The organism is Clavibacter michiganensis subsp. tessellarius (assembly GCF_021922985.1).
GTDB classification, from domain to species: domain Bacteria; phylum Actinomycetota; class Actinomycetes; order Actinomycetales; family Microbacteriaceae; genus Clavibacter; species Clavibacter tessellarius.
Genome location: NZ_CP040788.1, coordinates 115343 through 229339 on the forward strand (window position 1 = coordinate 115343; position 113997 = coordinate 229339).

At 74.1% G+C, this 113997-nt stretch carries 104 protein-coding genes and 1 riboswitch (2 of these 105 only partly in view); of the genes, 58 read left to right on the forward strand and 46 right to left on the reverse strand.

Going from position 1 to position 113997, the window contains the following annotated elements; genetic code table 11:
* The 6 genes from FGG90_RS00490 to FGG90_RS00515 form a co-directional block, all read left to right on the forward strand.
* Window positions 1–98, forward strand: the final stretch of a protein-coding gene (locus FGG90_RS00490; RefSeq protein ID WP_094126119.1) for an ABC transporter ATP-binding protein. It extends 643 nt beyond the left edge of the window; the window shows 98 of its 741 coding nt (coding positions 644–741); its start codon lies off the left edge, out of view; its stop codon occupies window positions 96–98.
* Window positions 95–856: a hypothetical protein gene (locus FGG90_RS00495; RefSeq protein WP_094126118.1), complete on the forward strand. Its 762-nt coding sequence runs from the start codon at window positions 95–97 to the stop codon at window positions 854–856. The genes FGG90_RS00490 and FGG90_RS00495 overlap by 4 nt, the downstream gene beginning before the upstream one ends.
* The gene (locus FGG90_RS00500; RefSeq protein ID WP_094126117.1) at window positions 853–1599 is read left to right on the forward strand and encodes an ABC transporter permease; all 747 of its coding nucleotides are present in this window, start codon (window positions 853–855) and stop codon (window positions 1597–1599) included. Before FGG90_RS00495 ends, FGG90_RS00500 begins: the two co-directional genes overlap by 4 nt.
* Window positions 1600–1702: 103 nt before the next feature.
* Window positions 1703–2629 carry an ABC transporter ATP-binding protein gene (locus FGG90_RS00505; protein ID WP_094126116.1) on the forward strand — a complete coding sequence of 309 codons (927 nt, stop codon included), beginning with the start codon at window positions 1703–1705 and terminating at the stop codon, window positions 2627–2629.
* Entirely contained in the window at window positions 2626–3513 is an 888-nt protein-coding gene (locus tag FGG90_RS00510; RefSeq protein WP_378143289.1) for an ABC transporter permease, read from the forward strand. The genes FGG90_RS00505 and FGG90_RS00510 overlap by 4 nt, the downstream gene beginning before the upstream one ends.
* Window positions 3510–4355, forward strand: coding sequence for an ABC transporter permease (locus FGG90_RS00515; protein WP_094126115.1), 846 nt, complete (start codon window positions 3510–3512; stop codon window positions 4353–4355). Before FGG90_RS00510 ends, FGG90_RS00515 begins: the two co-directional genes overlap by 4 nt.
* On the opposite strand, the gene FGG90_RS00520 is transcribed toward FGG90_RS00515, so the two are convergent.
* The gene (locus FGG90_RS00520) at window positions 4318–5307 is read right to left on the reverse strand and encodes an MFS transporter (RefSeq protein WP_272930227.1); all 990 of its coding nucleotides are present in this window, start codon (window positions 5305–5307) and stop codon (window positions 4318–4320) included. The genes FGG90_RS00515 and FGG90_RS00520 overlap by 38 nt on opposite strands.
* Window positions 5308–5777: 470 nt before the next feature.
* On the opposite strand from FGG90_RS00520, the gene FGG90_RS00525 reads away from it, so the two are divergent.
* The gene (locus tag FGG90_RS00525; RefSeq protein WP_237583479.1) at window positions 5778–6602 is read left to right on the forward strand and encodes a ribokinase; all 825 of its coding nucleotides are present in this window, start codon (window positions 5778–5780) and stop codon (window positions 6600–6602) included.
* Between the two features lie 22 nt (window positions 6603–6624).
* Here the strand turns inward: FGG90_RS00525 and FGG90_RS00530 are convergent, their stop codons facing one another.
* Complete coding sequence (locus FGG90_RS00530; RefSeq protein ID WP_094126113.1) at window positions 6625–7143, reverse strand: helix-turn-helix transcriptional regulator; 519 nt, start codon at window positions 7141–7143, stop codon at window positions 6625–6627.
* Window positions 7144–7372: 229 nt separating this feature from the next.
* Here FGG90_RS00530 and FGG90_RS00535 point away from each other — a divergent pair, with 229 nt between their 5' ends.
* The 6 genes from FGG90_RS00535 (at window position 7373) to FGG90_RS00560 (ending at window position 14014) form a co-directional block, all read left to right on the forward strand.
* Window positions 7373–8641 (forward strand): extracellular solute-binding protein, encoded by a 1269-nt coding sequence (locus tag FGG90_RS00535; protein WP_094126112.1) that lies wholly within the window; start codon window positions 7373–7375, stop codon window positions 8639–8641.
* Between the two features lie 3 nt (window positions 8642–8644).
* Window positions 8645–9586, forward strand: a complete 942-nt coding sequence (locus FGG90_RS00540) for a carbohydrate ABC transporter permease (protein ID WP_094126111.1) — start codon at window positions 8645–8647, stop codon at window positions 9584–9586.
* Window positions 9587–9597: 11 nt separating this feature from the next.
* Window positions 9598–10506 carry a carbohydrate ABC transporter permease gene (locus FGG90_RS00545; protein ID WP_094126110.1) on the forward strand — a complete coding sequence of 303 codons (909 nt, stop codon included), beginning with the start codon at window positions 9598–9600 and terminating at the stop codon, window positions 10504–10506.
* Between the two features lie 32 nt (window positions 10507–10538).
* Window positions 10539–12392, forward strand: coding sequence for a glycoside hydrolase family 3 protein (locus FGG90_RS00550; protein WP_094126109.1), 1854 nt, complete (start codon window positions 10539–10541; stop codon window positions 12390–12392).
* A gap of 88 nt (window positions 12393–12480) precedes the next feature.
* Window positions 12481–13617, forward strand: coding sequence for a LacI family DNA-binding transcriptional regulator (locus FGG90_RS00555; RefSeq protein ID WP_094126108.1), 1137 nt, complete (start codon window positions 12481–12483; stop codon window positions 13615–13617).
* A 70-nt stretch (window positions 13618–13687) separates the two neighbouring features.
* On the forward strand, window positions 13688–14014 hold the full coding sequence (locus tag FGG90_RS00560; RefSeq protein WP_094126107.1) for a hypothetical protein: 327 nt from the start codon (window positions 13688–13690) through the stop codon (window positions 14012–14014).
* Between the two features lie 50 nt (window positions 14015–14064).
* Here the strand turns inward: FGG90_RS00560 and FGG90_RS00565 are convergent, their stop codons facing one another.
* The 3 genes from FGG90_RS00565 to FGG90_RS00575 all read right to left on the reverse strand — a co-directional run bounded on the left by FGG90_RS00565 (window position 14065) and on the right by FGG90_RS00575 (window position 17743).
* Window positions 14065–14619, reverse strand: coding sequence for an MOSC domain-containing protein (locus FGG90_RS00565; RefSeq protein ID WP_094126106.1), 555 nt, complete (start codon window positions 14617–14619; stop codon window positions 14065–14067).
* 193 nt (window positions 14620–14812) lie between these two features.
* Window positions 14813–16222 carry an MFS transporter gene (locus FGG90_RS00570; RefSeq protein ID WP_094126105.1) on the reverse strand — a complete coding sequence of 470 codons (1410 nt, stop codon included), beginning with the start codon at window positions 16220–16222 and terminating at the stop codon, window positions 14813–14815.
* A 105-nt stretch (window positions 16223–16327) separates the two neighbouring features.
* A complete protein-coding gene (locus FGG90_RS00575) occupies window positions 16328–17743 on the reverse strand; it encodes an MFS transporter (protein WP_094126104.1) in 1416 nt (471 codons plus the stop codon).
* A 214-nt stretch (window positions 17744–17957) separates the two neighbouring features.
* Between FGG90_RS00575 and FGG90_RS00580 the strand changes: the two genes are divergently transcribed.
* Entirely contained in the window at window positions 17958–18236 is a 279-nt protein-coding gene (locus FGG90_RS00580) for a hypothetical protein (protein ID WP_094126103.1), read from the forward strand.
* 69 nt (window positions 18237–18305) lie between these two features.
* Here the strand turns inward: FGG90_RS00580 and FGG90_RS00585 are convergent, their stop codons facing one another.
* The 13 genes from FGG90_RS00585 to FGG90_RS00645 form a co-directional block, all read right to left on the reverse strand.
* Window positions 18306–20102 carry an ABC transporter permease subunit gene (locus tag FGG90_RS00585; protein WP_094126102.1) on the reverse strand — a complete coding sequence of 599 codons (1797 nt, stop codon included), beginning with the start codon at window positions 20100–20102 and terminating at the stop codon, window positions 18306–18308.
* The gene (locus FGG90_RS00590) at window positions 20102–21670 is read right to left on the reverse strand and encodes an ABC transporter substrate-binding protein (protein ID WP_094126101.1); all 1569 of its coding nucleotides are present in this window, start codon (window positions 21668–21670) and stop codon (window positions 20102–20104) included. Before FGG90_RS00590 ends, FGG90_RS00585 begins: the two co-directional genes overlap by 1 nt.
* On the reverse strand, window positions 21660–23099 hold the full coding sequence (locus FGG90_RS00595) for an MFS transporter (RefSeq protein ID WP_237583480.1): 1440 nt from the start codon (window positions 23097–23099) through the stop codon (window positions 21660–21662). Before FGG90_RS00595 ends, FGG90_RS00590 begins: the two co-directional genes overlap by 11 nt.
* Window positions 23096–23971 (reverse strand): ABC transporter ATP-binding protein, encoded by an 876-nt coding sequence (locus FGG90_RS00600; protein ID WP_237583481.1) that lies wholly within the window; start codon window positions 23969–23971, stop codon window positions 23096–23098. Before FGG90_RS00600 ends, FGG90_RS00595 begins: the two co-directional genes overlap by 4 nt.
* A gap of 8 nt (window positions 23972–23979) precedes the next feature.
* A complete protein-coding gene (locus tag FGG90_RS00605; RefSeq protein WP_094126100.1) occupies window positions 23980–24855 on the reverse strand; it encodes an ATP-binding cassette domain-containing protein in 876 nt (291 codons plus the stop codon).
* A 94-nt stretch (window positions 24856–24949) separates the two neighbouring features.
* Window positions 24950–25432 (reverse strand): 6,7-dimethyl-8-ribityllumazine synthase, encoded by a 483-nt coding sequence (ribH, locus tag FGG90_RS00610; RefSeq protein WP_094126099.1) that lies wholly within the window; start codon window positions 25430–25432, stop codon window positions 24950–24952.
* Entirely contained in the window at window positions 25429–26763 is a 1335-nt protein-coding gene (gene ribA / locus FGG90_RS00615) for a GTP cyclohydrolase II (protein WP_094126098.1), read from the reverse strand. The genes ribH and ribA overlap by 4 nt, the downstream gene beginning before the upstream one ends.
* Window positions 26760–27443, reverse strand: coding sequence for a riboflavin synthase (locus FGG90_RS00620; RefSeq protein ID WP_094126097.1), 684 nt, complete (start codon window positions 27441–27443; stop codon window positions 26760–26762). The genes ribA and FGG90_RS00620 overlap by 4 nt, the downstream gene beginning before the upstream one ends.
* Window positions 27443–28510 carry a bifunctional diaminohydroxyphosphoribosylaminopyrimidine deaminase/5-amino-6-(5-phosphoribosylamino)uracil reductase RibD gene (gene ribD / locus FGG90_RS00625; RefSeq protein WP_094126096.1) on the reverse strand — a complete coding sequence of 356 codons (1068 nt, stop codon included), beginning with the start codon at window positions 28508–28510 and terminating at the stop codon, window positions 27443–27445. Before ribD ends, FGG90_RS00620 begins: the two co-directional genes overlap by 1 nt.
* Before the next feature lie 70 nt (window positions 28511–28580).
* Window positions 28581–28725, reverse strand: a riboswitch (FMN riboswitch).
* A 95-nt stretch (window positions 28726–28820) separates the two neighbouring features.
* Entirely contained in the window at window positions 28821–29642 is an 822-nt protein-coding gene (locus FGG90_RS00630; protein WP_094126095.1) for an HAD family hydrolase, read from the reverse strand.
* Complete coding sequence (gene trpS, locus FGG90_RS00635) at window positions 29639–30652, reverse strand: tryptophan--tRNA ligase (RefSeq protein ID WP_094126094.1); 1014 nt, start codon at window positions 30650–30652, stop codon at window positions 29639–29641. The genes FGG90_RS00630 and trpS overlap by 4 nt, the downstream gene beginning before the upstream one ends.
* A 67-nt stretch (window positions 30653–30719) precedes the next feature.
* The gene (locus FGG90_RS00640) at window positions 30720–31565 is read right to left on the reverse strand and encodes an exodeoxyribonuclease III (RefSeq protein WP_094126093.1); all 846 of its coding nucleotides are present in this window, start codon (window positions 31563–31565) and stop codon (window positions 30720–30722) included.
* Window positions 31566–31575: 10 nt separating this feature from the next.
* Entirely contained in the window at window positions 31576–32703 is a 1128-nt protein-coding gene (locus FGG90_RS00645; protein WP_094126092.1) for a YihY/virulence factor BrkB family protein, read from the reverse strand.
* A gap of 174 nt (window positions 32704–32877) precedes the next feature.
* On the opposite strand from FGG90_RS00645, the gene ptsP reads away from it, so the two are divergent.
* Complete coding sequence (gene ptsP, locus FGG90_RS00650) at window positions 32878–34482, forward strand: phosphoenolpyruvate--protein phosphotransferase (protein ID WP_237583552.1); 1605 nt, start codon at window positions 32878–32880, stop codon at window positions 34480–34482.
* Between the two features lie 98 nt (window positions 34483–34580).
* On the opposite strand, the gene FGG90_RS00655 is transcribed toward ptsP, so the two are convergent.
* The 5 genes from FGG90_RS00655 to FGG90_RS00675 all read right to left on the reverse strand — a co-directional run bounded on the left by FGG90_RS00655 (window position 34581) and on the right by FGG90_RS00675 (window position 39482).
* Window positions 34581–35342, reverse strand: coding sequence for a succinate dehydrogenase iron-sulfur subunit (locus FGG90_RS00655; RefSeq protein ID WP_045526945.1), 762 nt, complete (start codon window positions 35340–35342; stop codon window positions 34581–34583).
* 58 nt (window positions 35343–35400) lie between these two features.
* Window positions 35401–37224: a succinate dehydrogenase flavoprotein subunit gene (sdhA, locus tag FGG90_RS00660; protein WP_094126090.1), complete on the reverse strand. Its 1824-nt coding sequence runs from the start codon at window positions 37222–37224 to the stop codon at window positions 35401–35403.
* 34 nt (window positions 37225–37258) lie between these two features.
* On the reverse strand, window positions 37259–37720 hold the full coding sequence (locus tag FGG90_RS00665) for a succinate dehydrogenase hydrophobic membrane anchor subunit (protein ID WP_063071672.1): 462 nt from the start codon (window positions 37718–37720) through the stop codon (window positions 37259–37261).
* Between the two features lie 2 nt (window positions 37721–37722).
* Window positions 37723–38157: a succinate dehydrogenase, cytochrome b556 subunit gene (sdhC, locus tag FGG90_RS00670; protein WP_165771342.1), complete on the reverse strand. Its 435-nt coding sequence runs from the start codon at window positions 38155–38157 to the stop codon at window positions 37723–37725.
* 149 nt (window positions 38158–38306) lie between these two features.
* Window positions 38307–39482, reverse strand: coding sequence for a glycosyltransferase family 4 protein (locus tag FGG90_RS00675; protein WP_094126089.1), 1176 nt, complete (start codon window positions 39480–39482; stop codon window positions 38307–38309).
* A gap of 117 nt (window positions 39483–39599) precedes the next feature.
* Here FGG90_RS00675 and FGG90_RS00680 point away from each other — a divergent pair, with 117 nt between their 5' ends.
* The 8 genes from FGG90_RS00680 (at window position 39600) to FGG90_RS00715 (ending at window position 49140) form a co-directional block, all read left to right on the forward strand.
* A complete protein-coding gene (locus FGG90_RS00680) occupies window positions 39600–40721 on the forward strand; it encodes a mannose-1-phosphate guanylyltransferase (protein WP_094126088.1) in 1122 nt (373 codons plus the stop codon).
* Window positions 40722–40798: 77 nt separating this feature from the next.
* Window positions 40799–41875, forward strand: coding sequence for a BMP family lipoprotein (locus FGG90_RS00685; protein WP_094126087.1), 1077 nt, complete (start codon window positions 40799–40801; stop codon window positions 41873–41875).
* A gap of 150 nt (window positions 41876–42025) precedes the next feature.
* Window positions 42026–43120, forward strand: a complete 1095-nt coding sequence (locus tag FGG90_RS00690; protein WP_094126086.1) for a BMP family lipoprotein — start codon at window positions 42026–42028, stop codon at window positions 43118–43120.
* Window positions 43121–43201: 81 nt separating this feature from the next.
* Window positions 43202–44743, forward strand: coding sequence for an ABC transporter ATP-binding protein (locus FGG90_RS00695; RefSeq protein ID WP_094126085.1), 1542 nt, complete (start codon window positions 43202–43204; stop codon window positions 44741–44743).
* Window positions 44740–46122 carry an ABC transporter permease gene (locus FGG90_RS00700; RefSeq protein ID WP_210433004.1) on the forward strand — a complete coding sequence of 461 codons (1383 nt, stop codon included), beginning with the start codon at window positions 44740–44742 and terminating at the stop codon, window positions 46120–46122. The genes FGG90_RS00695 and FGG90_RS00700 overlap by 4 nt, the downstream gene beginning before the upstream one ends.
* Window positions 46119–47417 carry an ABC transporter permease gene (locus FGG90_RS00705; RefSeq protein ID WP_094126084.1) on the forward strand — a complete coding sequence of 433 codons (1299 nt, stop codon included), beginning with the start codon at window positions 46119–46121 and terminating at the stop codon, window positions 47415–47417. Before FGG90_RS00700 ends, FGG90_RS00705 begins: the two co-directional genes overlap by 4 nt.
* Window positions 47414–47845 (forward strand): cytidine deaminase, encoded by a 432-nt coding sequence (locus FGG90_RS00710; RefSeq protein WP_094126083.1) that lies wholly within the window; start codon window positions 47414–47416, stop codon window positions 47843–47845. Before FGG90_RS00705 ends, FGG90_RS00710 begins: the two co-directional genes overlap by 4 nt.
* Window positions 47842–49140 carry a thymidine phosphorylase gene (locus FGG90_RS00715; RefSeq protein WP_094126082.1) on the forward strand — a complete coding sequence of 433 codons (1299 nt, stop codon included), beginning with the start codon at window positions 47842–47844 and terminating at the stop codon, window positions 49138–49140. The genes FGG90_RS00710 and FGG90_RS00715 overlap by 4 nt, the downstream gene beginning before the upstream one ends.
* A 49-nt stretch (window positions 49141–49189) precedes the next feature.
* Here the strand turns inward: FGG90_RS00715 and uriH are convergent, their stop codons facing one another.
* Window positions 49190–50125 carry a uridine-preferring nucleoside hydrolase UriH gene (gene uriH / locus FGG90_RS00720; protein ID WP_094131148.1) on the reverse strand — a complete coding sequence of 312 codons (936 nt, stop codon included), beginning with the start codon at window positions 50123–50125 and terminating at the stop codon, window positions 49190–49192.
* Window positions 50126–50226: 101 nt separating this feature from the next.
* Here uriH and FGG90_RS00725 point away from each other — a divergent pair, with 101 nt between their 5' ends.
* From FGG90_RS00725 to FGG90_RS00735, 3 genes are read left to right on the forward strand one after another with little or no spacing between them, the layout of a single operon-like run.
* Window positions 50227–51336 (forward strand): adenosine deaminase, encoded by a 1110-nt coding sequence (locus FGG90_RS00725; RefSeq protein ID WP_094126081.1) that lies wholly within the window; start codon window positions 50227–50229, stop codon window positions 51334–51336.
* A 49-nt stretch (window positions 51337–51385) separates the two neighbouring features.
* The gene (locus tag FGG90_RS00730) at window positions 51386–51835 is read left to right on the forward strand and encodes a PTS sugar transporter subunit IIA (RefSeq protein WP_094126080.1); all 450 of its coding nucleotides are present in this window, start codon (window positions 51386–51388) and stop codon (window positions 51833–51835) included.
* Window positions 51832–52104 carry a PTS sugar transporter subunit IIB gene (locus FGG90_RS00735; protein ID WP_094126079.1) on the forward strand — a complete coding sequence of 91 codons (273 nt, stop codon included), beginning with the start codon at window positions 51832–51834 and terminating at the stop codon, window positions 52102–52104. Before FGG90_RS00730 ends, FGG90_RS00735 begins: the two co-directional genes overlap by 4 nt.
* Here FGG90_RS00735 and FGG90_RS00740 read toward each other — a convergent pair.
* From FGG90_RS00740 to FGG90_RS00755, 4 genes are all read right to left on the reverse strand, one after another.
* Window positions 52053–53123, reverse strand: a complete 1071-nt coding sequence (locus tag FGG90_RS00740) for a hypothetical protein (protein WP_094126078.1) — start codon at window positions 53121–53123, stop codon at window positions 52053–52055. The genes FGG90_RS00735 and FGG90_RS00740 overlap by 52 nt on opposite strands.
* A complete protein-coding gene (locus FGG90_RS16100; protein WP_094126077.1) occupies window positions 53120–53746 on the reverse strand; it encodes a MerR family transcriptional regulator in 627 nt (208 codons plus the stop codon). The genes FGG90_RS00740 and FGG90_RS16100 overlap by 4 nt, the downstream gene beginning before the upstream one ends.
* Before the next feature lie 89 nt (window positions 53747–53835).
* Window positions 53836–55539, reverse strand: coding sequence for a phospho-sugar mutase (locus FGG90_RS00750; protein WP_094126076.1), 1704 nt, complete (start codon window positions 55537–55539; stop codon window positions 53836–53838).
* Complete coding sequence (locus tag FGG90_RS00755) at window positions 55536–56363, reverse strand: purine-nucleoside phosphorylase (protein ID WP_094126075.1); 828 nt, start codon at window positions 56361–56363, stop codon at window positions 55536–55538. The genes FGG90_RS00750 and FGG90_RS00755 overlap by 4 nt, the downstream gene beginning before the upstream one ends.
* A gap of 111 nt (window positions 56364–56474) precedes the next feature.
* Between FGG90_RS00755 and FGG90_RS00760 the strand changes: the two genes are divergently transcribed.
* Window positions 56475–57914, forward strand: coding sequence for an NAD(P)H-quinone dehydrogenase (locus FGG90_RS00760; protein ID WP_094126074.1), 1440 nt, complete (start codon window positions 56475–56477; stop codon window positions 57912–57914).
* A 78-nt stretch (window positions 57915–57992) separates the two neighbouring features.
* Here the strand turns inward: FGG90_RS00760 and FGG90_RS00765 are convergent, their stop codons facing one another.
* Entirely contained in the window at window positions 57993–59762 is a 1770-nt protein-coding gene (locus FGG90_RS00765; RefSeq protein ID WP_094126073.1) for an acetyl/propionyl/methylcrotonyl-CoA carboxylase subunit alpha, read from the reverse strand.
* 122 nt (window positions 59763–59884) lie between these two features.
* Between FGG90_RS00765 and FGG90_RS00770 the strand changes: the two genes are divergently transcribed.
* A complete protein-coding gene (locus FGG90_RS00770; RefSeq protein WP_094126072.1) occupies window positions 59885–60412 on the forward strand; it encodes a hypothetical protein in 528 nt (175 codons plus the stop codon).
* A gap of 32 nt (window positions 60413–60444) precedes the next feature.
* Here the strand turns inward: FGG90_RS00770 and FGG90_RS00775 are convergent, their stop codons facing one another.
* Complete coding sequence (locus tag FGG90_RS00775; protein ID WP_094126071.1) at window positions 60445–61131, reverse strand: Maf family protein; 687 nt, start codon at window positions 61129–61131, stop codon at window positions 60445–60447.
* Between the two features lie 184 nt (window positions 61132–61315).
* On the opposite strand from FGG90_RS00775, the gene FGG90_RS00780 reads away from it, so the two are divergent.
* From FGG90_RS00780 to FGG90_RS00795, 4 genes are all read left to right on the forward strand, one after another.
* Window positions 61316–62563 carry a class I SAM-dependent RNA methyltransferase gene (locus tag FGG90_RS00780; protein ID WP_094126070.1) on the forward strand — a complete coding sequence of 416 codons (1248 nt, stop codon included), beginning with the start codon at window positions 61316–61318 and terminating at the stop codon, window positions 62561–62563.
* A gap of 136 nt (window positions 62564–62699) precedes the next feature.
* Entirely contained in the window at window positions 62700–63404 is a 705-nt protein-coding gene (locus FGG90_RS00785; protein ID WP_094126069.1) for a response regulator transcription factor, read from the forward strand.
* A complete protein-coding gene (locus tag FGG90_RS00790) occupies window positions 63394–64740 on the forward strand; it encodes a sensor histidine kinase (RefSeq protein ID WP_237583482.1) in 1347 nt (448 codons plus the stop codon). The genes FGG90_RS00785 and FGG90_RS00790 overlap by 11 nt, the downstream gene beginning before the upstream one ends.
* Window positions 64737–65759, forward strand: a complete 1023-nt coding sequence (locus FGG90_RS00795) for a hypothetical protein (protein WP_094126068.1) — start codon at window positions 64737–64739, stop codon at window positions 65757–65759. Before FGG90_RS00790 ends, FGG90_RS00795 begins: the two co-directional genes overlap by 4 nt.
* Window positions 65760–66091: 332 nt before the next feature.
* On the opposite strand, the gene FGG90_RS00800 is transcribed toward FGG90_RS00795, so the two are convergent.
* Both FGG90_RS00800 and FGG90_RS00805 read right to left on the reverse strand, forming a co-directional pair.
* Window positions 66092–66346, reverse strand: a complete 255-nt coding sequence (locus FGG90_RS00800; RefSeq protein WP_094126067.1) for an acyl-CoA carboxylase epsilon subunit — start codon at window positions 66344–66346, stop codon at window positions 66092–66094.
* Window positions 66343–67914, reverse strand: coding sequence for an acyl-CoA carboxylase subunit beta (locus FGG90_RS00805; RefSeq protein WP_086516663.1), 1572 nt, complete (start codon window positions 67912–67914; stop codon window positions 66343–66345). The genes FGG90_RS00800 and FGG90_RS00805 overlap by 4 nt, the downstream gene beginning before the upstream one ends.
* A gap of 151 nt (window positions 67915–68065) precedes the next feature.
* Here FGG90_RS00805 and FGG90_RS00810 point away from each other — a divergent pair, with 151 nt between their 5' ends.
* The 5 genes from FGG90_RS00810 (at window position 68066) to FGG90_RS00830 (ending at window position 72969) form a co-directional block, all read left to right on the forward strand.
* Window positions 68066–68848: a biotin--[acetyl-CoA-carboxylase] ligase gene (locus FGG90_RS00810; protein WP_094126066.1), complete on the forward strand. Its 783-nt coding sequence runs from the start codon at window positions 68066–68068 to the stop codon at window positions 68846–68848.
* A 3-nt stretch (window positions 68849–68851) separates the two neighbouring features.
* On the forward strand, window positions 68852–69646 hold the full coding sequence (locus FGG90_RS00815; protein ID WP_094126065.1) for a PH domain-containing protein: 795 nt from the start codon (window positions 68852–68854) through the stop codon (window positions 69644–69646).
* A gap of 223 nt (window positions 69647–69869) precedes the next feature.
* A complete protein-coding gene (locus tag FGG90_RS00820; RefSeq protein WP_094131144.1) occupies window positions 69870–70997 on the forward strand; it encodes a 5-(carboxyamino)imidazole ribonucleotide synthase in 1128 nt (375 codons plus the stop codon).
* Between the two features lie 101 nt (window positions 70998–71098).
* Window positions 71099–71623: a 5-(carboxyamino)imidazole ribonucleotide mutase gene (purE, locus tag FGG90_RS00825; RefSeq protein WP_094126064.1), complete on the forward strand. Its 525-nt coding sequence runs from the start codon at window positions 71099–71101 to the stop codon at window positions 71621–71623.
* Window positions 71620–72969 (forward strand): LCP family protein, encoded by a 1350-nt coding sequence (locus tag FGG90_RS00830; RefSeq protein ID WP_094126063.1) that lies wholly within the window; start codon window positions 71620–71622, stop codon window positions 72967–72969. Before purE ends, FGG90_RS00830 begins: the two co-directional genes overlap by 4 nt.
* Before the next feature lie 18 nt (window positions 72970–72987).
* On the opposite strand, the gene FGG90_RS00835 is transcribed toward FGG90_RS00830, so the two are convergent.
* From FGG90_RS00835 to rfbB, 5 genes are all read right to left on the reverse strand, one after another.
* Complete coding sequence (locus FGG90_RS00835; protein ID WP_094126062.1) at window positions 72988–74127, reverse strand: glycosyltransferase family 4 protein; 1140 nt, start codon at window positions 74125–74127, stop codon at window positions 72988–72990.
* Window positions 74128–74227: 100 nt separating this feature from the next.
* The gene (locus FGG90_RS00840; protein ID WP_063071699.1) at window positions 74228–74974 is read right to left on the reverse strand and encodes an ABC transporter ATP-binding protein; all 747 of its coding nucleotides are present in this window, start codon (window positions 74972–74974) and stop codon (window positions 74228–74230) included.
* On the reverse strand, window positions 74958–75827 hold the full coding sequence (locus FGG90_RS00845; protein ID WP_094126061.1) for an ABC transporter permease: 870 nt from the start codon (window positions 75825–75827) through the stop codon (window positions 74958–74960). The genes FGG90_RS00840 and FGG90_RS00845 overlap by 17 nt, the downstream gene beginning before the upstream one ends.
* A 95-nt stretch (window positions 75828–75922) precedes the next feature.
* The gene (gene rfbD, locus FGG90_RS00850; protein ID WP_094126060.1) at window positions 75923–76777 is read right to left on the reverse strand and encodes a dTDP-4-dehydrorhamnose reductase; all 855 of its coding nucleotides are present in this window, start codon (window positions 76775–76777) and stop codon (window positions 75923–75925) included.
* On the reverse strand, window positions 76774–77763 hold the full coding sequence (gene rfbB / locus FGG90_RS00855; protein WP_094126059.1) for a dTDP-glucose 4,6-dehydratase: 990 nt from the start codon (window positions 77761–77763) through the stop codon (window positions 76774–76776). Before rfbB ends, rfbD begins: the two co-directional genes overlap by 4 nt.
* Window positions 77764–77939: 176 nt before the next feature.
* Between rfbB and FGG90_RS00860 the strand changes: the two genes are divergently transcribed.
* Genes FGG90_RS00860 through rfbA form a run of 3 tightly spaced genes read left to right on the forward strand, consistent with a single transcriptional unit; the run spans window position 77940 to window position 79905 of the window.
* Window positions 77940–78392, forward strand: a complete 453-nt coding sequence (locus tag FGG90_RS00860; protein WP_094126058.1) for a GtrA family protein — start codon at window positions 77940–77942, stop codon at window positions 78390–78392.
* 40 nt (window positions 78393–78432) lie between these two features.
* The gene (locus FGG90_RS00865; RefSeq protein WP_094126057.1) at window positions 78433–79038 is read left to right on the forward strand and encodes a dTDP-4-dehydrorhamnose 3,5-epimerase family protein; all 606 of its coding nucleotides are present in this window, start codon (window positions 78433–78435) and stop codon (window positions 79036–79038) included.
* 3 nt (window positions 79039–79041) lie between these two features.
* Window positions 79042–79905 carry a glucose-1-phosphate thymidylyltransferase RfbA gene (gene rfbA / locus FGG90_RS00870; protein ID WP_094126056.1) on the forward strand — a complete coding sequence of 288 codons (864 nt, stop codon included), beginning with the start codon at window positions 79042–79044 and terminating at the stop codon, window positions 79903–79905.
* 49 nt (window positions 79906–79954) lie between these two features.
* Here the strand turns inward: rfbA and FGG90_RS00875 are convergent, their stop codons facing one another.
* The 3 genes from FGG90_RS00875 to FGG90_RS00885 are packed head-to-tail and all read right to left on the reverse strand — an operon-like array spanning window position 79955 to window position 82808.
* The gene (locus tag FGG90_RS00875; protein WP_094126055.1) at window positions 79955–80929 is read right to left on the reverse strand and encodes an NAD-dependent epimerase/dehydratase family protein; all 975 of its coding nucleotides are present in this window, start codon (window positions 80927–80929) and stop codon (window positions 79955–79957) included.
* Window positions 80926–81957 (reverse strand): glycosyltransferase, encoded by a 1032-nt coding sequence (locus tag FGG90_RS00880; protein ID WP_210433003.1) that lies wholly within the window; start codon window positions 81955–81957, stop codon window positions 80926–80928. The genes FGG90_RS00875 and FGG90_RS00880 overlap by 4 nt, the downstream gene beginning before the upstream one ends.
* A complete protein-coding gene (locus tag FGG90_RS00885) occupies window positions 81954–82808 on the reverse strand; it encodes a glycosyltransferase family 2 protein (RefSeq protein ID WP_094126054.1) in 855 nt (284 codons plus the stop codon). The genes FGG90_RS00880 and FGG90_RS00885 overlap by 4 nt, the downstream gene beginning before the upstream one ends.
* A gap of 270 nt (window positions 82809–83078) precedes the next feature.
* Between FGG90_RS00885 and FGG90_RS00890 the strand changes: the two genes are divergently transcribed.
* Window positions 83079–85280, forward strand: a complete 2202-nt coding sequence (locus tag FGG90_RS00890; RefSeq protein ID WP_094126053.1) for a glycosyltransferase family protein — start codon at window positions 83079–83081, stop codon at window positions 85278–85280.
* Window positions 85277–86233 (forward strand): glycosyltransferase, encoded by a 957-nt coding sequence (locus tag FGG90_RS00895; protein WP_094126052.1) that lies wholly within the window; start codon window positions 85277–85279, stop codon window positions 86231–86233. Before FGG90_RS00890 ends, FGG90_RS00895 begins: the two co-directional genes overlap by 4 nt.
* Before the next feature lie 81 nt (window positions 86234–86314).
* On the opposite strand, the gene FGG90_RS00900 is transcribed toward FGG90_RS00895, so the two are convergent.
* The gene (locus FGG90_RS00900) at window positions 86315–87340 is read right to left on the reverse strand and encodes a glycosyltransferase family 2 protein (protein WP_094126051.1); all 1026 of its coding nucleotides are present in this window, start codon (window positions 87338–87340) and stop codon (window positions 86315–86317) included.
* 67 nt (window positions 87341–87407) lie between these two features.
* Window positions 87408–89282 (reverse strand): hypothetical protein, encoded by a 1875-nt coding sequence (locus FGG90_RS00905; RefSeq protein WP_133065115.1) that lies wholly within the window; start codon window positions 89280–89282, stop codon window positions 87408–87410.
* 179 nt (window positions 89283–89461) lie between these two features.
* Between FGG90_RS00905 and FGG90_RS00910 the strand changes: the two genes are divergently transcribed.
* The 5 genes from FGG90_RS00910 (at window position 89462) to FGG90_RS00930 (ending at window position 96124) form a co-directional block, all read left to right on the forward strand.
* The gene (locus FGG90_RS00910; protein ID WP_094126049.1) at window positions 89462–90310 is read left to right on the forward strand and encodes a glycosyltransferase; all 849 of its coding nucleotides are present in this window, start codon (window positions 89462–89464) and stop codon (window positions 90308–90310) included.
* A 67-nt stretch (window positions 90311–90377) separates the two neighbouring features.
* Window positions 90378–91541: a UDP-galactopyranose mutase gene (gene glf / locus FGG90_RS00915; RefSeq protein WP_094126048.1), complete on the forward strand. Its 1164-nt coding sequence runs from the start codon at window positions 90378–90380 to the stop codon at window positions 91539–91541.
* Entirely contained in the window at window positions 91541–93562 is a 2022-nt protein-coding gene (locus FGG90_RS00920; RefSeq protein ID WP_094126047.1) for a glycosyltransferase, read from the forward strand. The genes glf and FGG90_RS00920 overlap by 1 nt, the downstream gene beginning before the upstream one ends.
* Window positions 93563–93676: 114 nt before the next feature.
* The gene (locus tag FGG90_RS00925; RefSeq protein WP_237583483.1) at window positions 93677–95530 is read left to right on the forward strand and encodes a hypothetical protein; all 1854 of its coding nucleotides are present in this window, start codon (window positions 93677–93679) and stop codon (window positions 95528–95530) included.
* Between the two features lie 123 nt (window positions 95531–95653).
* Entirely contained in the window at window positions 95654–96124 is a 471-nt protein-coding gene (locus tag FGG90_RS00930; protein WP_094126046.1) for a GtrA family protein, read from the forward strand.
* A gap of 36 nt (window positions 96125–96160) precedes the next feature.
* Here FGG90_RS00930 and FGG90_RS00935 read toward each other — a convergent pair whose 3' ends face one another.
* The 3 genes from FGG90_RS00935 to FGG90_RS00945 form a co-directional block, all read right to left on the reverse strand.
* Entirely contained in the window at window positions 96161–97453 is a 1293-nt protein-coding gene (locus tag FGG90_RS00935) for an O-antigen ligase family protein (protein WP_094126045.1), read from the reverse strand.
* Window positions 97454–97501: 48 nt separating this feature from the next.
* Complete coding sequence (locus FGG90_RS00940) at window positions 97502–98899, reverse strand: O-antigen ligase family protein (protein ID WP_237583484.1); 1398 nt, start codon at window positions 98897–98899, stop codon at window positions 97502–97504.
* Between the two features lie 100 nt (window positions 98900–98999).
* Window positions 99000–100178 (reverse strand): acyl-CoA dehydrogenase family protein, encoded by a 1179-nt coding sequence (locus FGG90_RS00945; protein WP_094126044.1) that lies wholly within the window; start codon window positions 100176–100178, stop codon window positions 99000–99002.
* A 164-nt stretch (window positions 100179–100342) separates the two neighbouring features.
* Between FGG90_RS00945 and manA the strand changes: the two genes are divergently transcribed.
* From manA to FGG90_RS00970, 5 genes are all read left to right on the forward strand, one after another.
* Window positions 100343–101659 (forward strand): mannose-6-phosphate isomerase, class I, encoded by a 1317-nt coding sequence (gene manA / locus FGG90_RS00950; protein WP_094126043.1) that lies wholly within the window; start codon window positions 100343–100345, stop codon window positions 101657–101659.
* 34 nt (window positions 101660–101693) lie between these two features.
* Window positions 101694–102662, forward strand: a complete 969-nt coding sequence (gene galE / locus FGG90_RS00955) for a UDP-glucose 4-epimerase GalE (RefSeq protein ID WP_094126042.1) — start codon at window positions 101694–101696, stop codon at window positions 102660–102662.
* Between the two features lie 149 nt (window positions 102663–102811).
* Window positions 102812–103129, forward strand: coding sequence for a WhiB family transcriptional regulator (locus FGG90_RS00960; RefSeq protein ID WP_094126041.1), 318 nt, complete (start codon window positions 102812–102814; stop codon window positions 103127–103129).
* A 112-nt stretch (window positions 103130–103241) separates the two neighbouring features.
* Window positions 103242–106313 (forward strand): glycosyltransferase, encoded by a 3072-nt coding sequence (locus FGG90_RS00965; RefSeq protein WP_094126040.1) that lies wholly within the window; start codon window positions 103242–103244, stop codon window positions 106311–106313.
* Window positions 106300–107820, forward strand: a complete 1521-nt coding sequence (locus FGG90_RS00970) for a DUF5719 family protein (RefSeq protein WP_094126039.1) — start codon at window positions 106300–106302, stop codon at window positions 107818–107820. Before FGG90_RS00965 ends, FGG90_RS00970 begins: the two co-directional genes overlap by 14 nt.
* A 52-nt stretch (window positions 107821–107872) precedes the next feature.
* On the opposite strand, the gene FGG90_RS00975 is transcribed toward FGG90_RS00970, so the two are convergent.
* Window positions 107873–108316, reverse strand: a complete 444-nt coding sequence (locus FGG90_RS00975) for a metallopeptidase family protein (RefSeq protein ID WP_086516691.1) — start codon at window positions 108314–108316, stop codon at window positions 107873–107875.
* Window positions 108317–108361: 45 nt separating this feature from the next.
* On the opposite strand from FGG90_RS00975, the gene FGG90_RS00980 reads away from it, so the two are divergent.
* From FGG90_RS00980 to ahcY, 6 genes are all read left to right on the forward strand, one after another.
* A complete protein-coding gene (locus tag FGG90_RS00980) occupies window positions 108362–108583 on the forward strand; it encodes a DUF3499 family protein (RefSeq protein WP_086516692.1) in 222 nt (73 codons plus the stop codon).
* On the forward strand, window positions 108580–110007 hold the full coding sequence (locus tag FGG90_RS00985) for a phosphomannomutase/phosphoglucomutase (RefSeq protein ID WP_094126038.1): 1428 nt from the start codon (window positions 108580–108582) through the stop codon (window positions 110005–110007). The genes FGG90_RS00980 and FGG90_RS00985 overlap by 4 nt, the downstream gene beginning before the upstream one ends.
* A 148-nt stretch (window positions 110008–110155) precedes the next feature.
* Window positions 110156–110437 carry a metal-sensitive transcriptional regulator gene (locus FGG90_RS00990; RefSeq protein ID WP_094126037.1) on the forward strand — a complete coding sequence of 94 codons (282 nt, stop codon included), beginning with the start codon at window positions 110156–110158 and terminating at the stop codon, window positions 110435–110437.
* 55 nt (window positions 110438–110492) lie between these two features.
* A complete protein-coding gene (locus FGG90_RS00995) occupies window positions 110493–110708 on the forward strand; it encodes a heavy-metal-associated domain-containing protein (protein WP_086516694.1) in 216 nt (71 codons plus the stop codon).
* A gap of 1 nt (window position 110709) precedes the next feature.
* On the forward strand, window positions 110710–113190 hold the full coding sequence (locus FGG90_RS01000; protein ID WP_094126036.1) for a heavy metal translocating P-type ATPase: 2481 nt from the start codon (window positions 110710–110712) through the stop codon (window positions 113188–113190).
* A gap of 66 nt (window positions 113191–113256) precedes the next feature.
* Window positions 113257–113997, forward strand: the 5' portion of a protein-coding gene (gene ahcY, locus FGG90_RS01005; RefSeq protein ID WP_094126035.1) for an adenosylhomocysteinase. Its footprint extends 744 nt past the window's final position; only the first 741 of its 1485 coding nucleotides appear in the window; the start codon lies at window positions 113257–113259; its stop codon lies off the right edge, out of view.

Here is a 113997-nt window from a genome sequence, read left to right on the forward strand (position 1 = left end):
CGACCGGCTTCCACTCGCTCGAGAGCGCGTTCTTCGCCCTCACGGAGGGCGGGGCCGACCACCGGTCCGGCGACGTGGCGTCCCGGGATCGCGCATGAGCGTCCGGGGCCTGGCCGCCTCCGAGCTGACGAAGGCGCGCACGCTGCGGGCGATGCCGATCCTCGTCGCCGTCGCCGTCCTCGCCACGTGGCCCATGGCGTGGACGAACGCCGCGTCCGGCGCCGACATCCCGGCCGACGACCCGCGGCTGTTCTCCTCCGTCCCCATCCCGACCGAGTACCAGGGGTTCGAGATGGCGGGCTTCGGCTACGTCCTCATCGTGGCGCTCGGGGCGCTCTGGGCGGGCGGGGAATACGGCGCCGGACGGCAGATCCGCAGCACGCTGCTCGCCTCCCCGCGTCGTGTCCCCGTGTTCGTCGTGTCGGCCGCCCTGCTGGCCGTCGTGACCGCGGTCGTCGCGTCCCTGACCATGTGGGGCGCCATCGTCATCACCCACGCGTCCTCGGGCGGGGACGTCGACTCGTGGCGGCTGACGCCGGCCATCTGGGCGCACCTCGGCGGCGTGACCCTCGCGTGGGTGCTCACGGCGCTCATGGCGTTCGCGATCGGGTCGCTGGCGAGGACGGCGATCCTCCCGCTGATCCTCCTGCTGCCGCTCGTGGTCGGCATCGGCGACCTCCTCGCCGGAGCGTGGGCGGGCGCGCGGTTCCTCCCGGTCACGGCGGGGGCGGCCATGTACTCCGACCCGGCCGCGGGGGCGTACCTCCCGCCCGTGGTCGGCGGCCTGGTGCAAGCCGCCTGGGCCGTCGTGCTCCTCGGCGTCGCGCTCGTGGTGTTCGCCCGGCGGGACGCATGAGCGCCCTCGGCCGGGCGATCCGCATGGAGGCCACGAAGGCCCGCACGCTGCGCAGCGTGCAGGCGACCGCGCTCGCCGCGGTGCTGGTCCCTCCCGTCGTCGCCGTCGTCCAGGCGCTCGCGGCGGATCCCGCGGCCGGCGCCGCGGGCGCGGTCCCGGTGGAGTCCCTCGGCTTCTCCACGGCGGGCCTCGCGCAGCCGCTCGTGATCCTCGCGGCCGTCCTCCTCACGGGCACCGAGCACGTGGACGGGCAGCTGCGGTCCACCCTGCTGGCGGTCCCGCGACGCGGGGTCGCGCTCGCCGCGAAGGCCGTCGTCGTCGCGGCGCTCGCCGCCGTGGTGGCGCTCCTCGGGACGAGCGCGGCGGTGCTCCTCGCGCACGCGACGCGCCACGACGACGGCCTGCCCGCGTCCGGCCTCACCGCGGGGATGGCGGGGAACCTCGTCGGGGTCGTCGTGAACTTCGCGCTCATCGGCCTCCTCGCCGCGTCGGTCACCGTGCTCACGCGGTCGCTCGTGGTGCCGCTCGTGGTCCTGGTGCCGCTCGTCCTGGGGCTCACGGTCTCGCTCGTCGGGCTCGTGCCGGCGGTGCGCTATCTGCCCGACCTCGCCGGGGTCCAGCTGCTCACCGCCTACCCCGGGGTGGGGCTGCTGGATCCGCTGCCGGGCGCGCTGGTCATGCTCGCGTGGACGGGGGCGCTGGGCGCCGCCGCCGCGCTGTCCCTCCTGCGTCGCGACGCCTGAGCGTCGGGGCCGGCCGTGGCCCCGGCCCCGCCGCGTGCGGCCGCCTCGATCCGGCATTCCCGCCCATGGTGGAAAAGCGCTTCGCTCCCTAGGCTGGCTGATCGTGCCCACCCCCGTCATCACCGCCGACCGCCTCGTGAAGAAGTACGGCGACCACGTCGCCGTCGACGGCCTCTCCTTCGAGGTCGCGCCCGGCGAGTCCTTCGGGCTCCTCGGCCCGAACGGCGCCGGCAAGTCCACGACCATGCGCATGATCGGCGCGGTCTCCTCGCGCACGGGCGGCTCCCTCGACATCCTCGGGCTCGACCCCGACACGCACGGCCCCGAGATCCGCTCGCAGCTGGGCGTCGTGCCGCAGGCCGACAACCTCGACCTGGAGCTCAAGGCGCGCGACAACCTCATCGTCTACGGCCGCTACTTCGGCCTGCCGCGCAAGCAGGTCGCGGCGCGCGCCGACGAGCTGCTCGAGTTCGCGCAGCTGAGCGACCGGGCGGGCGCCAAGGTCGACGACCTCTCCGGCGGCATGAAGCGGCGCCTCACGATCGCGCGCGCCCTCATCAGCGACCCGCGGATCCTGCTGCTCGACGAGCCGACCACGGGCCTCGACCCGCAGGCCCGCCACATCCTCTGGGACCGCCTCTTCCGCCTCAAGGAGCAGGGCACGACGCTCGTGCTCACCACGCACTACATGGACGAGGCCGAGCAGCTGTGCGACCGGATCGTCGTGGTCGACGAGGGCCGCATCATGGCGGAGGGCTCGCCCGCGTCCCTCATCCGCGACCACTCCAGCCGCGAGGTGCTCGAGGTGCGCTTCGGCTCCGACCGCAACGAGTCCGCGTCGCGCGAGATCGCCGGGTTCGGCGACCGCGTGGAGGTGCTGCCCGACCGCGTGCTCGTCTACGCGTCCGACGGCGAGGCCGTGCTCAGCCGGATCCTCGAGCAGGAGCTCAAGCCCATCACGACGCTCGTGCGCCGCTCGAGCCTCGAGGACGTCTTCCTCCGCCTCACGGGACGGAGCCTGGTCGAGTGAGCGTCGTCGACCGCAGCGCGGCCGCCGGGGGAGCGGCCGCCGACGGGCCCCGCGACGGCGCCGACGCCCGTGCCCGGGCCCTCGCCGGCGGCATCCGCCCGCGCCGCTTCGGCGGCTGGTACGCCGCCGAGCACCGCCTCCTCGGGATCCGCGCCTACCTCGGCACCGCGCTCGCCACCGGCATCGCGAGCCCGTACGTGTACCTCTACGCGCTCGGCGTGGGCCTCGCCACGGTCGTCGACCGCGGTACGGGCGCGAACCAGGCGCTCGGCGTCAGCTTCCTGGTCTTCGTCGCGCCCGCGCTCCTCGCGACGAGCGCCATGACGGTCGCGAGCGAGGAGTTCAGCTACCCGATCTTCGGCGGCTTCAAGTGGAACCCCGTCTTCCAGGCGATGAACGCGTCGCCGCTGACCCCCGCGCAGATCGTCGACGGCCAGGTGATCGGCGTCGCGATCCGCATGGCGCCCACCTGCATCGCCTACTTCGCGTTCATGCTCCTGTTCGGCGCGGTGCCGCTCGGCACGGGCTTCCTCGCGATCGGCGCCGCCGTGCTCACCGGCATGGCGATCGGCGTGATGCTCATGGCCTACGTCGCGACCCTCACCCAGGACACCGGCCAGATCGCCATGGTCATGCGCTTCGTGATCACCCCGCTGTCGCTGTTCTCGGGCACGTTCTTCCCGCTCACCCAGTTCCCGATCTGGCTGCAGTGGATCGGCTGGATCTCGCCGCTCTGGCACGGCACCGAGCTCGGCCGGGTCGCGACCTACGGCATGGAGGAGCCGCTCTGGCTCACCGTCGCGCACGTCGCGTACCTCCTGCTGTGGCTCGCGGTGGGCTGGGCGCTGTCGCGCCGCGTCGCGACGAGGAGGCTGCGCGCATGACCGGATCCACGATGCCCGCGAACGCCCCGGCGCCGGCGCCCGCCGCGCGACGCAGCCGCGGCCCCCGCGCGCTCTACGCCGGCAACGCCCGCTCCGTGCTCTCGCGCGGACTGCTCGCCACCCGCAGCACCAACTGGACCGTCGTCCTCTCCGGCTTCTTCGAGCCCGTCTTCTACCTGCTCGCGATGGGCATCGGCCTCGGCTCGCTCGTCGGCGACGTGACCACGAGCACCGGCCAGCCCGTGCCGTACGCCGCGTACATCGCGCCCGCGCTCCTCGCGGTCTCCGCCATGAACGGCGCCGTCTACGACTCCACCTGGAACGTCTTCTTCAAGATGAACCACTCGAAGCTGTACCAGGGCATGCTCGCGACCTCGCTCGGGCCGCTCGACGTGGCGTTCGGCGAGATCGGCCTGGCGCTGCTCCGCGGCGTCGTCTACTCGTCCGGCTTCCTGGTCGTGATGCAGGTGCTCGGCCTCAACCTGTCGTGGTGGGCGATCCTCGCGCTGCCGTCCGTGGTGCTCATCGCGCTGGCCTTCGCGAGCTTCGGCATGGCCGTGACGAGCTACATGAAGACCTTCCAGCAGATGGACTGGATCAACTTCGTCCTGCTGCCCATGTTCCTGTTCTCCGCGACCTTCTACCCGCTGTCGGTGTACCCGGCGTGGATCCAGGCGGTCATCCAGGCGCTGCCGCTCTGGCACGCGGTGGAGCTCGTGCGCGGCTTCACGACGGGCGCGCTCTCGATCGCGGTCCTCGGCCACGTGCTCTACTTCGCGGTGATGACGGCCATCGGCCTGGTCTTCACGACGCGGCGGCTGCGGGTCCTCTTCCTCGACTGATGCCGCCCGCGACGAGCGCGAGCCCGGCGGCGCCCATGACCGCGGCCGCCGTCGCGACCGCCACCGGGTAGGCGCCGGTCTGCGCGTCGGCGGGCAGGAGCGCGAGCACCTGGGCCGTCACGATCGTCGCCAGGAGCGACGACGCCGCGAGCACCGGGGTCGTGAGCGACGAGACCCGTCCCATGGCACCGACTGGCGCCTCCGCCTGCAGGATCGGCCCCTGCGCGACCAGGAAGACCGCGAAGACGAGCCCGGCGACGCCCATCAGGATCGCCGCGGGCAGGAACGCGCGCGCGGTCGAGTAGGCGGCGTAGGTGAGCCCGAGCGCCACGAGCGCGGCCGGCAGCGCGCGCTCGGGGCGGATGCGGGCGACGAGCGCCGGCGCCGTGACGGATCCGACCAGGCCGCCGACCGCGAACATCGCCGTGACGACGCCGTACTCCGCCGCCGTCAGGCCCATCGTGGTGAGCGCGAGGAGGGCGAGCGTCGCGTTGTTGACGCCCAGGGTCACGCCGTACGCGGCGAGGCCGGCCACGAGGACCCGGAGGCGCGGCGACGAGCGCACGATGCGGACCCCGGCGGCGAGCTCGGCGCGGAACCGGGCGCCCGCGGAGGCGACCGCGGCGTGCGCGTCGGCCGGCGTCACCCCGCGCTCGCGCACCGCGAGCACGAGCGCCGCCGACGCGAGGAACGACGCCGCGTCCAGCACGAGCGCGGGATGCGGTCCGAGCACCGCGTAGACGGCCGGGCCGGTGAGACCCGAGAGGATCCCGACGCCCGTGCTCGCGAGCAGCGAGCGCCCCGCGGCGGCCGCGCGGCGATCCGCGGGGACGACCACCTGCACGAGCGCGGCGCGCGCCGGGTCGAACAGCTGCGAGGCGCAGCCGATGAGGAGCTGCGTGCCGATCACGGCGCCGATCACGACGGGCGACGGCGCGCTCGCGGCGATCACGAGGAGCGGCAGGAGCAGGGCCGGCGCGAGCGAGGTCGGCCGCGACCATCACGCGGCGGGCCGGCCACCGGTCGACGAGCACGCCCGCGAACGGCAGGAGCACCAGGCGCGGGACGCTCGTCGCCGCGACGACCGCGCCGATGTACAGCGGCAGGGCCGGGTCGCCCGGCGCGAGGCCCGTGGCGAGCCACACCGTGACGGTCGCCGCGAGCACGTACTCGCCGAAGGACGACAGCGCCTGCGCGACCCAGATGAGCGCGAACGAGCGGGAGATGAGCAGGGGACGGCGGGGGCCGGGCGCGCGCGGGTCGGCGTCGGGCACGGGCGGCCTCCGATCGGTCGTCTCCTCCCCACGGTAGCGGCAGGCGGACGGGCGCCCGGGCGGTGCCGGGGCGGCGGATCCGCTCGGTACCCTGGCGGGGAGCGCCACCCGGGCGCGGCCGGCCGCGCGCCGGGGGAGGCAGGTGCCCATGGGCCGCGTCGTGGTGCTCGGATCGCTCAACGTCGACCAGGTGGTGCGCGTGCCGCGGCACCCGCAGCCGGGGGAGACGCTCATCGGGTCCGACCCCGAGCGGCTCTGGGGCGGCAAGGGCGCGAACCAGGCGGTCGCCGCGGCCGACGCCGGCGGCGAGGTCGCGATGGTCGGGGCCGTGGGCGACGACGCCGACGGATCCGCCTATCGCGCGCGCCTGGCGGACCGCGGCATCGACGTGTCCGGCCTCGTCACGGTGGACGACGCCACGACGGGCCTCGCGATCATCGCGGTGGACGACGACGGCGAGAACACCATCATCGTCGCGCCCGGCGCCAACGCGCGCGTGGAGGGCGCCCACCTGGATCCGCTCGACGCGCTCGCCGCGGGCGACGTCCTGCTCGCCTCGCTCGAGCTGCCCCTCGACACGGTCGCCGCGGGCGTCCGCCGCGCGCACGCCGCCGGCGCCCGCGTCGTGCTCAACCTCGCGCCCTTCGCGGCGCTGCCGGACGACGTGCTCGCGCTCGCGGATCCCGTGGTCGTCAACGAGCACGAGGCCGGGCTGCTCCGCGAGTCGGGCACGCGCGCGCCCGCGTCGCTGCTCGTCACTCTCGGCGCCGAGGGCGCGATGTGGGGCGACGTCGAGGTGCCCGCGTCGCGGGTCTCCCGCGTCGTCGACACCACGGGTGCGGGCGACGCGTTCTGCGGCGCGCTCGCCTCGGCGCTCGCCGCGGGGGCCGACCGCGAGGGCGCCCTGGTCGTCGCGGCCGACGCGGCCGCGGTCGTCGTGCAGCGGCAGGGCGCGCAGCCGGCGGACGACTGATCCGCGCAGGCCCGGCGCCGGGTCAGCTCGCGCGCCGCTCCCGCCGCGCGCCCCGCAGCTCGGACGACCGGTCGCGGGACAGCGGGTACGCCCGGTCCAGGCGCGGACCCACGACGACCCGCAGCAGGAACCGCGAGAGCAGCGCGCCGCCGGCCCAGTACGCCCCGATGAGGAGCGCCCCGGCGCCGGGCAGCACGTCCGTGGCGATGCCGGCCACCACGAGCAGGGTCCAGATGACCCCGACGCCGGTGTAGAGGGACCGGAAGCCGTCGACCGCCTGGTCGCGCCTCTCCTGCTGCCGCTCCGCGCGGTCATCGAGAGCGGACACCGTCCGGCTGAACTCGCCCGCGCCGACGGCGCCGAAGAGGTCCCGCACGGGCACCTCCAGCGCCTTCGCGACGAGCGACAGCGTCTCGAGGCTCGCGTCGTTCCCCGCCTCCAGTCGCTGCACCGTGCGCACCGTGATACCGCTCGCCTCGGCCAGCCTGTCCTGCGTCCAACCCCGCTCGCGGCGGAGGTCCGCCACCCGTGTCTCGTTCATGCGCCCAGCCTGGCGGCCGGATGCGCCGCGCACCACGACGCGGACCCGACAGGTGCCCGACACCCGGCCGACAGCGGGCCGACACCCTCGCGGACGCGCGGCTCGCGGGAGCGCGCTCCCGCGCTTGCCCCCTGCACGGGGTCCATGAGATAGTCGTCGCGCTGCGCTTCTTATGCGCATAAGTAGATCACCGGCTCGCGACGCGGGCGCTTCGTTCAAGGAGGAACACGTGAAGACATCCATGCGTCTCGGCGCGGTCGCGACCGTGCTGGCGGCCACCGTCGCGCTGACCGGCTGCGGCCGCTCGTCCGACGAGGGCGCCGGCGCCGCGGCCGCGACGACCCTCGGCTCCGCACCCGCCACCGGCAAGGTCACGATGTGGGCGATGGGCGCCGAGGGCGAGGCCCTGCCCGCGTTCCTCAAGACGTTCGAGGACGCCAACCCGGGCGTCGAGGTCGACGTCACGGCCATCCCGTGGGACGCGGCGCACAACAAGATCCAGACCGCCATCGCGGGCGGCACGACGCCCGACATCGCGATGATGGGCACCACCTGGATGGCCGACTTCGCCGACGCCCTCACCACCGTGCCCACCGACGTCGACGCGAGCGGCGCCTTCCCCGGCTCCCTCGCCACGAACTCCGTGAAGGACCGCGCCGCCGGCATCCCCTGGTACGTCGACACCCGCGTGCTCTACTACCGCACCGACCTCGCGGCCAAGGCCGGCTGGACGACGGCGCCCACCACCTGGGACGAGCTGAAGCAGATGGCGTCCGACATGCAGACGAAGGCGGGCGCCGCGCACGGCATCCGCCTCCCCGCCGGCAACGACGCCTTCCAGGGCACGCTCTGGATGCCGTGGTCGAACGGCGCCGAGGTCGCCGACGGAGCGAAGTGGACGCTCGACACCCCGGAGATGCGGGAGGCCTACGAGTACTACGGCAGCTTCTTCGCCGACGGCATCGCGGACCCCGACGTCGACGTCTCCTCCGGCGCGCAGGAGTCGTCGTTCGTCGACGGATCCACGCCCATGCTCATCGAGGGCCCCTTCGAGATCGGCCAGCTCAAGGCCGTGGGCGGCGAGGGCTTCGCCTCGAAGTTCACCACCGCGGTGCTCCCGGCGAAGGAGACCTCCGCGTCGTTCAGCGGCGGCGCCAACCTCGTCGTCTTCGACCAGGCGAAGAACCAGGACGCCGCGTGGAAGCTCGCCCGCTGGCTCGGCCAGCCGGACACGCAGGCGGCCTGGTACGCCGCGACCGGCGACCTGCCCGCGCAGCAGTCCGCGTGGCAGGATCCGGCGCTGCAGGGCGACCCGACCCTCGCCGCGTTCGGCGAGCAGCTGAAGACGGCCAAGTCGGTGCCCGTGAGCACCAACTGGGTCAAGGTCGGGTCGGCCGCCGACTCGGCGCTCGAGCGGATCCGCCGCGGCACCGCCAGCGTGCCCGACGCGCTCGCGAAGCTGCAGTCCGACGCCGACTCCATCGGCTCGGCGGAGTAGCCGTTGGCCGTCACCGCTCCCCGGGCGGCCGGGACCCGTCCCGGCCGCACCCGGTCCCCGCTCGTCGCCCGGCAGCGTCGCCGCCAGGCGCTCATCGCCTGGGGCTTCTGCCTCCCGTTCGTCGCCGTGTTCGCGGTCTTCATGCTCGTGCCGCTCGTGAGCTCGTTCGCGATGTCGTTCACCGACTTCCGCGCGACCGACATCCGCTCGCCGTTCGCGGTCGACTTCACGGGCCTCGACCAGTACGCGAAGCTCTTCGCGGACGCCACGTTCCTCCGGTCCATCGGGGTCACGGCCTTCTTCGTGGTCGTCGGCATCCCGGTGACGATGGTGATCGCCCTCGCGCTGGCCCTCGCGCTCAACTCGGGTCGCGGCCGCATCGTCTCGTTCTTCCGCGTGGGGTTCTACGCGCCCGTCGTGACGAGCATCGTCGCGGTCTCGGTCGTGTGGCGCTACATCCTGCTGCCGGACGGGCTGCTCAACACGGCGCTCGCGGGCATCGGGATCACCGGCCCCAACTGGCTGAGCGACACCACGTGGGCGCTGCCCTCGCTCGTCGTCATGGCGGTGTGGCGCAACGTCGGCACCCTGATGATCATCTTCCTGGCGGGCCTCCAGGCCGTGCCCGAGGAGGTGCAGGAGGCGGCCGTCATGGACGGCGCGAGCCCCTGGCGGCGTCTGATCTCCGTCACGCTGCCGCTGCTGCGCCCGACGCTGCTGCTCGGATCCGTGCTCATCTCGGTCGGCTTCCTGCAGTTCTTCGAGGAGGCGTTCGTGATGACGCGCGGCGGCCCCCTCGACTCCACGCTGTCCGTCGCGTACTACACGTACCGGCAGTTCGGCTTCGGCGAGTACGGCCTCGCCTCCGCGGCGAGCTACGTCCTCTTCCTCGCCATCGCCCTGCTCAGCCTGCTGCAGTTCCGGCTGCTGCGGTCGAAGGACTGAAAGGCCCGCGCATGACCACCACCGCATCCGCCCCCGCCGCCGCGCCCGTCGTCGCCGACGCCGCGACCGGCACCCCGCCCCGTCGCCGACGCCCCACCGACCGCGGGCGCCGCGCCCGCGCGATCCTCTACCTCGTCCTCGCCGCCGCGCTCTGCGTCTGGCTCATCCCGTTCGTCTGGATGGCGCTCGGGTCGGTGAAGACGCAGGGCGAGATCCTGCAGCGCCCGCCCACGTGGTGGCCCGCCGATCCCGTCGCCGACAACTTCGCGCAGTGGTTCGGCCCGCTGCACTTCGGCACGTTCTTCTCCAACAGCCTCGTCGTCGCGCTCATCACGGTGCTCGGCAACCTCGTGTTCTGCTCGATGGTCGGCTACGCGCTCGCGAAGATGGAGTTCCCCGGCAAGCGGATCCTGTTCCTCACCGTGATGGTGACGCTCATGGTGCCGGGCGTCGTCACGTTCGTGCCGCTGTTCGTCATGGTCTCGGGGCTCGGCCTCGTGAACACGTACGCGGCGCTCATCCTCCCGTTCATCACGGCGCCCATCGGGGTGTTCCTCATGCGGCAGTTCATGCTCGGGATCCCCGAGGCGCTCATCGAGGCGGCCCGGCTCGACGGCGCGGGCGAGTTCCGCATCTTCGCCCGCATCGTGATGCCGCTGTGCGGACCGCCGCTCGCGACGCTCGGGATCCTCACGTTCCTCGCCTCGTGGAACAACTTCCTCTGGCCGCTCGTCGCGGCGCAGAGCGAGCAGATGTACACGCTGCCGATCGCGCTCTCGCTCTACTCGACCGGGCAGAACGCGACCGACTACGGCCTGCTGCTCGCCGGATCCGTGCTCGTGATCGCGCCGATCCTCGCCCTGTTCGTGGTGCTGCAGCGCCACTTCATCCAGGGCGTCGCGACCGCCGGCCTCAAGTGACCCCCTCCCGCCTCCGACCCTTGGAGACCCCCATGCCCCGCACGCAGCTCACCGCCCCCGACGGCACCCGGTTCCGCGACCTCGACGGCGACGGGGTGATGGCGCCCTACGAGGATCCGCGCCGGAGCCCCGAGGAGCGCACGGCCGACCTCGTGGGGCGCCTGAGCCTCGCCGAGAAGGCCGGCCTCATGTTCCAGACGGTCATCGAGGTCGGCGCCGACGGCGAGCTGAAGGAGGAGCCGGGCGCGATCTCCAAGTCCGGGACCACCGAGGTCGTCGTGGGCAAGGGCATGAACCACTTCAACGTGCACGAGATCCGCAGCGCCCGGCAGGCCGCGCGCTGGAGCAACCGGCTGCAGGAGCTGGCGGAGTCGACGCCGCACGGGATCCCGGTGACGGTCAGCACGGATCCGCGGCACGCCTTCGTCGAGAACGCCGGCGTCGCGTTCTCGGCCGGCCCGTTCTCGCAGTGGCCGGAGGCGCTGGGCCTCGCGGCGCTCGACGACGTCGACGCGATCCGCGCCTTCGCCGAGACCGCGCGGCAGGAGTACGTCGCCGTGGGGATCCGCGCGGCGCTGCACCCGCAGATCGACCTCGCGACGGAGCCCCGCTGGGGGCGCCAGGCGCAGTCGCTCGGGCACGACGCCGACCGCGTCGCCGAGTTCACGGCCGCGTACGTCCGCGGCTTCCAGGGCGAGGCGCTCGGATCCACGAGCGTCGCCTGCACCACCAAGCACTTCCCGGGCGGCGGGCCGCAGAAGGACGGCGAGGACGCGCACTTCCCCTACGGCCGCGAGCAGGTCTACCCGGGCGGCATGTTCGACTACCACCTGCGCCCGTTCCGCGAGGCGATCGCCCGCGGGACCGCCGCGATGATGCCGTACTACGGCATGCCCGAGGGGCTCGTGCGCGACGGCGAGGAGATCGAGGCGGTGGGCTTCGGCTTCAACCGGCAGGTGATCACGGGGATCCTCCGCGAGGAGCTCGGCTTCGACGGCGTCGTGGTCACCGATTGGGAGCTCGTGAACGACAACCACGTGGGCGACCAGGTGCTGCCGGCCCGCGCCTGGGGCGTCGAGGAGCTGACGCCGCACGAGCGGATGGAGCGGATCATCCAGGCCGGCTGCGACCAGTTCGGCGGCGAGGAGTGCGTCGACGTGCTGCTCGACCTCGTGGCCGACGGCCGGGTGACGGAGGCGCGCATCGACGAGTCGGTGCGGCGCCTGCTGCTCGTGAAGTTCCGCCTCGGGCTCTTCGACGACCCGTTCGTGGACGAGGACGACGCGGAGCGCATCGTCGGCCGCGCCGACTTCCGCGAGCTCGGCTTCCGCGCGCAGGCGGCGTCCGTCACCGTGCTGGAGAACCGGGAGGTCGACGGGCGGCCGATGCTGCCGCTGGCCGCCGACGGATCCCGCCCCGCGGTCCACGTCGAGGGCATGCGCCCCGAGGCGCTCGACGGCTGGGCGGACGCGGCGGGCCGGCCCGAGGACGCCGACGTCGCCATCGTGCGCCTCGGCGCGCCGTTCGAGCCGCGCTCCGACCTCTTCCTCGAGGCGTGGTTCCACCAGGGCTCGCTCGAGTTCCCGCCCGGGCTCGTGCACCGGCTCCGGCGCATCGCCGACCGGTGCCCGCTCGTCGTGGTGGTGGACCTCGACCGGCCCGCGATCATGACGCCGCTCGTGCCGTTCGTCTCCGCGCTCGCCGTCGCCTACGGCAGCTCGGACCAGGCCGTCGTCGCCGCGCTCACGGGACGCATCGCGCCCGAGGGCCGGCTGCCGGTGGAGATCCCGCGGTCGATGGACGCCGTGCGCGCCTCGCGCGCGGACGTGCCCTCCGACTCCGCGGACCCCGTCTACCCGCTGCACCACGGCATCCGGATCTCCTGATCCCGGCGGGCGGGCGCGGCGGTCCCGGCGGTCCGGTTCGCCCGCCTCCGTCGCGCTCGCCTACGCTTCCAGGAGAGAGGACGGTCGCATGAGCCCCCGACGCCCCACGGTCTACGACGTCGCGGAACGCGCGAAGGTGTCCATCGCGACCGTGTCGTTCGCCTTCAGCCGGCCCGACCAGATCAGCGCCGCCACGCGCGAGCGCGTGCTCGAGACCGCGCGCGAGATCGGGTACGTGCCGAGCGCGTCCGCCCGCGGCCTCGCCCGGGGACGCACGGGCGCGCTCGGGCTGCACTCGTTCGACCTCCTCATCGACCGGCCGCTGCAGCGCGAGCCGGCCGAGCCCGCGGCCGAGGACGCGCCGGCCGCGCGGGAGCCGTACGCGCCCGGCCGCACGTACATCCCGTGGGACGACGCGGGCGAGATCGCGGCGGATCCCCGCGCCTTCCCGCTCTACGTCGACGAGGTCCGGCGCGGCTTCGAGCTCGAGTGCCGCGCGCACGACCGCCCGGTGATGCTCAGCCGCGGGAGCGACACCACCACCGCGGTCGCGGAGTCGGCCGGCCGCGTCGACGGCCTCGCGATCTTCCCCGGCCCGTCGGCGGCCGCGTCGCTGAAGCGCGTCTCGCTGCGGATGCCGATCGTGCTGTTCAGCTACCCGCCGGCCGACGACGGGCACCACCGCGTCACGTCCGACAACGCCGGGGGAGCGCGCGAGCTGGTGCGCCACCTGGTCGTCGAGCACGGGATCACCGACACCGGCTTCGTGGGCGCCACGAGCGTCGGCGACTACCGGGAGCGCTTCCAGGGCTACCGCGAGGCGCTCGCGGAGCACGGCATCGCGGCGCCGGACGAGGTGCTCGACGACACCGTGCTCGGCGAGGGCTCCGGGTTCGCCGGCGTCGTCGCCGCCCTCCGCGCGGGTCGCCTGCCGCGTGCGCTGGTGTGCGCCAGCGACCAGCTCGCGCTCGCCCTCGTCGACCTGCTGCGGGCGGAGGGGGTGGACGTGCCGGGCGACGTCGTCGTCACGGGCTTCGACGGCATCCTCGCGGGCCTGCTCGCGACGCCGCGGCTGACGACCGTGCGGCAGCCGATGGAGGCGATGGGGCGCGCGGCCGCCCGCATCCTCATCGATACGACGAGCGCTCCGCAGCCGGGCGATCCCGTGACGCTCCGCCTCGGAACGAAGCTCGTGGTGCGCGAGAGCTGCGGCTGCCGGGGCTGACGCGCGGCGGCTGCGGACGTCCGCGCACCCGACGCCGTCGGCGCCGCGCCGCTGCTGGCAGGCTGGGGGCATGGCCCCGCATCCCCGCTCCACCTTCCGCGCGCAGGTCGAGGAGGCGCTCGGCGGGTTCGCCGGCATCGTGGGCTACCTGCTCTTCCAGGTCGCGCGGAGGACGGAGGTGCGCACCGAGGGCGACCGGGTGCTGGTCGTCGTGTGCGCCATCGGCGCGGGCGTCTGCGTCGTCGTCCTGACGGTGCTCGTGGTGCGGGCGGCGATCCGGCGGATGCGCGCCGCACGGGAGGCCGACGTCGCCGCGCTGCCGGAGGAGGGCGGGCGACCGGAGGCCGACGTCGGACGACCGGGCGCCGACGCGGGACGCGCGGCGCCCCGCGCCTGACGCGGGCACCTCGCACCGGGGTCGTGCCGGGCAGGCACCGGCGTTCGCGCTCAGACCGGCTGGAGCGCCCGGTGCTCGCCCGCGGGGAGCTCGACGCGCACGGCGTCGTCGGGGAGGACCTCGCCGCCGGTGATCACCACGGCCATCACGCCGGACTTCCGCACGACGTTCCCGTCGGCGTCGCGCCCGAGGACCGCCTTCATCGTGCCCGCGCCGAGCCCGTCGATCTGGATGCACGGGTTCCGGAGGCCCGTGATCTCCACCACGGCCTCCGCGCCCAGGTGCAGGCGCGTGCCCGCGGGCAGGTCGAGGAGCGGGACGCCCGCCGTCGTCACGTTCTCGCCGAGGTCGCCCGCGGCGACCGCGAAGCCCTGCTCGGCGAGCTCCGCGTGCAGCTCGGAGTGCACGAGGTGCACCTGGCGGAGGTTCGGCGCATCCGGGTCGCGGCGCTTCCGCGAGAGGTGCTGCACGGTGGTGCCGGCGTGCGCGTCGCCCTCCACGCCGAGGCCGGCGAGGAGCGTGATCGAGGGGCGGAGGGGCTTCGAGAAGCGGTGCTGGTCGTCGCGCGCGACGGCGACGACCCGGGGCGCGGGGGACGGCTGCATGGGAGCGACGATATCGGCGTGCGGCGGATCCGGCGAGCCCCCGGACGGGATCCGGTGCCGCCGATGCGCGGGCATCGAGGGGCATCGATGCACGGACGATCCGCGTCCACGCGCGCGGACGGGCGGCCGCGCTCCGCCGGGCCGGGTGACCCGTCGTCCCGCCGCCGCCCGCTCGGGGTGGGGCCGCCCGGGATCAGGCCGCGTCGGCTCCGGCGACGCCGCGCGTCTCGCCCTGCTCGCGCAGCACGAGGAGCGCGACGAACGAGAGCGCCGACGCCACGCTGAGGTACACGCCGACGAGCCAGACGCTGCCGCCCGCGAGGCCCCAGAGCCAGGTCGCGATGAACGGGGCGACGGCGCCGCCGATGATGCCCGCGAGGCTGAAGGACAGCGACGCGCCCGTGTAGCGCACGTCGGTCGCGAACACGGCGGGCAGCAGCGACCCGACCGCCCCGTAGGCGAGGCCGATGAGCACGAAGCCCAGCACGATGAACATGAGCGTGCCGGGCAGGCCCGCGGCGAGCAGCGGCTCCATCAGCAGGCCGAACGCGACCATGCCGAGCGCGCTGCGGAGCACGACGGGCCGGGCGCCCATGCGGCCGGCGAGCACGCCGGACACCACGATCGCGACGGCGAAGAACACGACCCCGACGAGCAGCATCTCCAGGAAGTCGGTGCGCGCGTAGCCGAGGCCCGCGTGGAACGACGCCGGGTCGAACGGCTTGCCCGCGGCGGTGGCGGCGGCCTGGGCGGCGTCCGCCGTGCGGGGCGAGGTCGCGAAGGTGACCGCGAACGTGGTCATCAGGTAGAAGAGCGTGAAGGTCGCGAGCAGCGCGAACGCGCCGAGGACGAGGCCGCGCCAGCCGGTGCGGATGGTGCGGCCGAGCGGGAGGCGGGAGGTCTCGCCGCGGTCGAGCACCTCCTGGAACTCGGGCGCCTCGACGAGCCGCACGCGCACGTACAGGCCGACGACCACGAGCACCGCGCTCGCGAGGAAGGGCACGCGCCAGCCCCACGCCTGCAGGTCGGCGGGGGAGAGCGAGAGCGACAGGATGAGGAACAGGCCGTTGGCGAGGAGGAACCCGACGGGCGCGCCGAGCTGCGGGAAGGTGCCGTACAGCGCGCGCTTCCCGGCGGGCGCGTTCTCGGTGGCGAGCAGCGCCGCCCCGCCCCACTCGCCGCCGAGGCCGAGGCCCTGCACGAAGCGGAGGATCGCGAGGGCCGCGGGGGCCGCGAGCTCCCAGCCGGGCGTGCGGCCGCTCGGCAGGCAGCCGATGAGCACCGTGGCGATGCCCATGGTGAGCAGCGAGGCGACGAGCGTGCCGGTGCGGCCGATCCGGTCGCCGAAGTGGCCGAACACGACGGACCCGATGGGGCGGGCGAAGAACGCGACCCCGAACACCGCGAGCGACTCCAGCAGCGCGACCGTCGGGTCGTCGGCGGAGAAGAACAGCGCCGGGAAGACGAGCACGGCGGCCGTCGCGTAGACGTAGAAGTCGAAGAACTCGATGGAGGTGCCCACCAGGCTCGCGACCAGCACGCGCGAGCGCGGGTTCGCGGGAGCGGGGGAGGGCGGGCTGGTGGTGGCGTGCGCAGCGGACATGGCGGTGGCTTCCGTCTTCAGGGGCGGGGAGACGCCACGGATCGTGGCGGGCCGACGGTACCGGCGCTCCCCGCCCCTCGGGGCCGGTCGTTCACATGACGGGAGTCAACTGACGTTCCCCGCGTAGTCGGCGTCGCGCGTCTCGCGGCTGATGATCAGCGCCACCAGCGTGATCGCCGCCATCGCGCTGAGGTACACGCCGACGAGCAGCACGTTCCCGTCGAGCAGCTGCCAGAGCGCCACGGCGATGAACGGCGCGACCGCGGCGCCGAGGATGCTCGCCACGTTGTAGCTGATCGCGGATCCCGTGTAGCGCACGTTCGTCGGGAACAGCTCCGGCAGCACCGCGCCCATGGGGCCGAACGTGAGGCCCATGAGGGTGAAGCCGATGATCAGCAGCGCCATGGTGCCGGCGAAGCCGCCCGCGAACAGCGGCACGAAGAGCAGGCCGAACACGAGGATCCCGAGGGTCGTCGCGATGAGCATCTTGCGGCGCCCGTACTTCTCCGCGAGCGGGCCCGAGACCATCGTGAAGACGCCGAAGAACACGACGCCCACGATGAGCATGAGCAGGAAGTCGTTGCGCGCGTAGCCGAGGCCGGCGGCGAACGTGTCGGGGTTGAAGGGCTTGCCGGCGGCGGTCGCGGCGGCCTCGGCGGTGGCCGCGTCGCGCGCGGTGGTGCCGTAGGTGAGCGTGAACGTCGTCATCAGGTAGAAGAGCGTGTAGGTCGCCAGCATGATGAAGGTGCCGAGGATCAGCGGCCGCCAGCTCGACACGAACACGCGCGCGACGGGCAGCTTCGCGACCTCGCCGGAGTCGACGACCTTCTGGAACGCGGGCGTCTCGATGAGCTTGAGCCGCACGTAGAGGCCGACGATCACGAGCACGGCGCTCGCGAGGAACGGCACGCGCCAGCCCCACGACTGGAACTGCTCGGGGGTGAGGCCGAGGCTGAGCGCGAGGAAGACGCCGTTGGCGACGATGAAGCCGATGGGGGCGCCCAGCTGCGGGAACGTGCCGTAGATGGCGCGCTTGCCGACCGGCGCGTTCTCGGTCGCGAGCAGCGCGGCGCCGCTCCACTCGCCGCCGAGGCCGAGGCCCTGGCCGAAGCGCATGATCACGAGGAACGCGGGCGCCGCGACCTCCCAGCCGGGCGTGAGCGCGGTGGGCAGGCAGCCGATCAGGACGGTCGCGATGCCCATGGTGAGCAGCGACGCGACGAGCGTGCCCTTGCGGCCGATGCGGTCGCCGAAGTGGCCGAAGAGGATGGATCCGATGGGCCGGGCGATGAACGCGACGCCGAACACCGCGAAGGACGCGAGCTGCGCGACGGTCGGGTCGTCGTTCGCGAAGAAGAGGGCGGGGAAGACGAGCACCGCCGCGGTCGCGTAGACGTAGAAGTCGTAGAACTCGATCGACGTGCCGATGAGGCTCGCGATGATGACGCGCGAGCGCGAGTTCCCGGCGGGCGGGGTGGATGCGGTGCTGGCGGCGGTGCGGGCCGCGGGGGTCGTGGACATGCGGGGAGACGGCTTTCGGCTGATGCGGCGTGAGCGGCAGGGGCGCGCGGAGGGGGCGGGCGCGCCGGTCGGGCGCGGGCGCCGGGTGCGGCGGAGTCGAGGGGGCCACTCGTGATGGCGGTGCTGAGTTTACGCCCCTGAGGAGACGCTGTGCGCGGTCGGTAGGTTGGGCGGGACGGCGCAACCCGCGACGCCGCCGACCACGAGGAGCCCCATGGCGCACGAGACCGGCCGCGCGATCCTGCCCGGGCTCGCCCAGCTCTGCGGCGCCGGCGCGATCGTCGCCGTCGCGACCGGCTTCTGGTACCTCGCCATCCCCTGCGTCGCGGTGGTCGTGCTCGTCGTGCTGCAGCTGCGGCGCTGGACGCACCGCGAGCTCGAGGAGCGCGCGCGTCTCGCGGAGGCGCCGACGGAGGAGGACGAGGACGCCGCCCTGGCGTGGGACGAGGACGGCGGCATCGCCCGGGACCCGCGGCCGGACGACCGCGCGTAGCCCGGCCGCGGCGATCGCCCGGGGGCTCCCGCCCCGGGACGCCCGCGGCGGCGCCGGTTGTCGCGGGCGTTACGCCCGATCGAGCGCGGGGGACGGCTCGACGGTCGCGCCCGCCTCCGCCACGGATCCGCGTCGCCGTCGCACGAGCCCCGACAGGTCGTGCGCCGAGAGCGACACCGCGAGCACCGAGGCGAGCACCAGCGCGAGCGCGGGCGTGCCGACCGCCCACGGGGCGCGCTCGGCGTAGGCGCTGCCCTCGCTGAGGATCAGGCCCCACTCGGGCGTCGGCCGGTCGGCGCCGAGGCCGAGGAAGCCGAGCGCGGCGAGCGTGAGGGCGATGCCGGGCAGGCGCAGCATCGCGTTCCGCACGACCGGGCCGACCACGGCGGGCAGGAGGTGGCCGAGCAGGATCCGCGCGCGTCCCACCCCGAGCACCGGCAGGATCCGCACGTGCGGCTGGGCGCGCGCCTCCGTCATGAGGGCCCCCGCGTGCGCGGCGAGCGGCGCCCAGCTCACGGCCGCGACGGCGACGGCGGCGCCCCAGGTGGACGGTCCCTGGATCGCCGTCACGACGATGCCGGCGAGGATCGGCGGCGCGGCGTTCGCGACCTCGATCGGGCCCACCGTCGCGTGCGGCAGCAGCCCGAGGAGGAGGCCGATCGCGCAGCACGCGACCACCACGAGGAGCGCGGTGCCGAGCGTCGTGATCGCGCCGTGGCCGACGCGGCCGAGCAGGTCGCGGCCGCTCGCGTCGGCGCCGAAGGGGAGCTGCCACGAGGGCGGCGCGAGGCGGCCGGACGCGGTGGCGTACGGATCCCGCGCGAGGCCCGCGACGACGATCAGCGCGAGGAGCCCCGCGGCGACGGCCGGCACCACGGCGTCGCGCCGCCGGGCGGGGACGCGCGCGTCGGGCACGGGCAGGGAGCCGAGCCGGAGCGCCGGGCCGAGGAGCGCGCGGCGGAGGAGGCTCGCGAGGATCCCCGCCGCCACGGCCACCACGAGGAGCGCGAGCACGCCGGCCTGGAGCGCCGGGACGTCCTGGCTGCTCGCGGCGCCGAGGGTCGCGCGGCCGATGCCGGGGATCGCGAACACCTGCTCGACCGCGACGGCCCCGCCCGTGAGGCCCACGAGCACGAGCCCGACCTGGCCGAGCACCGACGGGAGCGCGCGGCGCAGCACCGCGAGGGTCGTGCGCGCAGGGGAGATGCCCGCCATGGCCCACGTGGCGACCCAGCGCTCGGCGGACGCGGCCTGGATCGCGTCGGCGAGGAGCCGGCCGACGAGCCCGCCGCCCGGGATCCCCAGGGCGAGCGCCGGGAGCACCGCGTTCGCCGGCCCGTCCCAGCCGGAGGGCGGCGCCGCGCGGAGCCACACGGCGACGACCACGAGCAGCGCGGTCGCGAGGAGGAACTCGGGCAGCGCGGTGAGGGCGGCGGCGACGGCGCCGGATCCGCGGGCCCGGCGTCCCCGCGTCGCGGTGAGGAGCGCGGGCGCGCACACGAGCGCGGCGATCCCGAGGACCACGACGATCGCGAACGCCATGAGCGTCAGGGAGACCCCGAGCGCGTCGAGGGTGCCGGGCAGCACCGGGCGGCCGGAGATCCACGACGTGCCCAGGTCGCCGCGCGCGACGCCCGCGAGCCAGTCGAGCGACACCCGGAGCGGCCCACGGTCGAGCCCGAGCTCGGCCCGGATCGACGCGAGCGCCTCCGGGGTCGCCTCGAGGTCGGCGTAGCGCGCGCGGAGGACCGTGTACTCGGGCGAGCGTCCGGACAGCCACGGCAGCGCGCCGACGAGCGCGACCACGCCGCCGACGGCGACGACCCGGGACGCCCCGACGACGATCCGCTCGCGCGCCGCGCCCATCAGCCGTCGACGCGCGTGTCGGCCGTGATGAGCGCGCGCTCGCGGGGATCGCGGACGGCGCCCGTCACCCCCGCGGCCTCGCCCTGGATCACGCGCTCGTGCAGGAGCGGCACGGCGGCGTCGTCGGCGAGCACGAGGGCCTCGACGCGCATGATCGCGGCCCGCCGGTCGGCGCCCGCGGGCAGCGCGGACGCCGCCGTGAGCGCCTCGTCGACCGCGGGGTCGCACTCCTGCGAGATGTTGAACGAGCCGGCGCACGCGAAGTCGCTGTAGAGGTACGCCGCGGGGTCGCCCGAGTCGAGCACGGTGGCGCGCGACAGGATGAAGGCGTCGAACCTCCCCGCCAGCGCGTCGGCCTCGATGTACTGGTACTCGCGCACGTCCTGCGTCACCCGGAAGCCCGCCGCCTCGAGCTGCTGCTCGAGCTGCACGGCGACCTCGGGGAGCTCGGCGCGATCGGTGAACGTGCCGAGGGTGATGGGCACGCCGTCGACCTGCGCGGGTGCGGCGCGGCCGGCGAGGGCGTCGCGGTAGGAGGCGCCGTCGCGGAGGTCGGCGGCCCAGGGGAGCGCCGGGCCGAGGAGGCCGGCCGCCTCGTCGGCCCGGCCCTCGTAGACGCTCGAGACGAGGGCGGCGCGGTCGACGGCGGCCTGCGCGGCGGCGCGCACGGCCGGATCCGCGAACGGTCCCGTCCTCGTGTTCAGGTAGAGGGTGTTCGTGCGCGGCATGGGGACCTCGTGGATGAGCGCGGGATCCACCTGCGCGGCCTGGCCGACCGGGATCGCCTCGACCACGTCGGCCGTGCCGGTGCGGAGGGCCGCCGCGCGCGCGGTGCCGTCGGGCACGAAGCGCACGTCGATGCCGGAGGCCGCCGCGCGGCCGCCCCAGTAGTCGTCGAAGCGGTCGAGCGTGGCCGACGAGGTGCCGTCGACCGCGGTGAGTCGGAAGGGGCCCGTGCCGGTGCCGACGGGCGAGACCGTGCCGTCGGCCGCGTACGCGGAGGCCGCGAGGATCGCCAGCTGCGGGCTCGAGAGGCGCTGCGGCAGGAGCGGGTCGGCGCTCGCCGTGCGGACGACGAGGCGGTCGCCGTCGGCGGTGGCGGTGAGGTCGACGCCGTCGAGGATCCGCGGCTTCGGGCTCGCCGCCGCCGCGGCGGTGAGGGAGGCGGCGGCCTGCGCGGCGGTGAGGGTCGTGCCGTCGTGGAAGGGCACGTCCGGGCGGATGTCGAAGGTCCAGGTGAGGTCGTCGGTCCGCGTCCACGCGGTGGCGAGCTGCGGTTGGGCCTCGCCGAGGTCGTCGAGGGTCACGAGGGTCTCGGCCGTGCTCCAGCGCGACAGCTTGAACGCGTCGTCGCTGAGCGGCGTGAGGCCCGAGCGCGGCGGCTGCAGCATCGCCAGGCGGATGCGGCCGTCGCCGCCCGCGGATCCGTCGGCGGAGGATCCCGGGCTCGCCGCGAAGCAGCCGCTGAGGGCGAGCGTCGACGCGGCGGCGAGCGCGACCAGGGCGAGGGAGCGGGCGCGGCGGGCGGATCCGGTGGAGCGGGCGGAGCGGGGGCGTCTAGCGGGCATGGGGTCCTTCTACGGGGATGCGCGGGGCATCGGCGGGGTGGTGCGGGAGGGTCAGGGGCCGCTCGGCGGCGGGCGCGTCGGGCGCTTCGGGTGCCCTGGCGGATGGGGCGGCCGGCGTCGCGGACGTCGTGGCGGCGGAGCCCGCGGGCAGCAGCCGCGGCAGGCCGATCGCGGCCGCGACGGGCAGCGCCGCGAGCAGCCCCCAGGCGAGGGCGGGAGCGGCGTCGAGCAGGGATCCGACCACGCCGCCGGCCACGAGCACGGCGACGCCGCCGCAGCTGGCGAGCAGCCCGTAGAAGGACGCCGTGGGCCGGGCACCCGCGAACGACGGCACGAGCTCCATGGTCACGGGGCCCGCGGTCATGTGGCCGAGGGTCAGGCAGACGACGAGCGCGGCGGCGGGCAGCAGCGCGGCCCCGGCGGGCGGCGGCACGAGCGATCCGAGGGCGAGCGCCGCGAACCCGGTCGCGGTCGTCCCGAAGCCGAGCGCCAGGGCCCGGCCCGGCCCGAGCCGCTTCGCGACGAGCGCGACGGGCCACTGCAGCGTGATGGTGAGGAGCGAGACGGCGAGGAACGCGGATCCGACGGCCGCGGTCCCGGCGCCCGCCCGCGCGAGCTCGAGCGGCAGCCCGAGGTAGAGCTGGTTGTAGGCGACGAGGTCCACGGCGAAGAGCGCGGAGAAGGCGAGGAAGCGGCGGTCGCGCACGGCGGCCCAGCGGTCGGGGCGCGCGCCGGCGGTGGAGGGGGCGTGCGCTGCGGCGTCGGCGGGCGCGTCGGATCCGGGCGGCCGGGCGCCGGCGGCATCCGCTCGCCCCGCGTCCGCTCGCCCCGCGTCCGCCCGCCCCGCGTCCGCCGGGATCACGCACCACAGCGCCACCCCCACCGCCGCGAACAGGCCCGCCCCCACGAGCACCGTGGTCGAGAAGCCGAATCCCAGGAGCGCGGCGCCCGCGAGCGGCCCCACCGCCGCGCCGACCTCGCCCACCAGCACGAGCGCGGCGAACAGCGACGGCCGTCCGGCGCGCCGGCGGTCGCGCCCGCGCGCGTCGGCGGCCGCGACGAGGCTCTGCAGCGCCGGGCTGAAGAGCGCGCCGCCGAACCCGGTGAGGATCGCGCCGACGAGGAAGCCCGGCAGGTCCGCCGCGAGCGCGAGCCCGAGGTAGCCGGAGACGCGCACGACGCAGCCCGCGGCGATGAGCGTCCGCGGGCCGAAGCGGTCGGCGAGCATCCCGCCGAGGAGGAAGAGGCCCTGCTGGCTGAAGGTGCGCGCGCCGAGCACGAGGCCGATCGCGAGGGCGCCGAGCCCCAGGTCGTCGCGCATCACGACGGCGAGGAACGGCACGACCGCGTAGAAGCCGAGGTTGAACACGAGCTGGCTGGAGAGCAGCACGGCGGCGTGGGGTGCGCCGGCGCGGTGGGGCGCGGTCATGCGGTGAGCGCTCCCGGCAGCCGCGGGACGGCGTCGGCGAGCTCGCGCGTGGCCGGATGCGCGGGGGCGGCGAGGAGGCGCGCGGTCGGCCCCTCCTCCACGACGCGCCCGCCCGCGAGCACGACGCTCCGGGCGCAGAGCCGCGCGACGGCGTCGAGGTCGTGCGAGACGAGCACCAGCCCGATGCCGCGCTCCCGCACCAGGCCGTCGAGCAGCTCGATGATCCGGTCGCGCAGCGGCAGGTCGACGCCGCTCACGGGCTCGTCGGCGAGCAGGATCCCGGGGGAGGTCGCGATGGCCCGCGCGAGGGCGACGCGCTGGGCCTGCCCGCCGGAGAGCTCGGCGGGGCGCCGGCCGGCGAGGGAAGCGGCGAGGCCCACGTCGTCGAGGGCGCGGGCGACGATCGCGGCGTGGTCGCCCGGCACGTCGAGGCGGCGGAGCGGCTCGCGGATCAGCTGCCGCACGGTCATGCGCGGCTCGAGGCTCGCGCCCGGATCCTGCGGCACCGCCTGCACGCGCCGCCGGTACCAGCGGAGGGCGGATGCGCGGCCCGGCTCCACCGGCCGGTCGCCGAGGCGGACGCGGCCCGCGGCCGGCGCCTCGAGCGCGAGGAGGACGCGCAGCAGCGTCGACTTGCCGGATCCGGACCGTCCCACGACGCCCACCGTCTCGCCCGGCGCGACGCGGAACGACACGTCGTCGAGCGCGGGGGAGGGCGCGGCGCCGCCGGACGCCCGGGCGGCGCGGGCGGCCCGGCGGGCGGCGGGGTCGCGCCGCGGCGGGTAGCGCAGCGTGATCCCGGTGGCGGTCAGCGCGTCGCCCGGGCCGCCGGCCATCGAGCCGGCCACGGCGTCGCCCCGCACGTCGCCCATCGAGCCCCTCACCGCGCCGCCGCCGCGCCGAGCGGGGCCGAGACCGCGGAGCGCTCCGTCGTCGCCGGCGCATCGTCGTGCGCATCCCCGCGAGCCGGCTCGCGGCGCCCCGCCGCCGCCACGAGCGCCCGGCTGTAGGGGTGCCGCGGCCGCCGCACGAGGTCGCGCATCGACGCGGACTCCACGACGCGGCCGTGCTCGAGCACGACCGCCCGGTCGCAGAGCGCGGCGGCCACGGCGAGGTCGTGCGTGATGAAGAGGAGCGCCTGGCCGGTCGCGTCGAGGCGGCGGCGGATCACGTCGACCACCCGCGCCTGGGTCACGACGTCGAGCGCGGTGGTGGGCTCGTCGGCGAGCAGGAGGTCGGCGTCGCACAGGAGGGCGAGCGCGAGGCAGGCGCGCTGGCGCTGGCCGCCCGAGAGTTCGGCGGCGAAGGCGGGGAGGACGCCCGCGGGATCCTCGATGCCCACCTCGTCGAGCAGGGCCATGACCTCGAGGCGGGCGTCGGCGCGGGTGAGGAGGCCCGCGTCCGCGGCGGATCCGCGCGCCCGCGCCGCCTGCAGCGCCGCCACGAGCTGCGCGCCCACCGTGACGAGCGGATTGAGCGCGGCGAGGGAGTGCTGCTGCACGGCGGCGACGCGGCCGAGGCGCTGTCGCGGTGATCCGGGCCGCACCGCGCGGCCGCCGAGCTCCACGACGCCGTCGACCGCGGATCCGGTCGGCAGCGTCCCGAGCACGGCCTGCGCCGTGAGCGACTTGCCCGAGCCGGATGCGCCGACGAGCGCGACCCGCTCGCCCGCGCCCACGCGGAGGTCGACGCCGTGCACGAGCGGGATCCCGCCGATGCGGATCGCGAGCCCGCGGACGTCGAGGGCGGGCTGCATCGCACCTCCATCCCGGCGCCGCCGGACGGTCCGCGACGCTCCGGATGACCCTACTGATACCCGTTCTCGATATCAAAACCGAGCGGTCAGCAGGTCAGGCGCCGCGGATGCCCTTGAGCAGGAGCGCGGTGGTCACCGCGGCCTCCGCCGCCTCGGCGCCCTTGTCCTCCTTCGAACCCGGGAGCCCCGCGCGGTCGATGCCCTGCTGCTCGTCGTCGAGCGTGAGCAGCCCGAACCCGATCGGCTTGCCCGTGAGGAGCGAGGCCTGCGTGAGGCCCGAGGTCGCCGCGTCGGAGACGTACTCGAAGTGCGGGGTGCCGCCGCGGATGATCACGCCGAGCGCGACGACCGCGTCGGCCCCCGCGTCGAGCGCCGCGCGCGCCACGACGGGCAGCTCGAAGCTGCCGGGCACGCGGATCACCGTGGTGGTGACGCCCGCCGCGTCGAGCACGCGCTGCGCGCCCGCGAGGAGGCCCGCGCTGATCTCGTCGTGCCAGCGTCCGGCGACGACCGTGACGGACAGCCCCCGTCCGTCGAGCGCGGTGGGGTCGATCTCGGGTGCTCCGTGTCCGCTCATGCGGTCTCCTCCTGGGGTGATGCGGTCGTGGTGGTCAGGCCGTCGGGCGCCTCGGCGTCCGGGTAGGCGTCCGGGCCGATGTGCATGTCGGTGTCGAGCACCAGGCGGTGCCCCATCCGGTCGCGCTTGGTCTCCAGGTACCCGGAGTTGGTGGCGTTCACGCCCACGACGAGCGGCACGCGCTCGGTCACGCGGACGCCGTGCGCCTCGAGCTGCCGCACCTTCTCGGGGTTGTTGGTGAGCAGGCGCACGTCCTCGACGCCCATGTCCTGGAGGATCGCCGACGCCGCGCCGTAGTCGCGCGCGTCCGCGGGGAGCCCGAGGGCCACGTTCGCGTCGAGCGTGTCGAGGCCGTCCTCCTGCAGCCGGTAGGCGCGCAGCTTGTTCACGAGGCCGATGCCGCGCCCCTCGTGCCCGCGCAGGTACACGACCACGCCGCCGGCGTCCGCGATCTCGTCGAGCGCGGCGTCGAGCTGCGGGCCGCACTCGCACTTCAGGGATCCGAGGGCCTCGCCCGTCAGGCACTCCGAGTGCACGCGCACGAGCGTGCCGTGCGCGGTCGGATCGCCGGAGACGACGGCCACGTGGTCGGCGCCCGTCGTGCGGTCGCGGTAGGCGCGCAGCCGGAACGTGCCGTGCGTCGTGGGCACCGTGGTCTCGACCTCGAAGATGACGCGCGACGCCTCGGGGATGGCGACCGCGGGCTCGAGCGGGCGGTCGCAGTGGAACTCCTCGAGGTGCTCCTTGAGCGCCTCGATGGTCACCACGAGCACGCCCTCGCGCTCGCCGAGGGCGAGGAGGCCGGGCAGGCGCATCATCTCGCCGTCGTCCTGCACGATCTCGCTGATCGCGCCGACGGGCGTGAGGCCCGCGAGCGTGAGCAGGTCGACCGCGGCCTCGGTGTGGCCGTCGCGCTCGCGCACGCCGCCGTCCACCGCCCGCAGCGGGAGGATGTGGCCGGGCCGGTGCAGGCTCGTCGGCACGCTGCCGAGGTCGGCGAGCACGCGCAGGGTGTGGGCGCGGTCGGACGCGCTGATCCCCGTCGAGAGCCGGTCGGCCGCGTCGACCGAGACCGTGTACGCGGTGCCGCGCGGATCCCGGTTGTCGGCCACCATGAGCGGCAGCTCCAGCCGGTCGGCGATCTCGTTCGTCATGGGCGCGCAGATGAAGCCCGAGGAGTGCCTCACGAGCCAGGCCACCCACTCGGGCGAGGCGGACTCGGCGGCGAGCAGCACGTCGCCCTCGTTCTCGCGGCCCTCGTCGTCGACGACGATGACGGGCCGGCCGGCGCGCAGCTCCCGCAGCGCGGCGGGGATGGCGGCGAGGCTCACGAGCGGGCCTCCTCGGTGGCGGCGGCGGCGTCGGCAGGCGCGGCGGCGGGCGCGGCGTCGCGGTCGCGGGCGTCGAGCGCGAGCATCCGCTGCACGTGCCGGGCGAGCACGTCGGTCTCCAGGTTGACCTCGTCGCCGAGCTCGAGCGCGCCGAGCGTTGTCGCGGAGAGCGTCTCGGGGATGAGCGACACCTCGAACCAGGCGCCGTCCGCGGGCACGTCGGTCGGGCTGACCGCGCTCACGGTGAGGCTCACGCCCTGCACCGTGATGGATCCGCGGTCCACCACGAGCGGCGACAGCTCGGCGGGCAGCGAGAAGCGGAGGATCCGCCATGCCTCGCCCGGCGTGGTCGCGAGCAGGCGGCCCGTGCCGTCGACGTGGCCCTGCACGATGTGGCCGCCGAGCCGATCGCCCACGCGCGCGGCGCGCTCGAGGTTGACGCGGTCGCCCACGCCGAGCCGGCCGAGCGAGCTCATCACGAGCGTCTGCCGCATGACGTCGGCCGTGAACCCCTCGGGCGTCTGCGCGACGACCGTGAGGCACACGCCGTCGACGCTGATGGAGTCGCCGTGCCGGGCGTCGGACACCGCGAGCGGCGCCTCGACCGTGATCCGGGCGGAGTCGCCCTCGGCGTCGAGCGCGAGGACGCGTCCGCGCTCCTCGATGATCCCTGTGAACATCACTGGCCTTCCGTGGTGGGTCGCGCGGTCACGAGGAGGTCGTCCCCGAGCCGCGTCGTGCTGATGAGGGTGAGTCGGTGGGCGGCCGGCATGCTCGGCACGCCGAGGTCGCCGGTCGCGGTGCGGGGGCCGCCGAGGAGCACGGGCGCGAGGTAGGCGACCACTTCGTCCACGAGCCCGGCGGCGACGAGCGCGGAGACGATCGTGGGGCCGCCCTCCACGAACACGTGCCGGATCCCGCGTCGGCCGAGCTCCGCGAGGGCCTCGGCCGGGTCGTGGCCCGCGATGCGGATGAGCCGGCGCGGGTGCCGGTGCACGGCCGCGTCGTCGGGGATCGCGCGGTCGCCGAGCACGACGGGCGCGGGCTGGTGCGGGTACGGGATCCCGTCGGGCCGGCGGGCGGTGAGCGCGGGGTCGTCGGCGAGCACGGTGCCCGTGCCCACGAGGATCGCGTCGGCCTCCGCGCGACGGCGGTGCACGTCGTGGCGCGCGGCGGGTCCCGTGATCCACCGGCTGGTGCCGTCGGCGGCGGCGATGCGGCCGTCGAGGCTGGAGGCCCACTTCGCGGTGACGAACGGGCGGCCGAGGGAGGCGGATCCGAGCCACACCCGCAGGAACGCCGCGGCCTCCTCGGCGAGCACGCCCGGCACGACGTCGACGCCCGCGGCGCGCAGCCGGGCGGCGCCGCCCGCGGACTCGGCGCCGGGGTCGGCCACCGCGTACGCGACGCGCGCGACGCCGGCCTCGACCAGCGCGGCGGCGCACGGCCCCGTGCGGCCGGTGTGGTTGCAGGGCTCCAGCGTGACGACGGCGGTGGCCCCGCGCGCCCCGCCCGCGGGCAGCTGCCGGAGCGCGTCGACCTCGGCGTGGGCGGATCCGGCGCCGCGGTGGCGGCCTTCCGCGATCACGCGGCCGTCGGCGTCGAGGATCACGCAGCCGACGCGCGGGTTCGGCCCCCAGGCAGGACCCTCGGCGGCGAGCTCGAGGCCGCGGCGCATGGCGCGCGCGAGCGCGGGATCGCCGGACGCGAGGGCGTGCGCCGCGGGTGCCGTCGGGTCGTCGTGCATGGTGTCCTCGTCCGTGGACGGACTCCGGGCGCGGTCGACGAGACCTCGACGCCGGCAGGGTCGCTGGCGCCGCGTGCGCCTCCCATCCGGACTTTAACCGTCGGTCCCGGAATCCCACCGGATCGGCGGACGAGGCTCCCGGGGACCCGGTCGCGCATCGTCCGTTCGCGGACTGTCACCGCCGGCTCGGATTTCCACCGACCCCGGAGCACGTGTATGCGTCGAGATTAGCCCACGCGGCTGGGAGGGCCGCCGCGGATGACGGGATGCGACGCGGAGCGGATGTGCGCAGGGGCCGTGCGGCGGGGCGTCAGGCGCCGGTCAGCGCGTCCACGGCGTCGGCGAGCTCACCGAGCGCGGTGATGCGCACGATGCCGGCGCGCTCGGCCCGCTCGCGGTCCTCCGCGGGCACGTCGGGCCAGCCGCGCTCGGCATCGCCCGCGGGGTCGCGCGCCGGATCCCCGGAGCCGGCGTCGGGATCGAGCCAGACGGCGCCCGCGAGGCCCGCCTCCGCCGCGCCGAGCGCGTCGGTGCGGAGCCGGTCGCCCACCATGACGGCCTGGGACGGGTCGACCCCCGCCTCCCGGCACGCGAGCAGGAAGATCCGCGGGTCCGGCTTCGTGAAGCCCAGGTCGCCCGAGCAGACGACGGGGGAGAGGCGGTCGGTGAGCCCCGCCGCGGCGATCTTCGGCTCCTGCTGGCTGCGCTCGCCGTTCGTCACGATCCCGAACCGCACGCCCGAGTGCCGCCGCGCCATCTCGTCGAGGGCCTCGTGCGCGCCCGGCAGCGCGCGCCACGACGCCTCGTAGCCCGCGAGGTAGCCGCCGAACCAGGCGTCCGTCGCGGCGTCGTCGTGCGCGAGGGCGTCGGCGTCGGCGGATCCGCGCGCCCGGAGGAACCCGCGCACGCGCGCCCGCCGCTGCCCCTGGTAGTCGAGCTCGCCCGCGAGGTACCGGTGGTAGTGCTCCTCCTCGAGCGCGACCCACAGCGCGACGGCCTCGGCGACCGCCGCCGGGTCGGATGCGTCCAGCAGCCCCCGCGCGGCGAGGTGCGCGGCGATCCCGTCGGCCACGGCGCCGCGGTGGTCCACCAGCGTGTCGTCGAGGTCGAGCAGGACCAGCCGCAGGGTCATCGGCCGGCGCGCCGCACGAGGCCGACCGCGTCGTACACGCGGGCGAGCATGGCGTCCGCCCGCTCCTCGGCCCGCGCGGCGTTGCCGGCGAGCACGCGGTCGAGCTCGGCCGGGTCGTCGAGCAGCTCGAGCGTCCGGGCGCGGATCGGCTCGAAGACGCCCGTGACCACCTCGGCCACGTCCTTCTTGAGGTCGCCGTAGCCGCGGCCGGCGTACCGCTCCTCGAGCGCCGGGACGGCCGTGCCCTCGAAGGCCGACAGGATCGTCAGCAGGTTGGAGACGCCGGGCTTCCCGCCGCGGTCGAACCGGATCTCGCGCTCGGTGTCGGTGACGGCCGAGCGGATCTTCTTGGCCGTCCTCGCGGGCTCGTCCAGCAGCCACACCACGCCCGCGTCGCTCGCGGCGGACTTGCTCATCTTCGAGGTGGGGTCCTGCAGGTCGTAGATGCGGGCCGTGTCCTTCTGGATCATGGGCTCCGGGATCCGGAACACGTCGCCGAACCGCGAGTTGAACCGCTTCGCGAGGTCGCGCGTGAGCTCCACGTGCTGCTTCTGGTCGTCGCCGACGGGGACCACCTCGGTGCCGTAGAGCAGGATGTCCGCCGCCATGAGGGTCGGGTAGGCGAACAGCCCGAGCGTCGTCGCGTCCTGGCCCTGCTTCTGCGACTTGTCCTTGAACTGGGTCATCCGGCTGGCCTCGCCGAAGCCGGTGAGCGTGTTGAGGATCCACGCCAGCTCGGTGTGCGCCGACACGTGCGACTGCACGAAGAGCGTGGAGACGGCCGGGTCGATGCCCGCCGCGATGTACTGCGCGGCCGTGCGCCGGGTGCTCGCGCGGAGGGCGGCCGGATCCTGCGGGACGGTGATGGCGTGCAGGTCGACGACGCAGAACACGGCGTCGTGCGTGGTCTGCAGCTCCTTCCACTGGAGGAGCGCGCCGATGTAGTTGCCGATCTGCAGCGAGTCGGCGGACGGCTGCATGCCGGAGAAGAGGACGGGGCGAGCGGTCATGGCGATGCCTTCGTGTGCGGAGCGCGGGGCGCTCAGGGGGCGCCGGTCGGGCGCGGGGAGGAGGGGATCAGATGGCGTAGTCGACGACGACGGGCGTGTGGTCCGACCATCGCTGGTCGTACGCCTCGGCGCGGTCGACCGCGTAGCCGACGACCTTCTCGGCGAGGGCCGGGGTCGCGAGCTGGTAGTCGATGCGCCAGCCGGTGTCGTTGTCGAACGCCTTGCCGCGCCAGCTCCACCACGTGTACGGGCCGTCGACCTCGCCGGCCTGCTGGCGGCCCACGTCGACCCAGCCGAGGCCGGGCCCGGTGGATCCGTCGACGCCGGTGACCTCCTCGCCGCGGGGGCCGAGGATCCGGTCGAGGTATCCGCGCTCGCGCGGCAGGAAGCCGGCGCGCTTCACGTTGCCCTTCCAGTTGCGGATGTCGAGCTCGCGGTGGCCGACGTTGAGGTCGCCGACGACGACGGCGAGCTCGGAGTGCTGGGCGATCTCGGGCAGGCGCCGCTCCATGCCGTCGAGGAAGCGCCACTTCTCGTCCTGCTTCGGGGTGCCGACCTCGCCGGAGTGCACGTACGCGCTCACGACCGTGACGATCGTGCCGTCCACCTCGTAGTCGGCCTCGAGCCAGCGGCCGGCGCTGTCGAAGTCCTCCTCGCCGATGGCGACGCGGTGGATCTCCGCGCGGCGGCGGCTCGCGATCGCCACGCCCGCGCGGCCCTTGGCGGTCGCGGCGTCGTGCATCACGTTCCACTCGGGGCCGAGGAGGCCCTCGATGTCGCTCGTCTCGGCGCGCACCTCCTGGATCGCCAGGATGTCGACGTCGCGCGTGGCGAGCCAGTCGCCCATGCCCTTGCGGAACGCGGCCCGGATGCCGTTCGTGTTGATGGACGCGACGCGGAGGTTCGAGGGCATGGAGACGATCCTAACGGCGGTGCTCGCCGCGCAGCCGGAGCAGGACCCGCGTCAGCCCGCGCGACGCGGCGTACCGCTCGCGGGCTCGGGCGCGCTCCTCCTCCTCGAGGATCCGGCGGGCCTCGTCGAGCTTCGCGAGCCGCTCCGCCTCCAGCTGCTCGGGCGTGAGGTCGCGGGCGTCGATGCCCCGGTCGCCCATGCTCACGGCGATCCACGAGGCGCAGACGAGGATGACCTGGCAGATGAGGTTGAACCAGATCAGGAGCCCGATGATCACCGCGAACGACGCGAGCAGGGGGTTCCGGCTCGCCCCGCCGAGGAGCGCCGTGCCGAGCACCTTGAGCACGCCCATCGCGACGCCGCCGAGGAGCGCGCCCTGCAGGAGCTGCGGCCCGGGGATCCGGACGCCCGAGAGCACGCGGAACGCCCCCGCCAGCACGGCGGTGTCGAGCGCCAGCACGAGCGCGAGGCCGACGGTGCGGCCGACGACGACCGCGAGCAGCGAGTCCTCGGGCACCTGCACGAGGCCGAACACGAACCCGAGGAGCCCGGTGCTGACGACGGACAGCGCCGCCGAGAGCAGCATCGCGAGCGCGAAGCAGAGGGCGAGGCCGAGGTCCTTGACCTTGAGCCACAGGAAGAACGTGGTGGGCGGCGGCAGCTCGAAGATGCGGCGCACGGAGTCGCGCGTGGAGGCCAGCCAGCCGAGCGCGGTCACCAGCAGGCCGATGGATCCGATCACGCCCGTGACGGTCACGGCGTCCGACGCCAGCAGCGCCTGCGGGTCCTTGATGGCCCCGTCCGGGCCGAACAGCCCGGGCACCGCGCCCTGGATCAGCGTGAGCAGCGAGTCGAGGAGCGCCGGGTTCCCGGCGAGCACGGATCCCGCCACCGAGAAGCCGACCGCGAGCGCCGCGAACACCGCGAAGACGGCCTGGTACGACATGCCGGCCGCGAGGATCGGCCCGCCGGCGGCGCCGTAGGCCAGGAACACGCGCACGGGCTTCAGCGCCATGACGCGCCCGATGAGGGCGGGGATGCCGGCGGGCGCCGGGGCGTCGGCGGCGGGCGTCGCGCCGGTCGCGGGGGAGCCGGGTGCGGGGCGCTCGGGCCGTCCGCGGCCGTCGGGGGCGGTCATGCCCCGAGGATACGGGCCGCCGGGCCCCTGCTAGCGTGGACGGGCCGTTCCGGCAGCCCCACCGGACAGCCCATCCCGCGCACGGCGTCCGTGCGCGCGGCCGCACCCGAGCGAGGAGTCCCCGTGCGCATCACCGGTATCGGAGTCGGACATGGAGTGGCCGTCGGGCCCGTGATGCGGATGCCCGACCCGCTGCCCGAGCCCACGACGGATCCCTTCACGGGCGACGCCGACGCCGAGGTCGCCCGCGTCTCCGAGGCCCTCGCCGCGACGGCCGACGACCTCGCCGCCCGCGGCACCCGCGCCGGCGGCGACGCGAAGGACGTGCTCGACGCGCAGTCCCTCATGGCGCGCGACCCCGCGCTCCTCGACTCGGTCGGCAAGCTCGTCGGCCAGGGCCGCTCGGGCGAGCGCGCCGTCTTCGAGGCGTTCGCCACCTTCCAGGAGCTGCTCACGGGCATGGGCGGCTACATGGCCGAGCGCGCGGCCGACCTCGCCGACGTCGCCCAGCGCGTCATCGCCCGGCTCCGCGGCGTGCCCGCGCCCGGCATCCCCACCGCGGACGCGCCCTTCGTCCTCGTCGCGCGCGACCTCGCGCCCGCCGACACCGCGCTCCTCGAGCTCGACCGCGTGCTCGCCCTCGTCACCACGGACGGCGGCCCCACCAGCCACACCGCGATCCTCGCCCGCAGCCGCTCCATCCCCGCCATCGTCGGCGCTACGGGCGCCGCCGACCTCGCGGAGGGCGACGAGGTCGTCGTCGACGCGGCCGCCGGGATCGTGACCGCGCACCCGGACGCCGCCCTGCGCCAGGACGCCCTCGACCGGATCCGCGCCCGCGAGGAGGCCCTCGCCGCGCCCCTCACCGACGGCGCGCTGGCCGACGGCACGCCCGTGCCGCTCCTCGCCAACCTCGGATCCCCGGCGGAGGCCGCGCGCGCCGTCGAGCTCGGCGCCGAGGGCGTCGGCCTCTTCCGCACCGAGTTCCTGTTCCTCGACGCCGCCGAGGCGCCGTCCGTCGCGGAGCAGACCGCGCGGTACACGGCCCTCCTCCAGGCGTTCCCCGGACGCAAGGTCGTCGTCCGCGCGCTCGACGCCGGCGCCGACAAGCCGCTCGCCTTCCTCAACGACGCCCACGAGGAGAACCCCGCGCTCGGCCTCCGCGGCCTCCGCGCCCTGCGGGCCGCCCCGGCGATCCTGCGCGACCAGCTCACGGCGCTCGCCGCGGCGGACGCCGCCACCGACGCCGACCTCTGGGTCATGGCGCCGATGGTCGCGGACGCCGAGGAGGCCGCGTGGTTCGTGGAGCTCGGCCGCGAGCTCGGCCTCCGCACGGTCGGCGTCATGGCCGAGGTGCCGTCGCTCGCGCTCCTCGCCGACCAGGTCGTCGAGGTCGCCGACTTCGTCAGCGTCGGCACCAACGACCTCACCCAGTACACGATGGCCGCCGACCGGATGCTCGGCTCCGTCGCCTCGTACCAGGACCCCTGGCACCCGGCCGTCCTCCGGCTCGTGGGGGCGCTCGGCGACGCGGGCCGCGCATCCGGCACCCCCGTCGGGATCTGCGGCGAGGCGGCTGCGGATCCGCTCCTCGCCGTGGTCCTCGTGGGCCTCGGCGCGACGAGCCTGTCGATGACGCCCGCCGCCCTCGCCGACGTCCGCCTCGAGCTCGGCCGCCGCACCCTCGACGACGCCCGCGCGGCCGCCGCGGCCGTCCTCACGGCGCGCTCGGCCGCGGGCGCCCGCGCCGCCGCCGAGCGGGTGCTCGCCGACCGCTGATCCGGATCCGGCGCGCGCATCGCGCGGACCCGGACACGACGACGGCCCCGCCGCTCCGAGGAGCTGCGGGGCCGTGCGTCTGCGGGGGAGCGGTGTCGCTACGCCTTGCCGCGCATGATCGCCTGCTTGACCTCGGCGATCGCCTGCGTCACCTGGATGCCGCGCGGGCACGCCTCGGAGCAGTTGAAGGTCGTGCGGCAGCGCCACACGCCCTCCTTGTCGTTGAGGATGTCGAGGCGCACGTTCGACTCGTCGCGCGAGTCGAAGATGAAGCGGTGCGCGTTGACGATGGCGGCCGGGCCGAAGTACTGGCCGTCCGTCCAGAACACGGGGCACGACGAGGTGCACGCGGCGCAGAGGATGCACTTCGTGGTGTCGTCGAAGCGGGCGCGCTCGGCGGCGGACTGGATCCGCTCCTTGCCCTTCTCCGGCTTCGTGTTCGAGATGAGGAAGGGCTGCACGTCGCGGAACGACTCGAAGAACGGCTCCATGTCGACGACGAGGTCCTTCTCCAGCGGCAGGCCCTTGATGGCCTCCACGTAGATGGGCTGGTCGATGTCGAGGTCCTTGATCAGCGTCTTGCACGCCAGGCGGTTGCGGCCGTTGATGCGCATCGCGTCGGACCCGCACACGCCGTGCGCGCAGGAGCGGCGGAAGGTCAGCGACCCGTCCTGCTCCCACTTGATCTTGTGCAGCGCGTCGAGGATGCGGTCGGTCGGGTACACCTCGACGTCGAAGTCCTCCCACCTCGGCTCGGCGTCCTGGCCGGGGATGAAGCGGCGGATGATGAGGGTCACCGTGAAGGTGGGGATGGCCGAGGCCTCTCCGGCGGGGGGTGCGTCCAGGGTTGCGGTGCTCACGGGTGCGTTCCTATTCCGTAGGTGGTGCGGTGATGTGCGTCGGCGCTGACCCCGCGGGTCAGTACTTCCGCTCCATCGGCTGGTAGTTCGTGATGACCACGGGCTTGGTGCTCAGCTTGATGTGGTCGCCGGCGTCGGTGCTGTGCGCGTCGCCGGTGAGGTACGCCATGGTGTGGACCATGTAGTTCTCGTCGTCCCGCTTGGGGAAGTCCTCGCGGAAGTGGCCGCCGCGGCTCTCCTTGCGGTACATCGCCGAGTACACGACGACCTCCGCCAGGTCGAGCAGGAAGCCGAGCTCGATGGCCTCGAGCAGGTCGGTGTTGAAGCGCTGGCCCTTGTCCTGCACCTGGATGTTCGTGTACCGCTCGCGCAGGTCGGCGATCACCTTGGTGACCTCGATCAGCGTGTCCTCGGTGCGGAACACCTGGGCGTTGCGGTCCATCGACTCCTGCAGCTCGCGGCGCAGGGTCGAGATCCGCTCGGTGCCGTTGGAGTTCCGCGCGCCCTCGACGAGGCCCTTCACGAAGTCGGCCGCGTCGGCGGGCAGCGGCGTGAAGTCGACCGTCTTCACGTACTCGGCCGCGTAGTTGCCCGCGCGCTTGCCGAACACGTTGATGTCGAGGAGCGAGTTGGTGCCGAGGCGGTTGGATCCGTGGACGGACACGCACGCGCACTCGCCGGCCGCGTAGAGGCCGGGCACCACGGTCGTGTTGTCCGAGAGGACCTCGGCCTTGATGTTCGTGGGGATGCCGCCCATCGCGTAGTGCGCGGTGGGGAGCACGGGCACGGGCTCCGTGTAGGGCTCGACGCCGAGGTACGTGCGCGCGAACTCCGTGATGTCCGGGAGCTTGGCGTCGATGACGGCGGGCTCGAGGTGCGTGATGTCGAGGTAGACGTAGTCCTTGTTCGGGCCGGCGCCGCGGCCCTCGCGGATCTCGGTCGCCATGCAGCGCGCGACGATGTCGCGGGGAGCGAGGTCCTTGATGGTGGGGGCGTACCGCTCCATGAAGCGCTCGCCCTCGCTGTTGCGGAGGATCGCGCCCTCGCCGCGGGCGGCCTCCGAGAGGAGGATGCCGAGGCCGGCGAGCCCGGTCGGGTGGAACTGGAAGAACTCCATGTCCTCGAGCGGCAGGCCCTTGCGCCAGATGATCCCGACGCCGTCGCCCGTGAGCGTGTGCGCGTTCGAGGTCGTCTTGTAGATCTTGCCGAAGCCGCCCGTGGCGAAGATGACGGCCTTCGACTGGAAGACGTGGATCTCGCCGGTCGACAGCTCGAGGGCCACGACGCCCGCGGGCTGCTCCTTGCCGTCGACCTCGGCCATGACGAGGTCGAGGACGTAGAACTCGTTGAAGAAGTTGATGCCGAACTTGACGCAGTTCTGGTACAGCGTCTGCAGGATCATGTGGCCCGTGCGGTCGGCCGCGTAGCAGGACCGGCGGACGGGGCTCTTGCCGTGGTCGGCCGTGTGCCCGCCGAACCGCCGCTGGTCGATCTTGCCGTCGGGCGTGCGGTTGAAGGGGAGGCCCATGTTCTCGAGGTCGATGACCGCGTCGATGGCCTCCTTGGCGAGGATCTCCGCCGCGTCCTGGTCGACGAGGTAGTCGCCGCCCTTGACGGTGTCGAAGGTGTGCCACTCCCAGCTGTCCTCCTCGACGTTCGCGAGCGCCGCGGCCATGCCGCCCTGCGCCGCGCCCGTGTGGGAGCGGGTGGGGTAGAGCTTCGAGATGACGGCCGTGTTCGCCTGCGGTCCCGCCTCGATCGCCGCGCGCATGCCGGCGCCGCCCGCACCCACGATCACGATGTCGAACTGGTGGTAGTGGACGCCGTCCACGATGGTGCTCGCGGAGGGCTCGGAACCGGGGGTCGCGGTCTCAGTGGTCACAGGACTCTTTCTCGAGGCGGATGGGCGGCGGGGATCAGATGTCGCCGCAGAAGGAGGGCAGGAGGTCCGCGGGCTGGCCGGCGGGGCACGGGTCGAACGTGAAGACCACGAGCGTGCCGAGCACGATGAGGACCACCGTGGACGCGACGAGGGCGCCCTTGAGGATCGTCCGGGTGCGGGGCGACGCGGCGTAGTCGTTCACGAGCGTGCGCATGCCGTTGGCGCCGTGGATGACCGCGAGCCAGAGCAGCGCGATGTCCCACACCTTCCAGAACGGGTCGGAGAGCTTGCCGCCGACGAAGGCGAAGTCGATGGCCTTGATGCCCTCGCCGTTGATGAGGTTGACGTAGAGGTGGCCGAAGATGAGCACGACGAGCACGACGCCCGATGCGCGCATGTACATCCAGCCCCACTTCTCCCAGTTGATCCCGCCCTGGGGGCGCGGACGCGGCTGGCGGGGACGCTCGATGCTCACCTGCTGTGCGATGTCGCTCATGATCAGATCCATCCCGCTTCGCTGAACACGTTCATGAGGTGGCGCGGCACGAAGCCGGCCATGAGCACGACCCACAGGCCGATGACCACGTAGAACATGAGGCGCTGGTGCTTGGCGCCGAAGCGCCAGAAGTCGATGAGGATGATGCGCAGCCCGTTGAGCGCGTGGAAACCGATGGCGCCGACGAGGGCGACCTCGCCGATGCCCATGATCGGGTTCTTGTACGTGCCGATGACCGCGTTGTACGCCTCGGGGCTGACCCGGATGAGGCTCGTGTCGAGCACGTGCACGAGGAGGAAGAAGAAGATGGACACGCCGGTGATGCGGTGCAGGACCCACGACCACATGCCCTCGCGGCCCCGGTACAGCGTCCCGGCGGGGACCTTCGGTGCGCGTGAGGCCTGCGGTGCCCGGGTTCCTGCCGTCTTGATGGACACGGAACGACCCTCCCTGATGCTGGTGCTCCGTGGGCGGAGCCCTTCCGCGCCGTCTTTGCGCGTCCCCCGAGTCTACGGCCGGCCCTGCGCGCCCGCCCGTTAGGGGACCCTAAGCGGCGACGGCCCGTCCGGAGGCGGCGGGACGGGCCTCAGGCTCCGACGGGCACGGCGTCGGGCGCCGTCGGATCCGCGGAGGCGAGGGACGACCGGCGGGCGGAGACCGCGCGGCCGTAGTGGCCGATCAGCTCGTCGCCGATGGTGGCCCACGACCGGCCGAGGACCGCCCGGCGACCGGCCTCGCCCATGCGGAGGCGCATCGGCTCGCTCGCGGCCAGCTCGGCGACGAGCCGGCGCAGGTCCGCGTCCCGCGGCGACGCGGGGTCGAAGAGGAAGCCGTCCCTGCCGTGGTCGACGAGGTCGATGGGGCCGCCCGCGTGCGGGGCGACGACGGGGAGGCCGGAGGCGTGCGCCTCCTGCACCGTCTGGCCGAAGGTCTCCTCGGTGCCGGTGTGCACGAACACGTCCATGGCGGCGTAGGCGGCCGCCAGCTCGCGTCCGCCGACGCGGCCGAGCCAGGTGACGGGCATGCCGGCGAGGGCCCGGCGGGCGGAGGCCTGGCTCGGGCCGTCGCCCGCGATGAGGAAGCGCGCGCCGGGGATGCCGCGGAGCGCCTGCATCCGCTCGAGCTGCTTCTCGGGCGCGATGCGCCCCACGTAGCCGACGACCGTCTCCCCGCCCGGGGCGACCCGGCGGCGGAGCGCGACCGCGTCGTCCATGGCGCGGTTGCGCGGGTGGTAGCGGTCGAGGTCCACGCCGCGGCCCCAGCGCGCGACGCGCTCGACGCCCGCGGCGGCGAGGTCGGCGGCCGCGGCGCTCGAGGGCGCGAGGGTCAGGTCGGCGCCCTGGTGGATCCACCGCACCAGCCGCCACACGGACGGCGCGGTCGCGGCGAGGCCGTTGCGGCGCGCGTACCCGGCGACGTCGGTCTGGAACACCGCGACCGAGGGGGTGTCGATGCGGGTGGCGGCGGCGATCGCCTGCGCGCCGAGGAAGAGGGGGGAGGCCGCGTGCAGCACGTCCGGCGCGAAGTCGGTGAGGAGGCGCAGCACCTGCGGGTTCGGGATCCCGACGGGGAACTGCCGGTAGGCGATGGCGGGGACGCCGTGCACGCGGAAGCCCGCGAACTCCGCCGGGGCCCCGGCGTCGGGGGCGATCACGAGCACCTCGTGCCCGCGGTCCCGCAGGTGCTCGAGGACACGGCAGACGCTCGTGGTGACGCCGTTGACGGTGGGGAGGAAGCTCTCGCTGACGACGGCTACGCGCATGCCCACGACGCTAGGCACCGGGCCCGAACCCGCTCCCGTCCCGTCGTGAACGCGCCGTTGCCGGCGCGTGAACTCGGCGCATCCAGCGGGCTCTCGGCCCTCTACTAGGGTGGGCCCATGGCCGAGCAGACGAGCGCGATCTCCCGTTTCTACAGCGTGATCCCCGCGGGGGGAGTGGGCTCGCGGCTCTGGCCACTCTCGCGCGCCGACGCCCCGAAGTTCCTGCACGACCTCACCGGATCCGGTCGCACGCTCCTCCGGGACACGTGGGAGCGCCTCGCCCCGCTGTCCGGCGAGGACCGGATCATGGTCGTCACCGGCCGCGCCCACCGCGCCGCCGTCGAGGCCCAGCTGCCCGAGCTCGCCGACCTCAACGTCGTGCTGGAGAGCGAGGGCCGGGACAGCACCGCGGCCATCGCGCTCGCCGCCGCCATCCTCGAGCGCCGGGAGCCCGGCGTCATCATCGGCTCCTTCGCGGCCGACCACGTCATCGCCGACCCGGACCGCTTCCGCGACACCGTGCGCGAGGCCGTCATCGCCGCGGACGCCGGCTACATCACCACCATCGGCATCACGCCCACGGAGCCCGCGACCGGGTTCGGCTACATCCACACCGGCAAGGCGCTCAGCATCGCCGACGCCCCGCACGCCCTCGAGGTCGCCTCCTTCGTGGAGAAGCCGAGCATCGGCGTCGCGCGCGGCTACGTGAAGGGCGGCACGCACCTCTGGAACGCGGGCATGTTCATCGCCCGCGCGGACCGCCTCCTGGAGGAGCTCGGCCGCACCGAGCCGGAGCTCCTGAAGGGCGTGCTCGAGCTCGCCGAGGCGTGGGACACCGCCGACCGCGGCGTGGTCGTCGACCGCGTCTGGCCGAACCTCAAGAAGATCGCCATCGACTACGCGGTCGCCGAGCCGGCCGCCGCGCGCGGGGCCCTCGCCGTGATCCCCGGCCGCTTCGCCTGGGACGACGTGGGCGACTTCGCGTCCGTCGCCAAGATGCACTCGAACGGGCGGAAGTCCGACCTCGTGATCCTCGGCGAGGACGCCCGCGTGCTCGCCGACGCGTCGAGCGGCATCGTGGTCGCCAACAGCAAGCGCGTCATCAGCCTCATCGGCGTGCGGGACATCGTGGTGGTCGACACCCCCGACGCCCTGCTCGTCACGACGAAGGAGAACGCGCAGCGCGTGAAGAGCGTGGTGGACGCGCTCAAGCTCAGCGGCGGGACCGACGTCCTGTAGTAACGAACGGGTAACGAACCCCTCCGGGGGTTTCCGGCGGCCGAGGGCGCTCGGAGCCGCGCCGTTAGATTCCGGGGATGCCCCGCATCCGCCGCGTCGTCCGCGCCGCCTCCCTGCCCCTCGCCCTCCTGGCCGCCGCGTCCCTGGCGGGCTGCGGCGCCGCCCCCGATCCGTCCGCCAGCACCACCGCGGGCGCGAGCGGCTACTGCGCCCGCATGGTCACGAACTCCGGCGGCCTCCAGGACCGCTCGTTCAACCAGTCGAGCTGGGAGGGCCTGCAGCGCGCCGAGCAGGAGCTCGGCATCCAGGCCGACGTGCTCGTCTCCACCTCGGAGACCGACCTCGCGCCGAACGTGGAGCAGGCCGTCGGCACGGGGTGCGGATTCATCCTCACCGTGGGCTACGAGCTGGCGGAGGCGACCACCGCGGCGGCCGCCGAGAACCCCGACGTGCACTTCTCCATCGTCGACGAGGTCGTCGACGCCCCGAACGTGAAGCCGCTCGTCTTCGACACGGCGCAGGCCTCCTACCTCGCGGGCTACCTCGCGGCGGGCGTCAGCGAGACCGGCAAGGTCGGCACGTTCGGCGGCGGCAACCAGCCGCCCGTCACCCTCTTCATGGACGGCTTCGTCGACGGCGTCGCCGCGTACAACCAGGCGCACGGCACGAGCGTCCAGGCGCTCGGCTGGGACGCGGCCGCGCAGGACGGCACGTTCACCGGCGACTTCGAGGACGTGTCGAAGGGCCAGAACACGACGCAGAACCTGCTCGACCAGGGCGCCGACGTGATCATGCCCGTCGCCGGCCAGGTGGGGGAGGGCGCCGCGTCGGCGATCCTCGCGCACGGCAGCGGCAAGCTGATCTGGGTCGACAACGACGGCTACGACACCCTCCCCGCGGAGTACCGGCCGCTCCTGCTGACGAGCGTGCTGAAGGACACCGGGCAGGCCGTGGTCGACATCGTGGGCGACGACCAGCAGGGCACCTTCTCCTCGGAGCCCTACGTGGGGACGCTCGCCAACGGCGGCGTGGGCCTCGCGCAGTACCACGACCTCGCGGCCTCGGTGTCGCCCGAGCTGCAGTCCGAGCTCGACGCGCTGAAGGCCCGGATCGTCTCCGGCGACGTGCAGGTGAAGTCGATCTCGACCCCCTAGCAGAGCCCGTGTTGCCGCGGTGTTTCGGGGCAATCGCGGATCGGCAACGATTGCGCCCCCGGCCCCGATCCGGGCGCCGGGGGCATTCCCGCGCATGGGTAACATGAACGCACATCGCCCGGGGGACCCGGGCTGCACCTGGAGGCCACAGTGACCATCACCACCCGAAAGGCCGCCCTCGGCGGTCTCGCCGCCGTCGGCATCACCGCGATCCTCGCGGGCTGCGGCGCCGCCCCCGAGTCGACCGCGGGAGGCACCGGCGGAGCCGCGAAGAGCGACCTCGTCTCCTGCATGGTCTCCGACTCGGGCGGCTTCGACGACAAGTCGTTCAACCAGCTCGGCTTCGAGGGGCTCACCAAGGGCGCCGAGGCCGCGGGCCTCGCGACCCCGAAGACCGTCGAGTCGGCCGCCGAGACCGACTTCGCGCCGAACCTCACGAACCTCGCCGACCAGGGCTGCGGCCTGATCGTCACCGTCGGCTTCCTTCTGGCCGACGCCACCAAGGAGGCGGCCGCGGCCAACTCCGACATCGAGTACGCGATCATCGACGACGCGTCCATCGACGCCCCGAACGTGAAGCCCATCACGTTCAACACGAGCGAGGCCGCGTTCCTCGCCGGCTACGCGGCGGCGGCCTACTCGAAGACCGGCACGGTCGGCACCTTCGGCGGCCTGCAGATCCCGACCGTCACGATCTTCATGGACGGCTTCGTCGACGGCGTGAAGTACTACAACGAGCAGAAGGGCAAGGACGTGAAGGCCATCGGCTGGGACGTCGCGAGCCAGACCGGGTCCTTCACGGGCGGCTTCGAGGCGAACCCCGCCGCGAAGACCAGCGCGCAGACGCTGATCGACCAGGGCGCGGACGTCATCATGCCCGTCGGCGGCCCCATCTTCCTCAGCGCCGGCCAGGCGATCCGCGACTCCGGCGACAAGAAGGTCGTCATGGTGGGCGTCGACTCCGACGCGTACGAGACCGCGCCCGACCTCAAGGACCTCTTCCTCACCTCGGTGCTCAAGGGCATCGACGCGGGCGTCGAGGACGTCGTGAAGACGGCCGCCGCGGACGAGTTCGACGCGAAGCCCTACGTCGGCACGCTGGAGAACGGCGGCGTCGACATCGCCCCGTTCCACGACTACGAGTCCGAGGTCCCGTCGGACCTGTCCGGCGAGATCGAGACGATCAAGGCCGGCATCATCGACGGCTCCATCACCGTCGAGTCGCCCTCGTCGCTGACGAAGTAGCATCGAACGCACCGCGGGGGGATCGGCAGGCGCCGGTCCCCCCGCCGCGTGTCCACCCGACCCACCGAACGGATTGATCCGATGAAGCTCGAACTGCGGGGCATCACCAAGCGCTTCGGCGCCCTGGTCGCCAACGACCACATCGACCTCGTGGTCCAGCCGGGGGAGATCCACTGCCTCCTGGGCGAGAACGGCGCCGGCAAGTCCACGCTGATGAACGTGCTCTACGGCCTGTACCAGGCGGAGGAGGGCGACATCCTCCTCGACGACGAGGTGGCCCGGTTCGCCGGACCCGGCGACGCGATGGCCGCCGGCATCGGCATGGTGCACCAGCACTTCATGCTCATCCCCGTCTTCACGGTCGCGGAGAACGTCATGCTCGGCCACGAGGAGACGAAGCTCGGCGGCCGGCTCGACCTGGCGGGGGCCCGCGCGAAGGTGCGCGAGATCTCCGCCCGCTTCGGCTTCGACGTGGATCCCGACGCTCTGGTCGACGACCTGCCCGTGGGCGTGCAGCAGCGCGTCGAGATCATCAAGGCGCTGTCGCGCGACGCGAAGGTGCTCGTGTTCGACGAGCCGACCGCCGTGCTCACGCCGCAGGAGACCGACGAGCTCATGGTCATCATGAAGCAGCTGCGGGACGCGGGCACGGGCATCGTCTTCATCACCCACAAGCTGCGCGAGGTGCGCGAGGTCGCGGACCGCATCACGGTCATCCGGCTCGGCAAGGTCGTCGGCGAGGCCGAGCCCACCGCCAGCAACGCCGAGCTCGCCTCCCTCATGGTCGGTCGGAGCGTCTCGCTCACGGTCGCGAAGGCCGCGGCGACGCCCGGCGACGCGGCCCTCGTCGTGCGCGACCTCACGGTGGTGGACGCGGCCGGCCAGGTCGTCGTCGACGGCGTGAGCTTCGAGGTGCACGCGGGGGAGATCCTCGCGATCGCCGGCGTGCAGGGCAACGGCCAGACCGAGCTGACCGAGGCGATCCTCGGGCTCCAGGCGCGCGTCACCGGCACCATCGACCTCGACGGCACGCGCCTCACGGGCCGCTCCGTGCGCCGCGTGCTCGACGCGGGCGTGGGCTTCGTGCCCGAGGACCGCAACGAGGACGGCCTCGTCCCCGAGTTCACGATCGCCGAGAACCTCATGCTCGACCGGTCCGACAGCCCGCCGTTCGTGGTGGCCGGATCCCTGAAGCTCGCCTACCTCGACGAGTTCGCGCGCGACCGCGTGCGCGAGTTCGACATCCGCACTCAGGGCATCGACACCCACGTCGGGCGCCTGTCCGGCGGCAACGCGCAGAAGGTCGTGCTCGCGCGCGAGCTCAGCCGCGAGCTGCGGCTCCTCGTCGCCGCGCAGCCCACGCGCGGCCTCGACGTCGGGTCCATCGAGTTCGTGCACACGCGCGTCGTCGAGACCCGCGACCGCGGCCTGCCGGTCATCGTCGTCTCCACGGAGCTCGACGAGGTCGCGGCGCTGGCCGACCGGATCGCCGTGATGTACCGCGGCGGCATCGTCGGCATCGTCCCGGGCGACACCCCGCGCGACGTGCTCGGCCTGATGATGGCCGGCGAGGTCCCCGCATCCGTCCCCACCCCCACGACCGCCGGAGGGCGCACCGCATGACCGACGACACCACTCGTCCCGAGGGCACGGGCCCCGAGGACCCGTCCGCCGGACAGCTGCCCGCGTCCGGTCGCGAGGCCGGATCCGTGGGCGACCCCACGCGCGCGGAGGCGCCCGCGGGCGTGACCGCCGTGGACGTCGCCGCCCCCGCCGACGGCTCCGGCCGCGACGCCGAGGGGTCGCGCGCCGGACAGGTCCTCCGCGAGATCGCGTCGGGCAGCGCGCTGCTGTCCGTCCTCGCGGTCGTGCTGTCGCTCATCGTCGGCGCGCTGCTCATCGCCGTGACCGACGAGCGCGTCCAGACCGCCGCCGTCTACTTCTTCCAGCGCCCCACCGACACGCTGAGCGCGGCGTGGGACGCCGCGTCGGGCGCGTACTCCGCGCTCTTCCAGGGGTCGATCTACAACTTCCGCCGCCCGGGCTTCGCGAACGGCATCAAGCCGCTCACCGAGACGCTCACCTTCGCCACCCCGCTCATCGCGGCCGGCCTCGGCGTCGCGCTCGCGTTCCGCGTGGGCCTGTTCAACATCGGCGCGCGCGGGCAGATGCTCATCGCCGCCGCGTGCGCCGGCTGGGTCGGCTTCAGCTTCGACATTCCGCCCGTGATCCACCTCGTGCTCGCGGTCGGCGCCGGCATCCTCGGCGGTGCGCTCTGGGGCGGGATCGTCGGGCTCCTCAAGGCGCGCACCGGCGCGCACGAGGTGATCGTCACGATCATGCTCAACTACGTCGCGTTCTACCTCCTCTCCTACCTGCTGCGGACCCCGGGCCTGCTGCAGGCGCCCGGGTCCAACAACCCGAAGACCCCGGGCATGAAGGACAGCGCGGTGTTCCCCGCCCTCCTCGGCGACGGCTACTCGCTGCACGCGGGCTTCCTCGTGGTCGTCGTCGCGACCGTGGTGGTCTGGTACCTGCTCAACCGCTCGGGCCTCGGGTTCCGGTTCCGCGCGGTGGGCGAGAACCCCAGCGCGGCACGGGTCGCGGGCATCGACGTGAAGAACTCGTACCTCTACGCCATGCTCATCTCCGGTGGGCTCGCGGGCCTCGCCGGGGCGAGCCAGGTGCTCGGCACCGTCACCACCGGCTTCAGCTCCGGGATCGACGCGGGCATCGGCTTCGACGCCATCACGGTGGCGTTGCTCGGCCGCAGCCGGCCGTGGGGCGTCTTCGTCGCCGGCATCCTGTTCGGCGCGTTCAAGGCCGGCGGGTTCTCGATGCAGGCGGCCGAGGGCGTGCCCATCGACATCGTCGTGGTCGTCCAGTCGCTCATCGTCCTGTTCATCGCGGCGCCCCCGCTCGTGCGGGCGGTCTTCCGCCTCCCCGCGCCGGGTCAGGCGCGCCGCACCACCCGGATCCGGAAGGCGGCGACGGCATCGTGACCGCGACCACCCCCGCGCAGGCGCCCGCCGCGCACGACCCCCAGGCGGCGGCCCTCGAGCGCGCCGTGACGACGAGCTGGAAGGCGCCCGTCGCCTTCGGCGTCTTCACGGTGATCTCGCTCGTCCTCTTCGTGCTCCTCGGCCGCGAGGGCTCGAGCACGTTCGGCCTCTCCACCGGGACCGACCTCATCCAGCTGGCGCCCCTCGTGCTGCCGACCGCCGCGACCGGCATCGCCGTCACGGTGGCGCTGGCCGTGATGACCGTGGTCTCGGCCGTGCTCGTGCGCCGCGCCGCGAAGGTGCAGCTGTGGTTCACGGCCGTCTTCGCGATCCTCTTCCTCGTCGCGTTCCTCACCTGGGCGTCCGCGGGCCAGACGATCCCCGTGCCCGGCCTCCTCGTCGGCACCGTGAGCCTGTCGGTGCCGCTCATCTTCGGCGCGCTCGGCGGCGTGCTCTCGGAGCGCGTCGGCGTCGTGAACGTCGCCATCGAGGGGCAGCTGCTCGCCGGCGCCTTCGTCTCGGCGGTCGTCGCGTCGATCACCGGGCAGCCGCTCATCGGGCTCGCCTCGGCGATGGTCGCCGGCATGCTGGTCTCGTTCGTGCTCGCCGCGTTCGCGATCAAGTACCTCGTCGACCAGGTGATCGTGGGCGTCGTGCTCAACGTGCTCGTCACGGGCCTCACGAGCTTCCTGTTCTCGCAGGTGCTCTCGGCCGACCCCGAGCGGCTCAACTCGCCGCCGCGCTTCGACCGGATCGACATCCCGCTCCTCGGCCAGATCCCGATCATCGGTCCCGTGCTCTTCCGGCAGACGATCATCGTCTACCTCATGTACGTGGCCGTGTTCCTCGTCTGGTACTGCCTCTTCCACACGCGCTGGGGCCTCCGCCTCCGCGCGGTCGGCGAGCACCCGCAGGCCGCCGACACCGTCGGCATCAAAGTCGCGCGCACCCGGTTCTGGAACGTGTCCCTGGCGGGCGCGATCGCGGGTCTCGGCGGCGCGTTCTTCACCCTCGGCTCGGTGGGCGCGTTCAACAAGGAGATGACGGCGGGCGCCGGCTTCATCGCGCTGGCCGCGGTCATCTTCGGCCGGTGGGATCCGCTGCGCGCCACGCTCGCGGCCCTCCTGTTCGGCTTCGCGAGCAACCTGCAGAACGTCCTCGGCGTCATCGGGTCGCCCGTGCCGAGCGAGTTCATGCTGATGCTGCCGTACGTCGTGACCATCGCCGCGGTCGCCGGACTGGTGGGGCAGGTGCGCGGCCCGGCCGCCGCCGGCAAGCCCTACGTGAAGTCGTGAGCGCCGGGGAGCCCGTGGGGTCGGGCGGCATCGACTGGGGATCGCTCCGCGAGGCGGCGCACGAGGCCATGGGCCGGGCGTACGTCCCGTACTCGCGGTTCCCCGTGGGCGTCGCGGCCATCGCGACCGACGGCCGCGTGATCACCGGCTGCAACGTCGAGAACGCCTCCTACGGCCTCACTCTCTGCGCCGAGTGCGCGCTCGTCTCGGTCCTGCACCTCACCGGCGGCGGCCAGCTCGTGGCCTTCACCTGCGTGGACGGCGACGGCAACATCCTCATGCCGTGCGGACGCTGCCGGCAGCTGCTGTTCGAGCACGCGGTGCCGGGCATGCTGCTGGAGACCGTGTCGGGGATCCGCACCATCGACGAGGTGCTGCCCGACGCCTTCGGGCCGAGCACGCTGGACGCGTACGGGGACCGCGCGTGAGCGCCGCGTACGACGTCGTCGACCTGATCCGCACGAAGCGCGACGGCGGCCGGCTCTCGACGCCCGAGATCGACTGGCTCGTGGCGGCGTACACCGACCGCTACGTGGCCGACGAGCAGATGGCCGCGCTCGCGATGGCGATCCTGCTGCGGGGCATGGACCGCACCGAGATCCGCGACCTCACGCTCGCCATGATCGCGAGCGGCGAGACGCTCGACTTCTCGCAGCTCGGCAAGCCCACGGTCGACAAGCACTCCACGGGCGGCGTGGGCGACAAGATCACCCTCCCGCTCATGCCGCTCGTCGCGTCCTACGGCGTCGCGGTGCCGCAGCTCTCGGGCCGCGGCCTCGGCCACACGGGCGGCACGCTCGACAAGCTCGAGTCGATCCCCGGCTGGCGCGCCGACCTCTCCACCGAGGAGATGGTGCAGCAGATGAAGGACCACGGCGGCGTCGTCTGCGCGGCCGGCAGCGGCCTCGCGCCCGCGGACAAGCGGCTCTACGCGTTGCGCGACACCACGGGGACGGTCGAGGCGATCCCGCTCATCGCCTCGAGCATCATGAGCAAGAAGATCGCGGAGGGCACGGGCGCGCTCGTCCTCGACGTGAAGTTCGGCGGCGGCGCCTTCATGACCGACATCGACCGGTCGCGCGAGCTCGCGCGCACCATGGTCGAGCTCGGCACGGACGCGGGGGTGCGGACGACCGCGCTCCTCACCGACATGGACGTGCCGCTCGGCCTCGCCATCGGCAACGCCAACGAGGTGCGCGAGTCCGTGGAGGTGCTCGCGGGCGGCGGTCCCGCCGACGTCGTGGAGCTCACGGTCGCGCTCGCGCGGGAGATGCTCGCGGCGGTCGGGATCCCGGACGCCGACGTCCAGGACGCCCTCCGCGACGGACGCGCCATGGACTCGTGGCGCGCCACCGTGCGGGCGCAGGGCGGGGATCCGGACGCCGCGCTGCCCGTCGCCCGCGAGACCCACGTGGTCACCGCGGAGCGCGACGGCGTGCTCGTGCGGCAGGACGCGCTCCCGTTCGGCATCGCGGCCTGGCGCCTCGGCGCCGGGCGCGCGCGCCAGGGCGACGCCGTGCAGCACGCCGCGGGCGTCGACCTGCACGTCAAGCCGGGGGACGCCGTCCGCCGCGGCGACCCGCTCTTCACGCTGTCCGCCGACGAACCCGAGCGGTTCGCGCGCGCGCTCGAGTCGCTCGAGGGCGCCTACCGCGTCGGCGACCCGGAGGAGCACGTCGCGCGCGGCCCGCTCGTGCGGGAGCGCATCACCGCCGAGGGCTGATCCGGGGCCGGCCGCCGTCGCAGGACGACGGCCGGCACCCGCGCCCGCGTCAGCCGATGCGCTCGAGCGCGTCGACCACCACGTCCCAGAACCCGGCGTGGTCGAGGTCGACGGCCACCTGCGTCGTGCAGCCCGCGGGCGCCGGCCGGCGGAGGTCCGCCACGGTCATGCCGGTCGTGTGGGTGCCCGTCAGCTCGACGGAGATCGGCGCGCGCCGCACGCTGACGAGTCGCGGGTCGATCACGCGCGCCACCGCGCACGGGTCGTGCACGGGCGGGCTCGGGAAGTCCTGCCGGTCGTGGTACGCGCGGCCGTACGACTCCATCGAGTCGACGACGAAGCGCGCGGCCGGGGTGCCGAGGGCCGCGATGCGCGCCATGACCTCGGGGGTCGCCGTGGCCTGGTACGTGAGGTCGAGGCCGACCATCGTCACGGGCCACGCCTCGCCGAAGACGATGTGCGCGGCCTCGGGGTCGACCGCGACGTTGAACTCCGCCACGGCCGTGCTGTTGCCGTGGTGGTAGCCGCCGCCCATGAGCACGACCTCCTTGACGCGCTCCACGATGCGCGGCTCGCGCCGCACGGCCAGGGCGATGTTCGTGAGGGCGCCGAGCGGCACCAGCGTGATCTCGCCGAGTGCGTGGGACATGACCGTCTCGATGATGAGGTCCACCGCGTGCCGCGGGTCGAGCGCCACCGTCGGCTCCGGCAGCTCGGGCCCGTCGAGGCCGGTCTCGCCGTGGATCTCGGGCGCCGTCATCACGGGCCGCACGAGCGGGCGCGCGCAGCCGGCGGCGACGGGCACGCCGTGGATCCCCGCGACGGTCGCGACCGCGAGCGCGTTCCGCGTCACCTTGTCGAGCGTCTGGTTGCCGGCGACCGTGGTGATGCCGACGAGCTCCACCTCGGGGCTGCCGTGCGCGAGCATGAGGGCGAGGGCGTCGTCGTGCCCGGGGTCGCAGTCGATCAGGATCTTGACGGGCACGGGGTCCTCCGGCGGCTCGGGCGGCACGATGCCTCGCGCCCCGATGATGAGTGTGCTCACGACCTCGTCGCGGGCCTCGTCGAGGCTAGTAGATTCGTCCCATGACGATCGCTCCCGAGGACTCCACGCTGCCCGGCGGAGGGTCGTACCGCGACCTCCCCAAGGTCTCCCTGCACGACCACCTCGACGGCGGCCTCCGCCCCGCGACGATCGTGGACATCGCCGACGAGATCGGCCTCGAGCTCCCCGCCACGGGCGCGGACGCGCTCGGCGAGTGGTTCCGCACCAGCGCCGACTCCGGATCGCTCGTCGACTACCTGAAGACGTTCGACGTCACCATCGCGGTCATGCAGACCGAGGAGCACCTGGCCCGCGTCGCGCGCGAGTTCGTCGAGGACCTCGCGGAGGACGGCGTCGTCTACGGCGAGATCCGCTGGGCGCCCGAGCAGCACCTCTCCACGGGCCTGTCGCTCGACGCGGTCGTCGAGGCCGTGCAGGCCGGCATCGAGGAGGGCGTCGAGGCGGCGGGCGGATCCATCCGCGTCGGCCAGCTCGTGAGCGCCATGCGCCACCTCGACCGCGGCACCGAGATCGCCGAGCTCGCCGTCCGCCACCGTGACCGCGGCGTCGTCGGCTTCGACATCGCCGGCCCCGAGGCGGGCTTCCCGCCGTCCCGCATGCAGGGCGCGTTCGACCTGCTCGCGCGCGAGTGGATGCCCCGCACGATCCACGCGGGCGAGGCCGACGGCCTCGAGTCCATCCGCGGCGCCCTGCTCGACGGCCGCGCGCTCCGCCTCGGCCACGGCGTGCGCATCGCCGAGGACATCGAGATCGACAGCGAGGAGGGCGAGGACGTGTTCGTCACGCTCGGCACGCTCGCCCAGTGGGTGAAGGACCGCGGCGTCCCGCTCGAGCTCAGCCCGTCGTCGAACCTGCAGACCGGCGCCATCGAGGCCTGGGGCGACCAGATGGTCGACCACCCGTTCGACCTGCTCTACCAGCTCGGCTTCGCCGTCACGGTGAACCCGGACAACCGCCTCATGAGCGGCACCAGCATCAGCCGGGAGCTCGCGCTCCTCACGGACGCGTTCGCCTACGACCTCGACGACCACGAGGTGTTCCAGCTCAACGCGGCGGCCGCGGCCTTCCTCCCGCTGGAGGAGCGCGAGGCGCTCGCCGACATCATCTCCGACGGGTTCGCCCGCCTGTAGCAAGGGGCCGTCGGCCCGTCATCGTCCCCCCGCACCAGAGAGGCCGCACGTGCTCCCACCGCTCCCGGACGACGCCGTCACGCTCCGCGCCGAGGCCGCCGACTGGCGCGCCGCGGTGCGCCTCGCGGGCGACGCGCTGGTGCGCTCGGGCGCGGCCACGGCCGACTACGCCGACGCCATGATCCGCGTCATCGAGGAGTTCGGCGCCTACGTCGTCATCGCCCCGGGCCTCGCCCTGGCGCACGCGCGACCGGGGCCGGAGACGCTCGCGGACGGCCTCGCGGTGGTCACGCTGCGGGAGCCCGTGTCGTTCGGGCACGCGCACAACGATCCCGTCGACGTCATCGTCGGCCTCGCGGTCACCACGGTCGACCGGCACGTCACGTCGGTCGCCGACATGGCCAACATCTTCAACGACGCCACCGCCATCCCGCGGCTGCGCGCCGCCACCACGGTCGAGGAGGTCCGGCGCGTCATGGCCGGCGAGGAGGGCGCATGAAGGTCGTCGCGATCTGCGGGGTGGGGATCGGCACGTCCGGGATCCTCAAGGTCAACGCCGAGCGGGCGCTGGCGCGCCTCGGCATCGAGGCGGACGTCACGGCGGCCGACCTCTCGAGCGTCGCGTCGATCGGCGAGGACGCGCAGGTCATCCTCACGTCGCCGGAGCTGGTGGACCGCATCGGCGCCACGTACGCCGACGTCGTCGTGATCGAGAACTACTTCGACCTCGAGGAGATCTCGGCCAAGCTCGACGCCGCGCTCGGCTGACCCGCTCCGGCGGGGGACGGCGCCGCGTCGGCGGGTGCCCCGTCGGGCGTGGTCGCGCCTGCCGTGGCTGAGCCTGTCGTCGCCGCGCTTGCCGCCGCCGGGTGCACCGCGCCGCCGCGCGCGACGACGATCCCGGCCGCCAGCAGGGCCGCGCCGGCGATCGCGGTGCCGGCCGCCAGCACCGCGGGCGACGGGCCGGTGATCGGCTGCCCCGCGAGCGCCTGCGCGGTGACGAGCGCGACCACCGCGAGGTAGGCGACGGCCGCGACCGCCGTCAGCCGCACGCGCACCCGGTCGGGCGCCAGCGCCGGGATCCGCCGCGCCGCGAGCCCGAGGAGCAGCGCCGCGACGGGCAGCGCCTGGAGCGCGTGCATGCCGACGAAGTGCGGGATCCGCAGGTCGCCCGACGTGGTGCTCCAGCCGAGCACGGGGAGCCCGGGACCGCCGTCCTCCGCCCCCACCGCGTGCGCTCCGGACACGCCGTGGAAGTCGGCGAGCTGGGCCGCGGTCGGCGAGGTCATGAGGTACGCGAGGCCGATGCCGACGAGCGCGATGAGGGCGCCGGCGCGGATCCCCAGCGTCAGCGCCGGATCGGGCAGCCGCAGGCGCAGCACGGCCAGGCTCGTGAGGAGGGCGCACACGTACAGCACGGTGACCGAGGCCGCCATGACGCCCCAGAGCGCGGTCGCCAGCGGCGTCGTGACGTTGAAGTGGCTCGTCGTCCCGGCGGCGGCCGCGCCCACGATGACCGCCTGCTCCACGACGAGCGCGATCGCGACCACGGTCCCGACGACGTGCGCCGGCCGTCGGAAGCGGGGGAGCCGCGCGATGAGCCAGGCCCACGAGACGGCGTAGACGAGGATCGACAGCGAGAACTTGGCGGGCTTGTCCCACACGGGCGCGCCCGTCACGACCCGGTGGTCGACCAGGCCGCCCACGAGGCACGCCACCGCGACGACGGCCATGAGCGCGGCGACGGCCATGAGCGGCCGATGCCAGCCGAAGGCGCGGCGGATCACGACGCGGCCCCCGTCGTCCGCGCGACCGCGGCCTGCGCGATGCGGCGGAGCCCGGCGGCCAGCTCGTCGCCGAGGACAGTGCCGACGACCATGAGCTCGGCCATCGCCGTGCGGTCCGGCCGGGCGGTCACCGCCGCGAGGTCGGCCTGCGCCTGCACGCCTGCCGCCTCGGCGTAGCGCGCCAGGTAGGCGTCCTGCACCGGATGCCCGGAGCGGGCGAAGGCGTCCACCGCCCGCGCCGCCTGCGCCCGGCCGGCATGCCCGTCGAGGACGCACCAGCCGGCCTCCTCCGTGACCGCGTCGATGCGGGCGAGCGCGTCGGGCACGGGCGGCTCCGTCGCCGGCGGGCCGTGCGTGAGGGCGTCCTGCGCGACCGCGAAGACCTCCTGCACGCGGCGGGCGTCGTCGTCGAGCACGGCCAGGACCTCGCGGGCCCGGGCGACGGGCAGCCGGCCGACGTCGATGAGCGCGCGGACCAGCCGGATCCGCCGCGCGTGCTCGTCGTCGTAGTCGGTGCGGTTGCCGCCGACGCGGGTCCCCGCCGGCAGCAGGCCCTCGCGGACGTAGTACTTGACGGTGGCCGGCGGGACGCCCGTCCGCTCGGCGAGCTCGGTGATGCGCATGCCGCGAGGCTAACCCACTGATAGCGCCACTACCAGTGAAGGGCAGCAGAAGATCCGCGGACCGCCGGACGGTCCGCGGATCCTCCGGCTCAGACCTCGAGCAGGTGCGGGACGGCCTCGGCGAGGTCGGCGATGATCGCGCGCGCCGCGTCCCGCCGCTCCGCGACGGTGCCCTCGGTGCTCTGGGCGTCGAGGTACACCTTCACCTTGGGCTCGGTGCCGCTCGGGCGCACGATGAGCCGGGCGCCGTCGCCGAGGTGGAAGCGGAGCACGTCGCTGGGCGGCAGGTCGCCGAAGCCGTCGGCCAGGTCGTCCATGCGCTCGACCGGCCGCGAGCCGATCCGGGTCGGCGGGTCCTGGCGCAGCTTCGCCATGATGCGCGGGATGACCGCGAGGTCGGTGACGCGCACCGAGATCTGGTCGCTCGCGAACGAGCCGAAGCGCTCGGCGAACTCGCGGTCGTAGTCGTCGATGGTCTGCCCGCGCGACTTCAGCAGCAGCACGCCGTGCAGCACGGCGACGGCGGCCGAGATGCCGTCCTTGTCGCTCGTGATCCACGGCGCCACGAGGTAGCCGAGCGCCTCCTCGTAGCCGTAGACGATGTCGGGCGCGCGCGAGATCCACTTGAAGCCCGTGAGCGTCTCGCGGTAGCCGAAGCCCAGCTCGCGGGCGACGACCTCGAGCGCGGGGGAGGAGACGAGGCTCGACGCGAACGTGCCCGTGTTGCCGTCGGCCGTGTAGCGCTCGGCGATGCCGAGGCCGAGCAGCATGCCGACCTCGTTGCCGGAGAGCCGCCGCCAGGCGCCGTGCTCGTCCGCGATGGCCACGGCCAGGCGGTCGGCGTCGGGGTCGTTGGCGATGATGAGCTCGGCGTCCGCGGCGATGGCCGCCTGGAACGCGAGGTCGAGCGCGCCCGGCTCCTCCGGGTTCGGAAACGCGACGGTCGGGAAGTCCGGGTCGGGATCCGCCTGCGCGGCCACGACGATCGGCCGGTCGACCCCGACCGCGTCGAACACGCGCGCCGCGGTCTCCCACCCGACGCCGTGCAGGGGCGTGTACACCCACGTGAGCGGCGCGAGCGGGGCGGCGAACAGGTCCGCCACCTCCCGCACGTACGCGTCGACGAGCGACTCGGGCGCGATCTCGTAGTCGTCGGCGACGGGCAGCTGCTGCACGGTGCGCTCGCCCGCGGCCTTGTGGATGAAGGCGGCGATGTCGCGGTCGGCGGGGCTGACGATCTGCGACCCGTGGTCCTCGTCGCCGAGGTAGACCTTGTAGCCGTTGTCGCGCGCGGGGTTGTGCGAGGCCGTGACCATGACGCCGGCGCTCACCGCGAGGTGCTTCACGGCGTAGGCGAGCAGCGGCGTCGGCAGCGCGCGGGGGAGCAGCACCGTGCGGACGCCGGCACCCGCCATGATCCGGGCGGTGTCCTCCGCGAAGACGCGGGAGTTGTGCCGTCCGTCGTAGCCGACGACGATGCTCGGCCGGGGGCTGCGGCTGCGGAGGTAGTCGGCGAAGCCCGCGGCGGCCTGCGCCACGAGGACGCGGTTCATCCGGTTCGGGCCGGCGCCCAGCTCCCCGCGGAGGCCCGCGGTGCCGAACTGGAGCCGGGACTGGAAGCGGTCGCGCAGGTCCTGGGCGGCCTGCTCGCGGTCGGCCGCGGAGGCGTCGGTCGCGGTGCCGGCCACGCGCGCGAGGAGGGCGTCCACCTCGGCGCGGGTGACGGGATCCGGGTCCTGCGCCTGCCACGCGCGGGCGGCGGCGACGAGCGCCTGCGTCTCCTCGCGGCTCACAGGGCGCCCACGATGCGGGCGAGCATCCCGCCGATGCGGCCCTCGGCGGCGCGACCGGCCTCGATGACCTCCTCGTGGCTGAGCGGCGTCTCCTGGATGCCGGCGGCGAGGTTCGTGATGAGCGACATGCCGAGCACCTCCATGCCGGCCTCGCGCGCGGCGATGGCCTCGAGCGCGGTGGACATGCCGACGATGTGGCCGCCGATGACCTCGGCCATGCGCACCTCGGCGGGCGTCTCGTAGTGCGGGCCGCGGAACTGGCAGTACACGCCCTCGTCGAGGTCGGGCTCCACCTCGTGCGCGATCGCGCGGAGGCGGGCCGAGTAGAGGTCGGTCAGGTCGACGAACGTCGCGCCCTCGAGCGGCGAGTCGGCGGTGAGGTTGATGTGGTCGCTGATGAGGACGGGCGTGCCGGGCGTCCAGTGGCGCTTGATGCCGCCCGCGCCGTTGGTGAGGATCATCGTGGTCGCGCCGGTCGCCGCGGCGGTGCGGACGCTGTGCACGACCCGGCGGACGCCGTGGCCCTCGTAGTAGTGGGTGCGCGCGCCGATGACGAGGGCGCGGCGGCCGGACGGCAGGAGCACGCTGCGGAGCGAGCCGACGTGGCCCTCGAGCGCGGGCTTCGAGAAGCCGACGACCTCGGTGGCCGGGATGGTGGCGGTGGTCTCGCCGATGAGATCCGCCGCGCGCCCCCATCCGCTGCCGAGGGTGAGGGCGATGTCGTGGCGCTCGACGCCCGTGAGCTCGGCGATCTGCCGGGCCGCCTGCCGCGCGATCTCCTGGGGGTCGGCGTCGGGCGACTCGAGGGGGTTGCTGTAGGTCATGCCCTGATCCTAAATGCGCGTGACCCCGCGGCCCGGGCGGCCACGGCGGTGCCGTGGGAGGCGCCGGGCGACGGGTTCGCGCGGGCCGCGGGCCTGCGGGATGATGTGCGCATGGGATACGAGTTCGAGGCCAACCAGCGGATCGCCGTCCTCGGAGGCGGCCCCGGCGGGTACGAGGCGGCCATCGCGGGAGCCCAGCTCGGCGCCGAGGTCACGCTCGTGGAGCGCGTCGGCGTGGGCGGCTCCGCCGTGATGACCGACGTCGTCCCCTCGAAGACCCTCATCGCCACCGCCGAGGCCACGAACGCGCTGGGCGAGGCCGCCGACCTCGGCGTGCAGTTCTTCTCCCGCGGCGAGCAGAGCCGCCGCCCCGTGCGCCCCGAGGTCGCCGTCAACCTCCAGGCCGTCAACGACCGCCTCCTCCGCCTCGCCCGCCAGCAGTCCGAGGACATGAAGTCGAGCCTCATCCGCGCCGGCGTCCGCATCGTGCAGGGCGAGGGCCGGCTCGACGGGCCGAACCGCATCATCGTCTCCACCGGCCGCGGGGGAGCCGGCACCGACTTCGACGAGATCGACGCCGACACGACCGTCATCTCCACGGGCGCGAGCCCGCGCATCCTGCCGACGGCCAAGCCCGACGGCGAGCGGATCCTCACCTGGACGCAGCTCTACACGATGGACTCGGTGCCGGAGCACCTCATCGTCGTGGGATCCGGCGTCACGGGCGCGGAGTTCGCCTCGGCCTACACGGCGCTCGGCGCCAAGGTCACGCTCATCTCCTCCCGCGACCAGGTGCTGCCCGGCGAGGACGCCGACGCCGCCCGCGTCATCGAGGACGTCTTCACGCGCAACGGCATGACCGTGCTGTCGAAGTCCCGCGCCGAGTCGGTCGTGCGCGACGGCGACCGCGTCGTCGCGACGCTCTCGGACGGCCGCGTCGTCGAGGGCAGCCACTGCCTCATGGCGGTCGGGTCCGTGCCCAACACCGCGGGCATCGGCCTCGAGGAGGCGGGCGTGCAGCTGAGCGACTCCGGCCACATCCGCGTGAACCGCGTCGCGCGCACCTCGGTGCCGAGCGTGTACGCCGCGGGCGACTGCACGACGTTCCTGCCGCTCGCGTCCGTCGCGTCGATGCAGGGGCGCACGGCCGTGTACCACGCGATGGGCGACGCGGTGAGCCCCACCGAGCTCCGCAACGTGACGTCGAACATCTTCACGCAGCCCGAGATCGCCACGGTCGGCTGGTCGCAGAAGCAGATCGAGGAGGGGCTCGCGCAGGGCGACATCTACAAGCTCCCGCTCGCGTCGAACCCCCGCGCCAAGATGCAGAACGTCAAGGACGGCTTCGTGAAGCTGTTCGCGCGCACGGGCTCCGGCACGGTCATCGGCGGCGTCATCGTGGCCCCCAAGGCGAGCGAGCTGATCTTCCCGCTCGCGCTCGCGGTGGAGCACCGCCTCACGGTCGACGACGTGGCCCGCGCGTTCACGGTCTACCCGTCGCTGTCGGGGAGCATCTCCGACGCGGCGCGCGCCATGCACATCGTGCTCTGATCCTCCGGCCGTGCCCGCGGCCCGCACGCGACGACGGCCGGCCCCCGCGGGGACCGGCCGTCGTCGCGTGCGGCGGGATCAGACGATGTCGAGCAGGCGGTGCCCCGACGGGACGGTCTGGCCGACCTCGGCCGCGAGCCCGGTGACGGTGCCCTCGCGGTGCGCGGTGAGCGGCTGCTCCATCTTCATCGCCTCGAGGACCACGAGGAGGTCGCCCTTGACGACCTGCTGGCCCTCCTCGACGGCGAGCTTGACGACGGTGGCCTGCATGGGCGAGGTGACGGATCCGCCGCCCGAGGTGTCGACGGCGCCGGCCTGCTTGCGCCGGGCGGGGGCCGCCGCGCCGCGCCGGGAGGACGCGCCGCCGGTCGCGGGCGCGAGGTCCTCGGGGAGGCTCACCTCGATGCGCTTGCCGCCCACCTCGACCACGACCGTGTGCCGCGCGGGCGCCTCGGCGGCGTCCTCGAGCGCGCCCGACCAGGGCTCGATGGTGTTGTCGAAGTCCGTCTCGATCCACCGCGTGTACACGGAGAACGGGGCGCCGTCGGCCGGCGCGAAGGCGGCGTCGCGCACGATCGCGCGGTGGAAGGGCAGCACGGTCGGCAGGCCCTGCACCTCGAACTCGTCGAGGGCGCGACGCGAGCGCTCGAGCGCGTCCTCGCGGCTGGATCCGGTGACGATGAGCTTGGCGAGCAGCGAGTCGAACGCGCCGGAGACCTCGTCGCCCGCGCGGACGCCGGAGTCGACGCGCACGCCGGGGCCGCCGGGCGCCTGGAACACGTGCACGGGGCCGGGCGCGGGGAAGAATCCGCGGCCCGGGTCCTCGCCGTTGATGCGGAACTCGAAGGAGTGGCCGCGCGGCGCCGGGTCGTCGTAGTCGATGAGGCCGCCCGCGGCGATGCGGAACTGCTCGCGCACGAGGTCGATGCCCGTGACCTCCTCGGAGACCGGGTGCTCGACCTGGAGGCGCGTGTTGACCTCGAGGAAGGAGATGGTGCCGTCCTGCGCGACGAGGAACTCGCAGGTGCCGGCGCCGACGTAGCCGACCTCGCGGAGGATCGCCTTCGACGCGGCGTAGAGCTGCGCGTTCTGCTCCTCGGTGAGGAAGGGCGCCGGCGCCTCCTCCACGAGCTTCTGGTGGCGGCGCTGCAGCGAGCAGTCGCGGGTCGAGATGACGACGACGTTCCCGGCCGAGTCGGCGAGGCACTGGGTCTCGACGTGGCGCGGGCGGTCGAGGTACTTCTCCACGAAGCACTCGCCGCGGCCGAACGCCGCGACGGCCTCGCGGGTGGCGGACTCGAACAGCTCCGGCACCTCCTCGCGCGTGCGGGCGACCTTGAGGCCGCGGCCGCCGCCGCCGAACGCCGCCTTGATGGCGACCGGCAGGCCGTGCACGTCGACGAAGTCGAGGACCTCGGCGGCGCCGGAGACCGGGTTGAGCGTGCCGGGCGCGAGCGGCGCGCCCACGCGCTCGGCCACGTGGCGGGCGGTGACCTTGTCGCCGAGCTGCTCGATGGCGCTCGGGGAGGGGCCGATCCAGATGAGCCCCGCGTCGATGACCTGCTGCGCGAAGTCGGCGTTCTCGGCGAGGAAGCCGTAGCCGGGGTGCACCGCGTCGGCGCCGGAGCGGCGGGCGATGGAGAGGATCTTGGCGATGACGAGGTAGGTCTCCGCGCTCGTCTGCCCGTCGAGGGCGTACGCCTCGTCGGCGAGCGTGACGTGCAGCGCGTCGCGGTCCTGGTCGGCGTAGACGGCGACCGAGCCGATCCCCGCGTCCCTCGCCGCCCGGATGATGCGGACGGCGATCTCGCCTCGGTTGGCGATCAGGACCTTGTTCACACGCGTCATGGGACCCCAGCCTAGGGTCTTGGATCGGCCCGGCTCCGGAGGGTCGCCACAGACATCCGGGCCGTCGGAGTGCGCGCGTCGACAAAGGCCGCGCCGGGACGCGGCCCTGGCATGATCGACGCATGACCGCATCCGGCACCGGCGACGACGACGCGCGGGCCGCCGCGGCCGACCTCGCCGACCTCCTCGACCGCACGGTGGCCGAGCTGCAGGCGCGTCGCTCGCCGGACGAGGCGCTCGCCGAGGTGCGGGCCAAGCGCTCGTTCGGGCCCATCAAGCGGCAGCCGGCGATGGTGCCCGTGGGCCGCGCGTGGCGGCTCGGCGTCCTGCTGCTCTCGGCCGACGGATCCCTCCGCCGCACCGGCAGCATCACCCGCGCCGTCGAGCCGACGCGCTCGCAGGGCCTCGACTCGGGCGTCGAGGCGCGCAAGGAGGCGCGGCGCCAGGCCGTGCGCGCGTTCGCGGAGGGTGATGCGGTCGACTTCGACTGGGAGCCGATCGCGCTCGACGCGGAGTCGCTCGCGCGCGGATCCGGCCCGCTGTCGCTGCGCGGCCGGGAGCTGCGCGTGCAGTGGGGGCCGAACGCCCACGAGACGCGGCCGCTCGCGGCGTACCTCGCCGACCGCATCGAGGTCCTCGGGATGGGCTGAGGCCCGCCCGCCGGCGAGCCTGGCAGCCGAGGTCAGGCGGTGTCGGATCCGAGCAGGCGCGCCTCGACGGCGCCCTGGCGGTTCCAGAGGTCGGGCCACGCGACGCCGAGCTCGCGCACGAGCGCGCGCAGCGTGGGGAGCGAGAGGCCGACGACCGTGCTCGGGTCGCCCTGGATCCGCTCGATGAAGGCCGCGCCCAGGCTGTCGATGGTGAAGGAGCCGGCCACCAGGAGCGGCTCGCCGGTGGCGACGTAGGCGTCGATCTCGGCGTCGTCGATGTCCGCCCGGAAGCGCACGTCGGCGACGGCGGCGCGCCCCACGCCGTGGACGACGCGGCCGTCGGCCACCTCGATCAGCCAGTGGCCGGAGTGCAGGCGGCCCTCCTGGCCGCGCTGCGCCCGCCAGCGCTCGGTGGCGCGCTCGACCGTGTGCGGCTTGCCGTGCACGACGCCGTCGATCTCGAACGCGGAGTCGCCGCCGAGCACGAGGCCCGTGATCGGCCGGCCGGCGACGAGCTGGCCGACGACGGCCTCGGCCTTGGCGCGCGCGAGCAGCTGCACCATGTCGTCCGGCGCGAGCGGCCCGCGCTCCGCCTCCGCGGCGGCGACCGCGGCGGGCTCGTCCACCTCGGACGGCAGCACGACCGGCTCGATGCCCGCGGACCGCAGCAGGGCCAGGCGGGCGGGGGATGTGGAGGCGAGGTGCAGGCGCGTCGTCATCGGATCATCGTGGCATGCGCGGTCGGGCCGTCCGCCGTCGCCGGTGTGATCGTGCCGCTCCCCGGTGTGTCCGGGTCGCCGTCCGCCGTCGCCGGTGTGATCGTGCCGCCTCCCGGTGCGTCCGGGTCGCCGTCCGCCGTCGCTCGTGTGATCGTGCCGCTCCCCGGTGTGTCAGGGTTGCCGCATGGGTGAGCAGGTGGGCCGCGAGGTCGAGGTGGACGTGACCAACATCGCGCACGGGGGAGTCTCCGTCGCCAGGCACGACGGCCGGGTGATCTTCGTCTCGGACGCGATCCCCGGCGAGCGCGTGCGCGCGCGCATCACGGAGGACTCGAAGAAGTCGTTCTGGCGCGCCGACACGGTCGAGGTGCTCGACGCGTCCCCGCACCGCCGCCCGCACGTGTGGGCCGAGGCCTCCGTCGACCGTGCCCCCGAGGACCGGGTCGGCGGCGCCGAGCTCGGCCACATCGACCTCGCCCACCAGCGCGAGCTGAAGCGCCAGGTCGTCGTCGACTCCCTCTCCCGCATGGCGCGCGTCGACCGCGACGTCGAGGTCCAGGCGCTCCCCGGCGACGACGAGGCGGGCGGCCTCGGCTGGCGCACGCGCGTCAGCCTGCACGTCGACGACGACGGCCGCGTCGGCCCGTACGCCTCGCGCTCGCACCGCGTGATCCCCGTGCGGTCCCTCCCGCTCGCGACCGAGGGCGTGAACGGCGCCGCGCCCTTCGGCCAGCGCTTCCCCGGGGTCGAGGGCGTCGACCTCGTCGCGCCCGCCGAGGGGCACGTCCGCATGCTGCTCATCGACGGCAAGCCGCAGCGCCGCGACACCATCACGGAGCGCGTCCGCGACCGCGAGTTCAAGCTGGAGGCGGGCGGCTTCTGGCAGGTGCACCGCCGCGCGGCCGAGACCCTGTACGACGCTGTGCAGTCCTCGATCGACGAGGCCCTGTTCGACCCGCGCGCCGCGAACCTCGACCTCTACGGCGGGGTGGGCCTGCTCGCCGCCGCCGTGGGCGACCGCTTCGGCGACACGGTGCGGATCACGAGCGTGGAGAGCGACGAGGTCGCCACCGAGTTCGCGGGCGACAACCTCGCCGAGTGGGTGGGTGCCGCGTCGCTCACCGCGCGCGTCGACCGCTACCTGCAGAAGCTGGCCCGCGAGGCGAGCCCCGCCGAGCGCCGTCGCCTCCAGGGCGCGACCGTCGTGCTGGACCCGCCGCGCGCCGGCGCGAAGAAGCCCGTGGTGGACGCGCTCGTCGACCTGCACCCGGCGCAGGTCGTGTACGTGGCCTGCGACCCGGTGGCGCTCGCCCGCGACGTGGCGCTCTTCGCGGAGCGCGGCTACGAGCTGCGCTCGGTGCGCTCCTTCGACCTCTTCCCGCACACGCACCACGTCGAGAGCGTGGCCGTGCTGGTGCCCGCCGCGTCCTGATCCGCGCCGTGGGCCGGACGGGTGGGCCGGGCTCGGGCGACGGCCGCCGGGCACCCGGCGGCCGCGGTGGCGGGCGTTACAGTGGGCGAGGGGACCGCGGGCGCACGCCGGCGGGCACGCGACGAGGGGGATCCGGATGACCGAGACCACGCAGGGATCCGCTCCCGCCACCGAGGCACGGCCTCCCGTGCGCGTCGCCGTCGTCGACGACCACGAGTCGGTGCGCCTCGGCCTCAAGGCCGCGTGCCTCGACGCCGGCTACGAGTTCATCCTCGCCGCCGCCAACGCCCGCGAGCTCGTCGACGGCCTGGTCGGCCGCGAGTGCGACGTGGTCGTCCTCGACCTGTCGCTCGGCGACGGCTCGTCGGTCACCGACAACGTCAAGGCCGCGCAGGGCACGGGGGCCGCGGTGCTCGTGCACAGCATCGCCGACCGCGTCGCGAGCGTCCGCGAGGCGCTCGCCGCGGGTGCCGCGGGCGTCATCCCGAAGTCGTCCGCCACGCAGACCGTCATGGCCGCCGTCGCCACGGTCGCGCGCGGCGACGTGCTCAACAACCTCGAGTGGGCCACCGCGATCGACGCCGACCGCGACTTCGCCAAGGCCCAGCTCGGCCGCCGCGAGCGCGACGTGCTCCACCTGTACGCCTCCGGCCTCCCGCTGAAGCTCGTCGCCCAGCAGCTCGGCATCGCCAACAGCACGGCCCGCGAGTACCTCGACCGGATCCGCGTGAAGTACGTCGAGGTCGGGCGCCCCGCGCCCACGAAGGTCGACCTCCTGCGCCGCGCCGTGGAGGACGGCATCCTCCCGGGGCTGGACCAGGACGGCGGCGATGCCCGCTAGCCCACCGGCCAGCGCGCCGCTGAACGCGGCACCCGTGACGCGCGCCCGCGCCGGCGAGCCGCCGCGCACGCCCGACAACCCCATCAGCCTCGCCCGCATCGAGACCATCCTCGGCCGTGGCGCCGGCGCGTTCGGCCTCCTCTTCGCGCTGCAGTCCGTGCAGGTGATCCTCGAGCAGCTCGACGACATGCGGCCCGCGTGGAGCGCCGCCTTCCTCGCCCTCTTCTTCGGCGGCCTCGTCTGGACCTGCGTCGCCGGCGTCATCCGCCGCGGCGTGGTGCCCGCTCACGCGACGGTGGCCGTCGTGTTCGTCCTGGGCCTCGTCACCTGGCCCCTCGCGATCGAGCCGGCGACCTACGCGGCCATCCCGCAGCCGTTCCTCTACCAGGAGCTCACCGTGGCGACGACGTGCGCGGCGATGGCGTTCCGGCTGTGGATCGCGGTGATCTACACCGTCGCCGCGCCGCTCCTGCTCAGCGTCCTCGAGGTGGTGGTGCGGCACGGCGGGGTGACGCCCATGGACTCGTTCCTGCAGGCGCTCTACTCGATCATCCTGGGCGGCTCGGTGCTGATGCTCGTGACCGTCCTCCGGCAGGCGGCGCTCGGCGTCGACTGGGCGCAGGGCACGGCCCTCACCCGCTACTCGCACGCCGTCCGGCAGCACGCCACGGAGGTCGAGCGCGTGCAGGTCGACGCGATCGTCCACGACAGCGTGCTGACGACGCTGCTCTCGGCCGCGCGCACCGCGGATCCGGCCGGCCGCGAGCTCGCCGCCGTGATGGCGGCCAACGCCATGGGCCACCTCTCGGCCGCCGAGCAGGGCACCGACGAGGACGCCGCGGTGCCGCTGCGCGCGGTGGCGAAGCGCATCGTCGACGCCGCGTCGGCCCTGTCCGCCCCGTTCGTGCTGGAGACGCGCGACCTCGGCACGCGCACGGTGCCCGTGGCGACCGCGGAGGCCATCTACTCGGCGGCGGTGCAGGCCATGATGAACAGCCTCCAGCACGCGGGCACGTCGGCGGAGTCGATCACGCGTCGCCTCGTGATCGCGGGCCACGGCGAGCAGGGCGTCGCCATCGACGTGGTCGACGACGGGGCCGGCTTCGACCAGCGGCGCATCCCCACCGAGCGTCTCGGGCTCCGCGTCTCCATCAAGGAGCGCGTGGCGCAGGCGGGCGGCGTCGTCACGATCGACTCGGCGCCGGGGGAGGGCACCGCGGTCCGCATCCGGTGGCCCGCGCCCGACGGGGAGCCGGGGCCCGGCCCGGCACCCGCGGCCGTCGACGGACCGCCGCCCGGGGCCCCCGCGCGCGAGGGCGACGGGAGCGCCCGATGATCGTCGTCCCGCGCTCCATCATCCTGGGCCTCGCGGCGCTCTTCTCCGCGTACCACGTCGTCCTCGGGCTGGTCGCCATCGCGGCCCCCGCGGATCCGGCCATCACGCTGCTCGCGATCGCCCTCTACGTCGTCGCGACCGGCATGAGCCTCTGGCCGCGTAGCCCCACGGTCATGCCCGCGTGGCTCGCCGCCTTCAACCTCGCCGTCGGCATCGTCATGCCGATCCTCGTCACGAGCCAGCTGACCGCCGGGGCGACGCCGCCCTTCTCGACCTGGCACATCGCGGCGGTGGGCACGCTGATGACCATCACGTCCGCCCGCCGCCGGCAGGGCTTCGCGTGGGCCGGCGTGCTGGTCCTCGCGATCCAGACGGTGCTCTGGGCGGGGCCGGGCGGGCTCGTCGACTACGGCGTCACGGGCAGCGCGCTCTGGGTGGCCGTCTCCCACGTGCTCGCCCACGCCCTGTCCAAGGCCGCCCGGGACGCGCGGCAGTTCCACCGGGCCGAGCGGGAGGCCGCCGACTGGCAGGCCGCGCAGGAGGCGCACCTCTACGAGCGGCAGTTCCGGCTCCGGCAGACGAGCCGCATGGCGGTCCCGATGCTCCGCCGCATCGTGGAGACCGGGGGCGACCTGTCGCCCGAGGAGCGGCAGGAGTGCCTCTACCTCGAGGGCGCGATCCGCGACGAGATCCGCGGGCGGACGCTCCTCAACGACGCCGTGCGCGAGCAGGTCATGCTCGCCCGCCGCCGCGGCACCGTCGTCACGCTCCTCGACGAGGGCGGCATCGACGACCTCGACGACGCCACGCGCGACATCGTGCTCGACCGCCTCGCGGAGGCCGTGCGGGACACGCGCGCGGACAAGATCATCGCGCGGACCGTGCCCGAGGGATCCGACACCGCCGTGACGGTCGTGGGGCTCAGCGTGGCCGGCGACGGCAGCGCGAGCCTGCTCGGCACCGAGGGCCTCGACGACGAGGTCGACCTCTGGCTCGAGATCCCGCGCCCGCGCCCCTGACGGTCCCGAGGCGCCGCGTAGACGGTCGCTCGCCTCGGGTCGAGGCCTGCGGGCGCTGAGAGACGCGGAGGCCGGTGATCCACCGGACGCCTCCGCGCCTCTCCGGTCATCCCGATGACCCGAGCACCGGGATGATCCGCCCCCGGCGTCGTCTGCTCACCACAGATGGACGACGCCCTGTTGCGCGACCCGAGATCCGGGCCCCCCAGCACGACGAGTCTCACGGAGCGGGAGGGACCGGCCAAGTCGTCATTTGGGAGGACACGGCGGCTCCCGCGGAGGACGCGGCGCACCCCCGGAGGTGCCGGCGCGTCCCGGAGGCGTCCGGCGGCTCAGCCGGAGAAGCCGCGCCAGCGCCCGGCGCCGGGCACCAGCGCGGCGCGGACCGTGCGCTGGGACCGCTGCCAGGCGTCGGGTGCCCGCCGTGCGGGCTGCTCGGCGACGGGCTGCGCCGCGAGGGCGGCCAGCACCGCGGTCGCGGCCGCGAGCTCCTCCGCCGTGGGGGAGCCGCCGAGCACGCGGACGCCGCCGCCGACCGGCTCCGACGCCGGGGATCCGGCGCCGGGAACGGCGCTGAGGTCGCTCACAGCGGGATGTTCCCGTGCTTCTTGGGCGGCAGGCTCGCGCGCTTGGTGCGCAGCGCCCGGAGCGCCTTGACGACCGACGCGCGCGTGGCCGCCGGCTGGATCACGTTGTCGAGCTCGCCGCGCTCGGCCGCGAGGAACGGGCTCGCGACGTTGTAGGTGTACTCGTTCGCCAGGCGCGTGCGCACGGCGGCGACGTCCTCGCCCGCGGCCTCGGCGCGCTTGATCTCGCCGCGGTAGAGGATGTTGACGGCGCCCTGGCCGCCCATCACGGCGATCTCGGCCGTCGGCCACGCGAGGTTGATGTCGGCGCCCAGCTGCTTCGAGCCCATCACGATGTACGCGCCGCCGTAGGCCTTGCGCGTGATGACCGTGACGAGCGGCACCGTCGCCTCGGCGTAGGCGTACAGCAGCTTCGCGCCGCGGCGGATGACGCCCGTCCACTCCTGGTCGGTGCCCGGCAGGTAGCCCGGCACGTCCACGAGCGTGAGGATCGGGATGGAGAACGCGTCGCAGAAGCGCACGAACCGGCTGGCCTTCTCGCCCGCCTCGATGTTGAGCGTGCCGGCCATGGCGTTCGGCTGGTTCGCGACGATGCCGACCGAGCGTCCCTCGACGCGGGCGAAGCCCACGATGATGTTCGGCGCGAAGAGCGGCTGCGTCTCGAGGAACTCGCCGTCGTCGACGATGAGCTCGATGATCGTCTTCATGTCGTACGGCTGGTTCGGGCTGTCCGGGATGATCGTGTCGAGCTTCAGGTCCTGCGCCGTGGTCTCGAGGTCCGCCGTGCGCGGGAACTCCGGCAGCTCGGCGAGGTTGTTGTCCGGCAGGAAGCCGAGGAGCGTGCGCGCGTAGTCGAGCGCGTCGTCCTCGTCGCTCGCCAGGTAGTGCGAGACGCCCGAGACGCGGTTGTGCGTGAGGGCGCCGCCGAGCTCCTCGAAGCCGACCTCCTCGCCCGTGACGGTCTTGATGACGTCGGGGCCGGTGACGAACATGTGGCTGGTCTTGTCGACCATGATCACGAAGTCGGTGAGCGCGGGGGAGTACACGGCGCCGCCCGCCGCCGGGCCCATGATGAGCGAGATCTGCGGGATGACGCCCGACGCGCGCGTGTTCAGGCGGAAGATCTCGCCGTACTTGCCGAGCGCGACCACGCCCTCCTGGATGCGCGCGCCGCCCGAGTCGAGGATGCCGATGATGGGCACGCCCGTCTTGATGGCGAGCTCCATGACCTTGATGATCTTCTCGCCCGCGACCTCGCCGAGCGAGCCGCCGAAGATCGTGAAGTCCTGCGAGTACACGGCCACCTGGCGGCCGTTGACGGTGCCCGTGCCGGTGACGACGGAGTCGCCGTAGGGCCGCTTCGCGTCCATGCCGAACGCGTGGGTGCGGTGGCGGACGAACTCGTCGAGCTCCACGAACGACCCGTGGTCGAGCAGCTGGTCGATGCGCTCGCGGGCGGTCATCTTGCCGCGCGCGTGCTGCTTCTCGATGGCGGCCTCGCCGCTCGCGGTGACGGCCTCGTGGTACCGCCTCTTCAGGTCGGCGAGCTTCCCGGCGGTCGTGTACATGTCCGGGGCGCCGGCGCCCTCGTCTGGCTCGTCTGCAGTCACCCGCCTCACTGTACCGGCGGCCCGGGGCGCGACCCTTGTGGGGAGTGCACAGAAGGTCGCGCCCCCGGGGTGCGGTCTCCTCCTGCTCGCCGCTGGGTACGGTGACCGCATGGACCTCCCGCTCAGCCGCCTCGCCGCCCCGCGCCTCGTCGCCCTCGACACCGTCGGATCCACGAACGACGAGCTGACCCGACGGGCCGCGGGCGACCCGTCGTCGTGGCCGGACGGATCCGTCGTCGTCACGCTCGACCAGACCGCGGGCCGCGGCCGACGGGGGCGCGTGTGGGTGGCGCCGCCCGGCCGCGCCCTCGCGGTGAGCGTCCTCTGCGCGCCCGCGGACGCCGCCCTCGACCCGGGCTGGCTGCCGCTGATGGCCGGGCTCGCGCTCGTCGAGACGCTGCGCGGCGTCGTGCCGGCGCCCGCCGCGGTCACGCTCAAGTGGCCGAACGACGTGCAGCTCGACGGGCGCAAGGTCTCCGGGATCCTCGGCGAGCTCGTGTCGCCCGGCCGGTACGCGCTCGGGACGGGCCTCAACCTCACGCTCGAGGAGCGCGAGCTGCCCACGGGCACGTCCACGTCCCTGCGCCTCGCGGGGGTCGCCGAGCCGGACGCGGACGCGATCCTCGCGGCGTTCCTCGCGGCGTTCGGCGCGCGCCGGGCAGCGTGGGAGCGGGCCGGCGGGGACGCGCGCGCCGCCGGTCTCGTGGAGGAGCTGGCGCGCACCTGCGCGACCATCGGCCGCGACGTGCGCGTCGAGCTGCCGGGCGGGGGCGAGCTCCTCGGGCGGGCGACGGGGGTGGACGACCACGGGCGGCTCACCGTGGAGTCCGCCGGGGATCCGGGCGGGACGTCTGTCGCCGCCGGGGACGTGACGCATCTGCGGTATCAATGAGGCATGGCGCACACGGGTGACACGCAGCGGTACGCACCCGGGGAGGGCGGCAGGGCGCTGCCCGTCCGCGGCGGACGCCGGGCCAGGCGCAAGGCCGAGCGGGCGGAGCGCGAGCGCCGCGCCGACGAGGAGGCCGGTCGCCTGACGGGCGCCCACGACGTGGATCCGCGCCTCGGCCGTCCCGCCGCGCCGCCCGCCGCGCCGCCGCAGCACATCGCGGCCGCGGAGCCCGAGCGCGTCCTCGTGCGGCTGCGTCCCCACGGCCGCGCGCTCACGCTCCCCGTGCTTCTCCTCATCGCCATCTGCCTCACGGCCGGCTACTTCGGCGCGTGGTTCCCGGAGCCGTGGGAGAACGCGCTCCTGCTCGTGTCGCTCGCGGGGGTCGCGGTGTTCGTCACGTTGCTGCCCGTGCTCGTGTGGCTCAACCGCCGGTACACGGTGACGACCCGGCGCCTGATCATCTCGCACGGCTTCTTCGTGCGCACCCGCCAGGAGCTGCTGCACTCGCGGGGCTACGACGTGACGCTCCGGCGCGGCCCGCTCCAGCACCTCCATCGCAGCGGGAACGTCACGGTCAACGCGGGCCTCGAGTCGCCCGTCGTCCTCCGGGACGTGCCGTCGGCGCACCTCGTGGTGCAGGCGCTGCAGGACCTCATGGAGGAGAACGCGAACATGGTGGCCGAGCGGCGACGCCAGGAGGAGTCGCGGCGCGGCCGCCCGGGGGATCCGAGCTGGCGGCAGCCGGATGACGGCCGGGCGCCGTGGGGCGACGACACCGCGCCCTGGGAGCGCGGCTGAGGCGACGCCGCGGCGTCCCTGCCGGAGGCGTCCGAAGAGGAGACGTCCCCGGAGGAGGCGTCCCTCCCGGAGACCTGCGCGCGGGTCGCGTGCCCGCGGTGCGCGCCCGCACCGGATGCGGGAGGATGTGCGGTGGCGTGACGGCCGGCCGCACGGCCCCGTCCCGCCCACCGCCGTGCCGCAGCCGCGTGCCGCGCCCACCCAGCTGGAGGAAGAGGACACCATGACGCCCATCGTCGGAGTCGTCGGGGGCGGGCAGCTCGCCCGCATGATGATCGCGCCCGCCGTGGAGCTCGGCATCGGGATCCGCGTGCTCGCCGAGGCGGAGGGCATGTCCGCCGGCCTCGCCGCCACCGCCGTCGGCGACCACCGGGACCTCGACGCGGTCCGCGCCTTCGCCCGCGAGGTCGACGTGATCACCTTCGACCACGAGCACGTCCCGCAGCACGTGCTGCGCGCGCTCGTCGCCGAGGGCGTCGCGGTGCACCCGGGCCCGGACGCCCTCCTCGTCGCGCAGGACAAGCTGCTCATGCGCGAGCGCCTCGAGCAGCTCGGCGTGCCCGTCCCCGTCTGGGCGCGGGTCGCCGACCGGGACGCGCTCGCCGCGTTCCTCGCGGACAACGGCGGCGTCGCGGTCGTGAAGACGCCGCGCGGCGGCTACGACGGCAAGGGCGTGCGGGTCGTGCGCTCCGCCGACGACGCGGACGACTGGTTCCGGGCGCTCGACGCCGGCGACGCGCTGCTCGCGGAGGAGCTCGTGGACTACGCGCGCGAGCTCGCCCAGTCCGTCGCGCGCCGGCCCTCGGGCGACATCGTGGCCTGGCCGGTGGTCGAGTCCATCCAGCGCGACGGCGTCTGCGCGGAGGTCATCGCGCCCGCCCACGGCGCCTCGCCGAGGCTCCGCGAGGCGGCCGAGGAGATGGCGCGCGGGATCGCCGAGGGCCTCGGCGTCACAGGCGTGCTCGCGGTCGAGCTCTTCGAGACCGTCGACGGCCGCCTCCTCGTCAACGAGCTGGCGATGCGGCCGCACAACACCGGCCACTGGTCCATGGACGGAGCCGTCACCGGCCAGTTCGAGCAGCACCTGCGGGCCGTGCTCGACTTGCCGCTCGGATCCGCGCGTCCGCTCGCGCCGTGGTCGGTCATGATCAACGTGCTCGGCGGCCCGGAGACGGGCACCGTCGCCGACCGGTACCCGCAGGCGCTCGCCGACCAGCCCGAGGCGCGCTTCCACTTCTACGGCAAGGAGCCGCGCCCGGGCCGCAAGGTCGGGCACGTCACGGTCGTGGGCGACGACCTCGACGAGGTCGCGTACCGGGCCCGCGCCGCGGCGGCGTTCTTCCGCGGCTGACGGGGGCGCCCGTTCCGAGCGCGCGGGGGCGCCCGTCCCGCGGGATCCGCGTCGCGCGCGGCTGCGTGGCGCGACGGGGCGCCCAGGATCCCGCACCTAGCATGGAGCCCGTGAATCCCGACACCTCCCCCCTCGTCGGCCTCGTCATGGGCTCCGACTCCGACTGGAACGTCATGGAGAAGGCGTCCGACGCCCTCCACGGGCTCGGCATCGCCCACGAGGTCCAGGTGCTCTCGGCCCACCGCACCCCCGAGCGGATGATCGCCTACGGCAAGGCGGCGCGCGAGCGCGGGATCCGCGTCATCGTCGCGGGCGCGGGCGGCGCCGCCCACCTGCCCGGCATGCTCGCCTCCGTCACGACCCTGCCCGTCATCGGCGTCCCGGTGCCCCTGAAGACCCTCGACGGCATGGACTCCCTGCTCTCCATCGTGCAGATGCCCGCCGGCGTGCCCGTCGCCACCGTGTCCATCGGCGGCGCGGAGAACGCGGGGCTCCTCGCCGCCCGCATCCTCTCCACGACGGATGCGCGGATCGCCGACGCCCTGGAGCGCCACCGCACGGAGCTCGCGGAGCTCGTCGAGCAGAAGGACGCCGCGCTGCAGCAGAAAGCCCAGTCGCGCACGTGAGCCTCACCCAGCCCATCCGGCACCCGGACACCGGGTCGCCGCGCATCATGACCACGCGGGCCTGGTGGCTCGTCGTGCTGAACGTGCTGATCCCGGGATCCGCCCAGGTGCTCGCGGGGAACCGCCGGCTCGGCCGCATCGGCCTCGCCTCGACGCTCGTCGTCTGGACGGTCGGCGTCGTCGCCGCGGGCCTCGCGCTCTTCGCCCGCGGGGCGCTGATCCAGCTGGTCTCCGAGGAGTGGCTGCTCCTCGTGCTGCAGGTGCTGCTCGCGGCCTACGCCGTGCTCTGGGTCGTGCTCGCGCTCGACACCCTGCGGCTCGCGCGCATCATCCGGGTCGCGCCGCGGGCGCGGCCGATCATCGCCGCTCTGTCCGTGCTGCTGATGGTGGGCACGGCCGGATCCGCCGGGTACGCGGCCTACGTCGTGGGCGTCGGTCGCGGCGCCCTCGGCGGCATCTTCGGCGACTACGCGGGCGAGCCGCCCGTCGACGGCCGGTACAACATCATGCTGCTCGGCGGCGACGCGGGCAGCGACCGGGCGGGCCTCCGCCCCGACAGCATCACCGTCGTCAGCATCGACGCCGCCACGGGACGCGCCACCATGGTGGGCCTCCCGCGCGACATGGAGGACGTGCCGTTCTCCGACGGGTCGCCGCTGCAGGCGCGCTACCCGAAGGGCTACACGCACTGCGACGTGGACGCGTGCATGCTCAACTCCATCTACACGGAGGTGGAGGTCTACAAGCAGGACCTCTACCCCGACGCGAAGGCCAAGGGCAGCCTGCCCGGCATCGAGGCGATGCGCGAGGCCGTGCAGGGCGTCACGGGGCTCACGATCCAGTACTACGTCCTCATCGACATGCAGGGCTTCGCCGACATGGTCGACGCGCTCGGCGGCATCGACGTCGACGTGAAGCGCCGCATCGGCATGGGCTCGGGCCACGACGACAAGTTCCGGCCGGTGCCCATCCCCGAGTGGATCGAGCCGGGCCAGCAGAAGCTCGACGGGTACCACGCCCTCTGGTACGCGCGCTCGCGCTACCAGGCCAGCGACTACGACCGCATGACGCGCCAGCGCGAGGTGCAGCAGGCCGTGGTGAAGCAGTTCGACCCGGCCAACGTGCTCACCAAGTTCGACGCGATCGCGCAGGCCGGCACGCAGGTCGTGAAGACCGACATCCCGCGCGGCACGCTGGGCTACTTCACGCAGCTCGCGCTGAAGACGAAGGACCAGCCGATCGACGACCTCGAGATCGTGCCGCCGCGCTTCGACTCGCAGAAGCCGGACTTCCCGGCGGTCCGCCAGGCCATCCAGCAGCAGTTCGCGCAGGGCTCGGCCGGCTGATCCGTCGCGCCCCGGCCCCTACAGGTCGGCGTGCAGCTGCCAGACCTTCTCGGCGGAGTCGCGCCAGCTGAAGGCGCGCGCCCGGTCCTGGCCGACGACCGCGAGGCGCTCGCGCGCGGCCGTGTCGGAGAGGAGGCCGCCGATGGCCTCGGCGAGGCGCAGCGGGTAGCCGTCGGGGTCCTCCCGGGGCACGACGACGCCCGCGTCGGCCGCGACCTCGAGGAGGGCGGGCGCGTCCGAGTGGACGACGGGCGTGCCGAACGACAGCGCCTCGATCACCGGGAGGCCGAAGCCCTCGGAGAGGCTCGGGTGGACGAACACCGTGGCGCGGTCGAGGACCACCGCGAGGTCACTGTCCGACAGCGACCCGAGGCTGCGCACGCGCGACGGGTCGACGCCCGCCTCGTCCGCGACCTGGGCGAGCTCGACGTCGCCCCACGTGGCGGGCCCGACGACGAGGAGCGGCAGGCCGGCGGTCTCGGGACGGACGAGGGCCTGCACGAGCGCCTGAACGCCCTTGCGCGGCTCCAGGCTGCCGACGGTGAGGAGGTAGTCGGCCGGGAGGTCCAGCTCCGCGGCGCGCGCGTCCGGGGCCTCCGGCGGGGCGATCCGCGGGCTCACGGCGCCGCCGATGACGCGCACGCGGTCGCCCAGGTCGACGAACCGGGCCAGCTCCTCGGCGAGGGCGTGCGAGGGCACGACCACGGCGTCCGCGTGCTTGCGCGCGCGCTTGGCCATGGCCTTCGTCCAGGAGACGGACGCGCTCGTCATGCTCTCGGGGTGCGTCCACGCGTTGACGTCGTGGATGGTCGCGACGATCTGGTCGTTCGTGTTCACGCGGTCGTGTCGGCGCAGCGGCGCGAGCAGGCCCGGTGCGTGCACCATGCCGGAGGTGCCGGGCGTCGGCAGGCCGAGCTGCCAGGCGCGCGACAGCTCGCGGCGGGGGAGCGGCACCCGGGTGATGCGGGCGAGGCCCGGCAGGCGCTGCTCGAGGTCGGCGGTCTGCTCGGGGGTGACGGCGGAGACGACGCCCTCGACCTCGCATCCGCTCGGGGTGGCGGCGACGATCGCGCTCGTCAGGTCCTCGGCGTATCGGCCCATGCCGCCGGGGGTGGGCCCGGTCAGCTGGTCGATGATCACGCGCAGCGTGGTGGTCACGATCCTCCATGTCGCGCGGGTGTCGGGCGGGCCCGCGGGAGGACCATCGTACCGGCGCGCACCCGCGCGGACGGGGAGGAGCGCACGGGGCGCGGCGGGCTCAGCCCTCGCGCATCCGCTCGACGGCCTCCTTGGACGGGCCGTCGAACTCGACCCGGCCCGAGCGGATGAGGATGCCGCGCTCGCACAGGTCGGAGACCATGTCGAGGTCGTGGCTCACGACGACGAGGGTCTTGCCCTGGTCGTGCAGCTCGCGGATCTTGGCGAGGCACTTCCGCTGGAACGGCTCGTCGCCCACGGAGAGGATCTCGTCCACGAGCAGGATGTCGACCTCGGTGTGGATCGCGACCGAGAACGCGAGCCGCAGGAACATGCCCGAGGAGTAGTGCTTGACCTCGGTGTCGATGAACTTCTCGATCTCGCTGAACTCGACGATCTGGTCGAAGCGCGCGTCGATCTCGTGCTGCTCCATGCCGAGGATGGCGGCGTTGAGGTAGATGTTCTCGCGGCCCGAGAGGTCGGGGTGGAAGCCCGCGCCGACCTCGATGAGGCCGGCGATGCGCCCGCGCGCGAGCACCTCGCCGCTGTCGGGCTGGTACACGCCGGAGATGAGCTTCAGGAGCGTGGACTTGCCGGATCCGTTGAAGCCCATGAGCGCCACCGACTCGCCCGGGCGCACGGAGAAGCTGACGTCGTCCAGCGCGTCGAACGTGGAGGCGAGGGGCTTGCGGCGGACGGCGGCGATGACCGTCTCCTTGATGGAGTGCGTGTGGCGGAGGAGGAACGACTTCCGCACGTGCTCGACGATGATGCGCGGGAGCGCGTCCGACTCAGAGGTCCTGGGCAAAGCGCCCCTCCAGCTTCTTGAAGACGAGCTGCCCGAGCAGGAGGCTCAGGAGCGAGACGCCGAGGGCGATGAACCCGTACATCCAGAGGTTCGGCGGCAGCTCGCCCGTGCCTCCCGTGGTGGGGTACCAGAAGGCGGCGTGGAAGAGCTCGACCGCGGCCGTGACCGGGTTCAGCTGGTAGATCACGAGCATCCAGTCCGGCAGCACCTTCGCGACCTGCGCGTACGGGTACAGCACGGGGGAGGCCCACACCACGACCATGACGATGAGCTCGACGAAGTTCTGCGAGTCGCGGAACGACACGTTGGCCGCCCCGAACAGCATGCCGAGGCCGATGGCGAGGGTCGCGATGATGGCGATGCCGAGGAGGATGCCGAGCACCTGCACGGGCGTCGGCGCCCAGCCCACGACGAGGCACACGATGAGCAGGATCACGAGCTGCGGCAGGAAGTTCACCAGCGCCACGAACGTGCTGGACACCGGGAAGAGCTCGCGCGGCAGGTAGATCTTCTTGATCAGCGCCCCGTTGTCCACCAGCGACTTCGTGGAGTTGGAGAACGCCTCCGTGTAGAAGTTGATGAGGATGATGCCCGAGAACAGGTAGATGGGGTAGTTCACCTGGTTGCGGTTGAGCTGCAGGAAGATCCCCATCGCCACGAAGAAGACGGCGAACTGCGCGGCCGGCTTCACGTACGACCAGAGCCAGCCGAGCACCGAGCCGCGGTAGCGGACCTGCACCTCCTTCTTCACGAGGAGGGAGAGGAGGTACCGCCGGCGATACACGTCGAGGAGCCCCGCGCCCGTCCCGGGCCTCGAGAACTCCCGGGAGGGGGAGGTCGTCATGCTCGACACTTCGGTGGGGCCCTTCGGACTGCGTGGGGCTCGCGCGTCAAGCGGAGCGGTGGCTTCTGCGACGTCCGGGATCGGACCGGACACGAGTGTAGCCGTCAGCCCGCCCGGAGGACGCCGTGGGCGGCGGCGTCGGACAGGGCCTCGCGCCAGTCGCGGAGCGGCGCGAGGCCGACGCGGGACCAGGCGTCGTGGCCCAGCACCGAGTACGCGGGGCGCGGGGCCGGGCGCACGAAGGACGCGCTGTCGGTGGGCAGCACGCGCGCGGGATCGAGGCCCGCCGCCGCGAAGACGGCCTGCGCGAGCCCGTGCCAGGTCGTCTCCCCGGACGCGGTGCCGTGGAACACGCCCGCCGGGGCGCCGGCGTCGACGAGCTCGACGATGCGCGCCGCGAGGTCGACGGTCCAGGTGGGCTGGCCGCGCTGGTCGTCGACGACGGAGACAGTGTCGTGCGACGCCGCGAGCCGCAGCATCGTGGACGGGAAGGACGGGCCGCCCGCGCCGTAGAGCCACGCGGTGCGGACGACGCTCGCGCCCTCCGGGTGGCCGTCGAGCACGAGCCGCTCGCCCTCGGCCTTGGTGCGGCCGTAGGCGGAGACGGGAGCGTGCCGGGCGTCCTCCGGGTAGGGGGAGGTCGCGGATCCGTCGAAGACGTAGTCGGTGGAGACGTGCACGATGCGCGCCCCGGCCTCCGCCGCGGCCCGGGCGAGGATGCCGGCGCCGGTCGCGTTGATCGCCCGCGCCTCCTCCTCGTGCTCCTCGGCGGCGTCGACCGCGGTGTACGCGGCCAGGTTGACGACGACGTCGTGCCCGGCGACGGCGGCGCGGACGGCCACCTCGTCGGTGATGTCGAGGTCGGCGCGGCCGGGCGCGGTGACGTCGTGCGCGGCGAGCGCGGGCAGGAGGTCCTGCCCGAGCATCCCGCGCCCGCCGGTGACGAGGACGCGGCTCACGCGGGCAGCTCGGCGCGCTGCTTCAACGGCTCCCACCAGGAGCGGTTGTCCCGGTACCACTGCACGACGTCGGCGAGGCCCTGCTCGAACGGCACCTGCGGGGCGTAGCCGAGCTCGCGCTGGATCTTGGAGATGTCGACGGAGTAGCGGAGGTCGTGGCCCTTGCGGTCCTCGACGCGGTCGACGTACGACCAGTCGCGACCGGTCGCGTCGAGCAGCAGCTGGGTGAGCTCGCGGTTGGTGAGCTCGGTGCCGCCGCCGATGTTGTAGATCTCGCCGGGCGCGCCCTGCACGAGCACGAGCGCGATGCCGCGGCAGTGGTCGTCGACGTGCAGCCAGTCGCGGATGTTGAGACCCTCGCCGTACAGCGGCACGTGCTTGTCGTCGATGAGGTTCGTGACGAACAGCGGGATGACCTTCTCGGGGAAGTGGTACGGCCCGTAGTTGTTGGAGCAGCGCGTGATCGACACGTCCAGCCCGTGCGTGCGGTGGTACGAGCGGGCGAGCAGGTCGCTGCCGGCCTTCGACGCCGAGTAGGGGGAGTTGGGCTCGAGCGGACGCTCCTCGTCCCACGACCCCTCGGCGATGGATCCGTAGACCTCGTCGGTGGAGACGTGCACGAAGCGCTTGAGGTCGTGGCGCAGGGCCGCGTCGAGGAGCTTCTGCGTGCCGAGGACGTTGGTCTCGACGAAGATGCTCGCGTCGCGGACGGAGCGGTCGACGTGGCTCTCGGCCGCGAAGTGCACGACGGCGTCGACCTGCGGGATCCACTCGTCGAGCACGGCGTCGTCGCGGATGTCGCCGTGCACGAACGTGTAGCGCGGCGAGTCGCTGACGGCGGCCAGGTTCTCGAGGTTGCCGGAGTAGGTGAGCGCGTCGAGCACGACGACGTCGGCTCCCTCCAGCCCGGCGTAGTCGTCGGAGAGCGCGTGGCGCACGAAGTTGGAGCCGATGAATCCGGCGCCGCCGGTCACGAGGATCCTCATGGGGAACGTCCTTCGGTAGAGGCGCCGGGCGGGTGACCGACGTCGGGGGAGAGTCCGCGATGATCGGGGGCGGACCGACCCGAGTGTACCGGCGAGGGGCCCGCGGGCCACCTCCCCGTGCGGGGGAGGCGCGCGTCGTGCGGCGGGTCCCCGGCGGCGGGCGGGAGGATGCCTGCATGGCCGCCCCCCGCATCCGCGCGCTCCTCCGCGACGAGCGCGTGGCGTTCCTCCTCGTCGGCGGCTTCAACACCGCGTTCGCCTTCCTCCTGTTCGCGGGGCTCGCGGCGACGGCCGGTCGCGCGCTCGACGACGCCGGGCGGCCCGTCCTCGGCTCCCTGGTGCCGCTCGCCGGGAGCTACGCCGTCGCCGTGCTCGTGGCCTTCGTCCTGTACCGGTACCTCGTGTTCCGGGTGCGGGGCCACGTGCTGCGCGACCTCGCGCGCTTCGTGTCCGTGTACGCGGTGTCGATCACGCTGAACGCCGTCTCGCTGCCGCTGCTCGTGGCGGTCGGCGTCCCGCGCCTGGTGGCGCAGGCGCTCATCGTGGTGGTGATCACCCTCATCAGCTACGTCGGGCATCGCTGGTTCTCGTTCCGTCGACCGCCCGACGGCGGCCGGGCCGGTCGCTGACGGGCCGGTCGCCGACGGGCCCGTTGCTAGACTCCGACCCGTGCAGATCCGCGAACTCGCCGTACCCGACGCGTACGAGCTCACCCCCGTCCAGCGCACCGACGACCGGGGCGTGTTCCTCGAGTGGTACCGGTTCGACGAGATCCAGGAGGCCGTCGGCCACCCGCTCGACCTCCGCCAGGCCAACATGAGCGTCTCCAAGCGCGGCGTCGTGCGCGGCATCCACTTCGCCGACGTGCCCCGCGGCCAGGCCAAGCACGTGAAGGCCGTCTCCGGCGCCGTGCTCGACTTCATCGTGGACATCCGCGTCGGGTCCCCGACGTTCGGGCAGTGGGACAGCGTCCGCCTCGACACCGAGACCCACAAGGCCGTCTACATCTCCGAGGGCCTCGGGCACTGCTTCGTCGCCCTCACGGACGACGCCGCCGTCACCTACCTGGTGAGCGACGTCTACAACCCCACCGCCGAGCACGGCATCGACCCCCTCGACCCCGAGATCGGCCTCGTCTTCCCCGAGGAGGCCGGCGAGCCGCTGCTCTCCCCGAAGGACACCGACGCCCCGACGCTCGCCGAGGCGGCCGCCGCGGGGCTCCTCCCCACCTGGTCGGACATGCGCGCCTTCCACGACTCGCAGAAGGTGAGCTGACCCATGAAGGGCATCATCCTCGCCGGCGGCTCCGGCAGCCGGCTCTGGCCGATCACGAAGGGCATCAGCAAGCAGCTGATGCCGATCTACGACAAGCCGATGATCTACTACCCCCTGTCGACGCTGATGATGGCGGACATCCGCGAGGTGCTCATCATCACGACGCCCGAGTACAACGACCAGTTCCGGGCGCTGCTCGGCGACGGGTCGCACCTCGGCATGCGCATCGAGTACGCCGTGCAGCCCTCGCCCGACGGCCTCGCGCAGGCGTTCGTCATCGGCGAGGAGTTCATCGGCGACGACTCCGTGGCCCTCGTGCTCGGCGACAACATCTTCCACGGGGCCGGCCTGGGCACGAGCCTGCGCCGGAACACCGAGATCGACGGCGCGCTGATCTTCGCGTACCACGTGGCGGATCCCACGGCCTACGGCGTCGTCGAGTTCGACGACGACTTCACCGCGCTCTCCATCGAGGAGAAGCCGGCGCAGCCGAAGAGCGCATACGCCGTGCCCGGCCTCTACTTCTTCGACAACGACGTGGTCGAGATCGCCAAGGGCGTGCAGCCGAGCGAGCGCGGCGAGCTGGAGATCACGGCCGTCAACGACCACTACCTCCAGGCGGGCCGCCTCCGCGTGCAGGTGCTCGACCGCGGCACCGCGTGGCTCGACACCGGCACGTTCGAGAGCATGATGCAGGCGTCCGAGTACGTGAAGGTCATCGAGGACCGCCAGGGCTTCAAGATCGGCTGCATCGAGGAGATCGCGTACCGCGCCGGCTGGATCGACCGCGACGCCCTCGAGGCGCTCGCGCGCCCGCTCATCAAGAGCGGGTACGGCCGCTACCTCGTGACGCTGCTCGGCGACTGACCGTCGGGCGGTCCGCCGGTCCGCCCGGTGCGTCCGGTCGCCGCGCCGCTCAGCGCGCGGAGAGCGAGCCGGACTGCATCCCGGCGATGAGCGCCTGCGCCGTGATCTGGATGCCGGCGGGCAGCGGCATGGTGTCGCGCTCGTCGAGGTCCGGCCACACGACGCTCCGCAGGCGGAGGTCGACGGCCTGGTAGCCCGCGAGCGGGGACAGGCCGAGCATCACGTGCGGCCGGGCCTTGCCGAGCGCGGTGAAGTGGCCGAGCAGGGCGCTGATCGTGACCGGCTGCCCCGACGCGAGGATCTTCACCACGTGCGTGTCGGCCGGCAGCTCGAGGATCCGCGCGACCGCGTCCCGCACGAGGGCGGCGCAGTCGTCCGCGTACAGGTAGTCCCGGACGGTCTCGAGCGGGACGTAGATCGACGCCGGCGTGGGCGACAGGTTGGCCCGCGCGAGCTGCGTGATGAGCCCCTGCGGCTTGCCGACCGCCTGGCCCGGCCCGTAGAGGTTCGCGATGCGTCCGATCAGCGTGCGGGCCCCCGCGCGCTCGCCGAAGGCGCGCACGAGCCCCTCGGCCCGGAGCTTCGCCCGGCCGTACGGCGCCAGCGGCCGGGGCTCGGTGGCCTCGGTGAAGGGCGGATGATCCGCTCCGGCGTACACGCCGCCGGCGGACGAGGAGTAGAAGAGGGCGCCCCCGGGCGACGGGACGGCGTCGGCGGCGACGGCGATCTCGTCGAGCACCGCCTCCAGCTGGCCCAGCTCGTGCTCCAGCTGCTCCGGCGTGCTGCCGGTCACCGCCGCGCCCGCGCACCACATGACCGCCCAGCGGCCGGCGGCGCGCCCCGCGTCGAGGAGGCGCGCCGCGCCCGCCCGCGCGGCCCGGCGCATGGCCTCGTCGTCGGCGCCCCAGGGGAGCGGCGACGCGGGAACGGGAGCCCAGCGCGGATCGGCCGAGAGCGCATCGAGGAGCGACGCCCCGAGGAGGCCCCGGGCGCCGATGACCCAGACCGGGACGGGCGGGGTCACACGTGCCCGCGCGGGGGGCGACCGTGCGGGCCGTCGAGCGGATCGCGCATGATGAGGTACGCCGGGCGTCCCTGCGCCATGCCGACCGCGACGCCCACGTACTCGGCGATGATGCCCAGCGAGAACAGGATGATGCCGCTCGACGCGAGGATCGTGACGATGGTGGACGCCCAGCCGGCCGGCACCGAGTTGTCGGTGAGGCGGCTCACGACGATGACCACGACGAAGATCAGCGCGACCACCAGGAAGAGGGCGCCGAGGACGCTCACGGCCCGGAGCCCGCGCGTCCCACTGGAGAGGACCATGCGCCAGAAGTGCGAGAACAGGCGCCGCGGCGAGTAGCCGGACTGGCGCTCGCCCTCGTCGCGGAGGGTGATGTCGCACGTCGAGACCCGGTTCGCGACCCAGCCGAGGGCGATGTCGAGGTAGACGCCGGACCCCGCGTAGGCGGCGACGCTGCGGCCGACGGAGCCGAGCATCAGGCGGTAGCTCTGGAACTGCTCCGCGTCCTGGTCGGAGGACATGGCGTTGAGGACGACCTTCGCGCCGCGCGAGGCGACGTTGCGCAGGAGGCCGTGGGACGGCGAGTTGGTCGGCTTCGCGTACACGACCGACGCGAGGTCGCGCATGGCGACGTCGAGCATGTCGGGGATGAAGCCCGGGTCGTGCTGGCCGTCCTCGTCGAGCGTGACGATCCAGTCGCCGCCCGACGACGCCATGCCCGCGAGCGTGGCGGCGTGCTGGCCGAAGTTGCGGCTCAGCCAGATCGGCCGGACGAAGTCGTGCAGGCGCTTGAGCTCGCGGATGACGCGGGGGGAGCCGTCGCGCCCGTTGTCGAAGACCAGCAGCACCTCGGTGACGGCGTAGCTGTGGCCGTCGCGCGTGATCTGCGGCACCGTGAAGGGCGCGATCTCGGCGATCAACGCCTCGAGCGTGAGCTCGCCCTGGTAGACGGGGATGACGACGGACACCGAGTGGTCCGGGGGGAGCGCGGCCGCGACCCCGTCGTGCGGCGGCACGGCGCTCACGCGGCACCGCCCGCGGAGCGCGACATGCGCCGCCCGAGGTAGAGGTAGACGAGCCGGCGCGAGAGGGCCTTGGCCCGGGCCATCAGGTCGCCGAGCCGGACGTCCGCCGCCGAGACGACGTGGGGGTGCTCCTCGAGGACCCAGTGGTGGAAGCCGGCCGCCGCGCTCGCCTGCTCGCCCGCGAGGCGCACGCTCCACTGCGAGTCGGAGATGCGGAAGCCCGCGAGGGCCTTCGGGCCGACCGACGCGAAGTCGCCGCGGAGGAGGACGCGCGCGTAGGTGGTCTCGTCGATGAGGTACGGCCAGCGCGAGTCCCACCAGCCCACGGCCTCGAGGTCCGCGCGGCGCATGAGCACGCAGCCCGGCTCGCCGAAGATGTTGGTGCCCGAGCGGATGGTGCGGCGGACGGCCGCGGCGCCGGACATGGCGAGGCGCGCGCCCGACACCCCGTGGTCGCGCACGATGGGCCGGCTGTCGGCGTCCACGATGTCGCGCGGCGAGGCGACGAGCACGACCGAGGGCGACGCGTCGAGCTCGGCGACCTGGCGCTCGAGGATGGTGGGGTAGAGGAGGTCGTCGCCGCAGACCAGCTTGATCAGCTCGCCGCGCGCCTCCTGGCTCACGCGGTTCCAGTTGCGGAGGGCGCCGCCGCCCGCCTCGGTGCGGAGCAGGCGGACCCGCGGCTCGTCGGCGTAGCGCTGCATCACGTCCCAGGTGCCGTCGGTGGAGGAGTGGTCCGCGATCACGACCTCGAAGTCGGTGAACGTCTGCGCCAGCACGGAGTCGACGGTCTCGGCGAGGTAGTCGGCGTTGTTGTAGGCGGGGATGACGATCGAGACGCGTGGGGCCACGAGGCTCTCCTTCGGCGGGGCAGGAGGGGACGCGACAGGACGGGCGCCGCGCCGGCCGTCGACGACGTGCGACGGAGGGGGCGGGCGACCGCGGGGCGCGTGCGGACGGGGGCCATCCTCTCACGGCGCCCGCTCGCGGCCCGGGAGGCCGCGGCGACCGCGCCCGGCGTGCTGACGTCGCGGTCGGATGCCAGGCATTAGGGTGAGAGCCGCCCCGGATCGACCCGCTCGGGACCCGGGCAGCACACGACGAACGGATCCTCCTCGAACATGCGCAGCAAGCTCCTGTGGCCGACAGCTGCCGTCGCCGCCACGGTGCTCGGCGCCATCATCCCGATGCTCTTCTTCCGTCGGTACTACTTCGTCAACGACACCGAGGCGGGCGCCTTCGGGCAGTGGTGGGAGATCGGGGACCGGCTCCTGTCGGGCAACTGGTCGCTGCTGAACCCCACGGTGTGGCAGTCCGGCAACTACCAGGCCGAGGGGGCGTGGGGCATCTACAGCCCCTTCATCTGGCTCATCGGACTCGGGTCGCACGTCCTGTTCGACGCGGCCCTGTACTCCACGATCGTCAAGCTCGCCTGCCTCGCGATCGGGTCGGCGGGCTTCTACGTCCTCGCGCGGAGCTACGGCATCCCCCGGGCGTGGTCGACCGCCGTCGCCGTGGCCGCCCCGCTGGCGGGCTTCACCCTCTACTACGACGCCCCGTCGTGGGTGAACGGGCTCATGGCGTGGTGCTGGTGGCCGCTCGCCGTCGGGCTGACCCGGCGGAGCGTGCTGCTGAACCGCACGCCGTACGGCGGCATCGCGGCGTCCCTGCTGCTCGTGGGCATCGGCTACGTGTCCACCACGCTCATGCTCGCGGCGTCGCTCGCGGCCATCCTCCTCGAGGCGGTCCTCCGGCGGGACCGGGGCGCGATCTGGCGGGCGCTCGCCGCGTCGACCGTCGCCGGGCTCTTCACCATCGTCGTCCACCTCCCCGGCCTCCTCACGGCGTCGGTCTCCGGACGCAACGAGGGCATCGTCAACACGGGCTTCCTCGGCGTCGACCTGTCCGACCTCGCCATCGCCGGGATCCCCTCGGGCGGGCCCTTCATGGAGACGTACGGGAGCCAGTTCCCCGGATCCCCCCTCACCTACATCTCCTGGCTGCTGCCGCTGGTGGTGCTCATCCGGCCGCGGGAGCTCGGCCGGCTGCTCCGCTCCCGCCCGAGCCTCGTGGCCATCGCCGTGATCGCGCTCATCGCCGTGAGCGCGCCGTCGCAGATCGGCCCGCTCCGGTTCCCCGTGCGCGTGCTCCCGTACGTCGCCGGCACGGTCCTGCTGATCCTCGCGCTCGGGCTCTCGCGCGCGCGACGGACCGTGGTCACCGGCAGGCACGTCGGCGCGGCGCTGCTCATCGTCGCCACGACGGGCGGCCTCATGTTCCTGCAGGCCCCGCGCGAGTGGCGCGCCATCGCCGTCGGCATGGTCGTGTCCGGGATCCTCGTCGCGGTCGCGCTGGGCATCGCCGGCGGACGCCTGGGCCGCGCGGGCCGGCTGCCGGGCCTCCGGCGCATCGTGCGACCCCGCGACGCGGGCGGCGTCACGCGGGCGCTCGCGGTGATGGCCGTGGCCGGCACGCTGGTCGCGCTCGTGCCGCAGCACGTGTTCTCCCCGGCGTCGCCGCTCACCAGCTACTGGCTGCCGTCGGACGTCGTCGAGTACTCGACCCAGCTCACGCAGTCCCAGGGGGACGTGCTCGTGGTCGGCTGGTCGGACGACGACTTCTACGACGAGTCGCTCGTCGGCAACTCCTGGTACATCACGGGCAAGCCCGTGCAGAACGCCTACTCGTCGGTCTACTACCCCGGCTACTCGAAGGCCGTGTGCATGCAGTACAACGGCTTCACCTGCGGCCAGCTCTACGAGCAGCTGTTCCAGCCGGTCAAGGGATCCGACACGGGCACCGACCTCGTCGACCTGCTCGGCGTCAGCACCGTCCAGGTGGTCAAGGTGCAGAAGGGCCTCGACGCGTCCCGGGCCGTGCCGGCCTCCGACTGGCAGGTCGTCCCCGACGGCTGGCACGTGGCGGAGGACACGCCGCACACGCGCCTCATCGTCCGCGACGCCCCGGTCGACGGCGCGGGCGGCGTCGCCTGGACCTCGTCGGGGACGTCCGCCACCGTCCTGCACCAGGACCCGATGGGCACGACCCTGCGCATCGACTCCGCGCCTGCCGAGGGCGGTCGCGTGGCGCTGTCGCTCATCCCGTGGCCCGGCTACCGCGTCGACGGGGGCGGCACGCTCGCCGCGCACCCGGTCGACGACATGCTGCTCGGCGTCGACGTGTCGGCGGCGGACGTGGGCCGCACGGTCACGGTGTCCTTCTGGAGCCCCGGGTGGCAGGTGCAGCTCGGCAGCGGGATCCTCATGCTGCTGGTCATCGGCGCCTGGGCGGTCCTCCGCTGGCGCGCCCGGAGGAGCTCGTGAGGGCCGCCCCGCGCGTCGTCGCGGTCGTGGTCGCCTGGAACCGGCGCGACCTCGTGGTGGAGACGCTCGGCGCGCTCGCCGCGCAGACGGTGCCGCTCGACGCGGTCGTCGTCATCGACAACGCCTCCACCGACGGCTCCGGCGACGTCATCCGGGAGCGGTTCCCGGACGTGGCGCTGACCCGGCTCCCCACCAACACCGGCGGCGCGGGCGGCTTCACGGCGGGCATCGAGCGCGCGCTCACCGTGCACGACGCCGAGCTGGTGTGGCTGATGGACGATGACACCGTGCCGGACCCCACCGCCCTCGCGGAGCTCCTGCGCGCACGCGCCGCCGCACCCCGCGGCACCGTCGTGCTCGCGTCGGCGGTGCGCTGGACCGACGGCCGCCCGCACCCCATGAACACCCCGCGCACGCGCCCCTCCGCCTCGCGCGCGAGCGTCGCGCGGGCCCGCCGGCACGGCTGCACGCCGGTCCGCACCGCCTCCTTCGTGTCGATGCTGATCGAGGCCGACGCCATCCGCGCGCACGGGCTGCCGATGGCCGACTACTTCCTCTGGAACGACGACTTCGAGTACTCGGCGCGCCTGCTCCGCCGGGGTCGCGGCTACCTCGTGCACGGCAGCACCGTCGAGCACCGCACGCGCACGTTCGGCTCGACGGACGTCGACCCGGGGGCGCGCTTCGTCTTCGAGGTCCGCAACAAGATCTGGATGCTGCTGCGGTCGCGCGCCCTCTCGCCGGCGGAGCGCGTGCTCTACACCGGCGCCGCCCTCGTGGGCTGGACGCGCACCCTCGCCCGCTCGGCCGACCGGCCGCTCCTCCTGCGCGGGCTCCGCGACGGGATCCGCCAGGGCGTCGGCGGTCGTCCACGTCCCGCGCACGTCGTGCTCGACGGGCTCGACGGCATCACCGAGGGCGTCCGCCGGATCGACGCCGCCGCCGGCCGCTGAGGCGCCCACCGCCGGGCGGCGTCGGCCGCGGTCGCGGCGGCCGCGCCCGTCGCGTCGCCTGCGCCCGTCGCGGCGCCCGCCTCAGTCGCGGCGGTAGGGCAGCTCCGACGAGGCCGTCTCCACGCCGGCCTTCGCGTCCGTGCCGGCCGGCCGGCCGACGTGCGACGCGACCAGGTACAGCGGCCGGTTCTGCACCTCCGCGTACACCCGCCCGAGGTAGCTGCCCAGGACGCTGAGCATCATGATCTGCACGCCGCCCACGAACAGGATGGCGATGACCGTGAACGTCCACCCCGGGACGACGCTCGACGGGTCGATGGCGCGGCTCACCAGGACGTAGACGACCGCGAGCGCGCTGAGGGCGGAGACCACGAGGCCGACCAGCTGGATGAGCTTCAGCGGGAAGGTCGAGAAGCCGAGGATCCCGTCCGCGGCGAACTTGATCATCTTCCGCAGCGGGTAGCCGGTGACGCCCGCGTGGCGCTCGTCGCGGTCGAACTGCACGCTCGTCTGCCGGAACCCGACGTAGGAGACCATGCCGCGCAGGAAGCGGTTGCGCTCCGGGAAGCGCTTGACGGCGTCGATGACCTTGCGGTCGATGAGCCGGAAGTCCCCGGTGTCGCGGGGGATGTCGATCTCGGCGACGAGGGCCAGGGTGCGGTAGAACGCGCCGGCCGTCGCCTTCTTGAAGAAGGTGTCCTTGCGGGTCCGGCGCTGGGCGTAGACGACGTTGAAGCCCTCCCGCCACCGGCGGATGAGCTCCACCGCGACCCGGGGCGGGTCCTGCAGGTCGGTGTCCATGATGACGGCCGCGTCGCCCGAGGCGTGGTCGATGCCCGCCGTGACCGCGATCTGGTGGCCGAAGTTGCGCGAGAAGTCGATGACCTGCACGCGGTCGTCCGCGGCCGCGAGGGCGTGCAGGTGCTCGAGGGAGCCGTCCGCGGACCCGTCGTTGACGTACACGAACTCGAACCGCATGCCGAGGTCGGCCGCCTCCAGCGCCTCGGTCAGCGTGCGGGAGAACAGCTCGACGCTGTCCTCCTCGTTGTACACGGGGAGGATGAAGCTCACGAGCGGCTCGGATGCGGGGAGGGGCTCTGCGGTCACGTGTCGGTTTCCCTCGTCGGTGCGTGTCGGGGTCGGATGCGGATCGGCGACCGGTCGGGCGGTCGGCTCAGCCTATGTCGATGCGGTACAGGACCGCGGCAGCTCCCGTGGCCGGGTCGTAGACCGACCGGTCGACCTCCACGAGGCCCGGGACGGTCGCGGGATCCGCGTCGCCCGCGCAGTCGGAGAGGGCCAGGTACCAGCGGATGCCGGCGGCCTCGGTCGCCTCGGCGTCGACGCGTCCGGCGGCCAGCGCCGCACGGGCGACGTCGACGGCGTCGCGGTCGGCGGGCCAGGCCATGCCCAGGTTGTAGTGGGCGACGGCCCGTCCCGAGTCGATCTTCACGATCTGCGGGTCGAGGCACGCCCCGGTGGCGATGGAGCCGCCGGTCGCGCCGGCGGTGACGTCGGCCACCGCGCGGTCCAGCGGCTCGGCGAACGTGATCTGCGGGAGCTCGCGCCCCGCGGAGAAGAATCGCCCCCAGTCGAGCGCGCTCGTGGCGCCGATCGCCACGACGAGGACGGCGCAGGCCGTGACGAGCGCGCGGGTGCGACGCGGGGCGCGGCGCGGCGCGGCGTCGTCCGCATCCGCGTCCGCCGCCGCGGGATCCGCGGGAGCGTCCCGGTCCGCCGGCGCGCCGGCCCGCAGCGTCCGCACGGCCACGTCGAGGAGGACCGGCACGATCGTCACCGCGATGAGCAGGAACCCGTCGATCCACAGCCGATACGGCTCCTGGTTCGCGCGCCACAGGTCGTTGGTCGACGTGATGGCCCACGCGAGCATCGCGCCCGCGGCGTAGGCGGTCCACACGGTGCGACGCGCGCGGATGCCCGCCACGAGGATCAGGACGAGCGGCACGATGAGCGCGAGGCCGGCGAGCGGCCCGAGCGGCAGGTCGACGCCGAGGTCCTTGCTCGACGCGACGCGGTAGGAGAGGAACGGGTCGCCCGCCGCCGACGCGAGGACGGTCGTGACGATCTGGGGCAGCGTCGCCGCGAGCGCGGCGCCCATCGGGATCAGCGCCAGTCCGCGGGTGCGCCCGATGGTGGCGAGCAGCCCCGGCACGGTGGGGAGGAGCCCGACCACGAACGCGGGCAGGGGCCCGACCGCGCCGGCGACGACGACGGCCAGCGCGAGCGACGCGGGCACGAGGGCGGCGGAGAGCACGAGGAGCCGGCGGCGCGGTCGCTCGAGCACGGCGTACGCCGCCACGACGTAGAAGGAGAGGAACACCGTGGCGAGGAACGAGTACACGTGCACGTTGAGCAGGCCGCCGACCACGACCGCGACGAGCGTCATGGCGACGAGGCGCGCGCGCCGCGACGAGCCGCGGAGGAAGGGCACGAGCGCCGCCAGGAACGCGATGCCCGCGACGGACAGCGCCGCGGCCTCGCCGTTGAGCGTGAAGAGCACGCCGAACGGCCCCCACAGCACGGCGTGCGAGCTCATCTGCCAGTACCACTGGCCCGGACCCTGCGTCCACGCGAACGTGCCGAGCAGCAGCGGCGCGAACCCGAGGACGCCTGTCCACGCACGCCCGGTGACGCGGATGCACGCGATGCCGATCGCCGCGACGAGCCCCGCCTGCAGGGCCGTCCCGACGACGTTCCAGGACTCGACGGGCCCGAGGCCGGTGAGGTGGCCGACAGCGCCGAGGACCACGTAGTAGAGGTGCGGGTACGTGTTGCGGCCCGTCTCGGTGAACGGCTCGACGGACGCGAAGTCGCCGCGGGCGAAGTTCACCACCATGGAGAGGTAGGACAGCTGGTCGTAGACGAAGTAGTCGCGGAACGAGCTCACGACGCTGCCCGTGCGGTGGACGAGCATGCCCACCTGGGTGACGAGGAAGAGGAGGACGGCGACCACCACGGCGAGGGCCGACGTCAGGCGTCCGGGGATCCTCCTCCGCTCGATCCGGGAGGGGGAGACGGGGGAGGGCACGGGTGCCGATGGTAGCAGCCGGCACCCGGGGACCCCGGCGGGCCGGGCCGCGCGCGGGCGCGCCCCGTGTCCTCCCGTAGAGCCCCGGCTACACTGGGCCGCTCGACCCCCGCCGCCCTGGCGGCCGGGTCCGCCCAACCACCGGACGTGACGCTGCCGCGGCAGCAGAGGGGACGCGCATGCCCACCGAGGCCTTCTCGCTCCTCCTCCCCGTCTACCGGGGCGACCGTCCCGAGTTCCTCCGCCGCGCGTTCCGCAGCAGCGTCGACGACCAGACCCTCCGGCCGGACGAGGTCGTCGTCGTCCGCGACGGCCCCGTGTCCGCGGAGCTCGCTCGCACCATGGCGGAGCTCGCCGAGGCGTCGCCCGTGCCGGTGCGCACGATCGAGCTGGAGCGCAACATGGGCCTCGCGTACGCGCTCGAGCGCGGCCTTGAGGCGTGCGCGCACGACGTGGTCGCGCGGATGGACGCCGACGACATCAGCCTCCCCGAGCGCTTCGCCCGCCAGCTGGAGCTCATCTCGGGCGGCCTCGACCTCGTGGGCACCGGCATGTACGAGTTCGCGGACGAGGTGGGCACCATCGCCGGGCGCCGCACCCCGCCCGTCGGCGCCGACGCCATCTCGCGCTACGCCCGCTTCCACGACCCGTTCAACCACCCCACCGTGGTCTACCGCCGCGCCGCCGTGCGTCGGGCCGGCGGCTACCTGCCGCTCGGCCTCATGGAGGACTACTACCTCTTCGCCCGCATGATCCAGTCGGGCGCGCGGGTCGAGAACCTGCCCGACCCGCTCGTCATGTACCGCGTGAGCGCCGGCGCCTACGCGCGCCGCGGCGGCATCGCCCAGCTGCGCGCGGAGCTCCGGCTCCAGCGCGAGTTCCGGCGCCGGCGCTTCACCTCGGTGTCGCAGGCCCTGCGCAACGTGCTCGTGCGGGGGAGCTACCGGCTCATCCCCGAGGCGGTCCGCCGCGGTCTCTACCGGCGCCTCATCACGCGCGACCGGGCGGTCCCGCAGGTCCGCGCCTGATCCCCCGTTACCCTTGACCCGTCCCGTCGAGCGCCCGTCGGGCGCCACCCCAGCAAAGGAATGTGCCATGAGCCCTGATCTCGTAGTGGTCGGATCCGGTTTCTTCGGACTCACGATCGCGGAGCGCGTCGCCGAGGAGCTGGGCCTCAAGGTCCTCGTCATCGACCGCCGCGACCACATCGGCGGCAACGCGTACAGCGAGATGGACCCGGAGACCGGCATCGAGGTGCACCGCTACGGCGCGCACCTGTTCCACACGTCGAACGAGACGGTGTGGGAGTACGTCAACCGGTTCACGGACTTCACGCCCTACGTGCACCGCGTCTACACGGAGCACAAGGGAGAGGTCTTCCCGCTGCCGATCAACCTCGGCACCATCAACCAGTTCTTCCGCTCCGCGCACGGGCCCCAGGCCGCGCGCGACCTCATCGCCGAGCAGGCGTCCGAGCTCGACGCCGGCGAGGCGAAGAACCTCGAGGAGAAGGGCATCAGCCTCATCGGGCGCCCGCTCTACGAGGCCTTCATCCGCGACTACACGGCCAAGCAGTGGCAGACGGACCCCACGGACCTGCCCGCCGAGGTCATCAGCCGCCTCCCCGTGCGCTACACGTACGACAACCGCTACTTCAACGACACGCACGAGGGCCTGCCCGTGAAGGGCTACACCGCCTGGCTCGAGCGCATGGCCGACCACCCGAACATCGAGGTCCGCCTCGAGACCGACTTCTTCGACGAGACCCAGGAGGTCAACCGCGCGTCGGTCGTCGGGAAGGTGCCCGTCGTCTACACGGGGGCCATCGACCGCTACTTCGACTACTCCGAGGGCGCGCTGTCGTGGCGCACGCTCGACTTCGAGCGCGAGGTGCTCCCGGTCGGCGACTTCCAGGGCACGCCCGTCATGAACTACGCCGACTCCGACGTGCCGTTCACGCGCATCCACGAGTTCCGCCACTTCCACCCCGAGCGCGACGCGCCCGCGGACAAGACGGTCATCATGCGGGAGTACTCGCGCTTCGCCGAGGGCGAGGACGAGCCGTACTACCCCGTCAACACGGCGGCCGACCGCGAGGGCCTGCTCAAGTACCGCGAGCTCGCCAAGCAGGAGGAGGGCGTCTTCTTCGGCGGACGCCTCGGCACGTACCAGTACCTCGACATGCACATGGCGATCGGCGCGGCGCTCTCGATGTACGAGAACAAGCTGAAGCCCGTCCTCGCGAAGGACGCCTCCTGATGGCCGCGGCCGGCGAGGGCGCTCCCGTGGAGCTCGACCTCCTCCAGCGCGTCATCCTGCCGTCCGAGCACGACCCGGACATCGTCCCCCTCTACGTGGACGCCGACTACTGGACGAGCATCCCGGTGGCGCCCGAGAAGCGCCGGCGCTCGCCGCTGCGCGTGGTCGACTCCGACACCCACAACGCGGTCGTGCGGCTCAGCGACATGGGCATCATCAGCGCCATCAAGGGCGACCGCGGCTTCCAGGTCCCGCACCGTCGCAAGGTCTCCTTCGGCACGTACTTCAACGCCTTCCCGGCCTCCTACTGGCGCGCGAGCACCACGCTCGACGGCGTCGTGCTCGAGGTCGAGACGAGCGGCGAGGGCCAGGTCATCGTCTACCGCTCCAACGCGCGCGGCGTCATCCAGAAGGTCGACGGCGCCGCCGTCTCCGGCTCCGCCACCTCCCGCTTCGAGCTCCCGTTCACGTACTTCGCCGACGGCGGCTGGTACTGGTTCGACCTGATGGGGGAGGAGGCCGACTTCGCGCTCGTCGAGGCCGGCTGGTACGCCCCCGCGGGCTCGGCCCCCACCACGGGAGCCGCCGGGTCGGTGAGCATCGCCATCACGACGCTCAACCGGGCCGAGTACTGCGTGAAGCTCCTTACCGACATCGGCGAGAAGCCCGACGTCGCGGCGCTCCTCGACCACGTCTACGTCACCGACCAGGGCACGCAGAAGGTCGCGGACCAGCCCGCGTTCCCGCGCGCCCAGGAGCTCCTCGGCGAGAAGCTCCGCGTCATCGACCAGGCCAACCTCGGCGGATCCGGCGGGTTCTCCCGCGGCATGTACGAGACGCTCAAGGAGGGCGCGAGCGACTACGTCCTCGTCATGGACGACGACATCACGCTCGAGCCGGAGAGCATCCGCCGCGCGGTGAAGTTCGCGGACTACGCGCGCACGCCCACCATCGTCGGCGGCCACATGTTCGACATGTACGACAAGAGCAAGCTCCACGCGTACGCCGAGGGCTTCGACATGCACAACTTCATGTGGGGCCCGGTCACGCCCACGCGCCACGACTTCAGCGCGTCGAACCTCCGCCAGACCCGGTGGATACACCGCCGCGTGGACGCCGAGTACAACGGCTGGTGGATGTGCCTCATCCCCGTCTCCACGATCAAGCGGATCGGCCTCTCGCTGCCCGTCTTCATCAAGTGGGACGACGCCGAGTACGCGCTCCGGGCGAAGGAGGTCGGCGTGCCGACCGTCACGCTCCCGGGCGCCGCCGTGTGGCACGTCTCGTGGGTCGACAAGGACGACTCGCAGGACTGGCAGGCGTTCTTCCACGCGCGCAACCGGCTCATCGCGGCGCTGCTGCACTCGCCGTACGAACGCGGCGGCCGGTTCCTCACGGCGAACCTCGCCACCGACGTGCGCCACCTGGTCTCGATGCAGTACTTCGCCCTGGCGGCGCGGCACGAGGCGTACCGGAACATCCTGCGCGGGCCGCGCGGGCTGCACCAGGACATGGTCACGCGCCTCGCCCGCACCCGCGAGCTCGCGAAGGGCTTCTCGGACGGCGTCCCCATCAAGGACCGCACCGCGCTCCCCGAGATCGTCGCGCCGGACAAGCCGCAGCGCCGCCGCGGCGGCGGTGGCGCACCCGCCGGCATCGCCCGGATCGTCTGGCTCGCCCGGACCGTCGCGCGCCACGCCCTGTCGCCCATCAGCCCGGCGGCGACGCGCGGACCGGAGGCGCACCTCTCCTTCGAGGACGCCCGCTGGTGGGTCGTGCCGTCCTTCGACAGCGTCCTCGTGTCCAACGCGGAGGGGTCGGCCGCGCTCCTGCACCGCCGCGATCCCGCCATGTTCCGCCGCATGCTGTGGACGAGCATCGTCCTCCGCTGGCGCATCCTCGCGCGCTGGCCGCAGCTGAAGGCGGCCTACCGCAAGGCGCTGCCGACGGTCACCAGCCCGGAGACCTGGGCCCGCACGTTCGGCGTCGACCAGCCGCCCGCAGGACGCGGGAAGCGCTAGCCGCGTTCCACACCGCGCGTCCCGAGGGGGCGTCCGATCCGCACCACGGTGCGGCGGGCGCCCCCTCGTGTGTGAGAATCGCATCTCACGGCACGGGGACGCAGGGGGAACGCATTGTTCGACGACGGGGTGGATGGACTGCGGCGCGCGCGCCGACGAGCGCGGCTGATCGCCTGCCTGGCCGTCTGGGCGGTCGCCCTGGGCGTCGGGCTGGTGGGCACGGGCACCCTCGGTGGTCCGGCCGAGCCCGCGCAGGCCGCCTCGGGCGCCGACTTCGACCCCGGCATGATCATCAGCGACGCCAAGTTCTACGACGGCGACGCCATGTCGCAGGGGGACATCCAGAGCTTCCTCCGCGCGCGCGTGCCGAGCTGCGCGTCCGGCTACGTCTGCCTCTCGACCTACGTCGAGAGCACGCCCGCGCGCGCCGCGGACAGCCGGTGCTCGAGCCTGCAGGCCTCGCGCCTCTCCGGAGCCGACATCGTCTACTGGGTGGGACGCGCGTGCGGCGTCAGCCAGTCCGCCCTCCTCGTGCTCCTGGAGAAGGAGCAGGGCCTCGTCACCGACGCCACGCCCACCGACCGCCAGTTCCGCAGCGCGACCGGCTACGGCTGCCCGGACACCGCGGCGTGCGACTCGCTCTACTACGGCTTCTTCAACCAGGTGTACAACGCGGCGCACCAGTTCAAGGTGTACCAGTCGACCCCGACGCGGTGGAACTACCAGGCGGGGCGCAGCAACCGCATCCTCTGGCACCCGAACGCCGACTGCGGATCCTCGCAGGTCACCATCCGCAACCAGGCCACGGCCGGCCTCTACATCTACACGCCGTACCAGCCCAACGCGGCGGCGCTCCGGAACCTCTACGGCACCGGCGACTCCTGCTCCTCGTACGGCAACCGCAACTTCTGGCGCCTCTACACCGACTGGTTCGGCAGCACGAGCGACGGGCCGGTCTCCTCGTTCGTCAAGACGGCGACCGACGACACGGTCTTCCTCGTGAGCGGCGGGCAGAAGCACCAGGTGCCGGACTTCGGCGTCTACCAGTCGCTGTCCGCGCTGGGCGGGATCAGCACGGTCCCGCGCTCGTACCTCGACGCGCTGGGCAACGGCGCCCCCGCGTCCGAGCTGGTCCGCGACCCGTCGACGGGCTCCGTCGCGCTGGTGCAGGCCGACCGCCGCCACCGCTTCGGCTCCTGCGACCTCGTCGCCTCCTACGGCTACGGCTGCGGCGACGCGGTGAACCTGGATCCGGGTCAGCTCGCCTCGGTGCCGGACGCGGGGGAGATGAGCGCGTTCTTCGTGCTGCCGGGCAGCCCCGTCACCTACCTCCTCACCGGCGGGACCCGGTACCCCGTCAGCACCTGGTCGGCCGTGCTCGGCCTCAACGACGGCCGGTCGCCCTTCGTGGCGACCATGCGCGCGGGCGTCGCCTCCCGGTACCCGGTCGGCCACGCCGCCCTCGAGCCCGGGACGCTCGCGAAGGCCTCCAACAGCCCGGACGTCTACGTGGTCGACGGGCTGGACCGCAAGGTCCGCGTCCCCGACTTCGCGGTGACCCGGGAGCTCGGCATGGGCGAGGCGTTCGCCACGGTCGCCCCGGGCACCATGGACGCCTACCCCCGCGCCGCGGGCGACCTCTCGCTGCTCGTGCGGTGCGCCGGCGTCTCGTCGCTGGCGGCGCAGGGACGGCTGGTCGCGCTGGGCACGCCCGGATCCACGGGCCTGCCCGTCACCGACCTCACGGCCGCGACCTGCCGCACCCTCGACCGGGCCGCGGGCACGGTCGCGGGCTCCGTCTTCGTGAAGAACCCCACGGAGGGGACGGTCTACCTGCTGCAGGGCGGGCAGATCCGGCCGGTCGCGACCTGGGACCGCCTCGTCGCCATCGCGGGCACGTCGTCGCCCGCCATCACCACGCTCGGGACCCCGGCGCTCGCCCGGATCCCGGTCGGCGCCGCGGCCTGACGCGTCGGCTGCGCGCTCCGGTCGCCGACCGGTCGCGCAGCCGGCAGCGGATACAGTGGGGCCGCACCGGACGGCCACCGGGCGGCCCGCCGGTCGTCCGACCGGCAGCGGCGAGGAGAGCGCATGGAGCAGCACACGGACGGCGTCGACGCACCCCGCGAGGAGACGCCGCCGCCCGGCATCCTCCTCCGCCTCATCAAGGACGAGCGCGTGGCGTTCCTCCTCGTGGGCGGCTTCAACACCGTGCTCGGCACCGCGTGGTTCGCGCTCCTCTTCCTGCTCTGGGGCCACGTGATCCCGTACCCGGTGGTGCTCGTCATCGCCTGGGCGGTGCAGCTGCCGATCGCGTTCACGCTCCACCGGAAGCTCGTCTTCAAGGTCAGCGGGAACCTCGTCCCCGACTTCACGCGCTACACGCTGGTCAACCTCGTGCCGCTGTTCGCCAACATGGTGCTGCTGCCCCTGGTCGTCGAGACGACGCCGCTGCAGCCGATCGTGGCGCAGATCCTCGTCACCATCGTGATCACGGTCGCCACCTACACCGGGCACAAGTTCTTCTCGTTCCGCCGGCCGCGCGACGAGGCGGTCCGCTGATCGCGTCCGGTCGCGGATCCGCGGCGCCGCGCCCGCTCAGGCGGGCAGCGGCTGCTCGGGCAGCCCGTGGCGCCAGCTGCGGCCCTGCGCGGCCTTGACGGCGCAGATCACCAGCAGCGTCCAGCCCCACTCCACGAGCGTGACGCTCTCCGCGAGGGACACGACCACGAGCACGACGAGCACGAGCGCCGTCCAGACGTAGCCCACGCCGCGCTTGGTGGTGGCGAGCACCCAGGAGCGGCCCAGCGCGAGCGCGCAGAACGCCGCGAACAGCACCAGGCCGACCAACCCGGCCTGCAGGAACAGGTCGAGGTAGGCGTTGCGGCCGGTCTCCTGCGCGCCGCGGCTGACGAGGTCGAGCGCGGTGTAGGGGTAGGCGTCCCGGCGCCACAGGCCGACGAAGCCCCAGCCCTCGATGGTGTTGAGGTCGATGAGGCGCAGCATCTCCCGCCACAGGGCGACGCGCTGCAGGTAGTCGGGCCGCGCCTGCAGGACCTGCAGCACGGGGGAGCGGAAGGCCACGACGACCATCGCGACCACGGCGGCCAGCACGAGCACCGCGCTGTTCGCGAGCGGCCGGGCCTGCCGGGCGAGGTGCCGCAGGCCGAAGACGGCCAGGGAGGCGACGGCCAGCACGAGGAACGTGCCGAGGATCACCGACGAGCGGGTGAGCGACGCGACGAGGAGCGCCGTGGTGAGGGAGAACACGGCGCGCCCGCGGGACACCGACCGGGTCAGCAGCTCGACCGCGAACGTGACGGCCGCGACGAGGGCGAGCGCGCCGAGGGCGGTGCGCTCGCCGAGGAGGCCCTGGATCGGGCCGAGGCGCTCGAGGGCGCCGCGGATGCCGAGGAAGGGGATCGGGCCGTCGATGAGCAGCCCGGCGAGCACCTCGAGCGCGAGGGAGGAGACGAGGACGAGCCGCATCACGTCGCCGACCGCGCGCACGATCTGGATCAGGTCGCGGACGACGCCCACGTACACCGCGAGGAACGCGGACGCGGCGAGGTACAGCACGCCGCCGAGCGCGTCCGGCTGGTAGGCCGTCCAGAGCAGCGTGGCGGCGCACCAGCCCACCAGCAGCAGGAGCGAGACCGGCAGGAGGCCGCGCCACTCCCAGTCCCCGCGCTTCGCCACGAGGGATCCGGCGGCCATCGCCACGAGGACGGTCACCACGGCGACGAGCCCGGCCCAGCCCATCGTCGCCCGGATCGCGTGGGCGAGGACGGCGGTGCCGACGATGCAGTGCGTGAGGGCCGCCGAGAAGCGCGCCGACCCCAGGAGGTCGGGCAGGCGCTCCGGCAGCGGCAGGCGCGCGGGCAGGGTCATGCGGCGTCGCTCACGGGAGGTCGACGGGGCACCGGGCGGCCACGCGGGTCAGGCGACGCCGGGATCGGCGCGGACCGCGGCGGCGGGGAGGCGCGACGGGGCGTCGGTCGCCTCCGCGGCGACCGGCGGGCGGCGGGAGTCGACGGGTCCCGGGACGTCCTCGCGCGCGACCATGCCGGAGCGGGTCGCGACCGCGATGACGACGAGGAGCAGCCAGTTGCCCTCGTACAGCAGGCGGCTCTCGGCGAGGCTCTGCACGACCAGGGCCGTCATCAGCAGGAGGGGGCCGAGCGCGAGCACGGTGTACGGCTCGACCCGGTCGCGGCGGTGCTGCGGGCGGTCGATGGCGGCCCACCAGGATCGGACGTACGTCGTGACGATGAGGCAGACGAAGACCAGCGCGCCCACGGCGCCGAGCTGGAGGAACACGTCGAGGTACGCGTCGTGCGCCTGCAGGTACGTGACCCCGCTGCGCACCGCCAGGCCCTCGAAGGGCTTGATCCAGGGGGCCCAGTAGCCGATCCAGCCCCAGCCGAGCACGGGGTGCTGCTGGGCGAGCCCGATGACCGACTCCCAGATCTCGAAGCGGCCGGTGAGGTCGGGCGAGCGGCCGAGCAGCTCGAACACCTCGGCCGTGCGCGTGACGACGACGCCCGCGCCGGCCGCCGCGGCGACCACGACCCCGCCGGCGAGCACGAGCCGCCCGCGGATGCCCACCCGGCGCGCGATGAGGGCGAGCACGGCGACGACGCCGGTCATGATGAGCGCGACGAGCACGGTGGAGCTGCCCGTGAGGGTCAGCGTGAGAAGGGCGACCGCGATCCAGACGGTCGTGGTCCGGCGGTCGGTGGCGCGCGCCGCGAACTGCAGCGCGAAGACGATGAGGCCGAGCAGCGCCACCATGGCGAGCAGGTTGGCGTTGCCCACGACGCCCTGGATCCGCCCGCCCAGGAGCAGCTCGCCGCGCGTCCACGCGAAGGCAGCCGGGGCGCGCGGGCCGTAGTCGGTGAAGAAGGGCATGACCGGCTGGCGCACGACGACGGCGATGAAGAGCTCGAACGCGAGCGACAGCCCGAGGACGATGCGGAGCGCGCGACCCAGCGCCTGGACGATCTCCGCCCAGGAGAGCAGCACCACGAGCATCAGCGCGGCGGTCGAGGTGGCGAGCTGGATGAGCACCCCGAGCGCGGACTCCGGCCGGTACTGCGACCAGGCGATCGACAGCACGGCCAGGCCCGTGAAGGCGAGGAACGGGATCGGGAGCACGCGCAGCCGGGGCAGCGGACGGGCGCGCACGAGCAGCGTGACGCTCGTGACGAGCACGCCGAGCGCGATCGCGCCGAAGCCCCACCAGCTGAGGCCGTTCCGCCACATGTCGCCCGCGAAGGTCGTGACGAGGACGAAGGTCGCGAACGCCCGGAGGGATCGTCGGCTGGCGGAGGGCATGCCCATCAGGGTAACGGCCCGGGGTGGATCCTCCTGCCCGGCGCCGGCCCCCGCTCCGGGGACAGGCGGATGCCCGCGGCGTGGGGCATCCGCCTGTCCGTCAGACGAACGCCGCGTGGCCGGTGATGGCCCGGCCCACGATGAGGGTGTTCATCTCGCGCGTGCCCTCGTAGGAGTACAGGGCCTCCGCGTCGGCGAAGAAGCGCGCCACGTCGTAGTCGAGGACGATGCCGTTGCCGCCGAACGCCTCGCGGCACCACGCCACGCTCTCGCGCATCCGGCTGGTGGCGAAGGCCTTCGCGAGCGCGGAGTGCTCGTCGGACTGCGTGCCCTCGTCCACCATCTCCGAGGCGCGGGTGGCGAGCCCGATGGAGGCGGTGATGTTGCCGAGGCTGCGCACGAGGAGGTCCTGGATCAGCTGGTGCGCGCCGAGCGGCTTGCCGAACTGCTCGCGCTCGCCCGTGTAGGCGACGGCCGCCTCGTAGGCGCCCACCGCGATGCCGATCGCGGCCCACGCGACCTCCGCGCGGGTCAGGCGCAGCACGGCCGCCGTGTCGGCGAACGAGCGCGAGTTCTGCAGGCGGTTCCGCTCGGGCACGATCACGCCGTCGAGCTCGATGTCGGCGTTCTGCACGATGCGCAGCGCCTGCTTGTCCTCGATGCGGGTGGCGCGGAAGCCGGGGGAGTCGTTGGGGACGAGGAAGCCCTTCACCTGGCCGTCGTCGGCGTCCTTGGCCCAGATGACGGTGACGTCGCTCACGGTGCCGTTGCCGATCCAGCGCTTGGCGCCCGTGATGCTCCACTCGTCGCCGCGGCGGGTCGCGACGGTGCGGAGGCCGCGGGCGGAGTCGGATCCGGACAGCGGCTCCGTGAGCCCGAACGAGCCGAGGAGCTCGCCCGACGCGAAGCGCGGCAGCCACTCGGCGCGCTGCTCGGGGGACCCCGCGACGGCGACGCTGCCCATCACCAGGCCGCTCTGCATGCCGACGAGCGTCGCGATGCTCGCGTCCACGCGGCCGAGCTCGAGCGCCGCCCAGCCGCGGAAGACGGCCGAGTTCTCGAAGGGCCGCGTCTCGGGGAACGGCATGCCGAAGAAGCCGCGCGAGGCGAGGCCGCCGACCACGTGGCGCGGGAACTCGGCCCGCGCCCACCAGCCGTTGACGTGCGGGCGGACCTCCTGCTCGAGGTAGGAGCGCAGCTCGGCGAGGGAGTCCTTCTCCCTGTCGCCGAGCCGGGACTCGTAGCCGTAGAAGTCGCCGATGAGGGGGGTGAGGGACACGATGCTCCGTTGCGGTTCGTCGGCGCCCTCGGGGACGGGCGCCTGCGGCCGAGCCTAGGTCGGCGTCCGGGCGGCGCCGGCATCGCTTGGTACTTTGGTCGCGTCCGGACAGGACGCGCGCCCTCGGGCGTTGTAGGTAGCCGCCAAGCCCGACAGGATCGCCCGTGTTCACTGCCCTCTCCAACACCCCCCGCGACTACGCCTGGGGCTCGACGACCGCCATCGCCGAGCTGCTCGGCCGCGAGCCGTCCGGGGGCCCGGAGGCCGAGCTCTGGCTCGGCGCGCACGACGGCTCGCCGACGCGCGTCGACGACCCGGCGTCCGCGGGCGGCGCGACCACGCTCGCCGAGTGGATCCGCCGCGACCCCGCCACCACGCTCGGCCCCCTCGCCGGCGGCCTCCGCCCGGGCGACGGCCCCGGCCTCCCCTTCCTCCTCAAGGTGCTCGCCGCGGGCGGCCCGCTCTCCCTCCAGGCGCACCCCGACCTGCACCGCGCCCGGCTCGGCTTCCGCGACGAGGAGGAGCGCGGCATCCCGATCGACGCCCCGCACCGCAACTACAAGGACCCGCTGCACAAGCCCGAGCTCGTCTACGCGCTGAGCGACGAGTTCCACGCGCTCTGCGGCTTCCGGCCGCTCGCCGAGGTGCGGCAGGTGTTCACGCTCCTGCTCACCCTCGACGCGTCCGGGCCCGACTCCGACCCGGCCGTGATCCGGTCCGTGCTCTCGCGCCTCACCGGATCCGAGGCCGACGTGCTGCGCGACGTCTTCGCCTTCCTCATGGGCGGCGGATCGGAGGTGCGCCGCCTCGTCGACCGCGTGACGCTGCTCGCGAGCCTCGCGTCCGACCGCCAGTGCCGGGACTTCGCCACGGAGATGCGCACCGTGCGCGAGCTCGCCGAGGCGTACCCGGGCGACCCGGGCATCGTCACGTCCCTGCTGCTCAACCGGGTGACCCTGCGGCGGGGCGAGGCCCTCTACCTCCCGGCAGGCAACATCCACGCCTACCTGCACGGGCTCGGGATCGAGCTGATGGCGGCGTCCGACAACGTGCTGCGCGGCGGCCTCACGCCCAAGCACGTGGACGTGCCGGAGCTGCTCGACGTGCTCGAGTTCCAGGCGCTGCCCGTGCCGTACCTCGCGCCCGAGCACGCGGCGCCGGGCGTCGAGCTCTACCGGCCGGACGTGCCCGACTTCCTGCTCGCCCGCATCGTCCCGGCCACGCGCGACGCGATGGCGGGCGACGCCGGAGCGAGCGTCGTCGACGTCGACGGCCCGGCCATCGTGCTGTGCACCGCCGGCTCCGTGACCCTGCGCGGCGCGGCCTCGACGGTCGAGGTCGGCCGCGGCGAGGCCGTGTTCGTCACGCCCGACGAGGGGCGGATCGTCGTGACGGGGGAGGGCGAGGCGTTCCTCGCGACGACCCCGGCGCCCGTCGCGGGCGCGTCCGCCGACGCCGATCCGGACGCCGCCGCCGCGTGACCGGGCCCCGCCCGGCCGTCGATAGGGTTGCCGCATGACATGGTTGGTCACCGGCGGCGCCGGCTACATCGGTTCGCACATCGTCTCCGCGTTCGCCCGCGCCGGCATCGACACGGTCGTCCTCGACGACCTGTCCAGCGGCCACGCGTCGTTCGTGCCGGAGGGCGTGCCGTTCCACCGCGGGTCCGTGCTCGACCGGGAGCTCCTCGCGAGCGTCCTCGGCTCCGGCGACATCCGCGGCGTCGTGCACGTGGCGGGCTACAAGTACGCGGGCGTGTCCGTCCAGCGCCCCCTCCACACCTACGAGCAGAACGTGACGGCCACGGCCGTGCTGCTCGAGGAGATGGAGCGCGCGGGCGTCGGCAACATCGTCTTCTCGTCCTCGGCTGCCGTGTACGGCACGCCCGACGTCGACCTCGTCGACGAGCGCACGCCCAAGGCCCCCGAGTCGCCCTACGGCGAGTCGAAGCTCATCGGCGAGTGGCTGCTGCGCGACCAGGGCGTCGCCACCGGCCTCCGCCACGCGTCGCTCCGCTACTTCAACGTCGTGGGATCCGGCGACGAGGGCTACGCCGACACCAGCCCGCACAACCTCTTCCCGCTCGTGTTCGACGCGCTGCTGGACGGGCGGACGCCCCGGATCAACGGCGGCGACTACCCGACGCCCGACGGCACGTGCGTGCGCGACTACATCCACGTCGTCGACCTCGCCGCCTCGCACGTCGCGGCCGCGCGCCGCCTCGAGGCGGGGGAGCCCGTGGAGCCCGTGTACTGCCTCGGCAGCGGGCAGGGCGTGAGCGTGCGCGAGATCATGACGGCCATCCGCGACGCGACGGGCATCGACTTCGAGCCCGAGGTGCACGACCGGCGACCCGGCGACCCGGCCCGCATCGTGGCCTCCGGGGACCTCGCCGCGCGGGACATCGACTGGGCCATGCGCCACGACCTGGACGACATGGTGCGCAGCGCCTGGGCCGCCCGCCAGACCGGATCCCCGGCGTAGCGCCGCCGGCGAGCGGCGGCGCGTCGCAACCCTCGACGGGCGCCTGAGGGTTTACCCTCCGCGGCTTGACGCCGACGAGTTACACCGGTGTAATTATGACGACAAGCTGGGGCCGGCCGGGCGCTCCAGCCGTGTGGGGAGATCGTGACATGGCACTACCTGAGTACCACGCCGGGGTCCCCGACGACTGGTTCGTCGACCCCGTCCGACTCGGCGTCCCGGGCGTCCGGAACGTCGACGACGGCAACCCGCTCGCCTGGCAGGCCGACTCGCTGTGCGCGCAGACCGACCCCGAGGCGTTCTTCCCCGAGAAGGGCGGATCCACCCGCGACGCCAAGAAGATCTGCGGCTCGTGCGAGGTGCGGTCCGAGTGCCTGGAGTACGCGCTGGAGAACGACGAGCGCTTCGGCATCTGGGGCGGCCTCTCCGAGCGCGAGCGCCGCAAGCTCCGCAAGCGCGCGGTCTGACCGCGTCGGCACGGCGCCCCGACCGCGCAGGCGCCGCCCCGAGCGCCGGCTCCCCGGCGCGCCGTCCGATCGCGGCGGTTCCGCATCCGGCACCACGTAGGGTCTCCCTGTCATGCAGCCACGAGTAACCGCGATCCTCGTCGCCCACGAGGGCGCGCAGTTCCTCGAGCGGACCCTGGCGGCCCTCGCCGCGCAGACCCGCCGGCCCGACCAGGTGGTCGCGGTCGACCTCGGCTCCCGCGACGCGTCCGCCGCGTTGCTGGCCGCATCCGACCCCACGCGCATGGTGCAGGCGCCCGCGCGGATGACGTTCGGGCAGGCCGTCGAGCAGGCCGTCCGCGTGATCCCCGCGCCCACCGGCGACGACGAGCTGCTCTGGCTGCTGTCCGCCGACAACGCGCCCGCGCCCGACGCCCTCGAGCGCCTGCTCGCCGCCGTCGAGGCCTCGCCCAGCGTCGCCGTCGCGGGCCCGAAGCTCATGGAGTGGGACCACCCCGGCTACATCCGGGAGATCGGCCGCACGCTCACCACGCTGGGCGCCGCCGTGCCCGAGGTCGACGGCGAGCTCGACCAGGCGCAGTACGACGACATGAGCGACGTCCTGGGCGTGGCCGCCGGCGGCATGCTCGTGCGGCACCGGCTCTGGGACGAGCTCGGCGGGTTCGACGACGCGCTCCCCGTGATCGACGACGCGCTCGACCTCTGCGTGCGCGCCCGCCTCGCGGGTCACCGCGTCGTGGTCGTCCCGGCCGCCCGCGTGGCGTCCGCCGGATCCGCCGGACCCGGCACCGCATTCCTCGGGCGCCGCACGCCGCGCCGCCGCCGTCGCCGGCTCGCGCGCCAGGCCGAGCTGCACCGCCGCCTCGCCTACGCGCCGTCGGCCGCCGTGCCGTTCCACTGGCTCTCGCTCGTGCCGCTCGCCGTCCTCCGCGCTCTCCTGCAGCTCCTCCGGAAGCGGCCCACCGCGGCGCCCGGGGAGATCGGCGCCGCGATCCGCGTCGCCGTCGCGCCCGGCCGCGTCCGCGCCAGCCGACGGCGGCTCCAGGCGACGCGCACCGCGCCGTGGTCGAGCATCGCGTCGCTCCGGCAGCCCCTCGCGGTGGGCCGCCGCCGCCGGTCGCTCGCCCGCGAGCAGTATCGCGTCGAGCACATGGGCGTCTCCGACGGCGTCGAGTTCCTCGCCACGGGCGGCGGATGGACCGTGCTCACCGCGCTGCTCCTCGCGGCCGTCATGTGGATCCCGCGCCTCGGCGGCACCGCGCTCACGGGCGGCCAGCTGCTGCCGCTCGGACCGGACGCGGGCGCGCTGTGGGCGCAGGTGGGGATCGGCGTGCGCGGCGTCGGCACCGGGCCCGTCGCGCCCTCCGACCCGTTCGCCTACGTGCTCGCGGTGCTCGGCAGCGTCACGGCCTGGGAGCCGTCGCTCGCGGTCCTCGCGGTCGTCGTCGGCGCGCTGCCGCTCGCGGCCCTCGCCGCGTGGCTCGCCGCCGCGCAGGTCACGCGCAACGCCTGGCTCCGCGCGCTCGCCGCGCTGGCATGGACCCTCGCGCCCACCTTCCTCGTCGCGCTCGGCGAGGGCCGCCTGCCCGCCGTGCTCGCCCACCTGCTGCTCCCGTGGCTCGCGCTCGCCGTGCTGCGGGCCCCGCGGTCGTGGTCCGCGTCGGCCGTCGCCGGGATCCTGATGGCCGCCGTCGGCGCGTCCGCCCCCTCGCTCGTGCCCGCGCTCCTCGTGCTCTGGCTCGTCGCGATCGTGCGGGCGGGTCGTCGCGGCGGGCGCCTCATCACGATCCCCGTGCCGCTCGTCGCGCTCGCCGCGCCGCTCGTCGCCTACCGCGTGATGCAGGGGCAGCCGCTGGCGCTGGCCGCCGACCCCGCGGTCCCCGCGGCGTTCACCCCGGCCGACGTGCCGGGGCTCGCGCTGGGCTTCCCGACCTCCGGGCTGGGCGGCTGGACCGCCTTCGTCGATGGCCTCGGGCTGGGCCTGCCCGCGTCGGTGCCGCTCGTCGTGGTCGCCGTGCTGGTCGCGCCGCTCGTCGTCGGCGCCGTCGCCGCCCTCTTCCTCCGCGGCTCGCACCGGGCCGCGATCGCGCTGTCCGCGACCGTGGTCGGCTTCGCCACCGCGGTGCTGGCCGCGCGCACGGTCGTGCAGTCGACGGGGGCCGTCGCGGTCGCCGTCTGGCCGGGATCCGGTCTCAGCCTCCTCTGGCTCGGCCTCGCGGGCGCGCTGGTGCTCGGGTTCGCGACGCTCGGGAGGCGGTCGGTCGCGCCGGGCCTCGTCGCGAGCGTGGCCCTCGTGGTCGTCGCGCTGCCGCTCGTCTCCGCGGCGGTCGTCGGATCCACCGCCGTGCGCCCCGGCGAGGACGCGTCCCTCCCGGGCCTCGTCGTCGCCGAGGCCGCCACCGACCCGTCCGTCGGCACGCTCGTGCTGCGCGCGGGCGACGGATCCCTGGCCGCCGACGTGGAGCGCGGCGCCGGGCGCACCCTCGAGCAGGTCGCCACGGTCGACTCCACCATCGGGCCGCTCACCGACACGCAGTCCCGCGTCGCGGAGCTCGCCGGCAACGTCTCGTCGCGCTCGGGCCTCGACGCCACCGAGGACCTCCGCGCGCTCGGCATCAGCTACGTGCTGCTCGCCCCGCCGTCGGGGACGGACGAGCAGGCCGTCCACGACCGGGCGAGCTCCGCGCTCGACGACGACCCCGTCTTCACCGCGGTCGGCCAGACCGAGGCCGGGCTGCTCTGGCGCTTCGTCGGCAGCGACGACCTGGACGCGCAGGTGGCCGGCCCCGGCAACCTCGACGACGCCGGCCGCGTCGGCGTCCTCGCCGCCCAGGCGCTGGTCTTCGCGCTGACGCTCCTCCTCGCGATCCCCACCGGCAGCCTCGCGGCGCGCAGCCGCCCGCTCCCGGCCTACCGGGAGCCCGTGACCGGCGCCGACGCGCGGCCGGCCGACGCCGTCGAGCCGCGGCCCGAGCACGACGACCGCGGGATCCCCGCCTACCCCGACGAGCCCACCGGCACGAGCGTCGAGGCGGCGCCCTTCGGCGACATCCCCCAGGTGGGCGACCGGCCCGCGGGCGACGGCGGCGACGACGGATCCGCCGCCCCCACTGCATCCGGCGCGGGCGACCGCCCCGACGACGCCCGCGACGACGACCCCAGGAGGACCGATGGCCAGGCGTGACGCCGTGCGGATCGCGACCCGCGTGACCACCGGGATCGCGGGGGTCGCCGTGCTCGGCGTCGTCGTGACCGGCGCCCTCCTCCTCCCGCCGGCGTCGACCGAAGCGAGCGCGCCCTCCGTGCTCGTCACGCCGGTCGCCACCGACCAGCAGCGCGTCTGCCCGGGCGCCCTCCTCCGACCCCCCGAGGCGGACGCCGCCGCGACCACGGGCGCCGTCGCGGTCGGCTCCTCGACCGTCACGAGCGGATCCGCGACGGCCGGCGCCGCGACGGGCGGCCCGGGCGTGCGCACCTCGCGGCTGCAGGCGCCCGAGGTCCAGGGCGGGGCATCCACCGAGGCGTCCGTGCTCGCGGTGGCCGGCGCCGAGGGCGACGACCCGACGGAGCTCGCGGGGGCCGCGTCGCAGATCGCCACCCAGAGCGACCTCGCGGGCCTCGCCGCGGCCCCCTGCTCCGAGGCCACGGCCGAGTCCTGGCTCGTCGGCGGCGGCACGACCACGGGCCGCACCACGTTCGTCGTGCTCGACAACCCGTCCGGCGTCTCCTCCACCGTCGACCTCGCCATCTCGGGCGAGGACGGCGCGGTGAGCGCACCCGGGGCCAGCGGCATCAACGTCCCCGCCGGCAGCCGGCGCGTGCTCTCGCTCGCCGGTCTCGCCCCCGACCTCTCGTCGCCCGCCATCCACGTGCAGAGCCGCGGCGGCCAGGTCGTCGCCACGCTCGAGCAGAGCACGGTGCGGGGCCTCCTCGCGGGCGGCGTCGACGTCATCGTGCCCGCCGCCGCGCCCGCCACGACGCTCACCATGACTGGCCTCCGCGTCGACACGCAGGCCGCCGCGCAGCCCGCGCCCGCCGAGGGCGAGGCCCCGGCCGAGGGGACCGACGGCGCCGCGGGCTCCGGGCCGGGCGCGGACGTGGGCACCGACCCCGATCGCTCGACGGCCGTGCGGATCCTCGTGCCCGGCTCCGACGACGCCGACGTCAGCGTCAGCGTCGCCCCGGAGGACGGCACCGACGGCACCGGCACGACCTTCACGGTCGAGGCCGACGGCGGCCGCGTCACCGACTTCCCCGTCAGCGGCCTCACCGACGGCCGCTACGCCGTCACCGTGCAGAGCTCGGTCCCCGTCGCCGCGGCCGTGCGCACCGTCTCCGGCGCGGCCGAGGGCGGGGCGACCGACTTCGCCTGGCTGCCCGCCTCCGGAGCGCTCACCCGGGACGCGCTCGTGTCCGTGCCGGCCGGCCCCGCGCCGCTGCTGCACGTGCGGAACCCCGGCGACGCGGAGGCGACCGTCACCGCGCGGCCGACAGACGGGTCCGAGCCGGTGGCCCTCACGGTCCCCGCGGGCGCCGAGGTCTCCGCGTCCGTCGCGGCGGGGCGCACCTACCTGCTCGAGGGATCCGCCGGGCTGACGGCCACGGTGACGCTCGCCGAGCCGGGCCGCTCGGCCGCGCTGCCGGTCGTGCCGGTGCTGCCGGCCGCGGATCCGCTGCGCGTCCACCCCTGACGGCTCCCTCGACGGGACGCGCGGACACCTGGCACGCGCGCGGGATCCGCGCCTAGTGCGGGTCGTACCTGTCGGGCGCGAGGTCCCACGGGTCCTTGCCGAGCAGCTCGGCGACCGCGCGGAACACGCAGCCCTCCACGAGCGCGCGGTGGTGGTGCTCGTCCTCCTCGTGGAGGTGCGCGAGGCGCTCGATGGGCAGGCGGTAGAAGACGACGCGGCGCTCGTCCGCGAGCACGCTCCAGCGGTCGATCCCGTCGCGCTCGCTGTTGCGCGCGGGGAGCGCGGCGACCTCGAAGGACACGCGCTCGAGCTCGTCCGGCCAGAGCCCGCGGAGGTACTCGGCGGCGGACGCGACGATCTCGTCGAAGCGGTCGACGCGCGTCCGCAGCACGGGGAGCTCGGGTCCGGTGACGGGGGAGCGGAGGCCCCGGCCGTGGCGGTCCCGCCAGGATCCGCGGATGGAGACGTGGCCTCCCCGGCGGCGCGATCGTGGCATGGCCCCATCGTACGGCCCGCGGGTCGGCGGTAGTGTGGGCGCGACATGACGAACAGGCCCTGCTCCCGCGTCGGCTGCACCGGCGGCGCCACGACCACCCTCACCTACGTCTACGCGGATTCCATGGCCGTGCTCGGTCCCCTCAGCCACGACTCGGAGCCCCACAGCTACGACCTCTGCGACCGCCACGCGGCCCGTCTGTCCGCGCCGCAGGGCTGGCAGATCGTCCGGCACGGCGTGCTCGGTGAGGTAGGTTTCGGATCATGACGACGACTGCCGCCGAGACGCTGACCGCCATCGTGAAGACCTACGACGTGCGAGGTCTCGTCGGGAGCCAGCTCACCGAGGAGCTGGTCACGGCCCTCGGCGCCGGCTTCGTCGACGAGCTCGGGGCCGCCGGCGCGGAGATCGTGGTCGGCCACGACATGCGCGACTCGTCGCCCGCCTTCGCGCAGGCGTTCGCCCGGGGCGCCACGGCCCGCGGCGGGAACGTCCTCCTCATCGGCCTGTGCTCGACCGACGAGACGTACTTCGCGTCCGGATCCCTCGACGCCCCCGCGGTCATGTTCACCGCGAGCCACAACCCGGCCACCTACAACGGCCTCAAGTTCTCCCGCGCGGGCGCCCAGGGCATCAGCCTCGACACGGGCCTCGCCGCCATCCGCGACCGCGCCATCGGCTTCCTCGACGGCGGCATCGCCCCCGTCGAGCCCGCGGGCGAGGTGCGCGAGCGCGACGTGCTCGCCGACTACGCGGGCTACCTCCGCCAGCTCGTCGACCTCTCCGGCATCCGCCCGCTGCGCGTCGTGGTCGACGCGGGCAACGGCATGGGCGGCATGACCGTCCCCGCCGTGCTCGGCACCGCGGCCGGCCTGCCCGAGCTGCCCATCGAGGTCATCCCGCTCTACTTCGAGCTCGACGGCACCTTCCCGAACCACGAGGCGAACCCGCTGGAGCCCGCGAACCTGGTGGACCTGCAGAAGGCGGTCGTCGAGCACGGCGCCGACCTCGGGCTCGCCTTCGACGGCGACGCGGACCGCTGCTTCGTGGTCGACGAGAAGGGCCGGGCCGTCACGCCCAGCGCCGTCGCCGCGGTCGTCGCGCTCCGCGAGATCTCGCGCGCGAAGGCGCAGGCGCCGGAGGACGAGGTCACGGTGCTGCACAACCTCATCACCTCGCGCATCGTGCCCGAGACCATCGAGGCCGCGGGCGCCACCGCCGTCCGCACGCGCGTCGGCCACTCGCTCATCAAGGACCAGATGGCCGCCACGGGCGCCGTCTTCGGCGGGGAGCACTCCGCGCACTACTACTTCCGCGACTTCTGGGGCGCCGACAACGGCATGCTCGCCGCCATGCACCTGCTCGCCGAGTTCGGCCAGACCGACGGGCTGATGTCCGACCTGTCCGCGCGCTACACGCCGTACGCGCTGTCGGGCGAGATCAACAGCACGGTCGACGACGTGCCCGCCGCGTACGACCGCATCGTCGAGGCCTTCCGCGGTCGAGGCGAGTTCGACGAGTTCGACGGCCTCACGGTCGACGGCCCGGTCGACGCCGACGGCGCCTTCTGGTGGTTCAGCGTCCGCCCCTCGAACACCGAGCCGCTGCTGCGCCTCAACGTCGAGGCGTCGACCGAGGAGCGCATGGCCGCCCTCCGCGACGAGCTCCTGGGGCTGATCCGCGGGGCCTGATCCCGCCACCCGCATCATCCGACGCCGCGTCCCTCCTCGAGGGGCGCGGCGTCGTCGTGCGTCCGGCGGAGGGCATGGCGGCATACCCCCGGGGGGTTCCGCTCGATACCCCCAGGGGGTAGCATCGACGGGAACGGAGGTGGCCGCCATGGTCGGGTACAGCGAGGGCAAGGACGACATCCTCAAGCGGCTGCGTCGCGCGGAGGGCCAGGTGCGCGGCATCGAGCGCATGGTCGAGTCCGACACGTACTGCATCGACGTGCTGACCCAGGTGTCGGCCGTCACGCGGGCGATGGAGACCGTCGCCCTCAAGCTGCTCGACGACCACCTCGCGCACTGCCTCGCCGAGGCCGCCCGCGAGGGCGGGCAGGTCGCGGAGGACAAGGTGCGCGAGGCCTCCGCGGCCATCGCGCGGCTCGTCCGGTCCTGATCCGCGCGGCACCCATCCGCGCCGCACCCATCCGCTTCGACCCCGAGGAGACCCCATGACCACCACGACCTTCCCCGTCACCGGCATGACCTGCGCGCACTGCGTCGCGAGCGTCACGGAGGAGGTCGGCGAGCTGCCGGGCGTCGCGTCCGTGGCCGTCGACCTCGTCGTCGGCGGCGCGTCCACCGTCACGGTCGAGAGCGACCGGCCCCTCGACCCCGCCGCCGTGCGCGCCGCGGTCGACGAGGCCGGGTACGTCGCGGAGGTCTGACGTGGCCGACCCCGCATCCGGATCCGCGCCCGCCGCGCGCCCCGTCTCCGCCCCGCTCGAGGACGGCGCCGAGCTCACGCGCGTCGACCTCGACGTGCAGGGCATGACGTGCGCCTCGTGCGCCATGCGCATCGAGCGGAAGCTCGGCCGGATGCCCGGGGTCGAGGCCGCCGTCAACTACGCCACCCACCGCGCGCGCGTGCGGCTGCCCGCGGGCACGAGCGTCGAGGACGCGATCCGCACCATCGAGCGCACGGGGTACCGCGCGTCCGAGCGGCCGGCGTGGGGAAGCGAGGCGGCGGAGGACGTCGCGCCGGCTGCCGCCCTCCCGGCGCCCGCGGACGACCGTGCGCCCGTCGCGGTGGAGGCCCCGCGCGTCCGTCCCGAGTCGGAGGTGCCGGACGCGGAGGCGCCGGACGCGGAGGCGCCCGACGCCTCCGACGCGGACGCCCCCGGCGCCGAGCCCGCCGCGCCGGTCCCCGCGCACCGCGACGCCGTCCCCGCCCGCCGCCCCGATGCCGACGAGCTCGCGCTCCGGCAGCGGCTCGTGGTCTCCGCGGCGCTCACCGTCCCCGTGTTCCTCCTGGCGATGGTCCCCGCGCTCCAGTTCGACGACTGGCAGTGGCTGTCGCTCACGCTCGCCGCGCCCGTCGCGGTGTGGGGCGCCTGGCCGTTCCACCGGTCCGCGGCCGTCAGCGCGCGCCACGGCGGCGTCGGCATGGACACGCTCGTGAGCATCGGCGTCGCGGCCGCGTTCCTGTGGTCGCTCTACGCGCTCTTCCTCGGCGACGCGGGCGAGCCCGGCATGCGCATGACCATGAGCCTCGTCACCGAGCCCGGGGGCGGATCCGGCGACATCTACCTCGAGGTCGCCGCGGCCGTCACCGTCTTCCTCCTCGGCGGGCGCTACCTGGAGGCGCGGGCCGCCCGGGCGTCCGGCGCCGCCCTCGCCGCGCTCCTCGACCTCGCCGCGAAGGACGTGGCCGTCGTCCGCGACGGCGTCGAGCGGCGGATCCCCATCCGCGAGCTGCGCGTCGGCGCGGAGTTCGTCGTGCGGCCGGGCGAGCGCATCGCCACCGACGGCGTGGTCGTCGACGGCTCCAGCGCCGTCGACCGCTCCCTCCTCACGGGCGAGTCCCTGCCCGAGGAGGTCGGCCCCGGCGACGACGTCACGGGGGCCACCCTCAACGCCGGCGGCCGCCTCCTCGTGCGCGCCACGCGCGTGGGGGAGGAGACGCGGCTCGCCCGCATGGCCGCGCTCGTCGAGGAGGCGCAGACCGGCAAGGCCCGGATCCAGCGCCTCGCCGACCGCGTCTCGGCCGTGTTCGTGCCGGTCGTCCTCGTGCTCGCGCTCGGCACGCTCGCCGGCTGGCTGCTGCTCGGCTTCCCGCCAGAGGCGGCATTCACCGCGGCCGTCGCGACGCTCATCATTGCCTGCCCGTGCGCCCTCGGCCTCGCGACGCCGACCGCGCTCCTCGTGGGCACGGGCCGCGGCGCGCAGCTCGGGATCCTCATCACCGGCCCCGAGGTGCTCGAGTCGACCCGCCGCATCGACACCGTCCTGCTCGACAAGACCGGCACCGTCACGACGGGCGTCATGTCGCTCGTGCGCGCGGTCCCCGCGGCGGGCGTCGACGCCGACGAGCTCGTGCGCGTGGCCGCCGCCCTCGAGGCGCGGAGCGAGCACCCGGTCGCGCGCGCCGTCGTCGAGGCCGCGGGCACCGGATCCCTCCCCGCCGTCGAGGGCTTCGTCGCGACCGCGGGCCTCGGCGTCCACGGCGTCGTCGACGGCCGCGCGGTCGCGGTGGGTCGGCCCTCGTGGCTCGCCGAGGCCTGGTCGGCCCGGCCCGACGCCGCGCTCGGGCGGGCGCTCCGGGAGGCCGAGGCCGCCGGATCCACCGTCGTCGCGGTCGCGTGGGACGGCGCCGTGCGCGGCGTCCTCGCCGTCGCCGACACCGTGAAGCCCACGAGCGCGGAGGCCGTGCGCCGGCTCCGCGCGCTCGGCCTGCGGCCCGTCCTCCTCACGGGCGACACCGCGGGCGCCGCGCACCGCGTCGCCGCGGAGGTCGGCATCGACGAGGTGATCGCGGGCGTCCTCCCCGAGGGCAAGCTCGATGCGGTCCGCCGCCTCCAGGCCGAGGGCCGCGTGGTGGCGATGGTCGGCGACGGCGTGAACGACGCGGCCGCCCTCGCGCAGGCCGACCTCGGCATCGCGATGGGCACGGGCACCGACGCGGCCATCGAGGCGGGCGACATCACGATCGTCCGCGGCGACCTCGTCCTCGTGGCCGACGCCGTGCGCCTCGCGCGCCGCACCCTCGGCACCATCCGCGGCAACCTGTTCTGGGCCTTCGCGTACAACGCCGCCGCGATCCCCGTGGCGATGCTCGGGCTGCTCAACCCGCTCGTCGCCGGGCTCGCCATGGCGCTGTCGTCCGTGTTCGTCGTCACGAACAGCCTCCGCCTGCGGTCCTTCCGCTAGCCGTCGGACGCCCGCCCGTCCGTCATCCACGGGCGGGCGTCACGGGACGGGTGGGAGACTGGGGGCATGACCCTGCTCCCGGACGCCACCAGCACCGCCCTGCCCTTCCGCGTCGCCGACCTCTCGCTCGCCGAGTCCGGCCGCCACCAGATCCGCCTCGCCGAGAACGAGATGCCCGGCCTCATGGCCCTCCGCGAGGAGTTCGGCGCGTCGCAGCCGCTCGCCGGCGCGCGCATCGCCGGCTCGATCCACATGACCGTGCAGACGGCCGTGCTCATCGAGACCCTCACCGCCCTCGGCGCGCAGGTGCGCTGGGCGAGCTGCAACATCTTCAGCACGCAGGACGAGGCGGCCGCCGCGGTCGCCGTCGGCGCGGGCACCCCGGATGCGCCCGCGGGCGTGCCGGTCTTCGCCTGGAAGGGCGAGACGCTCGAGGAGTACTGGTGGTGCACCGAGCAGATCTTCGACTGGTCGGGCGAGGCCGCGGCCGCGGACGCCGACTGGACCGGCCCGAACATGATCCTCGACGACGGCGGCGACGCCTCGCTCCTGGTGCACAAGGGCCGCGAGTACGAGCTCGCCGGCGTCGTGCCCGAGACCCCCGAGGACGCGAGCCACGAGTACCGCGTCATCCTCGACACGCTCCGCCGCAGCCTCGAGGCGTCGGGCGACCGCTGGACCCGCCGCGCCGCCGACATCCAGGGCGTCACCGAGGAGACCACCACGGGCGTCCACCGCCTGTACGAGCTGGCGCGCGACGGCGAGCTGCTGTTCCCCGCGATCAACGTCAACGACTCGGTCACCAAA

Coding starts and splice junctions, on each gene's coding strand:
- FGG90_RS00495 (WP_094126118.1), top strand. CDS start 95: ATGAGCGTCCGGGGCCTGGCCGCCTCCGAGCTGACGAAGGCGCGCACG.
- FGG90_RS00500 (WP_094126117.1), top strand. CDS start 853: ATGAGCGCCCTCGGCCGGGCGATCCGCATGGAGGCCACGAAGGCCCGC.
- FGG90_RS00515 (WP_094126115.1), top strand. CDS start 3,510: ATGACCGGATCCACGATGCCCGCGAACGCCCCGGCGCCGGCGCCCGCC.
- FGG90_RS00525 (WP_237583479.1), top strand. CDS start 5,778: ATGGGCCGCGTCGTGGTGCTCGGATCGCTCAACGTCGACCAGGTGGTG.
- FGG90_RS00530 (WP_094126113.1), bottom strand. CDS start 7,143: ATGAACGAGACACGGGTGGCGGACCTCCGCCGCGAGCGGGGTTGGACG.
- FGG90_RS00545 (WP_094126110.1), top strand. CDS start 9,598: ATGACCACCACCGCATCCGCCCCCGCCGCCGCGCCCGTCGTCGCCGAC.
- FGG90_RS00550 (WP_094126109.1), top strand. CDS start 10,539: ATGCCCCGCACGCAGCTCACCGCCCCCGACGGCACCCGGTTCCGCGAC.
- FGG90_RS00555 (WP_094126108.1), top strand. CDS start 12,481: ATGAGCCCCCGACGCCCCACGGTCTACGACGTCGCGGAACGCGCGAAG.
- FGG90_RS00560 (WP_094126107.1), top strand. CDS start 13,688: ATGGCCCCGCATCCCCGCTCCACCTTCCGCGCGCAGGTCGAGGAGGCG.
- FGG90_RS00565 (WP_094126106.1), bottom strand. CDS start 14,619: ATGCAGCCGTCCCCCGCGCCCCGGGTCGTCGCCGTCGCGCGCGACGAC.
- FGG90_RS00570 (WP_094126105.1), bottom strand. CDS start 16,222: ATGTCCGCTGCGCACGCCACCACCAGCCCGCCCTCCCCCGCTCCCGCG.
- FGG90_RS00575 (WP_094126104.1), bottom strand. CDS start 17,743: ATGTCCACGACCCCCGCGGCCCGCACCGCCGCCAGCACCGCATCCACC.
- FGG90_RS00580 (WP_094126103.1), top strand. CDS start 17,958: ATGGCGCACGAGACCGGCCGCGCGATCCTGCCCGGGCTCGCCCAGCTC.
- FGG90_RS00585 (WP_094126102.1), bottom strand. CDS start 20,102: ATGGGCGCGGCGCGCGAGCGGATCGTCGTCGGGGCGTCCCGGGTCGTC.
- FGG90_RS00590 (WP_094126101.1), bottom strand. CDS start 21,670: ATGCCCGCTAGACGCCCCCGCTCCGCCCGCTCCACCGGATCCGCCCGC.
- FGG90_RS00595 (WP_237583480.1), bottom strand. CDS start 23,099: ATGACCGCGCCCCACCGCGCCGGCGCACCCCACGCCGCCGTGCTGCTC.
- FGG90_RS00600 (WP_237583481.1), bottom strand. CDS start 23,971: ATGGGCGACGTGCGGGGCGACGCCGTGGCCGGCTCGATGGCCGGCGGC.
- FGG90_RS00605 (WP_094126100.1), bottom strand. CDS start 24,855: ATGCAGCCCGCCCTCGACGTCCGCGGGCTCGCGATCCGCATCGGCGGG.
- ribH (WP_094126099.1), bottom strand. CDS start 25,432: ATGAGCGGACACGGAGCACCCGAGATCGACCCCACCGCGCTCGACGGA.
- FGG90_RS00620 (WP_094126097.1), bottom strand. CDS start 27,443: ATGTTCACAGGGATCATCGAGGAGCGCGGACGCGTCCTCGCGCTCGAC.
- ribD (WP_094126096.1), bottom strand. CDS start 28,510: ATGCACGACGACCCGACGGCACCCGCGGCGCACGCCCTCGCGTCCGGC.
- FGG90_RS00630 (WP_094126095.1), bottom strand. CDS start 29,642: ATGACCCTGCGGCTGGTCCTGCTCGACCTCGACGACACGCTGGTGGAC.
- trpS (WP_094126094.1), bottom strand. CDS start 30,652: ATGACCGCTCGCCCCGTCCTCTTCTCCGGCATGCAGCCGTCCGCCGAC.
- FGG90_RS00640 (WP_094126093.1), bottom strand. CDS start 31,565: ATGCCCTCGAACCTCCGCGTCGCGTCCATCAACACGAACGGCATCCGG.
- FGG90_RS00645 (WP_094126092.1), bottom strand. CDS start 32,703: ATGACCGCCCCCGACGGCCGCGGACGGCCCGAGCGCCCCGCACCCGGC.
- ptsP (WP_237583552.1), top strand. CDS start 32,878: ATGCGGATGCCCGACCCGCTGCCCGAGCCCACGACGGATCCCTTCACG.
- FGG90_RS00665 (WP_063071672.1), bottom strand. CDS start 37,720: ATGAGCGACATCGCACAGCAGGTGAGCATCGAGCGTCCCCGCCAGCCG.
- FGG90_RS00675 (WP_094126089.1), bottom strand. CDS start 39,482: ATGCGCGTAGCCGTCGTCAGCGAGAGCTTCCTCCCCACCGTCAACGGC.
- FGG90_RS00680 (WP_094126088.1), top strand. CDS start 39,600: ATGGCCGAGCAGACGAGCGCGATCTCCCGTTTCTACAGCGTGATCCCC.
- FGG90_RS00685 (WP_094126087.1), top strand. CDS start 40,799: ATGCCCCGCATCCGCCGCGTCGTCCGCGCCGCCTCCCTGCCCCTCGCC.
- FGG90_RS00695 (WP_094126085.1), top strand. CDS start 43,202: ATGAAGCTCGAACTGCGGGGCATCACCAAGCGCTTCGGCGCCCTGGTC.
- FGG90_RS00700 (WP_210433004.1), top strand. CDS start 44,740: ATGACCGACGACACCACTCGTCCCGAGGGCACGGGCCCCGAGGACCCG.
- FGG90_RS00725 (WP_094126081.1), top strand. CDS start 50,227: ATGACGATCGCTCCCGAGGACTCCACGCTGCCCGGCGGAGGGTCGTAC.
- FGG90_RS00735 (WP_094126079.1), top strand. CDS start 51,832: ATGAAGGTCGTCGCGATCTGCGGGGTGGGGATCGGCACGTCCGGGATC.
- FGG90_RS16100 (WP_094126077.1), bottom strand. CDS start 53,746: ATGCGCATCACCGAGCTCGCCGAGCGGACGGGCGTCCCGCCGGCCACC.
- FGG90_RS00755 (WP_094126075.1), bottom strand. CDS start 56,363: ATGACCTACAGCAACCCCCTCGAGTCGCCCGACGCCGACCCCCAGGAG.
- FGG90_RS00760 (WP_094126074.1), top strand. CDS start 56,475: ATGGGATACGAGTTCGAGGCCAACCAGCGGATCGCCGTCCTCGGAGGC.
- FGG90_RS00765 (WP_094126073.1), bottom strand. CDS start 59,762: ATGACGCGTGTGAACAAGGTCCTGATCGCCAACCGAGGCGAGATCGCC.
- FGG90_RS00770 (WP_094126072.1), top strand. CDS start 59,885: ATGACCGCATCCGGCACCGGCGACGACGACGCGCGGGCCGCCGCGGCC.
- FGG90_RS00775 (WP_094126071.1), bottom strand. CDS start 61,131: ATGACGACGCGCCTGCACCTCGCCTCCACATCCCCCGCCCGCCTGGCC.
- FGG90_RS00780 (WP_094126070.1), top strand. CDS start 61,316: ATGGGTGAGCAGGTGGGCCGCGAGGTCGAGGTGGACGTGACCAACATC.
- FGG90_RS00785 (WP_094126069.1), top strand. CDS start 62,700: ATGACCGAGACCACGCAGGGATCCGCTCCCGCCACCGAGGCACGGCCT.
- FGG90_RS00790 (WP_237583482.1), top strand. CDS start 63,394: ATGCCCGCTAGCCCACCGGCCAGCGCGCCGCTGAACGCGGCACCCGTG.
- FGG90_RS00795 (WP_094126068.1), top strand. CDS start 64,737: ATGATCGTCGTCCCGCGCTCCATCATCCTGGGCCTCGCGGCGCTCTTC.
- FGG90_RS00805 (WP_086516663.1), bottom strand. CDS start 67,914: ATGTACACGACCGCCGGGAAGCTCGCCGACCTGAAGAGGCGGTACCAC.
- FGG90_RS00810 (WP_094126066.1), top strand. CDS start 68,066: ATGGACCTCCCGCTCAGCCGCCTCGCCGCCCCGCGCCTCGTCGCCCTC.
- FGG90_RS00815 (WP_094126065.1), top strand. CDS start 68,852: ATGGCGCACACGGGTGACACGCAGCGGTACGCACCCGGGGAGGGCGGC.
- FGG90_RS00820 (WP_094131144.1), top strand. CDS start 69,870: ATGACGCCCATCGTCGGAGTCGTCGGGGGCGGGCAGCTCGCCCGCATG.
- purE (WP_094126064.1), top strand. CDS start 71,099: ATGGAGCCCGTGAATCCCGACACCTCCCCCCTCGTCGGCCTCGTCATG.
- rfbB (WP_094126059.1), bottom strand. CDS start 77,763: ATGAGGATCCTCGTGACCGGCGGCGCCGGATTCATCGGCTCCAACTTC.
- FGG90_RS00860 (WP_094126058.1), top strand. CDS start 77,940: ATGGCCGCCCCCCGCATCCGCGCGCTCCTCCGCGACGAGCGCGTGGCG.
- rfbA (WP_094126056.1), top strand. CDS start 79,042: ATGAAGGGCATCATCCTCGCCGGCGGCTCCGGCAGCCGGCTCTGGCCG.
- FGG90_RS00890 (WP_094126053.1), top strand. CDS start 83,079: ATGCGCAGCAAGCTCCTGTGGCCGACAGCTGCCGTCGCCGCCACGGTG.
- FGG90_RS00910 (WP_094126049.1), top strand. CDS start 89,462: ATGCCCACCGAGGCCTTCTCGCTCCTCCTCCCCGTCTACCGGGGCGAC.
- glf (WP_094126048.1), top strand. CDS start 90,378: ATGAGCCCTGATCTCGTAGTGGTCGGATCCGGTTTCTTCGGACTCACG.
- FGG90_RS00920 (WP_094126047.1), top strand. CDS start 91,541: ATGGCCGCGGCCGGCGAGGGCGCTCCCGTGGAGCTCGACCTCCTCCAG.
- FGG90_RS00930 (WP_094126046.1), top strand. CDS start 95,654: ATGGAGCAGCACACGGACGGCGTCGACGCACCCCGCGAGGAGACGCCG.
- FGG90_RS00935 (WP_094126045.1), bottom strand. CDS start 97,453: ATGACCCTGCCCGCGCGCCTGCCGCTGCCGGAGCGCCTGCCCGACCTC.
- FGG90_RS00940 (WP_237583484.1), bottom strand. CDS start 98,899: ATGCCCTCCGCCAGCCGACGATCCCTCCGGGCGTTCGCGACCTTCGTC.
- galE (WP_094126042.1), top strand. CDS start 101,694: ATGACATGGTTGGTCACCGGCGGCGCCGGCTACATCGGTTCGCACATC.
- FGG90_RS00960 (WP_094126041.1), top strand. CDS start 102,812: ATGGCACTACCTGAGTACCACGCCGGGGTCCCCGACGACTGGTTCGTC.
- FGG90_RS00965 (WP_094126040.1), top strand. CDS start 103,242: ATGCAGCCACGAGTAACCGCGATCCTCGTCGCCCACGAGGGCGCGCAG.
- FGG90_RS00970 (WP_094126039.1), top strand. CDS start 106,300: ATGGCCAGGCGTGACGCCGTGCGGATCGCGACCCGCGTGACCACCGGG.
- FGG90_RS00975 (WP_086516691.1), bottom strand. CDS start 108,316: ATGCCACGATCGCGCCGCCGGGGAGGCCACGTCTCCATCCGCGGATCC.
- FGG90_RS00980 (WP_086516692.1), top strand. CDS start 108,362: ATGACGAACAGGCCCTGCTCCCGCGTCGGCTGCACCGGCGGCGCCACG.
- FGG90_RS00985 (WP_094126038.1), top strand. CDS start 108,580: ATGACGACGACTGCCGCCGAGACGCTGACCGCCATCGTGAAGACCTAC.
- FGG90_RS00990 (WP_094126037.1), top strand. CDS start 110,156: ATGGTCGGGTACAGCGAGGGCAAGGACGACATCCTCAAGCGGCTGCGT.
- FGG90_RS00995 (WP_086516694.1), top strand. CDS start 110,493: ATGACCACCACGACCTTCCCCGTCACCGGCATGACCTGCGCGCACTGC.